Consider the following 110,717-nt stretch of genomic DNA (forward strand, 5'->3'; position numbering starts at 1 on the left):
GCCACGTGCACGACGCGCCCGCCGCCGTCGACAGTCATCTGGTCCGTCGTGCTCACGACAGCGGCCTGATCACCATCGGCAAAGCCAACCTCAGCGAATTCGCCTTCTCCGGACTGGGATTGAACCGGTACTTCGGCTCGCCCATCAATCCTGTTGACCCGGAACGGGTTCCGGGCGGATCGTCGTCCGGATCGGCGGTTGCGGTGGCGCGCGGCATCGTCCCGCTCGCCGTCGGCACCGACACCTCCGGATCGGTCCGTGTCCCCGCCGCCTACTGCGGAATCATCGGCTACCGCGCGACTCCGGGGCGATACGGCGTCAACGACTTCGCGCCGCTATCGACAACACTCGACAGTGTCGGCCTGTTCGCCACCAGCGTCGGCGACATCATCGCCCTGGATCGTGTTTTCGCCCCCGCCGAACAATACGACCCTCCGCGAACCCGCCGATTCGTGATCCCCGCCGGGGAATGGACCGAGGACCTCGCACCCGAGATCGCCGCCGATTTCCAGTCCGCGATCGCCGAAATACGCGGTGCCGCAACCGATGTCCGAGTCCGTACCATCCCATCGCTGGACACGGCCCAGAAGCTGATGGACAGCCACGGCACCATCGTCGGCGCGGAAGCGCACCGCCTGCATCGCCACCGTCTCGATTCCACGCTCCCGATCGAGCCCGCCACCCGCCGTCGCCTCGAAAGCAATGCGCACACAGCCGATTTCCTCGGTCCGGTCTACGCCGCCATGTGCGCATTACGTGCCGACTTCGCCGCCGAACTCGACGGTGCGACCCTGCTGTGCCCGACCGTGCGCCACGCGCCCCCGCTTCTGTCCGCGCTGACCGATCCGATCCACTACGACAGCGTGAACGCCTCCACCCTGCGCACCACGATGGCCCTGAGTTACCTGGGCGCGTGCGGCATCACCCTCCCGATCCGAACGTCCGCTGTCGGTCCGGCTTCAGGTCTGCTGCTCTCGCGCCCCTCCGGTCACGACACCGAACTTCTCGCGCATGCCGCCTACCTCGCGTGAAGTTGGGAGCTGTCCCGGAGGGCAGCGGAGTCGACTGCGGCTGGGGTAGCTGATCGGTGTCCAGATGTGCATCGGGAGATCGTGTTCTGTTCACCGGAATGCCTTAGCGTCCCGGGCTCGTGAGGTTTGGCGCGGAGATCGAGCCGCGGAGAGATGTCCGGATGTGGGGAGTCGTCACCATGCTGGGCGTGGTGGCGGGATACGTGGCGGTACTGCTGGCGGACGCACGGCACTACTACACCGATGACACCGAGGCGCAGTACGCGCCGATGTGGGTGCTGCTTGGAAATGAGTTGCGCGCGGGGCGGTTTCCGGGGCTGGTGCCCTGGGAGTGGATGGCGGGGAACTATTCGCTCGAAGAGGCGGCGCTGTTCAATCCGCCGCAATTGCTGGTGTACCTGATCGCGCCGTCGGTGGACAACCTCGCGGTGTACGCCACCGTGGTCAAACTGGGGTTCTCGATGATCGCCGGGCTCGGGGTGTACCGGGTCTGCCTCGCATACGGGGCCGCACCGCGGTGGGCTGCCGTCGCGGGCGTCGCGTTTCCATTGAGCGGGTGGTTTCTGTTCTTCGATCAGGCCAGCTGGTTCACCTCGCAGACGGGCACGACCTGGTTGCTGCACGCCTGGGCATCGGCGGTGCTGTACGCGCGCGGTAAGAGCGGGCCGATTCCGGTATTTGTCTTTTTGTGGCTGACCTTGACGATTCAGTACGTGTTCCCCGGAGTCGAAGCGGCACTGATGATTCTGGCGGTGGTGGCGGGTGAGCTGATCCACCAACGTGATTGGGCGGGGCCGGGACGGCTCGCGTTGGCGGCGGGGTGCGCGGGACTGGCCGGACTGATCGCGAACCTGCCATTGCTGCTGTCCTCGCAGGTGACCTGGCGCGGTGATGCGCGGATTCGCAACGAATCACTGCTGACGGTGCCGTGGTCGGAGTCGCTGAACGCCAGTTTGCCGAGCACCACACCGGCTTTCGAGGGGTGGTGGGGATTCGTACAGCCGCTACCCATGGTGTACATCGCGTGGTTCCTGATTCCCGCGCTCGCCTTCATCGATTGGCGGCAGGTGTGGCCGAACGCGCGCGCGTACAGCGGGATAGCGGTGTTCGCGGGCGGGATGCTGATGTGGACGGCCGGTCCCGGCGCGATCGGGCCGCTGCGCTGGCCCGCCCGGGTATTGCCGCTGGTGGCGGCCGGACTGCTGGTGCTGGTGTGCGTATTGCTCAGTCGCCATGGCACTTTCGCGTCCGTGCGCCGCCGGGGGATCGCGGCGTCCGTGCTGATCGGCCTGCTGTTCGTCCGATCCCTTTCCGCCGCACCGGATCTGTGGCACCGGCATCTGCTCGCGGTGGTGACGCTCGCCGTGCTCGGCGCGATGGTGGTGTGGGCGGCCCGCACCCGGGGGACCGCGCTGGTCTGCGTGCTGACCATGCTCGCCATGTTCCCCATCGCCTTCACGCAGGTAGAAGCCGCGCCGAGCACGCCGATGTCATACAACTTCCCGGCGAAGCGCTCCGATATGGCTGCGGCCTTCCCTGAATTCCCCGGGCTCACACTGCAACTCGCGGACCGCGCGCTCATCGCGCCCGCGGATCGCAGCCTGGATCGCGCCTATGGGTCGCTGTCGATCGGCAGCTATGCCAAGGCGGTAGGCCCGCGCTATGTGAACGCCTACACCCCGGTCGGGCACGCGGCCTTCAGTGCGCTGCTGTGCATGGCATGGGATGGGAGTACCTGCCCCGACGCGGCCCGCCGCGCCTTCGATATCGAATCATCCACGGGTGCACGCATTGTCGATCTGATGAAGGTCGATCGTGTTGTCCTGCATCGCGCCCAGTATCCGAACGCGGGTCATGATGACCCGGTACCGGGCTGGAAATGGGTGGCTTACCCCGGCCACGAGCAGTTCATCGCGGTCCTGGAGCGCGAGAACGGCCCGATCTCCGCGACCGGTGGCGATATCGCACATGCCGAGAACGTCACTATCGGGGCGACTTCCATCGATGGTGCCACCTCGCACACCCGGGTTACCTCACCCTCCGGCGGCCGCGTCGTCTTCTCTCGCCTGGCCTGGCCCGGACATCGAATCACCTTGAACGGCACAGAGATCGCCTACACCACTCTTGCGGGGACCTTCCTGGCGGTCGACATCCCAGCCGGCGCGGATCAAGCCGACCTGACGCTCACCTGGATGCCGCCGGGCTGGCAGATCGGCCTGTCCACCGCGACGGCCGGCGTCGCCGGGGTGGGCCTGCTGCACTGGGCGCATCTGCGCCCGAGACGCCGTTCACCGAATCTCCCGTCCACCGAACCGGCCGTCCATGACATCGCTCGACCCAGTTTGGAGTTCCCTTAGGGAACTCTGAGTGCTACGCTCTGGGATATCGCCTCGAGAAACGCAGGAGACTTCTGATGAGCTTCATTCAGCGCTTCGACCACATCGGTATCACCGTCGCCGATATCGACGCCGTGACGGCGTTCTTCGTCGGTCTCGGCCTCGAAGCGGACGGCAAGATGGCCGTCGAAGGTGAGTTCCTGGATACGGTGATCGGCACCACCGGCGCCGCCACCGAGATCGTCATGCTGCGAGCACCCGGCGGTGGAACAACCCTCGAACTGTCGAGCTTCGTACGCCCGCAACACCTTCCGGGCTCCCCGGCGGCACCTGCCAACGAGCTGGGCCTGCGCAACATCGCCTTCCAGGTCGAGGATCTGCACGCCGCGGTGGAGCACGTCACCGCGGACGGCTACTCCCTGGTCGGTGGCATCGGCGAGTACGAGGGCAGCTGGCGCATGGCCTACGTGCGTGGCCCCGAAGGCATTATCGTCTCGCTGGCGCAGCGCCTCGGGAACTGACGGCAATCGGTTCCGATATCGTCCAGGGATCACCCGTCACACGGAAATGGTTTGGGCACAGTGGGTTTCTACGACTGCAATTGCATGGTCACCGGCGTCAGCTTGAAGCCGGTCGATGCCACGGCGGTGGTGTTGCACCGCCGTGGCGCGGAGTATCGGCCGATTGCGCTGGGTATTACGGGAACCTACGACCGCCTCGGCGGTATCGACGGTGTGGAAGAGGACCTCAACACCGACCTGATCGTGCGATATTTCGTGGAGCAGCATCGGGTCGGCAGGTTCTTCGCCGAGAATCAGGTCAACGACGCCGAGGAGTTCGGCGCGGACGTCGATATCGAGGGCTTGCTCCAGCTCATCGAACGCACCCACCTGAGCTTTGTCGACGACTTCTATCCCGCGTCAACGGTTTTGGATGGTGACGCCATCGCCTTCGCCCTGATAGCCCAGCCCGTGTGGGATACCATCGCCAACAGCGCCTCGGCATCGAATCAGTCACCGCAGCAACAGTTTCAAGGAGTATTCGGCCAAAGTTCAACGGCCGCTGAAATCTACGCCGACCAACTGCCAGAACTGACTCTACCCCTGCACCAACTCACCGCAATCAATGACTTCATCACCGCGCACGGCCTGCGCTGGGCTCCCCCGTCCGAACCCGACCAACGTTACCCCGGCGACTACGGCAGCCAGCATTTCGAAGAAGTCAAGCAATTCCTGAACCAAGCCAAACACGACTACCGCGAAGATCCAGTCGCTCTGACCGGCCTGGCCGCATACGAACAGCTGATCGACTGGGATGACCACGAATAGGCCACGATCCCCAAAGTCGCGGTACACCATTACGATTCGCGTATGGCTCGACGACGGTACGTCACACGCGGCGTGCCAGGCGGCTATCGCGTGTGGGACAACAAGGCCTCCCGATGGTGGGGCGACCTATACGAATTGTGCCCGGATGAACTGGTGGCCGAACTCAACAATTCGCACCGCCCTGCCCAGATAACCGAACTCACCAAACAGGCCCGTGCCCGCAAACGCTGAATGCTCGTCCCCGGAGTTCCCGGGCCCTGTGGTCAGGATCGATCGAAGATGGCGTGAGCGTCGGCGATCGCCATGTGGCCGAAGGCGAGTGTGTCACGCCTGCGGGCGAGTGGGGTTCGGTAGAGGGGTGTTCGGGAGTCGTTGCGGCGCAAGCGGAGTGCTTCGTTGATGATGCGGTGCCAGCGGATGGGGAAGGTGTCGAGGGCGTGGCGGGCAGCGCCGTCTTTCGACGTGATTTTGCCGGTCGCGAGGGTGTAGTGGAGGCGGGAGATGCCGGTGACCGTCCAGACGGTACCGAAATCGCTGAGTAGGCCGAGTCCGGGTTTGCTGATGAGCCGCGCTGCACGAGATAGACCGGTCGCCCAGTAGGCGTCGAGGTTGCGGTTCTGCCAGGCTGCGAGAGCGGCAGGGTCGGTCCATATGCCGAGGTCGTCGATTGCCGGTCCGCGCAGTGCGACCCCGTGCTCGGCGAGCGTATGCCAGGTGACCGGGGACTGTTGGCTTGCAGGGGATTTCGATTGCATTTGCCCTTCGAGGACGGTAGGTCGGCCGATAGCCGAAGTCGGGCCTGCGGTGAGGTCATGCCAGGTGAGATAGGTCCCATCGAAGAACGGTCGACGACTCTGCTGACGGAGTTTGGCGTGGATTCGTTCCAGTGCGGCCGTATCCACGGCATTCGGTGGTGCCGCGGTCACCGCGACGAAGTCGATATCGCTCGCCCCGGGGCGGAAATCCCCCAGCGCCAGGGACCCTTCGAGGTAGAGACCTTCGATCAAACCGGGGGCTTCAGCATCGGCCAGTGCGAGGTAGGACTCGACGATATCTGTGGCGATCGAGGGTATCGACATGGGTTCGAGTCTGCCTGAATCGTTGTGTTGAATGCTTCCCGTAGGATCAGCCTCCGCACCTGACTGTTCGACGCTCGCGCGTGCGCTTTGTCCTGTTTTGTCGAGCCTGGCTGCGCCACACTGTGAACCGTAGAAGGAGACTGCCGTGCTGCGACGCACGTTGCTGACCGCCGGTTGTGTGGGCGCTCTGATGGCGATGGTGTGCCCCGGGTATGTGAGTGCTCGAGAGCTTCCGAGTGGTGCGCAGTATGTCGCGCTTGGTAGTTCCTATGCCTCGGGGCCGGGGCTGCCCGACATGGTGGATGGCGGGTGTGCGCGGTCGGCGCATAACTACCCGCACCAGGTTGCGGCGTCAGCGGGGCTGGAATTGGTTGATGTCACCTGTGCGGGTGCGACCACGGCGAATATTTTGCGGACGCCGCAGTCGCTGGCTGGTGGCAGGACCGTACCCGTGCAGTTGGACGCCGTCACCGAGCGCACGCGGCTGGTGACCGTCACCATTGGCGGGAACGATCTTGGGCTGGCCGGTTCGATGATCAAGGCGAGTGCGTGTGGGCGGTTGCTCGCGAGTGTTCCGGCGTTCTGCGAATCGGTGGCCGGTGCGAAGGCGCGCACGCGTGATGACTTCGACGCTGTCGAGAGTTCGATCATCGCGGTGGTGAGCGCGATCGAGGAGCGTGCGCCGCAGGCAACCGTGCTGCTGGTGCAGTACCTGCCCGCGCTAGATTCAAGTGGCACAACATGTTCGGCGCTGACGATGACCGCCGCGCAGGCTGCGGACATCCGCCGAACCTATGACGGGCTCGTGGACGCGACCGCGCGTGCGGCGAACGAGACCGGCGCGAAAGCGATCGCTGCGCCCAATGCCGACGCGCATTCCGCGTGCGCGGTCGCTCCGTGGGTCAATGGCCTGCTCGATCCGTTGACCGCCCCGGGAGGTTTGGCCAGTGCCGTGGGGAGCGTGCACCCGAACTTGGCCGGCACCACGGCTGTCGCACACGAGATCATCGCCCGGCTGTGATTCTTGGGCTTTTCGGCCCGAACTTTCGACCACGACGCGACAATTCGTGCCGGTAACCGATCAATCGCTGCCGAGCGCCTGCGCCACCGTCTCGTAGACATCGAGAACAGTGTCGAGGCCGATTACTTCCATGGGGCGCCGAACCTGCCTGGAGGCGACCACCTTCATTCTCGGGTTCATTCCCGACTCCCATGCCGCGACCAGCACACTCAACCCCGCCGAGCCGATGAATCCCACCCCGGTGAGATCGATTACGAGCACCGCCGGATTCGTGGCCACCGCCTCGGCTATGGCAGCCGACAATTTCGGCGCGGTGATGACATCGACTTCGCCGCACGCGGATAAAACCACCGTCGACCCGAGGGTGCGAGCATCAACGACCAGCTCACCCTTTTGATTGCTCACAGTAGAACTATGTCATCCTCGGCCGGGATCAGCCCCTGCGCTCGGCTCCGTGCGTCGAACCCGATCACCGTTTCGGCAGGCTTTCCGGGCGCACTACTACCAATTCCTTTGCCCGATGTTTGCGATGGCGCCAATGGTGGAATGCCGCGCTTGCCTGGGTTCGCTCGGCAGGACCAAGCGCGTGCTCTGACCACAGCGGTGATCTCGAGGAGACGATCGAATGGAACCGGTTCTCGAAGCGAGTGTGCGAAATCTGGTTGGTGAGATTCTGTTCCGCTACGGCTCGATCGATGTGTTCTGTCTCTACCTGCGCGGTCTGCTCGACGCACCCACATGTGAACTCCCGCTGGTGGGTGCGGTCGCTACCGGACGCCACCGGTGGCGCGGGGCCGAGCCGGTCGACCAGTAGCCCCCGTTCGTGCGGGATCCTGCACCGGCGAGCGCTTGTTTCATGTCCGGTGTTGAGGGAAAGGCCTGGAGAGTCGAGCTGAACGGGGTAACTCAGGTGATGGTTGACAAGATCGCAGGACCGCGGCGTGTGGTGATCGTGGGCAGCGGATTCGCTGGATTCACCTGTGCCAGAAGGCTTTGCCGAATACTGGGCCGAGCGAATGAAGACACCGAGGTCGTACTCGTCACGCCCACCGACTATCACCTGTACACGCCATTGCTGCCCGATGTGGCGGGCGGACTGATCGATCCGCGGTTCGTCGCCATCTCGTTGACGGATACGTTGCCTAGGGTCAAGTTGGTGATCGGGAAGGTCGAAGCGGTCGATCTGCCGGGCAAGACCCTCACGGTGGTCGGTGATGGCCAACCCACCGAATTGTCTTGGGACCGACTAGTTCTCACCCCCGGCTCGGTCACCAGGCTGTTCGACGTACCCGGCTTGACCGAGCACGCACGCGGCCTCAAGACCATCGCCGAGGCGGTGTATCTGCGCGAGCATTTCCTGCGCCAACTCGAATTGGCCGACTACGAAACCGATCCCGCGATACGCCAGGCGCGGCGCACGGCGGTGGTGGTCGGCGCCTCTTACGCCGGAACAGAACTCATCGCCCAGCTGCGAGCGCTGGGTGATGCGTACGCGGAGCGTCGCGGCTACGACCCATCGGAAATTCGTTTTCTGCTGCTGGATACCGCCGACCGTGTGATGCCCGAGGTGGGTGATCGGTTGGGGGACAAGGCTTTGAGCGTCTTGCGTGATCGTGGCATCGATATCCGCTTGCAGACCTCGCTGAAAGAGCTGAACGATCACGAGGTCGTACTCACCGATGGCACGGTCGTTCCCGCGCACACCGTCGCCTGGGTCACCGGGGTGACCGGAGCCCCGCTGCTCGCGGGCCTGGATCTTCCGATGGAACGCGGACGGCTGGTCGTGGATACTTCGCTGCGAGTCCCCGCTCATCCCGATGTCTTCGCCGGTGGCGACGCGGCGGCGGTTCCCGATATCACCAACCCGGGCAAAATCACCCCGCCGACCGCGCAGCACGCGATCCGACAAGGCAAGGCGTTGGCCCGAAATGTCGCCGCCAGTCTGGGCGTGGGTGTGGCGAAACCGTACCGGCACCGCGATATGGGTCTGGTCGTCGACCTCGGACCGCGCTTCGCGGTCGCGAACCCGCTGGGCCTTCATCTATCGGGATTCCCCGCGAAGGCGATCACCCGGGCCTATCACACCTTCGCAGTATCTCGCGGCGTCAATCGGTGGGCCATCACGCTCTCCTATCTCACCAATGTGGTTACCCCGCGCCCACTTTCGACCCTCGGCCTCGTCGACTCGGGTGAAGCGAGTTTCAGTGGGAGCGAGGGCATACCGGAACACCACTGACGGAACCCGTCCGTGCGCGTCGTTTCGCATCGACTTCGCCGGGTAACGCCACCGAACGTACAAACCATCAAGGAACAGGGGCGTCGATGAATGACCCGGTGGAATCGCACGGTTCGGACGAACTCGACCGTGTACGACGGGATCGCGATCGAGCCAGAGCGGTCTCGGAACTGAGCGATAAGGCCGATGTGCGGGCACGCGCGGAGGACAAGGTGCACGAGGCCGCGCAGACCGCCCGGGAGCGCGCCGCCGACGTAGGAGAGCAAGCGCGTGCTGTCGCCGGGCAGGTACGGGCACAGGCCGTCCAGGCCGCGGACACGGCGGTGGCCAAAACGCCCGACCCGGTGCTCACGCGGGGCCTACAGGCGGCCGCGATCGTGCGCCGCAACCCGATTCCCGTTGCGGCCGCGGCGATTTCCGGTGTCGTAGTGTTCTGGTTAGTCTCGAAGCGGAGGCGCGCGTGAATACGTTGTACAGACCCATCGGCATGCTGATCGGGGTGCTCGGCGGGATCGCGGCGAACGCTGCGTTCACTCAGATCTGGCGACGGGTCAGCGGTGAGGACCAGGCCCCGCGCGCCACGGCGCGGAATTACAGCTGGCAAGAGGTGCTGGTGGCGGCGGCGTTGCAGGGTGCGATCTTCGGCTTGGTGAAAGCCTCCATCGACCGCGCCGGCGCATCGGGCTATCAGCGACTGACGGGAACCTGGCCTGACAAATAGCGCTTCCGTGCTGGAAAGTGTTGAAGAACAGGACATTTCGAGACGCGATCACTCTGCAGCTCGTGAACGACGTTCCCTGATTCGATCAGTCGATCGGTGTGGCGAGGTATTCCAGTGCGTAGCCTTCGCCGGAGGGGGAAACACGGGCGATGCCGGGGGAGTCGAGGTGGGCTCCGGCGACGAAATAGTTTGGGCGGGTTAGCTGCTCGAGCAGAATTGCTCGAGCGGCTCGCGCCTGGGATTGGTCGCCGTCGAACTCCCAGGACACCTTCGGCTGATCGAATTGCAGCGTCGGGACATGCACGGTGTCACCCCAGATGAGGAGATGGCCTGCGCTGCTGGTGATTTCGTAGACGGTGTGGCCGGGGGTGTGGCCCGGGGTCGGGATCGCGGTGGTCCAGTCGTTGAGCGCCACCTGCTCCGATACGGGTATAACGCGGTCGCGGATCGGCTCGAGGCGTCCGGTGAACACTGCGGCGTCGCCCGCGCCGATCCATACCCGCTCGAGCTTGGTGAAAGCCTCCGAACCGTCCGGCGCGATCAGGCCGCTCACGTGGTCTTCATGGTTATGGGTGATTGCCACATCGGTGATCTCGGCGCGGTCGACGCCTGCTTCGTCGAGCGCCTTGTAGATCAATCCCATGGTCGGGTCGTGCCAGTTGTCGGACGCGCCGGTGTCGACGAGAACTGACCGCGTGCCATCGGTGACATAGAAGGCGTTGACCGATAGTCGCAGGTTGTCGCCGATGAGTGGCACGGCGACCGGCACCTGGGGGAGTGGGCGTCCTTCCCCGTCGCGCAGGCGCGTCGGCGGCATGTCGATGTATCCGTCTCGCAGCGAGATCACTTGCAGCTCACCGAATTCGAAGCGGGCATGATGCTGGCCGGCCGAGATCAAACGCATGGAAACTCCATCAGGTGGATGCGAATCGTGTGTCTTCAATAGAAGACTGTATCTTCTTTAGAAGAACCATACACTGTGAACGGTGCCCACATCCATCGATCTAGGAGTCCGGTGACCGAGCAAGACGACAACGCGCTCGACCCGCAGCACGATGACGACCTCGCCGGTGCGTTCGGCATCAACCTGCGCCGCCGCCGCGAGGACGCGGGCCTGACACTCGAGCAGCTGTCCACCCGCTCCTCGGTCAGCCGTGCGATGCTCTCCAAAGTCGAACGCGGAGAAAAGAGTCCGACGATCGGCGTCGCCTCCAAGATCGCCCACGCGCTCGACGCGTCACTCTCTGATCTGATCGGTGGATCGACTGCCGCATCCGGCGTGGCCGTTGTCATGCGCAGGAACGAACGCGCCGTATTCCGCGACCCGGAAACAGGTTTCGAGCGCCATATGGCCTCACCTGTCCCGGGCGCGGGCGCCGCCGAGATGATCGTCCACTATCTCCCGGCCCAGATCTCCACCGGTCTGCTGCCCGCGAATCCGCCGGGTACTGAGAAACAACTCATGGTGCTCGCGGGCACCCTCACCGTCTTGATCGGCGGACTCACCGAAACCCTGAACGCGGGCGATTCCCTGTTCATGCGGGCCGACGCCGACCACGGCTTCGCCAACCGAACCGGCGACCCCTGCGAATACATCATGTTCATCTCCCGCAGAACCTGATTGTCTGCGGGAGACCGTCGAATGCGTTCCGGCGGAGCCGCTTTCGGCTATGCCTTCATCTGCGCTCCGGAGCGGGCGGGATTCGCCTGCTGCTCGGCTTTGGGATCGAGCTCATCCTGCTTGGCCTGCACACCGGCCTCGATCCGGTCGCCGAGACTCTTGTCGACATTGCGCCAGTATTCGAACGCCCGGGTCAGCACATCGGCACCGACCCCGTTGAGCAGGTGTCCGACGATATTGTCGACCAGCCGCTCCCGCGCGGCGTCGTCGAGGACGGTGCGAACCATGGTGCCCGCCTGGCCCCAATCGTCATCGGCAGACCGCAAAGTGTATGCGGTGCGCACCATTTCACCGTCGGTGTGCCAGCCTGCCACCGGTCCGGACGCTTCGGGATCCGCGTGCGGGCCGCCCTTCGAGTTCGGTACGTACACCGGATCGGAGACATTGGTGTAGCGCATCTGCCCGTCCTTGGAGTACGAGCGGGCGGGCGCGGCGTGCGGCGAATTCACGGGCAGCAGTTTGTAATTCGCGCCGATGCGATGGCGATGAGCGTCCGGGTAGGAGAACCAGCGGCCGAGCAGCATCTTGTCGGGGCTGGGCCCGGTGCCGGGGACGGCGTTGCTTGGCTCGAAGGCCGCCTGCTCGATTTCGGTGTGATAGTCGGAGGGGTTGCGGTTCAAGGTCATACGCCCGACCTCGATGAGGGGATAGTCGTCGTGCGGCCAGACCTTGGTCAGGTCGAAGGGGTTGAACCGATACGTTTTCGCGTCCTCGAACGGCATGATCTGCATGTGCAGCGTCCAGCTCGGGTATTCGCCGGAAGCGATGTGCTCGAACAGATCTCGCGTGTGATAGTCGGTGTCCATGGCGGCCATTTGGTCGCCCTCGTCCTGGGTGAAGAACTCGATGCCCTGATCGGTCTTGAAGTGGTATTTCACCCAGAATCGTTCGCCTGCCGCGTTGTACCAGAGATAGGTATGGCTGGAGTAACCGTTCATATGACGCCAGGTGCGGGGGATGCCGCGGTCTCCCATCAGCCAGGTCACCTGATGCGCGGATTCCGGTGACAGCGTCCAGAAATCCCACTGCATATCGTGATCGCGGAGATTGTTGTCGGCCCGCCGCTTCTGTGAGCGGATGAAGTCCTGGAATTTCATCGGGTCACGCACGAAGAACACCGGGGTGTTGTTGCCGACCATATCGAAATTGCCGTCTTCGGTATAGAACTTGAGCGCGAATCCGCGTGGATCACGCCAGGTATCCGGGCTGCCGCGCTCGCCCGCCACCGTGGAGAATCGGGCCAGCACCTCGGTCTTCTTACCCGGTTGCAGGAAATCGGCGCGCGTGAAGGCGCTGACGTCGTGGGTCACCTCGAAGACACCGAACGCTCCACCGCCTTTGGCATGCGGTTGCCGCTCGGGTACGCGCTCACGATTGAACTGCGCCATCTTCTCGATCAGATAGGCATCGTGCAGCAGAATCGGTCCGTCGGGTCCGACGGTCAGCGAATGCTCGTCACTGGGAACCGGAATTCCGGCATCGTCGGTCGTGTTGTTGCGCTCGATGGACATGTCCCTCCTCGCAGGGGCTGCTTTTCGGGATTTCCAGTGGATCGGTATTGCGGAGCCGCGTGCACCCACCGGGGTCGTCATAGCGCACATGCCCACTGGAATCGATTTCAAACATTCACACCGTCTGCGGCGCGGAGTTTCGCCAGCAACGGACCGACGGCCTCGGCGAGGAATCGATCCTGCTGTTCGTCACCGATCTGGACCAGGGCGAGGTCGGTGAATCCGGCGTCCTGATACGGACGTACCGCGGCGACAATCGCATCGAGATCAGGACCGCAGGCGAGCGAGTCCGCCACATCCTGCGGACGGACGAACTGCGTCGCGGCGGCGAAAGCGGCCGGCGTGGGCAGATTCGAGTTGACGTCCCAGCCGCCCGAGAACCATCGAAACTGTTCGTGTGCGCGCGCAATCGCCTTGTCGCGGTCGGTATCCCAGCTGATCGGCAACTGACCCGTCACCCGGGTCGTCGGCGCGCCGGATCGCGCGCTATGCCACGCCCGGACCAGTTCCGCATCGGGATCGGTGGTGATCATCTCATCGGCCAGCTCGGCGAAGCGCCGCACCGACCGCGCCCCGGACACCGCGACCGCGAGTGGCACCGGCTCACGGGGCAGGTCCCAGAGTTTGGCGGCATCGACCCGATACCAGTGTCCGTGCCGACTCACGGTCTTCCCGGAGAACAGCTCGCGAATGAGGCCGATCGCCTCCTCGAGCCGATCCTGACGTTCGTCGAGACCCGGCCATCCCGCCCCGACGACATGCTCGTTGAGGCTCTCACCGCTGCCCAACCCGAGGGTGAATCGGCCTTCGGCGAGAATCTGCAGGGTCGCGGCCTGCTGCGCGACGACCGCGGGGTGATAGCGCATGGTCGGGCAGGTCACGTAGGTCATGAACGGGATGCGCTCGGTCGCCTGCGCGACGGCTCCGAGCATCGTCCACGCGTGCGGCGCATGACCCTGCTCCTCGAGCCACGGCGAATAGTGATCGCTGCTGACCAGAAAATCGAACCCCGCCCGCTCGGCGGCGACGGCATAGCGCACCAGTTCGCGCGGCCCACTCTGCTCGGTCATCAGGGTGTATCCGAATCGGGTCATACCCCGGCCCCTCCACTCGATTGATGGACATCGAGGGGCTACCCGCTCGCGAACGAACATATCGATGATCGGACCGAGCCGGTGCGATTGAAAGCGATGCTGGCGGGTACTGGCTGAGCAATCACCCGGGTCATGACTGAGTTCAGCGAGCATCGCCCCCAACGCTCGATGACGGTCAGGAGCCGGACATGGCACAGCCCACGAACGGGGATTTCACCGTGACCCTGACCTTGACGGAGTGACTGCGGTGCCATGAGCTGCTCAAAAGGCGCAGCGCGATGCCGCCAAGAAGGAGGCCGAGGCTGAGAAGGAGCGTTCGGCGGCCGAGTTGGAGGAACAGCGCCAGCGCGCCCATCAGAATCGGTAGGGCGTGAGGAAGACCCTCGGGTTGATGAGGCGGTGTCAATGGCGACACCGTTCCCGGCCGCACACCGGGTGCGACCGTTCGAACGGCTGGAAGGGATCGGTGACCTGCAATGCCTGGTTCAGCGGAAGCAGTGAACGCGGACTTCGATGCTGTTGTGGCACAGTCCGATTACCCGATGTGGGTGGTCACCACCGTGGCTGACGGGCAACGCTCGGGTTGTCTGGTCGGGTTTGCTTCTCAGGCCAGCATCGAACCCCGGCGGTTTCTGGTCTGTCTCTCCAAAGCCAATGACACGTATCGCGTCGCGGGAGGCGCGACGCATGTGGCGGTCCACCTGCTCACCGCTGATGCTCTCGCCATCGCTGAGCTATTCGGTACCGAAACAGGTCCGGAGATAGACAAATTCGAGCATTGTGAATGGTACGAGGGACCTCACCGGCTGCCGATCCTGGCGGCGGCCTCGGCTTGGTTCGCTGGAAAGATAATGCACCGCAGCGATTTCGGTGACCATGAAGGCCTGCTGGTCAGTCCGGACGCGGCCGGTGCATCACGTCATGGCGCAGCGGTCCTTCGTTATGGTGACGTGGCGAACCTGAAGCCGGGGCATCCGGTCAGTAAGCGATGAACAGGATTTCGTCGCGGGTGTAGTTGTGGTCCGGGTGCTTCTCGGCCAGGTGTGCCTGGGTTTTCGTCACCAGGTCCTCTTCGTCGGTGCCGCGGATGTATTCGCCGCAGGGGCAGGCGAGGCGGGTTTTCATCGGGTGGTCTCCTTCAATGTCGTCAATTCTGCTGTGCCTCAGTCATACCGGACTTGCCAGTGTTTGATGCCGTTGATCCAACCAGAGCGCAGTCGCTGCGGCTCGGCGAGCTGGGACAGGTTGGGCATGGCATCGGCGATGGCATTGAACATCAGGTCGATCTCGAGGCGCGCCAGGTTCGCCCCGACGCAGTAGTGCGCTCCGGTGCCGCCGAAGGCCAGGTGCGGGTTCGGGTCGCGCAGGATATCGAAGTCGAAGGGGTTCCCGAACGCCTCTTCGTCGAAATTGGCTGAGCCGTAGAACAATCCGAGTCGCTCTCCCGCGCGGATCCGTTGTCCGCTGAGCTCGGTATCGGCGGTCGCGGTGCGCTGGAACACCGTCACCGGGGTCGCCCAGCGCACGATCTCATCGGGTGCGGTGCGCGGGCGCTGCCGCCGATAGAGCTCCCACTGGTCCGGATTGTCGATGAATGCCTTCATGCCGTGCGTGATGGCATTGCGGGTGGTCTCGTTCCCCGCGACCGCGAGCAGGATCACGAAGAACCCGAACTCGTCCGATCCCAGCGCTTCTCCGTCGAGGTCGGCATGCACGAGCTGACTGACGATATCGTCGACCGGATCGGCGCGGCGCTGCTCGGCCAGATTCCAGGAGTAGCCGAGCAATTCCACCGACGCGGTGGTCGAGGCGTCGGTGGTGGTGGCGTCGCCGTATTCGGGATCGTCGTAGTTGAGCATCATGTTGGACCACTCGAACAGCTTGCGGCGGTCGGCCTGTGGGACGCCGATGAGTTCGGCGATGGCCTGCAACGGCAACTCGCATGCCACCTGCTCGACGAAATCGCCACTGCCATCGCGCTTGGCCGCGTGCACGATGGCCGCCGCCCGTTCGGTCAGGGCGGCGCGCAGCCCTTCGACCGCGCGCGGGGTGAACCCTTTGGAGATGATGCGCCGAATCTTGGTGTGCTTGGGCGGATCCATATTCAACAGCAGTGCGCCGGTGAGCTCGATCTGATCCACGGTCACCGCACCGGGCAATCGAATGACAGATCCCTTGCGCTGCGCCGAGAAGAGCTCGGCATTGCGCGAAATCGCCTTGATGTCCTCATGTTTGGTGACGACCCAGTACCCGCCGTCGCGGAATCCGCCGGAGTTCTCATCGGTCTGGGCGTTCCACCACACCGGTGCGGTGCGGCGCAGTTCGGCGAACTCGCGCACGGGTTTTCGAGATTCCCAGAGCGCCGGATCGGTGAAATCGAATCCGGTGGGGATGGACGGCGCGGGCACAGCTTCCTCCTGAAAGGCCGACGTCATTGTGGACCGGGGGACTAGCGCTGTCGACGGCGATAGCGGACGCGACACGGCTGTTGCAGCTGCACCACCATCTTGGAGTGGTCGTTGCGGTAGCTGTCCGACGGCTGGGCGAGCTCGAATTCCCAGTCCCGCAACAGAATCGAGAAGATCGCCTTGAGCTGCATGAGCGCGAACGGCGCGCCGACGCAGCGATGCCGACCGGCGCCGAAGGGAATCCAGGTCCAGCGGTTGACGATGTCATCCTGACGCGGATCGAGGTAGCGGGCGGGATCGAAGGCGTCCGGCTCCGGGAAATCCTCGGCGATCCGATTGGAGATCGCGGGCGTCGCGGCGACCATATCGCCTGGCGCGATACGGTTTCCGCACACCTCGAACTCGCCGCGCGCGATGCGCATGAGGATGATCAGCGGCGGATGCAGCCGCAATGCCTCCTTCAGCGAGGCCTCCAACTGCGGAATCTGGCGCAGCGCATGATGACTGACCTCCGAGCCGTCGGCGTACAGCTCGTCGAGTTCGGCCACGACCCCCGCCAGCGTCTCGGGGTGGCGCAGCAATTCGATGATCGTCCAGGCCGCGGTCCCCGACGTGGTGTGGTGCCCGGCGAACATCATCGAGATGAAGATGCCGGTGATCTCACTGGCCGAAAACCGCGGCGTGCCATCCTCATTCGGCACCGAGATCAGGATGTCGAGCATATCGCGCTCGTCCTTGCCGGTCGGCGGGTTCGCCGTGCGCTCATCCATGATCGCCTGCACCAACTCCACCAGTTTGACGCGAGCCTCGTCGCGCCGACGGAAACTGTCGATCGGAGCGTAGGGATCCACATACGCGAGTGCGTCGGTGCCCTGTTCCAGCTCGTGATACAGATGCGCGAACCGGGAGTCGAGTTGATTGCGGAACTTGACCCCGATCAAACAGGCAGACGAGGTGTAAATGGTCAGCTCGGCAAAGAATTCGAGCAGATCGATCTCACCCTCGTCGTCCCAGCGGGAGAGCATCTGGTCGACCTCGCGGGCAATGGTGACCGCGTGCCCACGCATGTGATCCCCGCGCAGCGCCTGATTGTGCAGCATCTCCTTGCGGCGCTCGGGCGGCGCGTCGAACACCACCCCCTCCCCGAAGATCGGCTTCATGAACGGGTACGCCGCGCCCTGATCGAGATCCTCATCGCTTGCGCGGAAGAAGAATTCGTTCGCCTCGGCCCCCGACAGCAGAATCACATCGCGACCGGCGAGTTCGAAGGATCCGACATCGCCGCACTCCTGCCGCACGCGCCGCATGAGCTCGATCGGATCGGTCCGGAACTCCTCCAGGTGCCCGTGTTCGCCCGCGCCCCCGGAGACCCGCCGCGGCTTGACCTGTGTCATTGGAAATCCTTCCCGGAATACCTGCCCAGACCTGCTTTGGACATGTGTCCGGACAGTACTATGGTTCGAGACGTGCGACAAGATGTGGCAGCCGGAACGAGTTCTATTTCGTGGTAGCGTCACCGCACCTTCGGGAGGTTCGGAATGAAGATCAGCGACGCGATGATCGACCGGCAGTTGCGACGCACCGGGATGTTGATCCGCCGGTTCTCAGCGCCGCCCACCGAGCGGCGATTGCGCAGGCTGACAAGACTTGTCGATACCGTGGTGCCGCTGGCGCGCATCGGGGTCTCCAGGACGATGCGGGTGCGCGAGGTCGGTATCGACCGCGCCGACGGCACTCGTTTGCGGGTGCTGATCTACTCGCCGCGCACTCTCGCCGCCAATGCAACGGGCGTGCTCTGGCTGCACGGTGGCGGCTACTTCCTCGGGCGGCCCGAACAGGATGTGGCGGTGTACCGCCAGATGGTTCGTAACACCGGGTGCGTCATCATCGCCCCGGACTATCGGCGCAGCGTCGAAGAGCCGTATCCGGCAGCCCTCGATGATGGATACACCGCGCTGATCTGGCTGCGCGACAACGCGATTCGACTCGGCATCAACCCCGACCAGCTGGCCATCGCGGGGGAGAGCGCGGGCGGCGGACTGACCGCCGCGCTGACCCTGCTCGCCCGCGACCGCGCGGAGGTGAATATCGCCTTCCAGATGCCGATCTATCCGATGATCGACGATCGGGTGTGCACCGAGTCCGCCCGCGACAGCGACGCCCCGCTGCTCGATACCGCCACCCTGATCGGCGCATGGCAGCTGTATCTACGCGATCTGCATGGCACACAAGGGGTTCCGATCTACGCCGCGCCGGCCCGCGCGACAGATCTGCGGGGGCTCCCGCCGACCTTCACCTATGTCGGCGACCTCGAGCCGTTCCGCGACGAGACGATCGCCTACGTGGACGGACTGCGCGCGTGCGGCGTGCCGGTCGATTTCGAGATCTATCCCGGCTGCTGGCACGGTTTCGATCGTCTGGTCCCGCGCGCCCGGGTGAGCCGACAGGCGATGAGTTCACGCGAACGCTGGCTCAGGCACGCGATCGCCACCTATTTCGCCGCACAGCCGGGCGAGCGCCAAGAGCTGGCGTGAGCCGGAGTGATTGCCCGGACGCCCGATGGCGGGGCGAGGTCCTGCTGCGCCCGGGTGTGCTCGCCTTCGGTGGATCGATCGGGCCGACCGGCGTGCATGCCCACCACGCCGTTCAGGTGATGATCAGTGCCGGTCAGGTCACCGTGGCCGGTGCCGACGCCGAGTACACCGGTACCCGGACGATCATCCCCGCTGATGCGCCGCACCGGATTCTGCACGGTGCGGCGTCCGGGGTCGTGGTATTCCTCGATCCCGACAGCGTCGCCGGACGTGCGGCGACGGAGAGAGCCCGAACCGCCGGATGGTCCGATGGGTCAGCGTGGCCGTTCGATCCGGATGCGTCGGTAGCCGCGACCACCGCCGATGTATTGCGGAATCTGGCACCGTCTGGAGACGCAGCGCCCCGGGCGGAGCGTCATCCGGCGGTGGCCGCCGCACTGGACCTACTGCCGGGTGCTGTCGCGTCCGGGACCGTTCATACCGCCGATCTCGCTGCCCGCGTTGGTATTTCGGCAAGCAGGCTCACCCACCTGTTCACCGGCGAAGTGGGTTTGCCGTTGCGCCGCTATGTGCTCTGGCTGCGATTGATGATCGCGAGGAACGCGGTGGCCGACGGCGCGGACCTGACCACCGCCGCGCATGCGGCCGGGTTCGCCGACAGCGCCCACCTGACCCGCACATGCCGTGAGACTTTCGGTTTACCGCCTTCGGCCCTCAGCCGGAATCTCGCCTGGCATCACGACGAGCCATAGCCGAATCGTTCAAGCGGTTCAGGTGACGAGCCAGCACGCTCAATCCATGGACACCACGACAACGACCCTGGTACAACGGATTACCCGATACGCCTATGTGCCGTTCATGCTGCTCGGACTCAACGGGCTCGGAATCCTCCTCGCGGGCTCGGGGGCTCCGAAGTACTGGCTGCTCGCCATTCTCGCCGTCGCGATCGGGGCGTCATTTCTGGCCGAGCGAATCATCCCGTATGAGGGGGAGTGGAACCACGACCTCGGTGACAGTCGCCGAGACCGTATCCATGCGGTGGTCAATGAATCCCTGATCCTGGTCAGCGTCGCCGCCATTCCCGTACTCGCCGCGATCGTTCCGGCGCCGGAGCTCTGGCCGGACGGTCTGCCCTTCGCCGTCCAGGTCGTAATCGCCATCCTGATCGCGGATTTCGGCATCACCACCGTGCACCTGGCCAGCCACAAGATCGGGCTGCTGTGGCGATTCCACGCGGTGCATCACAGCGTGACCCGCTTCTATGGGCTCAACGGGTTGATGAAGCATCCCCTGCATCAGACCATCGAGATGGTCGCGGGTGTTGCGCCGCTGATTCTGATCGGCCTGCCGCTCGGGGTCGCCTCCGCACTCTCGCTCGCCGTCGCGATCCAGTTGCTACTCCAGCACTCCAATGCCGACTATCGCGTGGGCCCCGCCAAATATCTGCTGGCCCTGAACGAAGGACACCGATTCCACCATCTCAAATGGGCGGGCATCGGAGACGTCAACTTCGGTCTGTTCACCCTGCTCTGGGATCACCTCTACCGCACCTACTCCTACGATCCCGAGCGCCGCTTCACCACCGAGCAACTGGGCATGGCGGCCAAGCCCGATTATCCGGTCGATTACACCCGCCAACTGATCTATCCGTTCAAACCCACCGGACGCTTCACACCCTAGAGCTGTCGAGGTCGCGCCCCGGAGCAACTGCCCGGCCGGGGACGCGGCAGACTGGGCGGATGGGTTCAGGTTCGTCAGCTCGGCCGTCGCCCGCGGATCTGGCCGCGGCACAGGACAAGACGCTGCCCGATGTGATCGGTCCCGGCCTGCGCGTGCTGTTCTGCGGAATCAATCCGGGTCTGTGGTCGGCGGCCACCGGACATCACTTCGCTCGTCCGGGAAATCGGTTCTGGCCGGCACTGCACCGCTCCGGCTTCACACCGCGCCAATTGCGGCCCGACGAACAATGCGAACTGCTCGAGCTCGGCTTGGGGGTCACCAATGTGGTCGCGCGCACGACCGCCAAAGCCGATGAACTGACCGCCGACGAGCTGCGCACCGGCGGTCGTGCCCTGGTCGATCGTGTCGAGCGGCATCAGCCCCTGGTGCTGGCCGTACTCGGGATTGGTGCCTACCGCACGGCTTTCGGTCATCCGCGCACCACGATCGGCCCCCAAGCCGAGAGAATCGGTGACACCGCGGTGTGGGTACTACCCAACCCGAGTGGACTCAACGCCCACTACACGCTCGACGCTCTCGCATCGGAATTCCGCACACTGCGTGAGACGGTCGAAAGTGACTTCAGTGCAACGTAGTTGGTGATTCGACTATTCGATCGTGTACAGGCTTCGCGGATCGGGTGAACGTCATGGCAAGTAGTGCCAGGACCGTCAGGATCAGGACATGTGCGGTGAGCATGACCAGCATGGGAAGCACGAACCCCTCGTTGGTGAGGGTGCCGTGGTCGCCGACGCAGTAGAGGGTGTAGTTCGTCGAGGTGCCTTCGGAATCATGGAAAGTGTCCGACACGACCATGGGCTCGGTGCCGGAGGAACAGAACAGCGGTGCCGTGAGCTCGGCCTCGCCGGGCCAGATCGCTACGGGCACAACGATACTCAGGGTGCCGGCGAATATGCCGGTCGCAAGGGCTGCGGCTAGGCGTGGCATCGGCTATACCTGCTGGACTCGGAGGAAAGCCCCGGTGTGGTCGAATTCGGCGACCGCTTCCGAACGGGCGGAGACGATGTTGGCCACGATGCGGATGTCGCGGCCGAAGCGGCTCACCACCAGCGCGGTGACCTGGCCGTCGGGGATACCGCTGCGGGTACGCGCGGTGTCGACGATGTCTTCGATTCGGGACAGTCCGGGAACCTCGCCGATGGTGAAATTCTCGGCGTCGAGGTCATCGAAAGCAGATACTCGCGCCGGGGTCGGGGCACTGAGATCGCCGAGCGTAAACGAGTAGTCGTCCATCGTGCGCGATGGCCCGGGCGGGCGGACACGCATGCGAACGGTGGGCTCGCGGGCGGTGAAGTCGCCTCCGGACAGGAACCTGGTCACCTGGGTCGGCTGATTGTTCAGAACGAGACGGAACCCGCTGGAGTTCGGCGCGGTGAGCAGCACGACGTTCACGGTGGGGTCGGCCACCCCGATCGCCCGGCCCAATGCGGCAACGGCAGCCGCGGGCAGCGCGCTGACCAATCCACCACCGCGCGTTCGAATCCGGTCCTCGAAGTCCGCGCGGTCCACCGCGCCGATGCACGCGCTGGTACCGCAGACCACGGCCGCGCAGAGCATGATGCGGAACCAGTTGCCACGGTGCATGTCCCGAATGCTAGGCGCTGCGAGCCGATCGCGCCGGGGAGGCGACCGCCAACGGGCGTACTTCTCGACCAGCCCGAACGAATATCTCTTGAAACAGATACCACGATTTCGTATAGTACGAAATCGTGGTATCTGAGTTGAACTCGGTCGAGTGGTCGGCAGTTCTGGCGGTGCAACGGGCGACCCATGCCACCCTGCGCGAGCTCGACGCGCGATTGGTCGACCTGGACTTGACCGCGTCCGAGATCAACGCGTTGGCGAACCTCGCCGACGGCCGTGGGCGCACCGTGTCCGAACTGGGCGCGGCCGTGGGATCGCGACCCACCACGCTCACCAGCGTGCTGGATCGTCTCGAGCGGCGAGGCCATCTCACTCGGGGGAACTGCCCGGGAGACCGCCGGGCGGTTCTGATCGAACTCACCCCGTCCGGACGGGAAACCGCCGCCATCATCCGAAAAGCCATCGCCGATCTGGAGCGCCGTGCGTTCACGGATCTGTCCGCGGAAGCGGTCGCGGGACTGCGCGCCGCACTGCAAGCCCTGACCGAGGTGTCCTCATGAGATCGTCTCCGTCCGAAACACCCACCGACTTCGATGAATTGATGGCCGAGGTGATGGCCGACGCCGAGCGTTTCGGCCACCGTGAACACGTGCACCTGACTTGGCTCGCTGTCCGCCGCCGCGGCGTGCCCGCGGCAATCGACTTGATCAGCAACGGTATTCAGCGAACCGCACGCTATGCGGGCGCGCCGCAGAAGTACAACGTGACGGTCAGCCGCGCCTGGGTGGAACTGGTCGGGCACCACGCGATCGATTCCGGTGAAGCCGATTTCACCGCGTTCGCCGATCACCATCGCGTCCTGCTCGACAAACGCCTGCTGACCCGCTTCTACCGACCGGGAACCCTGGCTTTGCCTCGGGCAAAGCGCGATTGGGTCGAGCCGGACCTGCGGCCCTTCCCCTGGCGCGAATGACAGTCTGCGCCAGGGATGTTCACCTTCGCGGAGGGAATCGATGTCAACCGATAACGCGGGCACCCTGAGCCCTTCCCAAGAAGCGCGACTGCGCGAAAGCATCGGTCGCCAAACCCTGCTCGGCACACTGGGAATCGGCATCACGAGCCTGGCCCCCGGTCGCGTCGTCCTCGAACTACCGTTTCGCGAGGACCTGTGCCAGCAGAACGGTTTCGTCCACGCCGGAGCCATCACCACCCTGGCCGACTCGGCATGCGGTTACGCCGCCATGTCACTGCAACCGCCCGACCGTGACATCCTCACCGTGGAATTCAAGATCAACCTCATGAGTCCCGCTGTGGGACAACGGTTTCTGGCGACCGCGACGGTGGTGAAGTCCGGCCGCACCCTCACCGTCTGCACGGCCGAGGTCGTGTCCGACACCAACGGTGCAGGCCCGGTCGCTCTCATGCAAGCCACTCTCATGGCGTTGCCGACCTACTAATGGATTCCCGTACTGGTCTTCTGTGGGGCTGTTGAAACGGCGCGGATGGAGCTGTGGTGGAGTCTGACCCCCACCACGAGCACAAGGAGCAGCACCGCACTCGTGCCCCAGGTGCCGAAGGCCAGTCCGCCCTTGTCGTGCGGTTTGGACAGCAGATCGCCGACGGTCGCACCGAGGGGTCGAGTGAGGATGAATGCTGTCCAGAACAGCAGCACGCCGGAGATCGGCGTGAGGTAGTGCGCCGCGAGAATGACAGCCATGATCAGGGCGATGAGTGCGGCGCTGCCCCAGTAACCGAGGCCGGAGCTGTCGGACAGATAGTCACCGACCGACGTGCCGAGCGTGTTGGACAGCAGAATCGCTGACCAGTAGAGGATTTCGCCGCGCCGGGTGGTGATCGCGGAGACGTCGTAGGTTTGCCCGCTCAGCTTCCAGATGGTGAAAACGATTGTGAGACCGGTGATCAGAACGACCGCGCCGCCGCCGTAGCCGAGACCGCCGTCGGTGGAGGTGTCCGAGCCGGGACCGCGATTGAGCAGATCGGAGATCGTCGTGCCCGCCGTGCTGGTGGCGGCGATGACCGTCCAATACAGGGCGGAGTGAAAGCGGTTCGCGCGCAATTGGATCAGCAGACTGATCGCGAAGATCGCCAGGAACAGCACCGAGGCGGCGGCGTAGCCGAGGTTCAGGGTCTGCGCGAGCAGATCGCCGCCGGTCTCACCGAGGGTGGTGGCGGCGATCTTCAGAATCCAGAAACCGGCGGTGACCTGTGGGAGCTTGTAATCACCCCGGATTGCGGTGGCCATCATCCGTGCAGTCCGAAGTACGCCAGGCTGCCCACGCCCGCGATGAGGCTGTAGATCGCGAACGGGGTGAGGGTTTTGGTTTCGAAGTACGCGGTCAGGAATTTCACCGAAATATAGGACAGCACACCGGCTACCACCGAGCCCGCCAGTGCGGGGCCGAGGATGTCGTGGTTCTCGGGCTTGAACAGCTCCGGTGTCTTGAGGACACCGGCGGCCAGGATCACCGGGGTCGCGAGGAGGAAGGCGAAGCGGGCGGCATCTTCGTGGCGCAGGCCCTTGAACAGTCCGGCGGCGATGGTTGCGCCGGAGCGGCTGATGCCCGGGCACAGTGCCGCGATTTGCGCGGAACCGATGAGCACGGCGTCTCGCATCCCGAGTCCGGACAGGGTCAGATCCGACGGCTGACGTTTGCGCAACCTCTCGGCCGACAGCAGCACGATTCCATTGAGCGCCAAGAAGATCGATGTCGGGATGGGGGTGCCGAGATGATTGCGAACGGTCTTCTCCAACGCCAATCCGGCCAGCCCCACCGGGATGGTGGCTACGATGAGCAGCACACCCAGCCGTGCTTCGGATGTGCGAATCTCGCGCGTTCGCACGGCATCCCACAGTCCGGCCAGGACGCGCACCCAGTCGCGCCAGAAGAAGATCACCAAAGCCAGCGCGGTTGCCACATGCATGGCCACCAGCAATGCCAGGTATGGAGAGTCCTTGGCGGACATATCCAAATCCCGCGCCCATTGCCCGCCGATCCAGGCGGGCAGCAGAATGCTGTGCCCGAGACTGGAAATGGGGAACAGTTCGCTCACCCCCTGGAGCGCGCCGACGACGATGGATTCCAGATAGCTGATGGCCATGCACAGTCCTATTCGGTGAGTATGAGCGTGCTCGATGACCCGACGAGGTGAAACCTTCTGCGGGTCAGCGTGATCAGTTGATGTGTAGGGCCGCTATCCCAAGGTGGTGAGCAGCGTGGTCAAAGCCTGGGATTCGGTGATCGGGTCCGGCTTGCTCGCCCGCACAGCCTTCAATGCCGCATCGATCTGGCCATCGATCACAGTCCAGGATTTGCTGTCGATGGCCTGCAACGTGTCCTGGTCACGATCCCAGGCGGTTTCGAGATCCTTGATTCGAGACTTGGCGTCATTCTGTTGTCCCGCTTGCACTTTGGTGAGGGTGTCCTGGGTGATGGCGCGAAAGTTCGCGATATCGCTCGATGGGAAGTGCGCCCCCGCCTGCCCCGGCGCGAGATCGGACGTGGATGCCGTGGCACCGGGTTCGTCGTCTCCGCCGACCGAGGCGTGCGGTTGCGCTGCGGCCCAGGCCACCAGTGCACCGGCCAGAACTGCGACCACGGCGTAGTACCCGAGCATGAGCCGCTCTCGGGCCGGTGTGAAATCACGTGCGGCAGAAGTGTTTTGAGCGGAGATGACGTCGGCCCTAGTGCGGGTGAGGTACACGACGGTGGCCAAGATCGCCGCCAGGAACAGCACACTGGTGAGCGCGGTCCCCAGCCCGAGACCGTGGTCCGCGGTGGGTGAGGCGAGCCAGTCACCGAGATTGGCCCCGAGTGGCCGGGTGAGGATGTAGGCGAGCCAGAAGGCCAGGACGGCATTGGCCCCCAGTCGCCAGCCGAGGACAACCGCGGCGATGAGTCCGGCGGGCAGCAGCACCGAAACACCGGGTCCCCATCCGGTCACCGACAGCGTCCAGTCGCCCGCGGCGGTCCCGAGGGCGAAGGTGACCAGCACCGCCAGCCAGTAGAACACCTCGCGCGGTGTGGTGATGATCGAGTGGATCGACAGCGTGCGTTCCCGCATGAACCACACGGCGAACACCACGGCCAGCACCGCGGCGAACACGCTGGTGCTCACTACAAGTGGGACCGAGAGGTTGTCGGTGAGGATATCGGTGTAGAGGGTTCCGGTGACGCTCAGCACGACCACGGTCAGCCAGTACACGAACGGCACATACCGGCTCAGCCTGAGCTGCCAGCCCAGCACCGCCGCCAGGATCACCGTGAACAACGCCGCGGTCAGCCCGAGCCCGACCCCGAGGGTCATATTGATCCAGTCGGCGAAACTCTCCCCGACCGTGGTGCACAGGATCTTGATGACCCAGAACCACACGGTCACTTCCGGCACCTTGCTCAGCATCCGGCGACCGGTGCCGACCTGCGAATTCGTCATCTCCGTCACGGCACGAGACCGTACGCATCGGCCGCTGTGACGACGCTGAGAAGAGCTCGGCGCGGTGTCGGTCAGCTATCCGGTGAGCCGATCGGCGCGGCCGGGAGCTCGATCACCAGCCGGGCGCCGCCCTGCGGCGAGTCCTCGATCGTGATCGAACCCTGATGTGCGCGAACGATTTCCGCGACGATGGCCAGGCCGAGACCGGTGCCGCCGGACGTGCGGGCGCGATCGTCCTCGAGCCGCACGAAGCGCTCGAAAACTCGTTCGCGCTCGGGGGCCGGAATACCGGGTCCGTCATCGTCGACGATCACTCGCGCTGTGCCGGAACCGGATTCGACCGTGACGGCGATTCCGGTGCGAGCGTGGGCGGCGGCATTGTCGGTGAGATTCCGGATCACCCGTTGTAATGCGCTCGGATCACCGACGACTCGGGCGGGTTCCAAGCGCGCCTGCACGCCCAACCCCGGACGGTCGTGCCGCAGCGTCGCGACGGTGTTCGCTGCCAGATCATCGAGATCGACATCGACCGTGGCCAGCCGCAGTCCATTCTCATCGGCCGCGGCCAGGGTGAGCATGTCCTCGATGAGCTGTTTGATCCGTTCGGCCTCGGGCAGCGCGGTCGCGTTGATCATCTCCGCGTCGAGCATGCCGGGATGGTCGCGGCCGAGTTCGAGCGCGGCGATCACCGTTGCCAGCGGACTGCGCAGCTCATGCGAGGCATCGGCAATGAACCGGCGCTGGGTGGCATCCGATGCCTGGATGCGGTCGAGCATCGCGTTCATCGTCACCGCAAGCTGAGCGATCTCATCGGTGGTCTGCGGCACCGGGACTCGATCCCCGAGCCGCCCGGCATCGATCGCGGCGACCTGACGGCGGATCGCCTCCACCGAGGTCAGCGACCGGCCGACCAGGGCGTATGTCGCTGTGGCGGAGGCCAATAGGACCAGTGGGGCCAGCACCGCCACCACCAGTCCGACATTGCGGACGGTCTCCTCGGCCTCTTCGTTGCTGACCGCGACCAGCACCGTGAAGGTGCCGTCCGGCCCCGCGACGGTGCGCGTGGCCGCTCGCACATCATCCAATCCGGCCACCTCGAAACCGGACGACGATCCCGGAACCGGGGTCACCAGCGGCTTCGAGGGCGAAACCTCCGGCGAGGCCCGAACCACAGCGCCCTCGGAGTCGATCACCTGCACCGCGACGATGGTCCGATCGCGCGCGAACAGTCCGTCGTCGGCCTGCCCGGGCGCGCGATGTGCGAGTTGCCCCGCGAGTTCACTGGCCCGCCCCGACGCGGTGGAATCCACCGATTCGAGCAATGACTGGTACATCAGCCACAAACCCGCGAGCGCGCCCAGCGCGAACACGACCGCGAGGACCGCGGTGCTCAGCACCGCCGACCGGACACGCAATCCCCACCGAGCGGGCCGCAGCAGCACCGACAGATCAACCATGTCCGCCATCATGCAGGCCGCACGACCGCGAACCCCGATCGCTCTCAGCGTGTTCACAGTGCGGGCATCGAGCCGCCGCTGCGGCGGTGGGTGGTCCCGCTGCGGTGGGTGACTGGAAGCTACGGTCGCCACGCGGTGAATCCGCTGAGCAGTAGACCTGGGATTCGCGCGGTGCTGTGCGATCGCATCCGGTGCGTCGATGGCACGCTCGCGGTCGGTTCGAGGTTGACTGGTGAGGGAATTCGGCCGAATCGCGCTAGGAGGCACGGGATCAGCACGGTAGCGACTCCGGGAGTCGGGCTTGCGATCGTTTGCGTCGTGCTGGTCGCCGGCGCGGCGGTGGTCTATCGGGTGGCGCGGCTGGGTCCGGTGCGCACCGCACCCGCTGCGGCCGCGCGGGCGATAGTTCAACTGGCCGCTGTCGCATCGGTATTGGCGGTTGCGCTCGCACACCTGTGGTCCGCGCTGCTGGTGCTGCTGGTGATGTTCGTGGCGGCGGTGGTGACCGCCGCGCGCCGCAGCGCCGCCGGATGGTCGGGGGCGTGGCTGGTGCTGTCATTGAGTGCGGGAGCCATTGCCGCCCTGCTGCCGATGCTTGTCAGCGGGGTGGTTCCGATGACAGGCGTGGCGGTGGTGCCGGTCGGCGGAATCATCCTGGGCGGCAGCATGACCGCGACATCACTGGCGGCGCGTCGCGCCCTCGATGCGCTGCGCATCGGGCACGGGGAATTCGAAGCCGCCCTGAGTTTGGGGTTCACCGACCGGGATGCTCGCTGGGAGGTCGTCATCCGCACCGCGGGTGATGCGCTCCTGCCCGGTGTCGACCAGACTCGTACCGTCGGATTGGTCACGCTGCCAGGGGCTTTCGTGGGTGTGCTGCTGGCGAGCGGTTCCGCCGTGCAGGCGGCGGCAGTGCAGGTTCTGGTGCTGTTGGGGCTATTGCTCGCGCAATCCGTTGCGGTCGCGGTTACCGTCGAGTTGATCTCACGCGGCTGGATTCAGCGGATCACAGTCCTATCCACCGATCGGAAGGCGATAGTGTAATGACCACCGCAACAAAGGATCTCGCCGAATTCCTGCGAGGTCTGCCGAAAGCCGAACTGCACCTGCACTTGGAGGGGACGCTCGAACCGGCGTTGAAGTTCGCGCTGGCCGGCCGCAATGGCATCGAGTTGGCCGAATCGACTGTCGCAGAAGTGGAAGCGACGTATCAATTCCATGATCTGACTTCGTTTTTGCAGGTCTACTACCCCGCGATGCGGGTGCTACAGCAGGCGCAGGACTTCCACGACCTGGCGTTCGCCTACCTGACCAGGGCGCACGGGGACGGGGTGCGGCATGTCGAGATGTTCTTCGACCCGCAGGCGCACACCAGTCGCGGGGTGCGATTCGATACGGTGATCTCCGGCTATCGGTCCGCGATTGTGCAGGCGCGCAGGGAGTTCGGCATCTCAGCCGAGCTGATCATGTGTTTCCTGCGCGATCAGTCGCCGGAATACGCGATGGCGACGCTGATGGAAGCGCTGCCGTACAAGGATTGGATCATCGGGGTCGGCCTCGACTCCGATGAGCGGGGCAACCCGCCGAGCAAGTTCGCGGCGGTATTCGAGCGCGCTCGCCGCGAGGGTTTCCTGCTCACGATGCACTGCGATATCGACCAGGACAACTCGCTCGAGCATATCCGCCAGGCCCTGGAGGATATCGGTGTGGACCGAATCGACCACGGCACCAACATTATCGAGAACGATGCGCTGGTCGAGCTCGCTCGATCGCGGGGGATCGCGCTGACCTGCTGCCCGGTATCGAACTCTTTTGTCACCAAGAGCGGCAAGTCCGATGAGATCGTCGCACTGCTGAACCGGGGAATCCTCGTGACGGTCAACAGCGATGACCCGTCCTACTTCGGTGCCTACGCCGCGGCCAACTATCTGGCGCTCGCTCAGGCGGCAGACCTGACGATCGATCAGCTCGTAGCGCTGGTCAAGAATTCATTCCGCGCCTCATGGATCTCGACCGCTCAACAGGAGCGCTACCTGCTCGAAGTCGACCGCTACGTCAGCGAGAACACCTGATCGCTCAGGCGACAGCGGCTGCCAGGGTATCCAGCGAGACCTGCCACAGGCGCGCGGAGTCGACGGGGTCGAGTGCGTAGGCGGCGACGCCACGACGGACGCCCGGCCGGTGCGGCTCCGCCTCGCGGCAGTCCTCGAAGTAGCGGCCGGTGACACCCTCGAGCAGGGGAGAAGCGGCGAGCAATACCGAGGTGGCCGCGCCCTGGGCCGGGGTTTTCCACGACACCGCGGTGCTGCCGGGTTCGAACGATGCGGGCGCGTTCCCCGCGTCGCCGATATGCCTGCTGAGGTTGGTGCCTGGGATGCGTCCCGGGTTCAGGGCGTTGGCGGTGATCCCGTCGCCTGCCCAGCGCTTGCTCGCCTCGACCGCGAACAGGATATTGGCGGTTTTGGACTGCCCGTACGCTTCCCACGCGTCATAGGGGCGGCGCTGGAAGTGGATGTCGTCGAACACCACCGCGCCATTCACGTGACCCACCGAACTCACCACGACCACGCGCGCGTTGCCCGCCGCCGCGAGCGAGCCGTGCAGGCCGGTCGCCAGTGCGAAATGACCGAGATGATTTGTCGCGAACTGCATTTCCCAGCCCTGCGGGGTCCGCGATTCCGGCGTGGCCATGATTCCCGCGTTGTTGACCAGGATATGCAGCGGCCCTTGCCAATTGGTGACGAACTCCGCGATCGAGGTGCGGTCGGCGAGGTCGAGCGGAGCGACGAACACCTGTGCGTTGCCCGTATCGCGGATGATGTCGCGGGCCACCAGCTCACCCGCGGCGATATTGCGCACGGCAAGTGTCACTTCGGCATTCGCGCTCGCGAGGGCGCGGGCGGTTTCGGTGCCGATCCCGGACGCGCCACCGGTGACGATCGCGCGCCGCCCGGTGCAGTCGACTCCGGCGACGACTTCGGCGGCCGTCGACTGCGCGCCGAACGGTGTGATGATGCGATTGCTGCTCATGTCCACGCTGCTTTCTGATTTCCAGGGATCGAGCGGACAGTCCCCTACACTGATAAACGGAGCCGCGTCCGCTTATCGAGCATAAGCGGAGCCGACTCCGCTTGACAAGGCCCGCCGATCCGATGAGAGACCATGCCACCCGAAAACGCCCGCCCCCTACGCGCCGACGCCCAGGTCAACCACGACCGCCTGCTCGAGGCCGCCGCCCGAGCGTTCGCCGCGGACGGCACCGACGCATCACTCAAAGCGATCGCGAAGGACGCCGGCGTCGGAATCGGCACCCTCTACCGCCGCTTCCCCACCCGCGAAACCTTGGTCGAGGCCACCTACCGCAACGAGGTAACCCGCCTCTGCGCCGCCGCCCCCGACCTCCTCACCACCCTCCCCCCAACCCGGGCCCTGCGCACCTGGATGGACCACTTCGTCGACTTCATGGCCACCAAAAACGCAATGCTCGACGCCCTACGAACAGTCCTCATGTCCGAAGCCGACATCATGAACACCCGTGCCCTACTGGCCAATTCACTATCCACACTCATGACAGCGGGCGCCACAAACCACACGATCCGCACCGACATCAACCCAACCGACGTCCTGATGGCCTTGGGCGGCATAACCCTGATAGCCGGCGAACCCGAACAACGAGACCTCGCCCACCGCCTACTGAACCTGCTCGTAGACGGCTTACGCGACCACACCTAGTCCGCAGCGTACGACGATCTACATACCAGCAGACGCCGGTCCGAATACGGAAAGAAAAGCCGCACAGGTGATCTCGGGTCACACTGGAGCGATGCGGGTACAGCGAGCGGAGTCGGTCGTGGATCTGCTGATGATGATGAGCGCTGAGATTGCATGATGGCTTCCCGCGATGACCTCGAGGTGTCATGGCACGCGTGGCTGGCGGCGGCTGAATCGGCTACTGTCTGAGACGGAGCTTCACGCCTGCTTAGCCATTGAGGAGAACTCGACGTGCGCAACGTCTTTCGCGATCCGAAGATCGACAACGGGGAGAGGTCGGAGTATGTCGTGACGGTTGGGAATGATCCGACCGAGTTTCATGCGGTATCGGTGGTTGAACATGATGGGGACACCGGGTATCGGACCACCTTGACGGTGAAACTGCCGGATGAGTTCGGGATGGTGGTCAACGAGAGGTTCGATCGCAGCGGTGGGGCGTTGAAGGCGATTTCGTATGTGGCCGAGAGTCGTCATCGGGAGGCGCTGGTCAGTCGTGAGGAAGGAAACTTCGACGGCACCTCGCATCTGCAATTCGGCGGTAAGGTGGAACCCTTTCCCGCGCAGATGACTTCGCTGCTGGGCGGTGGGACCACCTTCCGTGGTCTGGACTTCACCAAGGGCGCCAAGATGGTCGTCAACCTGTGGCTGGCGTACTCCATTCACTGGCCCGTGGAGGTCAAGGTGGAGAAGCGCACCGCCATTGACATTCCGGCGGGGCGCTTCGATGCCTGGCAGGTCAAGGCCAAGCCGAGCTTCGCCCATATCAACGGCTTGCTCGACAAGGTCATCCACGGCTTCCTTCCCGCCTTCACCCTCCATTTCGATGCGGCGGAACCGCACCGACTTCTACGGTTCAGCTTTCCGACCGGACCGCTGCCGTGGGATCCGAAAGGGCTTGTGCAACTGTCCCGTTGATCGAATGCGGTCCGCGCTGGGCGCGGACCGCTCGATACAGTCGGTGTCCGACCTGCTCAGGATTGGATGAAGGCGAGCAGGTCGGCGTTGATGGTGGCGGCCTCGGTGGTGGGCATGCCGTGTGGGAAGCCGGGGTAGGTCTTCAACGTGCTGTTGGGGAGTAGTTCGGCGGAGCGGATGCCGGCGTCCTGGATCGGGACGACCTGGTCGTCTTCGCCGTGCAGGACGAGGGTGGGGATGGTGATTTTGGTGAGTTCTTCGGTGAAGTCGGTCTGGGAGAACGCGACGACACCGTCGTAGTGGGCTTTCGCGCCGCCTGCCATGCCCTGACGCCACCAGTTGGCGATTATGCCTTCGGAGGGTTGCGCGCCTGGGCGGTTGTAGCCGTAGAACGGGCCTTCGGCGAATGTGCGGAAGAAGTCCGCGCGGTTGGTCGCGACCTGTTCCTGAATGCCGTCGAACACCGATTTATCCAGTCCGCCCGGATTGTCGGGGGTCTTGACCATGATCGGCGGGACCGCGCTGATCAACACGGCCTTGGCCGCGCGGTCCTGTCCGTGCCGGGAGAGATAGCGAACCACTTCGCCACCGCCGGTGGAATGACCGATGTGCACCGCGTTCGACAGGTCGAGGTGGTTCACCACCGTGGCGAGGTCGTCCGCGTAATGATCCATATCGTGACCGTCCGCGACCTGCGCGGAGCGCCCGTGCCCGCGCCGGTCGTGCGCGATCACCCGGAAGCCGTGGGACAGGAAGAACATCATCTGGGTGTCCCAGTCATCGGCGGACAGCGGCCAGCCGTGACTGAAGACGATGGGCTGCCCGCTGCCCCAGTCCTTGTAGTAGATGTCGACGCCGTCGGATGTGGTGATGACAGGCATGTGGGATTCCTTCCAATCGAATACGGGTACGCATCGTCGGTGGCTTCAGACCACGGTTCGAGGTTAGCCGTGATCTGGAACGGTGGTGCTCACCGAGTTCGCTGCCTCGATGATCAAGCCCGCCACCGCGTCGGGCTGGCTGACCGCGATGGAGTGCGAACCGTTGACTTCGATCGTCTTCGCGCCCATACGCTCGGCGAACATGCGTTGCGCGTCGGGATGTATCGCGTGATCTTCGGTGGCGACGGCGAACCAGCTGGGCAGTGCCTTCCACGCCGGGCGCACGCTCAGCGGTTCGCCCAGCGCGGTTGCCGATACCGGGCGCTGGCTGACCGCGCCGATGGCTGTGACGCTCTCGGGGAGATCCGCGGCGAAGGCCGAATGGAACAGGTCCTGCTTGATGTAGAACTCCGGTTCTTCGCTGCCCGGATAGGTCTTCGGCTCGATGGAGACGCCCAGGCCGGGATCGGGGTAGTTCGACACCGCGCCCAGCGCACTCTCGCCGGTGTCGATGCCGAACGCCGCCACGTAGACGAGTCCGACGGCATTGGCGGATTTGCTTGCCGCGTAGGTGATTACGGCACCGCCGTAGGAATGGCCGACCAACAGGACCGGACCTGCGGTCTGAGTGGCGGCGCTCGCGACGTAGTCACCGTCGAAGGTGAGTCCGCGCAGCGGATTGGCCAGTGCTTGCGCGCTGATTCCCGCCGCGTGCAGGCGCTCGATCACGGGCGCCCAGCTGGATCCATCGGCAAATGCGCCGTGCACCAGCAGAACTGTCGGTGTAGTCATGGGTACTCCTCTGCTTCAAATGGTGGTGCACCGCAGTGATCCACTGCGGTGCAACGGGTTCAGAGTGTTTCGATGAGTCCGCCGTCGATCCTGAAATCGGCGCCGGTGACATTGGCGGTTCGGTCGCTCGCCAGCAGCAGCACCAGATCGGCGACCTCCTGCGGATGGGTGAACCGCCCCGTGACGCTCTTGGACGCGGCCTGCCGGACCACCTCGTCGGGGTCGGCGGATGCCGCCGCGCTGACCACGGCGGCGACGCCCTGATCGCCCAGCCATAGCGCGGTGGTGACCGGCCCGGGTGAGATCGTGTTCGCCCGAACACCTTGCGGACCAAACTCTTTCGACAACGACTTGCTGAAGTTCGACAGTGCGGCTTTCGCCGCGGAGTAGTCGATTACGCCGGGATCGGGTAGGTACGCGTTGACCGAGCTGATGGTCACGATGGCGCTGCTGTCGCGCTGAATCAGATGCGGCAGTGCGGCGCGGGCCGTGCGGACCGCGACGAGCAGGTTGGTCGTCAATGACCACAGCCAGTCCTCGTCGGTCACGGCGAGGAAGCCCTGCACGCGGGGAATCACGGCCCCGACATTGTTGACCACGATGTCGATCCCGCCGAACGCGGTCACGGCCTCATCGATCAACTGCCGGGGGCCGTCGGGGGTGGTGAGATCGATCAACGGCGTTCGCACGCCCTGGCGCGCGGCAAGCTCCGTCAGGTCCTGGCTCCCGGTACGGGATCCGGCAACAACAGAAACCCCTTCGGCGGCAAGCGCTTTGGCCACACTCAGTCCGATGCCCCGGCCCGCTCCGGTCACCACTGCCACCTTGCCCGCGAGGTTCAGATCGAACATCGCGGTGCTCAGAGCTCCTGGCTCTTCAACCAGGACAGGCAGGCGTCGGCGATTTCGCGCCAGCCGTGATCGACAACCAGCGAATGCCCGCGGTCCGGGAATTCGAGGAAGTCGGTGACCGCCTCGGAGTGCCGGTACTGCTTCAGGGTCGCCCTGGTGACGGCCTCGGGAACGGTGTGGTCCTTGCCACCGGTGATCAGCAGCAGCGGGCCGCGCGCCGCGTTGGCGGTGTCGACCTTCGCCGCGGAATGCGGATTGAAATTCGCCGCTGCCGCTTCGAACAGCGGTTTGCCCGGGGCCGGAACGGTCCAGCGCGCGAACAGCTCATCGGATTCCTCGCCCGGGATGGCGTTTCCGAACGCATAGCGGAACTCTTCTGAGGTGAGCGATACCGCCCGGTTCCGGTTGGCGGGGTTCTTGAACACCGGCGTGGTCGAGCGCAGCGCCGAAAGAGGCAGCGGCAGCACACCTTTGATCTGAGCGGCGTCGATGGCGATCGCGGCGCGGGCGCGGTCCTGCCCGAGCAGCTTCTGCGCGATCATGCCGCCGAAGGAATGCCCGATCAGGATCGGCGGCTCGCTGAGCTCGGCGATTATCGCGGCGTAGTGGTCGACCACGTCGTCGATGCCGTGACCCGCGACGCCCTCGGGGGTGGCCCGCGCGGTCTCGACGGTGTCGAGTTCACCGGGCCAGCCGGGCGCGGTGACCTGGTAGCCGTGTTCGCCGAACAGCCCGAGCCAGGGCTGCCAGGATGTCGAGTGCAGCCAGAGTCCGTGGATGAAAAGCACCGGAGTCATGATGTGTCCCTACGATTTCGGTGGAATTGACCCGTTCATGAGACCTCGCACGCACCACCCGGCGAATCGGAGAAACCCCCCAGTGCTTTTCTAGTCCCCCGAGCCGAGGGGCGAGCGAAGCTGCCTGCGGGAGGTCACCGACAGCTTCCGGAAGACCTTCGTGAGGTGGTATTCGACGGTGGACGCGCTGATGTAGAGGCGCGCCGCGATCTCGGTATTGGTAGCCCCTTCCGCGGCCAATGCGGCGATCTGGGATTCCTGCGGTGTGAGCTGCGGGTCTGGCGTCAGCGTTCTGCGGCGCACACGTTCACCGGTGGCGGCAAGTTCGGCGCGGGCACGCTCGGCGAAGAGCGGCGCGCGTGCGGTGGAGAACATGTCATAGGCGAGGCGCAGCTGGACGCGGGCCTCCAGTCGCTGTTTGCGTCTGCGCAGCCATTCGCCGTACAGCAGATGGGTGCGGGCGAGATCGACGGCGATCGTGGTCTGCCCGAGGAGATCGATCGCTTCCTGATACAGCTCCGCCGCGATGTCATCGTCCGCGAGCAATGCCCGAGCCCGAGCCAAAGACCCTAGCGCCCAAGGGGTTCCGCTCGCGTGCGCCTGTGTGTCGAGTCTGTCCAGGGCCAGCGTCGCGAGCGCGGTCTCCTGGGTGCGGACTCCCGCTTCGACCATATCCGCGAGCACCAGATTGCTGTGTCCGGGTACATCGTCGTCGTAGAGAACCCGCGCCCGCTCCAGCGCCGCGTGATAGTTCCCCAGACTCAACTCGAGCACGATCATGCCGCGCGCGGCGACCGCCGCTTGCATTGCTCGCGAAGGGAAGTCGGCTCCCTCCACACTCGACGCCAGTGTGCGTGCCTCGACTTCCGCACCGCTCCACACCAGCAGTTCGAGCCGCTGCATGTAGTTCTCCTCCGGCAGTCCGATCACCGTGAGCAGCTCTTGGGATTCGGTGAGATAGCTCGCTGCCTCGTCACGCCGACCCGCTCGCAGCGCGTCGGTTGCCTGGCATTCCAGCACAACTCGCAGTCCGACGAGAGCGCCGTTGTCCCGGTCGAAGTTCCGCAGCCGGGCGAACAGGGTCTGTCTGGCGGCGTCGTCCCATAGCTCGTCGCTCGCGAAATGGGCGAATACCGCCGAAGGCATGCCCTGTTCGCCGAGTTCGCCATCGCGCAATGCCGCCAGTGCGGCGCGCCAGCGGGGGACCGCGGCGGAATATCCCGCGCTGATTCGGATGGCCAGGGCCACGATGCACAGGTCGTGCGCCGACGCCGCGGCTCGCCCTTCGAACGCATCAAGAGTCGCGCGGGCGACGTCGGCCAGCGTGGTGCCCACGGTGTCTTCCCTGGACAACATTGCCGCGCTCAACGCCTGGGAGAGCATGAGCCAGGCCAGATCACCGTCCCCGGGATCCAATTCCGCTGCGGCCGACAGCAGTAGCGCGGGCTGGTCTTCGAATCGGCAGAAGTAGGTCTCGATGGCCGCTTCGAGCCAGCGTGCCCGGCCGCGCATCGCGGGCACGCGGCTGGCCGGGTGTGACTCGCGCAGCAGGCGCTGAGCCGATTGCGGATCACCGCACATCAGATAAACCTGGGCCGCGGCCAATCTGCGCTCATCGCGCCGCGCGACGGTGGGGGTCAACTCGGCCGCGCGCGCCAGCAACACCGCCTCGGCCGCATAGCCGCCACGGGTTCGGGCGCGCTGCGCAGAATTCTCGAGATCACGGGCGACCGCCTCGTCGGCCCCCGCCGTGGCCGCGGCCAGATGCCAGGCCCGCAGGTCGGGGTCATGGTCCGGATCGCAGGCCGCGGAGATCGCCTGATGCGCGCGCCGCAAACCACCCGGATGCGCCGCTCCATGCACGGCCGTTCGGATCAGCGGGTGGGAGAACGCGAAACCGTTGCCGCGCAACAGCACTCCGGCCTCGACCGCGGGGTCGGCGTCGTCCTCGGACAATCCGAGCAGCGCCGCCGCCCGCCACAGCAGTGCCTCGTCCCGAATCGGGCTGATCGAGGCGAGCAGCAGCAGATCCCGGGTGCGTTTGGGGAGGGTCTGAATACGCTCGAGGAAACAGGTCGCCAGGCGCGAACCGATGGGTAGCGGTTCGGGCAATGCCGCTGTGCCGCTCAACTGTTCGGTGGTAAGCGAGGACACCAGGGTCATCAACGCGAGCGGGTTGCCATCGGTTTGTTCGGTCAGCCTCCGGGCGACATCCTCGTTGAGGGAGCGGGTCGCGGTGCGGCTCAGCAGTTCTCGTGCGTGCGAGTCGGAGAGCCCGGCCACCGCGTGCATCGGGAGCCCTTCGAAAAGCGCACTGTCCGAAGCTAGTTCGCGCACCGCGAACAGCATTCCGACGCCTTCGGCGTGCAGGCGGCGTGCCACGAACGTCAAAGCCTCACGTGACTCGCGATCAAGCCACTGCGCATCGTCGATCAGGCAGATCAGCGGACCGTCGCCCGCCAGCTCCGCGAACAGACTCAGCGTCGCCAGACCCACCAGAAAACGATCCGGCGCGGGTCCGGCGACGAGTCCGAAAGCCGCACCCAGAGCGGCTTTCTGCGGCTCCGGCAGGCGTTCGCGACGGTCGAGGAACGGCCGCACCAGGCGGTGCAGCGCTCCGAAACCCAGGGGTGATTCGGACTCAACGCCGGAGGTCCGCAGCACCAGCAGGTCCCGTGCGGTATCGGCGATATGGTCGAGCAGCCGGGTCTTGCCGATTCCGGGCGATCCCGCCAGCACCAGCGTTTCGCTCAGTCCTGCCCGGATCTTGTCCGTGAAGCCTTCCAGTACAAGGCATTCCGCTGCTCGTCCGACCAGCGGCGCGCGGGTCGGTGTGGGCGCGTGGTCCACGATGTCGGTCATCAGCGCTGCCTCAGCTCGAGAGTCGATCTATCCGAGTCCGGTTCGGCGGTGGTTCCGCGTCCGAATGTCACGCTAAGGCGACACTGTGCCGAGGTGAATCATCGACACGCGAAATGTGCACGTACAGAACAGTGCTGTGCCGAATCAGGCAAGTCCGTCAAGGGCCCTGCCGGTCAGTGGCTCTGTTGCCAGTCCCGGGGAGATATGCCATAGGCGTCCCGGAAGCGCCGGGAGAAATGCGCCGGGTTGGTGAAGCCCCATCGGCGCGCGACCACCGCGATCGGTACGGTACGACCCTGACGAGCGAGATCGGCCCGCGCACCCTCGAGGCGAGCGCCGATGATCCACTGGCTCAAGGGGATTCCCCGCGCGGACCAGACATTGTACAAGTGCCGGACCGAGATATTGTGCGCCCGCGCGATCTGCTCCGGGTTCAGCCCCGGGTCTCCGAGGTGCTGTTCCACATAGGCCGCAATCCGCGGATAGAGCGTGTCGTGCAGGTCCCCGCGCTGTCGCGGGTCGGCCGCGGCGGTGGTGATCAATGCGCGAACCAATTGAGTGGTCGCCGACTTCACCATGATTCGGGCCGGACCGGGCTCGATATCGCCCTCCTCGCCGAGCGCGGCGATATGCGCGGACACCAACCCGTACAGCGGACTCGACTTGAGTCTGGTGGCCGCACTGCGCACGGTCTCGATGGGCAGTGCGAGCTGGTCGTAGTCGAAGATCAGCACCTTGGACCCGCCGATACCGCTGGAGGAGTAGTCCGACACGCTGGTGCCGTCGGTGAGCGACAACTCGCCGACCTCGATGACCTGATCCGCGCCGCAGTGCGAGAAGGTCCCGGATCCGGTCAATTGCACCCCGAGCCCGACGCGTTCGGGCGCAGCCACGCGCAATTGCTTATCGCCGCGCAGCACGCTCAGTCCGGTGCCGACCACCTGTGTGGCGTGCACGCCCTCGCCCAGATCCCACACGGTGAACCGGTGCCACAGTTGACCGGCTACCGAACCGAGCCGATTGATCGACGGAATCTCGTTGTCGGCCAACAGATCCTGGGCGGCTTCGATCCGCTCACCAACCGGTAGTAGGCCGGTATCCAACACCACAACCACGCCACGCCTCCCACTGCCCTATCCAAGTGGAACGGCTCACGAGCAGTTTACCGAGTTGCCGCCGGTTCACGCTCAGTCATCGCGCGCGGGGGAGTGATGAATCGGGTCCACCCAATGCACCGTGCTCGGCCGCTCGACCGGTTCGATATCGAGATTGACCACGACCGCCTCGCTATCGCTGCGCACCAGCACGCATTCCAGCGGTTCATCGGAGCTGGCGTTGATCTCCTGGTGCGGGACATACGGCGGAACGAAAATGAAATCGCCGGGCCCGGCTTCGGCGACGAATTCGAGCTGCTCGCCCCAGCGCATCCGGGCCCGCCCGCGCACGATATAGATGACACTTTCCAGCTCACCGTGGTGATGCGCCCCGGTCTTGGCATCCGGGTGAATCGTGACCGTGCCCGCCCAGAGTTTCTGCGCCCCGACACGCGCGGCATCGATCGCCGCCGCCCGATTCATCCCCGGAGTCTGAGGCGTATTCGTATCAAGCTGATCCGATGTCACGACCCGCACCCCATTATCCCGCCAGCGCCCCTCATCGGACGAATTCGGCTGCGGTGCATCCACTGTCACGTCTATGCCTCCCTGATCGACCGGTATCGAAGCCTATTCGGCGGTGCGTTGTACCCGAGCCTGTCAGAACGTCTGACCGGGCAGTGGCAGGATGCCGAGATTGGCGTCGAGCCCGCCATCGACCACCAGGGTGGTGCCGGTGATGTAGGAGGCGGCGGGGGAGGACAGGAACCAGATCGCCTCGGCCTGCTCGCGTGGTTCGGCGAAGCGCCCGAGCGGGATGCGGCGTTCGATCGCGGGCAACAGGTCCGGATTCTCATGTACATTCGCGGTGATGCCGGTGCGGGTGAGTCCGGGTGCGAGGGCATTGACCCGAATCCCCTGTGCCGCATAGTCGATCGCGAAGGCGCGGACCAGATTGATCAGCGCCCCCGTGGAGGCGTTGTAGGCCCAGTTCCCCGGATCGCCGCGCAGCCCGGCAACCGATGCGGTGAAGACCGCAGATCCCCGCGTCTGGCGCAGAGCAGGAATCGCCGCCCGCAGACCGAGTATCGGCCCGCGCAGGTTGACTCCGAAGATGTAGTCGGCTCGATCGATGGCTCCGGGTGACTCCAGTGGCGGGGTGCCGCCGGTTCCGGCATTGAGCACGACGGTATCGATACGGCCGAACCGTTCGAGCGCTGTCGCGACGGCCGCGTAGTTCACCTCTTCGCCCGAGACGTCGCCGGACAGGGTCACGATGTGGTCGCCCAAATCCTTCAGACCGTGTGACGAAATATCCACGGCAACAACATGTTCCCCGCGCTCGGCGAACAATTGGGCGGTGGCGCGGCCGATGCCGGACGCGGCTCCGGTGATGATCGCGACGCGGCGGTCAGCGGTGGGGGACGGCTCGGTCATGAGAGCCTTTCGGAAGTGCGGAATCGGCGCGGGAGGTGACGACTTCAGCACGCACTCTTTGCCGCCGTCAATGATTTCGATGCGGGCGATTTCGAATCGCCTCCTGCGCCGGGAATTCCGGGACAATGCCGGTCACGACTCTTTGGGAGACCCTCCGGTCGGCGGTGCGTCAGCTTGGGAATGATCACAGACTTTCGTCGCCGTGCTGGTCAGGGGGTCGTCGCGTGACGTTCACTCGAAATCCTGGTACCGCTCGGCGTCTTGGTGCGGCGTGGGCGCAGGGTTCTCAGCGGTAGGAATCGAGGGTCAGTCATGGTCGCGTCCGGCATTCTCATCGATACGCGGTATGCCATCGAATCACGCTGGCGCACAATCGGATACCGCACGGCGGCGGCCTGCTTGGCATTGCTGCTGTGTGCGCTGACCGCGGCGATCGGCCGTGCCGAGCCCGCAAGTGCGCCCGATGGATCTCGGCTCGATCGCATCGAACCTGTGCGTGAGCGTGTCACGGACATGTTCGTGTACTCGGCCGCCATGAACACCGTCATTCGCAGCCGTGTGCTGCGGGCAGCGGACCCGAATGCTCCGGCACCCACCCTGTACCTGCTCAATGGCGCGAACGGCGGTACCGAAGGCAGTTGGTACGACGAGACCGATGTGGCGGAGTTCTTCCGCGACAAACAGGTCAACGTGGTGATCCCCATCGGCGGCGGCGGAAGTTACTTCACCGATTGGGCTTTCGACGATCCGATGCTCGGCCGCCCCCGCTGGACGACCTTCCTCACCGCGGAGCTACCCCCGATCATGGACCTGGCGCTGCACGGCAGCGGCGCCAACGCCATCGCGGGCATCTCGATGGCCGGAACCTCGGTCTTCCAACTCGCCCTGGCCGCACCCGGCCGCTTCCGAGCCATCGGCTCATACAGCGGATGCGTCCGCACCAGCGACCCGATGGGCCAGGCCTTCGTCACCGCGGTGGTCGCCCGCCAACGCGGCAACGCCCTCAACATGTGGGGTCCCCCCGACGACACCAGATGGGCCGCCAACGACGCCTACCTGCACGCGGATCGGTTGCGCGGCACCGCGATCTACGTCTCCAGCGGCAGCGGCATCCCCGGCCAACTCGACACCCCCGAAGGCACCCACGGCGACGTCCTCCACCTCACCTGGCAACTACTGTTCGGCGCACCCCTCGAGGCGATCATGAACATGTGCACCCGAGAACTACGAGACCGATTCTCCCAACTCGGAATTCCCGCCACCTTCGACATGCGCACCACCGGCACACACTCCTGGGGCTACTGGCAGGAAGACGTACACCGCTCCTGGCCGGTCTTCGAAAAGGCGCTCACCGCTTGATATTTCGAGGGAGGCAAAGACCGGCACCTTGGTGCCCGTTGCGCAGGCCGCCAGGTCGAGCCGTCAACTGAGGCTTGGTAACGAGTGATTCCGCGCCGAACAGGATTGCGCCACTCGGCACCGTGGACCGGATGGGGCATCAGGCCGGAGCGCCCGGCCGTTCACTGATATGAGACCCGTTGCGCGGTAAGCAGTCCGACGAGCATGGTGACGATGTCCTCAGTGGTGCCCGGATTGCCGCTGTGCTGTTCGATGCGCCGCTCCTGATCCGCGAGCAGCGCGAACATCGCGCTGCGCATCCATTCGATGCGGCGGACGGCGTCGGGGCCGTCCAGGCGGGTGGCGAGCCGGGTGCTGATGATGCGGACCGCGGTGCGGTCGGGGGCGTCTAGCCGGGCGGCGTCGGTGATGGCCGGGTGGGTCCGCACGATTTCCAGAAAGCGGGCGTAGTGGGTGCTGCGGCCGGTGCGCGCGAGGTCGGCGATGGGGCGTACCAGCATGTCCACCAGCGCGTACACGTCGTGGCCGGTGCCGTCCGCTTCGTGTTGGGCGAGTCGTTCGAAGCGTTCGGTTTCCATTTCGGCGATCCGGCGTTCGACCGCGGCGTCGATCAGGTTCGCGCGGGATCCGAAGTAGTAGTTCACGGCGGAGTTGTTGCGCTGGCCCGCCTCGGCGGCGATATCGCGCAGCGGTACCTCGATTCCACGCAGTGCGATCAGGAGTTCCGTTGCGTCCAGGAGCGCGTTGCGGGGGTCGATGCCGGTCATGCTCGGATCATACCCGAATTAAACACAACTCTTTAAATTGCTAAGCGAATGTGCTTAAACTCGAGGTGAGGCGCGGTCACCGCGTCCTCGAACCAGTTCACCAAGATGATGGGAGCCCGACGATGGGCCGATTCGCTCGCGCGGAAGTGCAACAGGCGCTGGACAACTACAACGCCGTGGTCGACAAATGTTCCGATACCGGCGATTGGAGCCCGTTCGCGGATCTGTTCACCGAGGACGTGCACTATGTCGAACACGCTTACGGAGTCTTCGACAACCGTGAAGACGTGCGCAAATGGATCGTCGACGTCATGGCGCCCTTCCCGCAGATGCGTTTCGAGTACGACTGGGTGGCCTTCGATGACGACAACGACGCCGTCGTCATCGGCATCCAGAATGTGCTGTACCACCCGACCGAGCCGGGCGTGAAGTTCGGATTCCCCAACGTGACCCGGCTCGTCTACGCCGGCAACGGCCTGTTCTCCTCCGAAGAGGACACCTACAACCCGGCCCGTGACGCCCCGAGCGTCGTCGGCGCTTGGGTCCAGGCGGGCGGAACCATGCTGTGCGCGCCGAAGGTCGCGATGAAACACGTTGTCATGAACGGCAATTGAGCGGGGGTCCCCGCCGCGTCGTCAACGCGGCGGGGAGGCACGCCGCAAGGTCTCGGCGGCTTCAGCGGTGACAGGCGTCCGCGATAATTCGATTGTCGGCGCGGACCGGGGTAAACGGGACTGCTGCTGACGCTTGATAGATTCGATGATGTGACGTCGTCGACCACTCAGCCGTACCACCACGGCGATCTACCCTCGGCGTTGCTGCGTGCCGCGATCGAGTTGCTCGAGGAGAACGGCGCGGCCGAGCTGTCTTTGCGTGCCGTCGCGCGACGTGCCGGTGTGTCGACCGCCGCGCCCTATCGCCATTTCGCGGACCGGGATGCGCTGCTGTCGGCTGTTGCCGCCGTCGGATATCGCGATTTGGCAGCCCGGTTGGCCGCAGCGCATCCCGCCCCGGTCACGCCGGAGGATCTGGCCACCATCGCCATCGCGTACGTGCGGTTCGCCTTGGATCGTCCCGGGTTGTTCCGGGTGATGTTCGCCGATCCGTGCGATCCGACCAGCCCGGAACGGGTGGCGGCCACCGAGGCGATCCACGAGTACGTCAAAAATGTTGTGCGACAAGCGTTTCCGGCAGCCGAACCGGAGTCGATGGCCGTCGCGGTCTGGGCGCTGGTGCATGGGCTGGCTTTCCTGCATCTGGATGGCAAGCTCGGGTCCGCCTCGGCTACCGAGGTCGCCGACCGCGTTCGCGCTGCGGTCTATTCGGTGCTTGGCGCATCCAGTCCGCTCACGAATTCTGCTCAGCCGCAATGACATACGTTCGACTGGGCCTGTGCTGATACCAATCAGGTGATTCAGGGGGAGCGACGATGGCAGCAGTTGCCAGCAGTTCGAGCGGCGGTCTGTTCGCCGACGCGGCGTGGCATTACGCACGCTATCGGCCGGGGTATCCGCAGGTGTTCCTCGACGAGGTGATCAGGCGCGCGGGTTTGGACGGCACCGGCCGTCTGCTCGACTTGGGCTGTGGCACAGGTCAATTGACTCTCGCGATCGCCGCACATGTCGCCACGGCCGTCGGTCTGGACCCAGAGCCCGAGATGCTTGCCGAAGCCGCATCGCAGGCACAAGCGCAAAAGACCTCGAATGTGATTTGGGAACAAGGTGATTCAGCCGACCTACCCGGGCAGTTCGGTCGCTTCAGGCTGGTCACCATGGGCCGCTCGTTCCATTGGATGGATCGCGCCCAGGTCCTGACCACCCTCGATGACATGGTCGAGGACAGTGGCGTCGTGGTTATCGCCAACGACAACTGCCTGGTCCGGCCGAGTACCACCTGGCAGCGCACCATCGAGGATGTGCAACGCAGCTTCCTGCCCCCGGGCCGAGACCAACGCCCCATTCCGGTCGACGTTCTGCATGTTCGCCATGAACAGATTCTGGCCAATTCGCCATTCTCGCAGGTGCATCGGCAGGTCTTCGAATTCGCGCGACCCTGGACCATCGAACAGGCCATCGGCTACCTGTATTCGACATCGCTGCCATTGCGCCGACTACTCGGCGACAAGCGGACCGCGTTCGAGGACGCGGTCACCGCTGCCTTGCGCGATCTGGACCCCACCGGACACTTCATCGAACCCGTCAGTTTGGAAGTCCTATTCGCCACGCGCGCAGATGGTAAGCGGCACCGACCAGCGGGCTAGAGCCTAAACCGTGACTCGTCGCACATCGCCGGTTGCGTGGTGTGCCCGATTGCGGATCCGCCCGCACCAGCCACCGATGCGCTTGCTCTAGGATTTCCTTCTATTGCATCGGGTTCGACACGAAGGGCTGGTTCTTCATGGCACGCAAGGTGATCGTCGAAATGGTGGACGATTTCGACGGCGACTCCATAGCGGAGGAGACGGTGTTGTTCGCCGTCGACGGCGTGGGGTTCGAGATCGACCTGTCGACGGCCAACGCGGCCAAGTTGCGCGAGGTCTTCGATCAGTGGGCTCCCTACGCGCGCAAGGTCGGTCGCAGCCGCAGCACGAAGGGAACCACCTCGGCTGCCCCGAAGGCCCGTCCGGCCATCGATCGTGAGCAGACCCGGGCGATCCGAGAGTGGGCTCGCCAGAACGGTTTCGAGGTTTCCACGCGTGGCCGGGTCTCGGCTGAGATCCTCGACGCGTACAACAAGGTCGACAAGTAATCACACGACGCCCGCTTCCCGTCCACAATGTGATCCTGCGAGGAGAATAATGCGGTTCAGGAGTGCGGTGATGGCGATTTTCTTTCTCGGGATCCCGGCGGTGTTCGCTCCGATCGGTGCCGCCGCACCCCCCGAATCCGGTTCGCTGGACGCCCTCGTGACGGCCATCGCCGATCGCATCGATCTGGCCGATACCGTCGCGGCGGCGAAATGGGAGACCGCGCAGCGCACGCATCAGGATCCGGTTATCGATGACCCGGATCGGGAAGCGGTGGTGTACAGCGGAATGGCCGCGCTCGGTGCGAAGTCCGGATTGTCCGAGCGCTGGGTCGATCAGGTGTTCGCCGGGCAGATCGATGCCAGCAAGATCGTGCAGCGCGGGCTCATTCTGCGATGGAATCTCGATCGGGCTTCCGCCCCAACGGCTGTGGTGGATTTGACCACGGTTCGCCCCGAGATCGACAAGACCAACGTGGTGATCATCGATCAGATGGCCGATAGCCGGTCCGCGTTGATCGGATCGGGGTGCGGGGCGCTGGTAACCCGCAGTGTCATGGCGATGCTGGCTGCTCGACCAATGGATCCACTGCATCAGGCGGCTCTTTTGCGCGCCACGGTGCCGCTGTGCTCGGTTGGCTGAATCCCCGCTGTCCCGCAAGAGGTTTCGATCGTCGAGCCTGACCGCGAGTGCCACGCGCGGTGGGTGCCGCCGATCGAGGGGTGGTGGCGGTCATGGTCGTGAGGCGTCCGGCGACCATGACCAGAATGCCGGGGATCTGCGCGGTGGTGGTGTGGCCGCGGAACCCGGCGATGGTCGCTCCGTCGGCGCGGGTCACCAGGCAACGGCACCAGCGATATTCGGAATCGTCGCTGGGGCCGAGGTCGCGGGTCACGCGGGTGGCGAGTTCGTTCAGTGCCGCGGCGATCTGTGCGGGGCTGCCGGTATTGCTCACCTGCCACCACGCCGTCCCGGTTGATCCCGCGCGTGGGATCTCGACGTCGCACCTCAGTTCTGCGCCCACTGCCACGGAATCGGCCATAGTGGCACAGAATGTCAGAGGTCGAATCCGGGATTCGGACGAAACGCCAGCAACCTCGCAATTCGGAATCCTGCTGTGGCTGGCACGTGTTCAACACGTGATCCCTCGCCATCCCAATCTGAATCACGATCATTTCGGAATCGCCTTCGGAGTGCCTCCGACCATGATCTAATCTCGCCAACTCGGGTGCATCGATGCGCCCGGCGTGCGTGGGAGTACATGATGGTGGATAAGAGAATGAAGCAGGTGGGCGGGTCGCTGGCGGCCTTCGCGGTGGCAGCCGGATTCGCGGTCGCACTGATGCCCGGTACGGCCTCGGCCGCGCCCGGAACGATCACCTGGAGTGACGGGAACAGCAAGTTCACCCGCACGGTGTCCAATACCAACCCGGTTCCGGGCGACATCGTGACCGTCACAACCAAATTCGAACGCACCGGGATTCCGGTGGAGTACATCTACAACATCAAGGACCTGCACCCCGCCTGCCTGACCCCCGTCGCGGGCTCGGCCAAGATGGGCGGCGATCAGGTCTCCCTGGACACCTCGTCCTCGGACTGGGTGAAGGCCGAATTCGGGATCACCAAGTACCCGGTGTACCCGAACATCAACCCCAAGTCGCAGACCTTCGAGGTGCAGTACACCGTCGGAGCCAACTGCGCGCGTGCCACTCCGCTGTCGACGTCGATGAACTACGGCGGGTCGCTGGGCAGTGGCACCTACGCCGATAAGGGACCGAGCATCACCGTCGCCGCCGACGCGGTGTCGACCACCTCGATCACCGATGTCAGTGGCGCGAAGACCGGCAAGCCGGTGACGCTGGAGGCGAGCGTGTCCCCGGCCGCGGCGGGCGGCACCATCCAGTTCAAGGTCAACGACACCGTCGTCGCCGATGCCCCCGTCGGCGCGGACGGCAAGGCCGCAACCGTGTGGACCCCGAATGCGGCGGGCTCGTACACCATTGGCGCGACCTTCTCCGGCCGCACCAATGTCGCGGGTTCGACCACCACCAAGGTGATCACCGTCATCGATGAGCCGACCATCCCGACCACGACACCGGCTCCGACGACGACACCCCCGACCACGACCACGGTCCCCCCGACCACGACCACGGTCCCGCCGACCACCCCCAAGCCGAGCACCGGCTCGTTCTGATTCGGTTCTCCCCCTGCGGAATCGGCTCGCTCGTCTCGGCGATCACCGACAGAGTGGTCGCCGAGAGGTGAGCCGATCGGCATCGCGGCCGAGCGCCGTCACACCGTCAACTTGCTCAGCTCTTGCGACAGCGCGGCGGTGACGGTGATCAGCGCTTGCGCCGCGATCGCACTGTCCTTCAGCGACACCTGGCCGTAGGCACGATCGAGTGCGGGAGCGATGCCCGCCCGCACATCAGCCACGAGAGTGCGGCCCGCCGCGGTCGGCTTGGCTCCGTCCAGCAGGTCGCGCTCGTTCAAACGTGTTATGGCCGTGTCGATTTCAGTGTGGGTGCGCTTGGTGGCGGTGACGACATGGGTGCGCAGTGTGGCCGTGTCGCCGGGGTCGATGGCAATGGACTGGTTGAGGGTGATCCACTGGCTCTCATCGAGACCGGTGTTCGCCAGCGCGACAGCGAGGATCGCGGTATGCACCTTCTCGGCTTGACCGATGATCGAGGGGTTCAACGTAACTGTCATGCGATCGACGCTAGAGAACGCGATCAAGATCGACATCGGGCAAATGCCCTAGAGGGCGCCCCAATTCGAGAAAATGGTTTCGAGGCGATCGTGTGGGGCAAATCTCATATGTACCCCTCCCTCGAGTGGTTCACCGAAAGAGACGCTATGCCAGCCTATTCCGCGGCGCGCCGCGAGCAACATCCCCGCAGGGAGCCGGACCTGTCCCGCGCCCGGCTCGCCGAATTCGTCGATGAGCTGGCCCATGCCGGAATCCGTCCCGCGGAGCATTCACTACCCAGGACCTCCGAACAAGCCCAATCGGTCACCTTGATCGGCTGGAGCCTCGAGGGCTGCCGGGGGCGTGCGCGCGGTTGCGGACCCGACTGCGTGACGGTGGTAACCACCAACGGACATCTCGCCCTCGTGGCCGAGCAGCCCGCGCGCTCGCACTGGCGGCATCCCCGCCCCCGCTACCTCGTATTGCCGGAATATCCGATCCTGCAAACAATGCTGGCGCGAGCCCGTGCCATCCTGCTTCCGCGCCCGATGACGGCCTGACTCTCAGCCGATCTACTCGCCTGCGGGGCGAGGTTCGGCGCGAGTCGGCTCAGATCGAATCGTTCGGCAGCGCCATCATTTTCACCGCGAGCACAACCGCGCCGCACAGTCCGAGAGCGCCGGTCGCGGCGGTGGAGATCGACCCGGTGAGGGCGGTCAAACCGAGGAAGAAGATCGCGCAGGTAAGCATGGTGAGGGTGACCGAGGTCAGATCTGTCCTCGTAGTCGCTGGTCGATTACGCGGGGTGATGATCATGTCTACGGAGTAGCCCACCGCGCCGGATACCAAACCGTGATCTTGGAATCGAGTGAGTTTCGACGACTTTTATCGGCGCGTCGGAACCGCGTGTCGAGAGCCTGCATGACGCGCGAGAGCGACGACCATGCCTATATGACCGACTCCGACTTATCGAAGAGGTCCGCAGTCCCCAGGGCCGATGGCCCCCAACACAAAGCGCCCACCCCATCACAGGTATGTCAGGCCGCGGCCTGGGGCGTGATCGGCAGAGAAGTCGACCTGTATTCCGAACGCGACCTACAACAGGTGCTGTTCGACGAGCTAGGCCTCCCGCCCACCCCAGACCAGGCCACCGACACCCCGTCGCTGCGAGCGCTGGGCCGAACCCGCCCGCACCCTTTCCTGACCCATCTGCTCGCCTACCGCGAAGCCTGCGGTGCGGCCGGAGACCTCGGCTAGCTGTGGCGATCGGCCTAGCCGATGTTTGTCACGGATCTGGCCCTGAGACATCGGGGTCGACCATCGTTGGCCCGAATCGGCTATCGGACTGTCTGATTCGTGGCTCACAACGCGATGATTGAGCTGCCGTTCGGTCTCTGCTTCCCCGCGGTGAGGCGAGCACGTCGCTGCTGCTCGTGCTCGAGTGGCTCCAACTCGTCACTGAGCCAGTCGGTGACGAGGGCCGATGAGGGGTTCGGCTGGGAGTGAGTAGGGCCGAACAACAGTATTTCGTTGTCAGCGAGTGCGTGTCGTCGGGCAATGTCTCCGACGCGGCGAACTAACTTGTAGTCGGTCAGCGAATGAAGGGGGTTCGTGGAGCCAAGACCTACGATATCGCTGATGCGAAGGCGCTGGTCGGGTTCGGGGATCGCAGTGACGCCGCTTTCGCGACATATACCGCACAATCCATCATCGGCGTGGCGACCGGGGCGCCGAGCTGGTCGAGGACGGCGCGTTCGATACCGCAGTTCACGCAGCCGAATCCGCGAGTGTTGTCGAACCTCGGTGTGTGGTCGTGCGCCGGGTAGCGGCCATCAGTGACCGTAATCGATTGGTGGACATCGGGATCGAGCCCATAGGTGTGTGGGTCGTAGGCGCGGCGGCCTCGATGAGTGCGCGGTGTTGGGGAAACTGCTGGGCAGCCCCACCCGCCGCGCTCGGCGACCGGGCAGCTGTACGGTAGAGCGTGGTCGCGACGCGATGGCGTACGTCGAGGTTCTTCCTCGGTTGCCAAGCGCCCGGACCAGTGCTTCCTTGGCTTGCGCGAGGAGTGCGGTGTGGACCAGCTCGGGCGATACAACAGATAACCCTGAGCCTGCTGCGTCACCCTGGAGCGACACGCTTGCCGGGCTTCACGCGTTCGCTCACCGCACCGGAGTTCATCAGAACAGCTTGTAGTCGGGAGCACCGTTAGAGGTGGACCGTAGCTCGTCAATCCTGTACTCGGAGCAGGCTATTTGCATAGGCGTACCGGTAAGGAGTCACCGAGTAGCTGTGGTGAGCCGAGGAACTTGAGTTGCGCGCTAATCACCAACGCCTGCGTTGCGCAAACCACGGAGCATCCGACCAGGATGAGTGCGCGCAGGCAGGTATGAATACCCAAATGCGTACCGGTCGTGTGCTTTTCAACGAGAAGGCCAGTGTCGCCCCGGCTATGACTAACGTGTTCGCGCTGAGAACCGCTCCGGCGCGGGTGGACACCGCCGCTCGTTGCGTGTCCCCTTGCACGAGGTGCCAGTGGACGGTTTCGAGGCTCGAGCCATGGTGATTTCCGTTGTGGCTCAGTGCGTTGAGTCGTGCCCACTCAGGACTGACTTGCTCGCCCTAGTCCGACATACGTGTAGGCGAGGAAGGCGAGCGGCAAGGCGCCTCCTACATGGCGCCATCGATCGAGTTCGTCCAGCTGAACCGCGCGAAGAATGGTTGCAGGGTCGCCTCCTTTGCGTAGCGCGGCGATGAGCGCGAGATCGATGCGGCGAGTGGTTTCGGAATCAGGCAGTTTGTAGAGGGTGCAGATCACGTGTTCGGCACCTGAATGCACTACTGCCGCACCGATTCCCAGCCACTCGGGCGCATGTATGGTGTCTGTGCGGTGCAGATCGGCTGGTATGTCAGGGTTCGTGCCGAGGCTGCCGCACGCGGCGAGGACGACGCGCGGTGGCATCCGATATTGCGGATTTCCCTGGGGTGTGACGGCGTAGAAGTCCCGGAGGGTGAGTCGGCCGTCGCTGAAGTTGTACCCCGTGGTTGCCGGCTCCGCGCTATGACCGCCACTGACGTGTCCGGTCAGCAGCAGTGTTCCGAAGCGGGCTGCGGTGCGGTTCAATTCGTTCGAGAACGCACCCTTGGTGACGGGTCCGCGAATTATGGTGCTGTGGGCTGGGATGGTGCTCTCCGCGTAGGGGAGGTTCTCGCCGCCGGGGTCTTGTCCCGGTGGACAGTGTGGAACCAGAACACCGAGTACGTTGTCCAGGACGACTGAGTCGGTGTTCTGGTTGGCGACGCGGCGGTGGGCCAGCAGTGCGACCGATGGGAGGTGCACAACCACGCTGGTCTCGATGAGCGGGCGCTCGAGGCCGATATGCAACGCGGTGACCGGAATGGCACTCAGGGCGCCGGTTGGCGCAACAACAAGTGTGTGGGGGCCTTGGCCGGTGGTGAGATGGTCGCTCAGGATGCTGGGTATCAGTTCGTCCCCGAGTGCAGCGAATAGTCTCGAGAACACCTTGCCGGCAACGGAGCCTTCGGCCTGTGCGTGTGCGAATTCCGTTGTCAGAGCGGTGTTCTTGAGCCGGTGCTCGGGATACCGTTGGCCTGGAAAGTGGACTGGAAGGTGCCAGAACACATCCTGCAGCGGTTGTATAAGTGCCTGGTAGGGGCTGCTGGTGGTATGCCAGTGCCCGTTGGGATTTCGGATTGCATGGAAGATCGTGTCACCCACGCGGCAGTAGCTCCAATACCAGGCGCTGGGATACATGGCAGTGAGTTCTGCGTCGAGGTCGATTGCGGTTTCACGGTCCCCACCCACCCAAGACGCGTCCTGGACGAGGATCGTGCGGTCAGTCAGTACCGGGTCGGTGACCGAACCGGCCGACGCATGAGCGAGTCCGAACGATTCGGGTAAACCAGTGGCCGAAACCAACGCGTCGAAGATCGCGCGGACGAGAGCTCCCTCCTGATTGGTTTCGAGTGGGACCGCTTGTGCACGTACCACTTCCAGCAATTCGGCGACCAATGTCGGATCGTGCTCAGCGGCCAGAGTGACTGCTAGGGCGTAGGTTTCGGCATGGGTGGCCGTCCACTGATTGCGCCAGTGCGTCGCAGGCAGTTCGTATCGCACCTGCTGCACGGCATTGAGACAGGCGAGGGCGTCAGCGAGAGCTTGAGAGTTGAGCTGCTGGGCTACATGGATACGAGCTAGGATCGCGAATGACTGCGCTTGGGTCAGTGGGTCGTACGTGCGGTTGAGGTAGCCGAGCACGGTGTCGCACAGTGAGGCGGCGTATTCGTAAATATCACCCTTATGGGTGATTTCAGCTTCGTCGTAGTGTTCAGGACGTTCGGCCAAATCTACAAGCAGCGCTGCCAGCAGCAAGTTCTGGTGTGCATACTCGCTGACCGAGGCCGCAGCGTCGACTTTGGCGCCTGTGTCCTCATGCCACTGGTCCAAGTAGGCCAAAACCGCACTCCTGTTTCCCGCGGCGTGCATCATGCGCAGGATCAGGAACTCGGTGTGGTCCAGAAGCGGGATGTTCGCGAGAGTGATGGCAGCGGCTCGAAGTTCGGTGATGAGCCGCAGACCCAGCTCGCAATTGGGCAATTGCTCGAGGTCGGCGGTCAGCGCCTCGGCGCGGCGCAGATCGGCTTCGATTCGCCAGTAACGGGTACTGCGGCGCCGACCCAGCAACTCGGCTGCAAGGTCCCAGCGTTGCAGGGCCAGATCGGATCTGCCCGAAGCCAGCAAGAGATCTCCGAACTGCAGCGCACACCACCCGCGGATCGATGTGCTACTGGCTTCAGCCAGAACGCTTGCCTGTTGCGCTAATTGCAGGGCCTGTTGATATTGCAGGTTGGCTGCGGCGGCATTGGCTCGGCACTGCAGCAGCACGGGGGTCAGGTGTGGGGGAGCAGAGAGCAAGGCCGCGTCGACGAAGAAGGTAGTGCGGGCGCGATCGTCGTGAGTTGCTTTGTCGACCGCGAGCAGGACACTCGACAGTGTCGGGTTCCACATCGCCCGAACGATCGCGGCCGTGCCGAGAAACGCCGCGGGACTGTTGAACACCATGGGGGACATCAGGCTCCGCATCCACGAAGCGAACATCAAGCGGCAAGCCCGGTAGATCATGAATGCGGGAACCTGCACCCATAGCAGCACCGGGTGAGTAAGGGCGGCCCACACCAGCGCGGCGAGATAGATGGGAAATGCTGTGCGCCCGCGCCATCCTTGCAGCACCCACGCGGCGAAGCCGAAGACTATCGAGGCTGTGATCGAGCCTCCCATCAGAAGAGTTGATGCCGCCGCCAGTGCGGAGACAAGCACTCGCACACTCCAAAGCGGAACCATGATCCTGTAGGTGATGTGGGCGTAGTCGCAGTGGAACAATCCGATCCGGTTACGGGTGGAACCATGGGCGCGCACCATCCGAACCGATGCGGGCAGCAGGAACATCCCTCCCAGCAACGTTCCTGCGTCGAGCTGCTCGGACCCGATATCGCCCGCCAAAAAGACCGGTGCGGGCAATACATGAGTGTTGACATATTTGTCGTCGCTGTGTCGGTAACGTCGGGAAAGCCACTCCGGTATCTGGTCGCTGGAGCGATGTCGTGAATCCCATTGCGAGGTATCGAGCGTCGGTGTCATCCCAGCTTCAGTTTCCGCTGCAGCTGTTCGGCTGCGGCTTTGTTGGCGGCTCTTTGATTGACTCGCCGATCCGCACGCAGGCTGCGCGCCGACAAGTCCGGATCGGCGACCGCACTACGTGCCTGTAGCACCCCAATACGTTCTTCGGCGATGTCGAGGACCCGATAGCTGAGCACCACCCCGATCGGCCAGAACGCAAATCCGAGCATGATCGCGCAAACGAGCACACCAAGATCGATCGACATCCGTGTCTTCACGCCGAGTCGGTCCCGGCGAAGTATGCACACCAGCCACAGCAGGGCCCACCACCTGTCGGTGACCGCAACGTAGATCGCGGAGGTCACCAGCGCAGCAAGGGCCAGCAATTCCAGCATGGTCACCAGCAGAGACAGTCGGACCAGATGGCGCTGGATACGTGAACTCATATGCCCGCGTCCGGCTATCTGGGATCTCGATGTCATGGAGTTGTAGGTTCGAAAGTGGCTGTCCTCCTCGGGAATAGCCTCGAATGCGTGGGTTTCGGGTCGATTCGATCGGCGCGGAGACAGGATCGGTGGCCGGTGTCCGACATGGCGATCACGACTGCTGATCGAGCTCCGAACTGTCAGCGCGGTGCGTACGAGGTCGTTGGTGGTGGCACCGGTGAGAACATGGCCAACGGTGTTGTCGAACTCCAACGCCGCCAGCAGCAGGTGTGCGGTATCAGCGCTGTGGTCTCCGGTTCGTGCGCTCCAATATTTCATTCGCTCGAGCACCGCCGCCGCGTCTGCGGAAAACTCCACAGCCCTTGAGGCGGAGTCGATTTCGCGCTGAACCGCCGAGGCCCAGATGTACGTTTGCTGCTCGAGGTTGCGGTCTGCTCCCAGCCAGTGCAGGACCAACCTGCATCGGCAGGAAGGGTCGTTGCCGAATATGGCCGCTGCCAGCAAGTCATCGACTCCGACACATCGATGGGAGTCGGCGGCGAACTGCTGCGCGAGCAGGATCACCTCGCCCAAATAGGGCGTGTACAGGAGTATTTCGGGGGTGCTCACGAGGTGGCCATGGGCCGGTGAGGTTCGATGTCCTCCCATTCCACGGGTACCAGCCCTATTTCGTCATCACCGCGGAACTGTATGGACACATCACGGCCCAGCCGCTTCTTCATCTGTACTGCGCGGAACAGCGGCGTAAGTCCGTCCGGAGCCACGACATTCGCGGCAAGGCCGGATCGGCGAGTGATGCTCAGCTGTCCTGATGCCTGGGCGATCGGAATGGGGGATCCGAGCAAGTCCGCCCGCACATCGAGAGCGACCTGCGCATCCCGTTCGTTGGACACGAAGATCACTGTCGGTCCCGTGTGCAGAACGGTATTTACCACGAGGTGATCCAACGACCACCGCTTGAGCTGATGAAGCCGCCGCAACTCTGCTTCGAGGAGATGGAGATTCGCGAGTTTCTCCTCGCGAGATTGTGCGGCTTGGAAGAATGTCGCACCTTTTCGGCCGAAAGAGATCGTCAGCGCAGCCGTCGAAGTATCTCCCAGCGCCGCAGAGCCTTCGGTGGAAACCTGGACGGCTTTCGCCGAGGAATAGTCCAGATGTGTCACATGGCCCGCCGGCTCGGTGAAGAACGGGATCCCCAGGGCGGCAAGCGTGGTGATCTTCTCGAAGCGATCATCGACGAAGACTCCCACGTCGCCGAGAGCCACCCGTGACGATGGTAGCCAAATCGCGAAATATCCATACCTGTCATGCATTTCGCGGGCGTATTGCTCGTAGACGGCGTCCATCAGACGGTCTCCTAGATGGATCAAGAATCGGCGGTACATGTCGGTGCGCAATCGCCAGAAGCCATGGTCGCCCTCTGTGGAGCCTGGTGTGCGGACGCGGATTTCAATGTTCGCGGGTCGGGGCGTTCCTCAAACCGACTTTCAGTGCCAACCGACAGACTCGGAGTGCCACTCGCGCTGCGAGCCGTGCAGGTGCGTGTCCAGCAGAACAGTGGGCTCTGAGGTACTAGTGGGTACGCGCGCTAGGCCATGCCTCCGAAGGACGGAGCTGTTCGGGACAGTGATATGGATCCGTTTGCGGCGCAATACGGCCGGTTCGAGGCTGCCCGTGGTGGCCAGCGGGACCGATCGGCCATGGGGTGCCTGGCTGTGGAGTCGAAAAGCTCCAGTTGTCATAGGGATTGAAAGTCTGTTTCTGCTGACTATGCTCTTACGGCGACGGGCTGTTGGGGGAACGTGGTCTGGCAGATGGGGGTCTGTGATGCGAATGAATGCCTCGCGCGATGCGGTAGCTTCCACAGCGGAAGCTGATCACTGGATGAGCTACGCCCGTGGAGCGGCGCTGGCGTATCTGGCGGGGCGGGTGCCACCACCGTTGACCGTCCAAGGCCTGGTGCTGGACTCCGATGAGGTTGCCCTCGTATCGGCAAGCGCGTTCTACGCTCGCTGGCTCGCAGGTGACGGCCGCTATATTCAACGTTCAACGTTCGCGTTCGGCGGTCCGCTGTTCGTGGCGAGTTCACTGGCTGCTACGGCAATCGGGAACAGTCGGCGAGCGCGCGCGGCGCAGAATGCCGCCGCACCACGTTGGCGCCAGTTTCAAGGATGCCCAATTCTTTTGACCAACAAAAGAATTCGTTGCTGTACCACCCATGCGGGATGGATGTCCTTTGACTACGGCGCGGTGGCAGAAATTCTATCCCGACCTCGATCGATGGGCTGTGGTATTCGGTTTCGGCGACCGCTGCGCGCCGATGTTGCTGGAAGGCCCTGCAGCGCCGGCGATCATACTTTGGAGCGCCATCGGAATCCTGGGCTCGCGCTGGAGCAACGACAGCCGCCTGGCAGCGATTCTGCCGACGCCAGGGCCACTCCAAAGGTAAGCGTCACTATGACCAATTGTTGGCGATGAGCGCGAGCCCTGCCACGGTGCTCGACATGGTGCCCATGGGTGGGCCTCGATTGGGAACCACGCAATCGCCGAACACAATTCGGGTTCCTTGATCGCGGGGTCTCCGGTCCATGTTGTTGCCACGTAGGTGTAGACAGCGCGAGCGCCGCCGTCGTGCGTTGAATCAAGCTGCACGACGACGGCGAGATCCGCATCGGTCAGTTGGGGGTCGACTCCGACCTCCTCGCGGGTCTCGCGGTTTGCCGCGGTGATGAAATCTTCGCCCGCCTCGATGCATCCGCCATTGGCGGCGGGCTTGGACTTGCATCCGCCTGATCTCGGCCCAATCCTCGATAGCAATCACCCCGCAAGCGTCAACCCCGCCATGGGGGTTAAGGTTCGGAATTCGCCAGGGGGTCGGTCTTCAGGGGTTGCCGACAACACTTCTCGGCAGAGGTAGCTCGTAGACGGCTCGGCTTTTCCCCGGCCCTTTGTAATCGGTGATGACGGAGACGCCCTCGACGGTGTGATCGCCAGCAATGTTGAGGAAACCCAGCGAGGTCCACGCGGTGTGCGCGGCGTGATTCGCCGGTTCGGATGTGAGGTAGATGCGCTGGCAAGACCACTTTTCGGCCTGGGCCTGCACGCTTTTGAGCAAAGCGCCTGCGATCCCTTGCCGCCGGTACCCGGGATGGATCATGACGTCCTGCACGTAGACGTCCGCGGGGCTGTCTTGGCTTCGAAAAGCGATCACTGCACCAGCGATAGTGCCGTCCCCGTCGATCGCTACCGGGCACGTGGTCGAAAACAGCGTGGCGTACAGCCAGTAGTCGGATCGGGTGCGTGCACTGATGTATGGCCGTCCGAGTTCCATGAGCTGGATAACCTCGTCGATATGGTCCGGCCGAAGTCTGGTAACGATCATGTGCGCTCCTGGTCGTATGTGTGCGCCTGACGGTGAGTTAAGCGTTGAGTGGAGGATCAGGTTCTCGACTGCCGCCGATTGCTCAATTGCACGGGTTCCGGCGTCCTCGCAGGTGAAATCCCCCCGAGTGCGGTTGACTCGCTGATCTGTGAGGACTTGGTCCTCGCTGGAAGGATGTCCACCCCGCCGAAGCTGTATCCGGAGGAGTTTGCCGCGATGTCGTCGAGGTCGGCTGGGCACGACCAGCCAATACCTGCGTTCTGCTGACCGCGTCCACACGCCCGTTGAGTCGTCAGCGTAGGCGGTCCATCCACGAGTCACCGAGGTGGATACCGATGAGATCGCCGCCGTGGTACTCAGTCGAGCTTCCGACCTGCTCAGCGAAATTCGGCTGCAACGATATCTCGGAAGCTGCAGTATTTTGACGGATGAGATCGGCGATGGTGTGTCCGGCGTCGCTGAGAGCCCGCTCGGACCAGGGCTCTCGTTCGTCACGGTCCTCGTTTCTGACAGCATGAAAGATCGGAGAGGGGAGACTGACTGTGAGATCTACCGCCCTGACCTCGAACCAGACACGTTCGCCGTCGTCTTCCACGGATCGGGTGGCGATTGCGGCACGCACGACTGGCACGTAGTGGGCCGCGAGGACGGCGAAGGCGGGGTGCATGGTCACCTGCCTCCTGCGAGGAGGGTCGACGAGGAGTGCATGCCACACCCGATCGGCGTCGAACCATGCCACCGATGCGATCTCGGCTGTCGTGGCGGCGCCATTAAGCGACGGCAGCTTGCTTGCTTGATTCTTCGCGTAAGCGACTAGCGCGTCAGTGTAGCCATGGGTACGTCCCTTCGCCTCCAACACAATCGCATGTCGCAACCGCGGGTCGTACCCGAGGAAGTCTGGACGGCTCTTGCGCACGCTCTGGCCGATGGTGCGCAAGTATGTGTCGATGTGAACAAGGGATGGCACACCCAGGAGTAGGTCGCTGCTCAGTTGCGCTTGGGCCATACCGAGGAAGTAGCTGACGGCGGACTTCTCGCTTGCGTCCAATCTTACGTAGGCATCGGTCTTCAACCAGCGATTTCCACTCTGCTCCAGGCTGGCGTCCATGAGCGCTGAGCGCCAGGAGAGTTCAGCCAGTGGGCGGCTGCCGGTCGATGCAGAGATCGCGGACACGCCAACGGTGACCGCCGCCCATTGCAGCATCGGCATCGAGGCATACATGCGGCCATAATGTGGGAGTTGTGAGAAGCCTTGCGCTTCAAAGGGAATGAGGGGCACCCCAGAGAGTCTGGCGTAGTGGGCGCTGCTACGACTGCCCATGGTTCGACGTGCTCGTTGCCCAATTTCGCCACTTATCTCCCGGGTCCCGCGCGGTTCGGGACAGCCGAACGCATCGAACTGCCGAATATCGTGCACCTGAAACGTGCGCGGCATGTGAACCGTAGACAAGGTCGAGCTATACCGCCTGGGCGGGGAGTTGCCCACTCACCGTTACGTGGCCAGCTTCCGCTGGAGCGTTCTGATATACGGGCGACAGGACGACTCATCGGATCGCCGCGAGCACCGTGTCTACGTTGCTGGCCCGCACGAAGGCCTCCATCCGTGTCGCGGAAGCAGGCAGGTACGGGCGGTATTCCAGTATCGAAAGCATAAATGTCCAGGCGTGCAGGCGAATTGGATCGAGTAGCGGGTGTTCATACAATTGGTGCAACCGGTCAAGGGTCGTGCCCGGAGAGTCCTGTACCGCTATCCACAGACCGGCTTCGGCATTGATGTCGCCGAAGGCCCCCAACGGATCGATGGTGTACCAGCGGTCGGGGCCGTGCAGGATGTTCTTCGCTTGCAGATCGGCGTGTAGGACATGTTGTGTGGCAGTGGTTTCAAGTAGGCGGTCGAGCACACGTTGCGCGTGTTCGAGTCGTTCAGAGGCGCGGAAGTGATCCATGGCGTCGCTGTATTGCGGATCGGCGAAGCGTTCTCGTGCCCAGTCCATTCGCATGGTCATGATGTCGGCCACGTCCTTGAGCGCCGGAGGCTGCGTCAGGCCGGGCTGGTTCAGTCGAGTGAGTAACCGACCGAATCGGTGGGCGTCGTCGGTGCCGTCGATCGGCCAGGCGATGGTGCCTGGGATGATTCGGGTCATCAGGAAGACCCCGGAATCGTTGGCGCACTGCAAGATCTCGGGTGCCGCGTGTGCGGCGGCCCACCGTTGAAGTAGTTGTACCTCGACGTGACCCGAATCTGTGTCGACCGGGATCTTCAAGACCGCTGGTACACCGTCAAGGGTGGTGCTGTAGACGCAGCAGGACATGGCGCCGCTGTCGGCGATGCTCTCGAGGGTCAGATTCCAGAGTTGGGCGTAGTGGGTGATGCGCTCGGGTAGTGCGTCGAGCCAGGCTCGGCCGTCGTGCTCGCCGCGGAGGAAGATGATGGCCTTTTCGAGCCGTTCGGGTATCGGCGGCACCATCATCGAGCGAGTACCTCCTGCAGTCGGCTGGTGAGGGAGTTGATGTCGTCGTCGTCGTTGTAGATGTGGGTGGAAACTCGAAGGAGGGTTTCGCCTTGGGGGCTTGGGCCAACCCATGCGCGAATGCCGGCTGCGCTCAAGGCGGCTTTGACCTCGGATACCGTCACATCGTCCAGAATGAAAGCCCGCATCCGTGGGGGGAGGTACAGGGGGTTCGTGCTGGTGGGTCGTGCCCCGATGTGCTCGAGCGCTTGCGATGCGGTGTGAGCCAACCTGTCGCAATCGGTGAGCAGACCGCCCTCGTTCCAGCTAAGCCATTGCATTGCAGCAGTGCTTAGGCACAGGCGGGGCACTGGGTCGTACGTTCCTGGCCAGGAGAACCGCTCGACCAGGTCGGGGGAGTCCCAGGTGAGAGAGACCTCGGCGGGGTGGACACGGTCGACGAGTTCGGGTGCAAGCCAGAGGAATCCGACCGGGCGCAGGCTGGGCAGCCATTTGTGCATGGTGCCGAACATCGCTGTCACACCCCACTCGGTAGGGGAGAGCCGTATATGGCCGGGGGCGTGTGCGGCGTCGAGAATCAGCTCACCGCCGCGACTTCGGACCCATTTCGACAGCCGGTGAACCGGAAGCCGAATGGCTGCCGAGGAGGAGATCGCACTGGCCTGCAAATAGGTCACGCGATCCGGAACGCGGGCATCGAGGGCGGCCAGCAATTGCTCGGGTTCGTGGAACGGCAGCGAGACGGGGCAGACGATCAGCTGAGCTCCCGCTTTCGCGCAGGCGATTTCCCATCCACGGCGTATCGAGGAGTACTCGGTATCGAGCACGACAACGGTGTCCACTGCGGTGAGTGGAAGCGACTGCATCAGCGCCGCCGCGCCCGCGGTGGCATTGCTGCACAGGGTCATCAGATGCGGTTCCAACCCGAAACCGTGTGCCGTCAGGGTTGTCTCGGTGCGCAGTTGCTCGGTGAGTTCACCACCGAGGTAGCGATTGGGATCGGATTCGATCTGTGCGCGGACACTTTCGGCCTTAGCCAGGATCGAGCGAGTGGGGAGACCGTAGGACGCGTGGTTGAGTTGGATCAGGCCAGGTTCGAGGGCGAACGTCTGCTGCGCAAGCGACTTCACGCGCCCACCCCGGTACCGGGCAGCGAACGCAACCAGGTGAGGCTGGGCACGTCGAATCGGAAGATCGCGTCCGCGGCTTGTGTATCCGCCTGTGAGACACCCAATTCCGCGACTGTGAACAGCACCGGGTCCCAGCCCGGGGAGCGGCGCCCGAGGATAATGAGGTGGTCGGCGAGTAGCGCGCAGCGATCGGGAGCGAGGATCTCTTCGCGGCACACGCCGCGGAGCTCGGCGACCAGACGATTACTGGCCGCAGGACCGTACAGTTCGTCCAACTCCCAGAGCTGGAAGGCGAGGGTGGCTGTCACCCGGCCGAGCGCTGCGGGCAAGCTGACATCGAGATATCGGGCGAACCCTTCGGCGGCTTCGGGGTATCGGTGCTGTAGGCCCAGCACACGACTCGAGTCCCGCAGGTGCGGCGGATTTTCGCTCGCAACTCCCGAGGTTTGAGACATGCGGGCCAACTGTTCGAGCAGGCCCCAAGAGCGACCCAGCTCCAGACATGCCATTGTCTTCTTGCTCAACCAGTGCAGCGCTTCGTATTCGACGTACGGGTGACCAGCTGTGCGCGCGGCGTCGATCGCGCGCGTCAGCCAATGCTCAGCCTCAGCGATCTCATAGGCGGCAAGATGGGCCAGCCCTCGGTGCCCGAACGCGCGGGACTGCACCTCCGAGTTGGTACTCATTGCGGCCACCGCATCACACAGCTGGATGCATCGAGTGGTGTCCTGAGCCGGACCACACAGCGCGACTTCGGCTTTCAGCATCAACGCTTCTGCTCGGATCTCACCTGGATCAGGGTATGCGGTGGTCAACTCATCCAGGACACGGCTGGTCTCGACCCACCGGCATGTCATGCGCAGGTTGCGCGCCGACAACATCTGTACATGGGCTTCAACATCGGGGCAATGGTTTCCGCACCCACCCTCGCGAGAGCTGCGGCACAGGCGTGGGTGCCGCCTGCATGATCACCTTCAGCGGTTAGACATTCCGCCAGAAGCTTGTACGCGGCGAAGGAGGGCGTTTGCTCGACCGCGATCCGAACCAGATCACGAGCCTTGGACACTGCCCCTAACCCGAACTGGCGTCGGGCCGCCTCGAGCGCTAGTCGCCCCGCCTTGGTCCGGTTACGCGCGGCCATCGCGACCGCAGCTGCTCGCACATAGGTTTCGTCGTCCCACTCGGGCTCGGCCTCGAGGATGTCGAGCAGTTTGGCGTGCTGACGCCGCCAGTGCGGCGGGTTCGCGGCCCCGCGGTCGCGCAGAATCTGAGCGAACAGGGGGTGATGAATCATGTATCTGTCGTACTCGCCCCTAGATTCGGCAGGACGGACGAGTCCATGCTCGTCGTAGAGCACGTCCAAACGCTCATACACATCGTCGATATCGATACGGAGCAAGCGTGCGAGATAGTCGACCTCGAAGCTGTACCCGACCAGTGCCGCGGTCTCCATCAGTCGCTGATCAGTACCGCTCAGATACGACAACCGCTCCTCGAGCACAGCTGTGATCTGTTGCGGTGCAGGACCACTCGCGTGACTGCCCAGCCGTGCCAACGATTCGGCGAACAATGGGTTGCCCGCACTCAGCGCGACAATGCGCGAAATCACTTGTGGCGCAAGATTGGACCCGCCCGTCGAGCGCCGTACCAACTGCTCGGTGTCATCCCCCGACAACCTCTCGAGTTCGATGACCTCGGTCTCCGGCCGGTAGCGGCACAGCCGAAACACAGCCCGCTGCAGCGGATGCGTCTGCTCGGACGAGCGCAGCTGATCTGGGCGGTACGCCAGTACGAGGATCAACGGACCGCGAATCCGTAACGCGACCGTGGTCAGCAAGTCGATCGTGGCGGTATCGGCCCAGTGCAAATCATCGAGAATCAGCAGGAGTGGATGATCGGTGACCAGGTCCGCGATCAACCGCAACAACTGATCGAGCCGACTGTCGATCTCGGACTGCCGGTTGCCAGATGCGAAGAACGTCTGCCCGGTTCGCATCCCAGCTGCCAACAACTGCCCGACCACCGGTACGGATTCGATCCAATCCGGTGCATGCTCGCGAAACGACGACGCAACCCGATTCAGCAGAGTTCGAGATCCCGAACGCTCCGCCGACGCGGTCAACGACCTCAGGCATTCACGTACCGCCTGGAATGAGTCCGAGGCAAGAGAATTCAACATCGCCTGCCCATACCCGGACAGCAAGCCGACATCCGCATGCTGCTGCACCGCGACATGGGCGAAGGTCGCGAGAAGGCTGGACTTGCCGACACCCGCCTCCCCGCGCATCACCACGACGGCACCCTCGCCGCGGTGGATCGAGCGGTCCACGCACGTCAGTAGTTGCGAGAGCTCATCGGTTCGGTCTACCAGCGGTGGGGGCGCATGACGCGACAAGTTATCCCCGCCCCCTCCCATGAATAGGTCTGGCGACGAATTCTAGTCGAGCACAGCGGGATTGGCCGCTGATCGTGAACGCCCATGTTGATTGAGCGACGCGCTCGCATGGTCTCCGAGACTGTGGGCGACGCCGCACGGTGGAGTAGGCGACCGACGATGGTGGACCCATTAGTCTACCCAATCACACACCGGGCTCGTTCCGGAAATGGGCAGATCGCTACCCGGCCGCCGGTGCGGTGGTGTCGGTGGCCGGAACTGCGTCGGAAGCCAGTCCGGCGTGAATCTGTTGTGGGGCAAGGCCTTTGAAGTGGGTCGGCTCGCCAGAGATCTGAGCAGGTGCTCCCTCGCGGGCCCCTGCTGTTGTGCTGCTGGGTGGGCAGTCCCGCGCGGTGGATCCAGGTCGTCAATCTCGGGCGCTGGTTCGGTGTTGTATCTCTTTGCGCCGCAAGCCATCGCGAATTCGCAATCGGCCTAAACACCGCAAAGTGTTGATGGCGTGTAAGATTCGCCGCGCGGCGGCCTTGCCCCAGCGTGCTGCTGGCGAGTTGAGGGATAGGCGTTGGGGCGGAATGAGCGTTAATTGGCAAGTCCCAATCACGTGTGCCTAATGGTCTCTTTCAGCCTCGGTGGTTTCGCAAAGCTGCGGAGAACGGCAACACAGGCACGATGTACCGCCTCGGGTTCATGCTTCAGATGCGAGGCGTACTTGGTGACGCCGAGGCCTGGTAACGCAAAGCCGCCGACAGCGGTCACGCGCACGCGATGAGCAGCTTGGGAGCCTTCCTCAAGAAGCGAGGCACCCCCGCTGGCGAAGGTTGATTAACTCGGTATACCTCGTCGGTCGATGCTGCTGAGACCCTGCACTGTCGACCGCGGGCTATCGGTCCGGTTCTGGCTCGGAGAAACAGCGAAATCGGATGTGGCAAACGCAGTTTCGATGAAAATAGCATCGATACTGACCCGACCTGTGTCTGGGTCAGGCCAACGCGCTCGCGCGCTTAACCGACGGTGAACGGCGGCTTCGGGAAGCTCGTATTGAGCTATTTCGACTTTCCGTCGGACAGTCGTCGGATCCAGGGGACGTTCCTGGTCAGTATCGTCCATCGTTGTTCCACCTTGCGTGCGGACGGCTCGCCGTAGAACTCGGCGATCTGTCGGTACGAATAGCCGCAGGCTTTGCCCCACACGATGTTTCGATCCCGCATGGTCAGCTGGGCCAGGTGCTCGTGCAGGATCAGGTGATCGCTGACCGCGTCGCTGGGGTCGGAGGCCACACGCCGGTCGTAGCGAGACTCGGTGATCTCATGGTGTAGCGCAGCTTCGAAGCTCTTGCGTTCGCGCTCGTCGGCACGACGCTGCTTGTGTAGCTCGTTCGCCGTCGCGTGCAAGCAGCCGGTTAGAAAGTAGGTTGCCAACGAGGCACCACGCTCCGGGCGCCACCCTGTCCCTCGAAGACAGCGCTCGCGGAACGTTTGCAGCCCGATCGCCACGACGATGTTGATCAGTGACTGGCGGTAGTGGCCGTCGCGGAGCATCCTCTCGGCTTCACGGGACGAAGGCCTGTAGATGATCCGCTTGGACTTGAATTCCTTGAGCAGGTGCCCGGATCTCATCCACGCCTCGAGTACGCCTGTCGCATTCTTGATGAGGGCGCGCGCACATTTCTCCCACTCCGGGCCCTCGAACCCAGCTAGTCGCAATGCCGCGAAAGACCTGATATCCCTGGTCACTTGCCCTGCAGTTGGTTCCGATGTTTGGACGGCACGGTCGCGCTCGATCATCGACGCCAAGATTTCGGCGCGAACTTCCAGGGGAACAAGAACCCACAAGGAGCCGACTTCGACAAGGACGTCGCCCAGGTCGTGACGAGCCGGTCGACCCTTGATCTGTTGTAGCGGGTGGCAAGTCTCGTCGGCGACCATCTTCTTCGTTATCGGCACGCTGTCGGCTTCTACTGCCTCTGCTGGCACCATAAGCTCCTCCATGATTTCCCGGACTACCCGGACCGGCTGTTTCACCTGGCCCCGGCGGCGACCGGCTACCCGTTTATATGCGGCCTCAACGTGAGCACACATGGCTCGGATCCGATGCCGCTCAAGCGTGTCGCCAACTGCGGCGATCGGTGAATCACGCCGCATACAACCTAGGCATGATCAACCACATTCTCACTTGCTTCGGTGTGGTGAGCGCGGTCGGCAGCCTGATCTGGTGGCTACGGAACGATGGCCCTGTCCGCCTCTACGCCGGCATCACCGCTGTGGGCCACCCCGACCCTGCTCGCCGTCGCGATGCTCGCGCGGTCCTCGACGCGACCTCAGCGCATACCCGGAATGGACTACAAGCACGGCGTCGCTCTTAGCTTGAGATTAGCCTCAGCTGATGTGCAGGGCGGTCGGTCTCACGGTTGGCGAAGTCCTTGGCAGATGATTTTTCCTGCGACAGAACGAATCTCAGACCCTCCCGACCCGGACCCGGACGCCCACCGGGGCCGAAGAACACCACCCCGTCGCCCGCCAGGACGTGGGATTGATCCTGGTCACCGGCCACGCCTACACCGGCCCGCCCATCACAAGCAGACGTCAAACCCCGCCGACCAGCGCAAACGTCCAACAGAGGTTAAATCTCAAGCTTAGTGCTTGTGAACAAACTGATCGGGTAGACGGGTTGGCGGACCGAGGTCGCCCTCGCGGTCCGGTTCGCGAACGTAGTCTTCGCGTATGCGTGCTGATATTGGCGGGGCTTTCGAGGTCGCGCGGGTGGGTGTTGGGTTCGGCTGGACATGGGTCGATGCTGACTTGGGTCCGTTGACTGAAGCCCTGGGCTGGCAGATCACCGAGTCGAGGCCGCTCAGCGCAACGTTGGCGACGACCTTGCAGATCGACAATCAGGCAGCCCTCGTCACCGGTGGTGGAGACGAGATCAAGTGGATTACGGTCTGCGTCACCGACGCTGGCGAAGAGGACGATCCCGAAACGGTGGAGTTCGTCGCCGACGCGTTCACCGAACTCTCGAACCGACTCATTGACCAGTTCGGCGCCCCGACCACCAGTCGTCGGGGTTCGGAACCGGAAATGTGCTGGGAGCGTCCAGGAGTGAGTCTTGAACTGTCGAATGCCACTGACATCCTGTTTCTCCGGTTTGTTAATCCGCAGTACCAGGCGCGGATGAATGCGATCCCTGCGATGCGGGACGAATACCTCTGCGGGGTCTGCCGGTTGTCGTGGTGATGGTCGGCCTATCGTCGGAACGGGGTGAACTCCGAGGGAGGCGGCGATGGTGTCGTGGCGTGATGAGCTTGCCCGGCGTGAGACGGCGGCTGCCGAGCAGGTCGAGCACCTGCGGCGGCAGATCGCAGAGCTGACCGAGCAATTGGTGGTGGCCGAGCAGATGCTGTCGAAGCTGGTGATCACTCGGGAGACGATGACCGAAATCCTCACCGAGACCGATATCGCCGGACCTGAGTTTCCCGAGCGGGTGATCGAGTACCGGTGTGCCTCATATGCGCGGCCGCCAACTCCGTATCGACAGAACTATTCAGGTCCGCCGAGCGCAATTGGCTGATAGGCCAGCGCCTTGTCGACGATCTGCTCTGGTGTCAGGGGCGGAGTCGAGAAGTCGTGATAGATATATTCAACAATATTCGGATCGGACACCGAAGATTCTATCTGGTCCATCCATCGATCCTGTGTCTCCTCGTCGCCACCCTCGCGACTGATCAATCGGCCGACGAGATCGATCAGTTGTTCTCGATTGAGTTTCTCCACAATTCACCTTTTCGCTCGATGATCTTTTGGGCCACCTTGTAGCCGATTCTGCTTGTCTTCGCCGAAACTAACAATACCCCAAGGTAATTCGGGCTTCGGGAGGGTTCTTTTCAAGGCGAGAACGAGGTTCCGCAACCGCCTTGTGGGCGGCAGGGGAGTGTTACTAGTCGGCACCTCGGAATTGGTGGGCGTGTGGTCAGGATCGTTGCCGGTGCAGTGCCCAGAGTGTTTGTCTGGATAGCGGGTGCGGCCGGGCCATCTGATACGCACCGGTCCGCCGGTGGATGTATAGGTAGGCCGGGTAGGTGCCGGATTCGGCGCACTGCCAGTACATTTCACCGGGAGCGATCTGTATCGCCAGATTTTCGGCAGGGCCGGTCGGCAGGCAACCGCGACCCCGCCGACGGTCCATAATTTGTATCTCGAAGTCCAGAATGGGTAGAGTGCTCGTCATGGGTGCTGGCAGGCCACGGGAGTTCGATGAAGCGGCGGTTCTCGATGCGGTCGCGGGGCGATTCCGAGTCCGCGGGTTCGCCGACACATCGACCGAGCAGCTGTGCGAGGCGGCCGGTGTGCGGCGGAGCAGCTTGTACAACACGTTCATCTCGAAGAACGAGCTGTTCGTTCGCGCGCTGGAGCGACATACCACCCTCGCCCTCCAACAGCAGGAGGCGATCCTGACCGATCAGCGCCTGTCCGGAATCGAGCGCCTCGCAACGCTTTTCGATGTTGTCCTCGCCGAGGAACGTGCCGCCGAGGGGAACGGCCACGCCGCGGGCTGCATGATCGTGGCGTCGCGGATGGCACCCGATCTCGGTGCCAGGGAGTCGCGCGTACAGGGTCTCCTCGATCGCTACGCGGACGTTCAACTCGCACTGCTGGCCGACGCCGTGCGAGCCGGTCAGCTGGACGGCACCCTACGCAAGGACGTCGCGGCGCGCGACGCGGCACTGATGGTTTCCTCGGCCATCTCGGGGTTGCGTGTCCTCGCGCAGTCCGGCTCCGGTGTTGCCGAGCTCGCGCGGGTGGCCGATCTGCACCTGCGTTCTTTGCGCACAGTCACCTGACCGGGGCTTTTGCGTGACTCATTTTTGAACTTTCGAATACAGATTTCGTCCGACGATAGAGATAGAGCGCCGATGACAAGACACCTGTACCTGCTGATGCTGACCATGCTCATCGTGGTGTCGAGCGAGCTGCAGATCCCGGCGATGATGCCGGTGATGGCCCATGATCTGGGAGTCGACACGGGCATGATCGGGATGCTGGTCTCGATCTTCGCGCTGGGCATGGCGATTGGCGGCCCGGCCATCGCCTTCGTCCTGCGGCACCGGCCGCCGAAGCCGGCACTGCTCACCGTGGTCGCGGCGTACGCGATCCCCGAACTGCTCGTCCCCCTCGTGCACGAGTACTGGTGGGTGGCGCTGATGCGCCTGTTGACCGGATGCCTCGCCGGGGCGGCCGTCGGTCTGTCGATCGCCTACGCCACCAGGCTCGCTCGGAGCCCGGACACGATCGGCGAGGCCGTCTCGATCGTGCTCAGCGGAATCATGGTCGGCACCGTCGTCGGGCTCCCGGTATCGCACTTCATCGCCGAAAGATGGAGCTGGCAGGCCACATTCCACGTCCTCGGCGCCGCCGCTGTCGTCGTCTTCGTCGTGAGCCTGCTCGCGCTGCCATCGCGAGAGGCGGCAACAGCCGACGACGCCGCCCAGGACCTGCGCAACCTCCGCCTGCCCCGCCTGTGGTCGCGCTACCTGGTCAGTTTTCTGACGATCGGTGCCGCGTACGCGACCTTCTCCTACTTCACCCCGCTGCTGGAGCAGAGCGCCGGATTCAGCTCATCGGCGACGACGCTGATTCTGCTCGCCTACGGCATGTGCGCACTGGTGGGGAACCTGGCCGTCGGGAAGCTGGCCGACCGCCACGCCGTCGGTGTCCTGCGGGCGGGCCACGCCGTGCTCGCCGTCTCGCTGGCCGTGATCGCGGTCGCCAGTGATGCGCGGCCGGTGGTCCTGGTCATGGTTCTGGCGGTCGGATTCGCCGGTGTCACAATGAATCCGCCGCTGGTCACGCGGGTTGTCGAGGTGGGCGGCAGCGGTGCCCTCGTCAGTACCGTCCACACCTCGATCATCACGCTGGGCATCACCGTCGGCACGGCCGTCAGCGCGGCCACGATCGGCGCGTTCGGCGATGACCCAGCGGTGGCGATGTGGACGGGCACCGGGTTCGCCGTGCTCGCCGCGGTCGTGCTGGCGCTACAACGCCCGAAACGCGACGCGCTCCGCGCACCGGGGTCGGCCCAGCCGACACTCCAGCAGACGGCGCGGTAGGAGGCGATGATGGCTACGGATCCGGCAACCGCGACATGGCATCCCGGCGAGCAGGCGATGCACCGCCTCCTGCGGGTGGTGCACGGCGACAACCCCACCATGGCTGGTCTGCCGATTTCATACGGGCGCTGGATGGCCGAGAGCCCACTTCTCATGCTGGGCACGGTCGATGAGCACGACCGCGTGTGGACCACCGTGCTCGGTGGCAACGCCGGAGTGGTCCGGCCCGTGGCGGCCGGTGTCCTGGGCGTGCACGCCCGCTCGCGCGGGCCACTGCTCGGCTTGGACCCTGTGCTGGAAGCGTTGTTCGCCGGGCACGATCTGCGCGACGGCGCGATCGCCAGGCACGAAGGCGGCGGGAAGCTGGTCGGCGGGCTGGCAATCGATCTGGAGACCCGGTCACGGGTCAAGCTCTCGGGCAGGGTGTTGGGCGGTGCCGTCGTGGCGACCGATCCGCAGACCGGGACATCGGCCGATGTGCAACTGGCAGTCGCCGTCGAGGAGACACTGGGCAACTGCCCGAAGTACTTGAACCGCAAGGCGGTTCGGCCCTACGACGCGTCGCCGACGCTGGTCAGCGAGCGACTCCCGCTCGTTCCCGAGGCGGTCGACCTCATCGGCAGATCCGACCTGTTCGCCATCTCCAGCCGCCATGGCACGGCGAGCATGGACACCAACGTCCGGGGCGGGGCGCCCGGGTTCGTGCGGGTCCTGGCCAACTCGGCCGCGGCGGGCGTCACGCTGGTCTATCCGGAATACTCCGGGAACCGCCTCTTCCAGACCCTAGGCAACCTGCGGGCCGACCCCGCGGTCGGCGTGACCTTCCCCGATGTCGAAACCGGTGCCGTGCTGTACCTCAGCGGACGCGCGGACATCCTCGTCGGCGCGGATGCCGCGAACCTGTTGCCGCACAGCAGACTTGCCGTCCGCGTGCATGTCGACGCGGCCCGTCTCGTACGGGACGGGTTGCCGTTCCGCGGCACTCTGCTGGATCCGTCACCCTACAACCCGCCAGTCCACCGGTTGGCTCAGGAAATCGGCGGTTCTCCCGCCATCGGAACGACCGCTTCCGACGGGAAGCCGGTGGCCGTCGCCACGGCGACGCTGCTGCGCCGATCGACCGTCACGCCGACCATCTCGCGGTATACTTTCCGGCTCGGCCCCGATCCGTCGACCGCGTCCTCGCGAGCCGCGTTCGCACAGCTGACACCGTGGCGTGCGGGGCAGCATGTCACGCTGGATTTCTCCGCCCACCTCGATCGCGGCTGGTCGCACATGCGCGACCATGATCCGCGATCGCTCAACGACGACCACATCAGGTCGTTCACAATCTCGAGCCGGCCCGTCGCACAGCCCGAGGACCGCTCGGCGGTGCTGGACGGTACCGAGTTCGACATCACCGTCCGCGCACAGGGGCCGGTGACGGACTTCCTCCGACGGTGGCGTCCGGGCCGGTCGGTCGACGTCGCCGTGCTGGGCTTCGGAAGCGGCGACGAGATCGAGTTCGGTTCTGCCCCTGACGATGACACCGTCGTCGTCGCTGCCGGGGTCGGGATCACACCGTTCATGGCCCAGGCGCAAGCGGCATCCACGGCAGCAGCGGACCGGCGACTGAAGCTCCTATGGAGCGTGCGGGCCGACGACCTGCCGCTGGCGGTCGAGGTCTTGGGAGCGCTCGACGAAGTGGCAGCGGTAACCGACCTCTTTGTCACCCGCGGCACCGGATCGGAGCTGGGAATCGCGGAACTGCGCGAGCTCGGCGCGCGCGTCCACACCCGACGGATCGAGCCGACCGACGTCCGATCCGCAGGCACCGCTGGGCGGCGGCGCTTCCACCTGTGCGCGCCGCCAGGTCTGACTCGGTCGGTACTGGAATGGGTCGGAGACGAGCACGTGCGATGCGCGACCTTCACGTACTGAACGGCTCCGACCGCGGGACCGTAGTCTGCTCATGCTTCCGCAGGCCGGTATTCGAGATCCATTGTCGCGCTACATCTTACGTTCCGCCTCTGCGGCAATCGTCCGGAGTTTCCTGGGGCAGATTGGGCCAGGCACATTTCGTCGGCGGTGTTCAGCGTTGTCATGACCTGCCATCGAGGAGTGGGCTCGTTCGGGAAAACCATTGGCGCAGTACGGAATCGGGAAGGCCAGCAACCCCATCGCCAAGCAGATGCGGATATCAGCCGTTGTAGACCTCATCGATCTGGACGATGTGGTCGGCATCGATGAGGATTTGGGCGATGGGCGTGACCTGTCCCCATTGGGCGGCAGTGGCTTTCATCAAATCGAGAGTGCACGAGGTCCTACCGCTGGACTCACTGCGGCAAATTGTGCCGTGCTCGGCAGTGATGGCGACGCGTTCGGACACTCGTACGGTCATCCGGTCGCCGCATGGCTCCAATGCACCCTGCGTTCCGGGCAGCCTCACGTGCTGGATCATGCTGTAGGTGAGCGTGTTGTCCACTGACAGGTCGAGCAACGCGACGAGGTGGGTGCCGGGAGCGGTAGCTCCATCGGAATTCGAACACGGGCCAACGAGTTCGACCGCGGCATCGCTGCTCGCGATGGCCAATCGGCCGTTTGCCGTAGTCCCTGCCGGCGATCCCGGCGACGGGGTTCCGCATCCGCCCAACACAGTGGCCGTCGCAACCGTGATAAGCGAGATCGATATGGGCCCAACAAGTTTCACCGCATGCTCCTGTGCTCGATCGACGAGGGGCCGACGCCCCCGGTCAGGATGGAGAACTCGTAAGCCGGAAGCCAACTCCGCCCGCTCGGCACGATAGTCGGTTGCCTCGAAGCCGGTGCGTTGGGAAGCTGCTGTCGGCCAACCGGTTTGGACAGCCGACAGATGCGCAGGTCGCGGCAATTGAGTATGTTCCCTGATCACCGCCTCCCCACCTGCGGGATCGACCCGCTTCGATCTCGATTTACTGCCGGTCGAGGTCTACAGGTCGTTGGTGGCCGCAGTCGAGTTCGACACCGCTCCGATCACGCACAGTGCTCTCAACCAACACTGCAACTGTGATGCCGTTGTCGAGCCATGAGATCTCGAACGGCGGGGCACCGTTGTCCTGTTCGGAATCCCCGCCTTCCTCGAATTCGACGATGAAGACATCCCCTGGGCGCATCCAGTAGTCCCGTCCCCACGGTTCCAGCCAGACCGTAATTGTCTTCTCGGCGAAGGGGTTGGACAGCATGAGCTTGGGCATTGCCGCAGACTATGCCACCCACACGAAAACAGGATGAGTACGCACGGCTGGCAGCCGTGAAACGCACTGCCCGTTGATCTTCCGACGCACCACGCTGGCCGGTTAGGTTAGCGCGCCATGCGGAAGTAGCGCGCACTCAAGTCACCTGAAGCCAGCGCATTTGTCGATTCACGTGCCACCTTGATGACGGTGATGGTCGATGCATCTCATCGCGATCGACGACATTCTGTCGTGTCCGATGTCGGTGTCCCACACTAGATTCCTGGCCGTGGTGGATTCTGTTGCATTTCCTGTCTTGCCCGTGGGTTTGCCGTCTGGACGGTTCATCGATGCTGAACGCTCGGATGGCCGCGCGGTGATGTGGGTGACCGACGTGCGGTTGCCGCGAGCAGGCGCGCTATGGGCGTCTCTGTATGAACAGCGCCTCGAAACCGGTCTGTACCCGCTATTGCTTGACGCTCTGGACTCTTCACCACGTGCTGTGTTGCAGCGCGACTACCGCCCATGGTGCAACGAGAATCTGCGCTTCGTGCCCATCGAGAAGATCAATGCACTCGATGCTGACACCGTATTGCGGGGTCTATGGCCAGAAATCGATGACGATGATCCGAGGCCTATACCGCAGCAGTGGCCCGGTCTGGCGGTACCGAGTCGCGGTGGCGCAGATCCCGACCGGACAGCGTGGGAGTTGGCGCGCCGTTTTGCTGACGAGAGTGATCGCCTCGTCGGACTTGTTCCGACCCCGCGCGGTGCGGACGCATTGAGTCTGTGCGGTTGGTGGGGACAGCTCAACCATACGAATTTCACCGAAGAGGTCTCTGCGGTCCTGCGATCGTGGGAGCTGCGTTTCGGCGTACGGGTGATCAAAGTTGGGTGGGACACTTTGGATCTGTCTGTGGGCGCACCGCCGACCAGCCGTGAGCATGCCCTGCAAGTGGCCGCCGAACATCTGGCGTTCTGCCCCGACAACCTCGCCTGCGACCCAATCGAGTCGTATGCCGCAGACTTGATCGGCCGCACTCACTGGACGTTCTGGTGGGACTAGATCCTCTGCCGCAGAACGCGAAAGCACGCAACTCGGCAGTTCATTGCGTTCGGCCCGGCCGAAAACGCCTCGGCGCGTTGATCTTCGGCGGTATCGGATGTGACACGGACCGAGGGTCTTCGAATTCCGCGCGCGGCGTGTGAGCGATCTGCAGGCGAGCCGCTCATAGGCCTTCGGGTCAGCGCGCGAGTGGAACAGCGATCCGGCCGGGGAACCGCGGGTTCTCCGCTTCGTCGAGCATCGCGGCGGCAACGGTGTCCCGGCTCACCATGATTCGGAAGATGCTCTTGGGGGAGGCGTCGAGCCCGACGGTGCGCCGGTTCGGGCTGATCGGTTTGTTCGACAGGGGTCCGGCGTGGAAAACCGTCCCGCCGGCTTCGGTGACCACTGCGTCGGACTCGACCTTGTCGGCGACCTCCGCACCGAGTCCCTTGAGGACCAGCCGGTTGAGCGTGCTTGCCACCGCGGCCGAGGGGCCGGTGCCGTAGGCGCCGAGCCAAATGACGCGGGCCCCCGACGCCACCGCCGACCGGGCGCCTGCGGTCAGCACGCCCGGCTTCGTCCCCTTGGGCACACCCAGTCCGGACAGCACCAGTTCACTGCCTTCGAGCGCCGAGTCGATCTCGTCAGTGTGGAACACGTCCGCGGCGATCTTGGTCAGCCCCGGGACGTCCAGAACGGTGATCCGGTCCGGATTGCGGGCGATGGCCCTCACGATGTGGCCACGCGCGAGTGCCTGCCGGGTGAGGGAGAGTCCGGTGGGGCCGGACGCGGCAAGAACGGTGAGCTGCATGAAGATTCGACTCCTTGAGGGTCAATGCGCAGGATGTTTTCAGTTCGCGCGGCGGGCTCGTCACACCGCCGAATTCCGCACCGAGCCGTGACGACGCTCAGCGGGCGTTCTACCGAGCCGCATTTCAGTCGAGGATGTTCAGCTGTGTCGATGTATCCGCGGCATCGACCGGATCGAGGTAGAAGCGGACCGCTGCGGCGCGACCGCTCTCGACCCGGATGATGACCGTGCCGCGAATGGTCTCGACCACCCCGTCGGCCCGCGTTCCGATCATCTCCCACTCCGTCCACACCCGGTCACCGTCCACCACACAGTCGATGACCCGCGCGTCCAGGCCGTTCGAATACCGGGCGAAGATCATCGTGTAGTTCGCGCGAACCTGGCCGGCGCCGCGGAAGGAGCGATCGGGGTGTACCGGCACCACGCAGTCGAAGTCATCGGTGTAATTGACCACCAGCTTCTCGACGTCACGATCGGACATCGCGGCGGCCATGCGAAACGGAACGGCGCGCACTTCTTCGGTCGATGCGCTCATTTCACGCCCGCCTTGTCCGCGATCGTGTAGAGGTCGGGATTGCCCGCGAACGGGGCTTTCCGCACGACGCGGATGCGCCTGATTCGCCATTCATTGTCGACCCGCTGCAGGTCGACGTGCCAGAAAGCACGCATCACGAGCCAGTCGACCTCGTCGGCGGGAACATGGTGGTAGGCCACCACGAAACTCCGGTAGATAGCGTGGTCGTCTTCGAGTTCGACAATGACGTTGGAGGTCGAATGGTGAGTACTCTGAAACCCTTCCCGCACCGCCCGGCATGCGGCCACGAATTCATCGGCATTCAATTCTTGCGACGGCGCGCCCAGATGCTCGGAAACGTCCATCGTCACGGTGTCGGCCACGATCGCACGCAGACCGTCCCAATCTTCGAGATCCTGTGACCAAGCGAAGCGAGCCACGGTCTCGGTGACAGCGACCCGGTCGGCGAATTGGTTGACATCAATCATGGTGGTTACTCTTCCGGGTTTCGGCCGCCGTAGCGGGGGCCAAGATGTCCCCCTCCCGGGCCGATGCCGCTGATACCCTTCGGCCATGTCGGACGCGAACACTTTGGGAACGGTGTTGCGGGAGCGACGTGAACGCACCCGACCCGAACACGTGGGCGTCGCCAGTCATGGCCGCCGACGCACGGGCGGCCTGCGCCGTGAAGAGCTCGCCGAATTGGCCGGCGTGTCAACGGATTACCTCAAGCGGATGGAACAGGGTCGCCGACATCCTTCGCCTGGCGTGTTGAATGCCTTGGCCCGGGCACTCCGGCTGAGCAGGGCGGAGTACGAGCACCTGTGCGCACTGGCCGGTTACGCACCGGTCGACGGGCGGGTACCACGGCGGCTCAGTGATGGCGCACGCCGACTCGTGGACCGGATAGAGAGCACACCGGTGTGCGTACTCGACGCCACGTGGACGGTCGTCGGCTGGAACCGGGCGTGGGAAACGCTGGCTTGCGGCGTGCCCTCACTTCACCCGCGCGAGGGCAACATCGCCTGGCGAGTGTTCGTTGGCCAGGGCGGCCGGGTGGCGCGGTCGCCGCGTGACGACGCGCGCTTCCAGCGCCTGCTGGTCGCCGAGCTGCGTACGGCCTCGACCCGCTATCCCGCGGACGAAGACCTGGCGTCTTTGACCGCCGACCTCCAGCGCGCCAGCGCCGTGTTCGCCGAGCTCTGGGCCGGCACACCCACCACCGGGCAGCACGACAGCCGGATGCTGCTGCAGCATGAGAATCTGGGGCAGATCGCACTGGACTGCGACACCGTCCACATTCCCGACGGCGACCTGAGGGCGGTGGTGTTCACGGCAGACCCGGGCTCGGCCGACGCCGCGCCACTGACCGAATCCGTGCTGGACGTCCGCAGTGCGCACTCCGGCCGACAGCAATCCGATGACCATCAGCTCGGCACGTGAGGTTCTGGCCGAATACATGTGGTGCGGCAGCTGTATTTCGTTGTGCTGGAGTAGGTTTCGCTGGGAGTCGATTCGGCGGGCGTAGGTTTGTGTCGTCGGAGCCAGCAACAGGCGGCGCGGACCCGGCTGAGGGCGCGGGCTTGGATTGCACAGATCACTGGTCGATGATCCGAGTCCGCAACGGTTGCAGACGCCGCTGACCGCATCCCGCGGTGTTCCGCATCGAGGAAGGAATCGCTTCGGGCTTCCCGTAATGGAGCCATTTGCGGACGCCAGAACGGCCCGATTTGCCTCGGGCCGTTGATCTTCCGTAGCTGGTCGGCCCGGACAGTGCTCCACGCGCGTGGTCGGGCGTTCGGGAGATGCTGTGCCGCAATGTCGAACGGGGGAGCGCAACCCGCTGGCGGCTTGGGCTCGAACCTGGATGTGGGCGGTGCCGTACCGACGTCGGTGAGCTGTGTCGAAAACGGTTAAGACCTCCAGCCCGCCGCCCCGTTCACCAAGCCGATGAATCTACTCCCGAGATTGTTCGACTTCCCGCAGAACCACGCGACGCGTGACGGCCAGGGTCGCACCCGCCCACACCACGCACAGAACGACCACACCACCGGGGATGATCATCCGCCAAGGGTTGTTCTTCCACGCCAATTCCTCATCGTAGGAGTTGCTTTGGCTGGTGCTCTTGTAGCCGCCGCACCGGTCGCCGGACTTCATCGTCTGCCCACCGCAGGACACGGTGTCCCCGCGCGAGCAGGCGCCGATCAGGAAGAACACCACCGCCACCACCGCGATGACGCCCGCCAGCCCCAGGTGTGTTACCGCCCGATCGAGTGCGCGATCTTCGCTCTCCGCCGACATCGATTCAATTCCTTTCCGGGACAGGCAGTAACGGGCTGTGGTCTAGCCGGTGCATTTGGTGACGATGACGTGGGGTGTCATTCCGGGCGTGCCCGCAACACTTCCCGTCGCCGGTTGCGGCGTGAAAAGGATGGGATCCTTGACCTTGATGTTGGCGATCGCGTTCTGCTCGGCTTCGGCGGGCGTTGCGCCGACACCGCCCGCGACGGTCGTTTCACCGTCACTCCCGACGACGGAGGCACATCCGTCGGACCAGCTGATGATCACCCGACACGAGCCCCCGCCGCATTCACGAAGTGCGGCATTCTCGGCCGCCGATTGATTCGGATAGTTCCAGGTCGCACCCCACGAGGCGCGCGGGTTTCCATTGATCTTGGTGTCGACGGCGATTGAGCCGTGCAACGACCCGGACGCACCGGCAACGGGCGCACCCGCCGATAGGAACGCCACCCCCGCCGCTGCGTACGCAGCGGCCTTCCATGAAATAGACACTGTGAATTCTCCCCTTGGCCAATAGCTTCAGAAACAAAGCCGTGCCGATCCTGGACGAAGGTGCATCGCTTTGTCCAATCGGGGCGCGAATCTTGTTGCCTTTGCCGGACTGGGAGTGGGCGTAGCGTAACGCGCCTTCAGAGTGAGCGATCAACTCTGTTGCGCAGCAACACAATTGATGCGGCTGCGGTCGGTCCGAACCGCTTGTAAGCGGTATGAGAGTGCCTTCGCAGCGGCTGATTTGGTCGTTTGTGCCATGAGCTGTTGGCAGCGGCGCAGGTGGGAGGCCGGGCGGGACGACCGCCAGCCCGGCGCCGAACCGGATGAGCCGGGCAGTCGGCCATCGACGATCGCGATCCCGAGGGCATGCCGATCTGCCTCAATCCCACTGTCCCGCAACACTGAACAGCCTTTCGCCTGCGGCCGGCACCATCTCGGGTGGTGATGGCTCTGCGCTTCAGGATGCGGGCATGATTCATCGCCAGCAGCACCATCATTCACGCTGCGGCTCTGTCAACACCGCCGTACGATCCTGTGCTGGACGCAGTGATGTGGCGGGAGGGTTTGATGGCAGGCCACGATGAAATCGAGCAGGCGTTGGCACGCCATCCAGAGATTCGCGCGAGTGCGGTGCTGAGTGTCCCCACCGGTCGAGGCGAAAAAAACGTGATCGCCTACGTCGAGACCGATAGCCTCAGCAGCGAGCAGATCCAGGGGTTCCTGAGCGACTCGGGACTTTCGCAGAGGGTTTTGCCTCAGGTCGTGGTCATGATGACCGCGCTGCCGCGCACCTTTCGCGGAAAAGTAGACCGTGAGGCACTTCCGCTACCGCCGATCCATTGCGCCGTACCCGCCGGCAAGGCAGGGCTTTCTCCCACGGATGGGCGCGTGGTCGGTGGCGTCATCTGCACTGCGATCTTCGCCGTGTTCGCGCTTGCGTTCACCGGAACTCTGTGGCCCGGTTCGACGGACCTGGCCTTGGTGCCCACGCCGTGGTCGTGGTGGTTCCGGGGACTCTATGCCGCCGAGGTGATCTCATTCGGGGCCGGCGTCGCATTCGTGCTCTTGGCCTGGCCTGCGATGGCCAGGCTCGGACGCCCACTCGGCCGGACCCTGCTCGCCTTCGTGGCGATCGCCTGGCTCCTGCTGGCCTGGTGGCCGCAGGATAATTTCTACCGGCTGACCGCCAAGAACGATTGGCCGCGGCAGGCAGCGCTGGTGTACGGCTTCAACGTAACCTTGATGCTCGCAGCGCTGGCGGTCGTCGCCTTCGTCGTCAGTGCACCACGCCGTCACTGAACCCGTTCGGATTCTGGGGAATTCGGGCGGATACGACCCGCCAAAGGTCGCCGTTACGTCGAATAACCTCGGCCTCGGCGGCACCGATCGCCTCCAGGGAACGGCCGGCGAGCGCGATCCCGAGATAGGGCGCGGGATCGAAGGCGGCCGTCGGAATCGTGACCAGCAAGGTGACGCCCAGAGCCCGGCACGATTCGACGAGTCCGCCGACATGCGCGCGCAGCGCCGGGTCCGGCAGTCGGGCACCGATCCGAAGGCAGTCCAACGTCCGGACGAAGTGCCGTCCACCGTGCAGCCTGTCCAAGGTGTTTCGTATGTGGAACGTCACGGCCGGTCCGGTCAACCGCAGATTGATTTCCATCGGTGCCAGCGCACCTGCTGCCGTGACGACGAAGTCGACGTCGAACCACCCCCTGTACCCCCACCTTGACAGCACTCGGCCCACCATCATCGCAAACCGCGAAGCCGTCCGGTCGAGATCCCTGGGCACGACGCCAGGACCGACAGTGGCTCCCATGTAAGCCGTCCCGGCCACATCCATTTCCGCCACGCCGACCGGATACACCCACCCCTGCGCGTCGATGACCGCGTCGAAAGTGACGTCACGGCCAGTCGAAACCCCGTCGATGTACTCCTCGACCAAAACCCCTGTCCTGGACCACTCCCGGAGCAGCCGGTACAACCCGGGCGTCTCGCGTGAGACGATCATCGTGCCGGATCCACCGGCTCCGTACTCGCGTTTGAGGACCACCCGTCCGCCCTCGGCCAATTCCTTGTGCAGTGCCCGCGCCGAGCGAAGCGATCGCTGTGCGGGCACGACGATCCCGCGACATTGTCCGGCCAGCTCATGAAAGAGGGCGTTCGCATGCCGCTTCGACTCGAAATGGCGCACCGCCCTGAGTAACTCGCAGTGCTGCGGCGCCCAGGACGAGGTCCACCCCCATGGCCGCACGCCCGGTCCGATACTGCGCTCAGTGAGTGCGCCCACCGCCAGCTCGTCCCAACCGAGCGTCTCGGCGACGTGTTCTCTCCACCAATCGGCGACCGGCAATGGCAGTAGCACCTTGGCCGGTTCCGGTCCGCAAAACGCGGCCAGGCACGAGTAGTGGTCGGGCTCGGCCCGGACACCGGTGAACTGCCCATGGAACTCCGCCACATTGCCCACCATCACCGGGCGTGTCCCGCCGTTCCATGCTCTGACCCAGGATGGTTCCGGAGAGATCGGGTAGGCATGGAAGCCAACAAGATCAGCCGCATCGGCGACCTGGGACCGCTCGGCGCCCATTGCCCGATAGAACGGCACAGCGTGCCGATCCGCGGCGACATTCACAACGGTGAACCCGAGTATTCCGGCTCGGGTGAGCACGTGTTCGTAAAGCACCCGCCCAACACCACAGCGCAGCAGTTCGGGCTCGACGAAAAGCAGGCCGAACGCGCCCTCGGGAGGCTCGCCCTCCAGCGTGGCCACACCTACCGCGCGACCTTCGTACTCGGCGACCGCTACACGCCGGACCAAGACCTCCTCGGGTCGAATACGCAATTGCTCACGCACTTGTGCGAGGAAGTCGTCACCGTAGCCCCACACCGCCTTGGACCGCACCGCCAATTCACTGAGCAGCCCGGCCTCGTTCGGGCGCGCCGCCCGCACTACGAGCCCATTGATCACCTCATCCATGCCGTGTCGACCATAGCTCTGTGGCGGGGCTGGTATCGCACCTTCTGGACCCTTCACCATGATTCAACAAGCAAGAGACCCCCTTGCGAACGGCGGCGTCTTGCTCTGTGCCCCAGCTTGTTTCGACGGAGGCGCAGATCAGTCGCGCAGCTCGTCTCCCGGTAACGGATGCAATCCCTGGTACGCCACGCTGACCTGAACCGCGTCCTCCGCATCGCCGATCGATCAGGAACGCACAACATCATCGACACCCTCTCGACCCAGAAGAACACTGAAATCGCAGCCACTAGAACGGACTCCGCATCCTCATTCGGCTTGTGCCTGCTCCGGACAACACCGTGCAATCGACATCAAAGTGCGCCGCTGGGATTGAATTGCTCTGTGCCCGTTGATCTTCCGGCACGCCGCGTGGCCACTTCGAACACTGCGCTACACGACATATGCGGATATCAGCGGACCATACGACCGTCGGAGCGTTCTATAGGTCACCAATCGACCAGCATGATTCGCAACCGACATTCTTACGTCAGGCAAGGCGAAATCGCTGCGGCGAGAACAGCTCCCGCTCATCGGCTCGTAGGCCGACTCGATTAGCTTTCTCTCGAATCGAAGTTCGCGATGGTCCCTCAGACCCGACCGCGGACGAGATCGATCAACCGCCCGAGCACGTGATCCCCGGACGCGCGTAAACCGTTGTGCTCGTATTCATTGGTGATCCACGGCCGTAGTGTCGGGATCAACCGGGCGGTTTCCTCGGAAAACGTGCGCTCGACGTACATGTCGCCGGCGTAGATCGCGGCCGCGGCGGGGACCGTGCACTCGCGCAGCACGTCGGCGTCATACAGCTGCGACCACTCGTGTGCCGCGAGGAGTTCGGCGGTCTGCTTCATCGGCCGGAGACCGTGGAAGTCGTCGAAGAGCCAGGGGAATACGTGTTCTCCGGTGAACAGCGTCCGGTCGGTGCGGAACTCGTCCGGCAGCACGCGCTCGGCAGACCAGCGGGTCGCGAATCCGTCGGAGTAGGAGGACTCATGGATCACCGAATACAGCGGATTGCGTGCGGTGAACGGCAGCGAATTGGCGACGTCGTGCGCGAAGGCGGGTGACTTCGGGTCACGTTCGAGTAGGTAGTGCAGCGCTTCCTCGCCGCCGCTGGCACCGAGGAGATATCCGAGCTGCTGGAACAGCCGCGCGGTGAGCGGACTGCCGTCGGGCAGCACGACGACCCCGGCGTCGAGCATCGGCAGCAGCGCCTCCACCCGGCCGCGATCACCCGGATAGCGCCGGTAGTAGCGGCGATTGCGCTCGATCAGGTTGGCGAACGTCGCGGTGTAGACCTCGTCGGGATGTCGCGCGATCGGCGGTAGCCCGCCGGTGAAGAAGGCCTCGGCCAGGCCTTCGGGAGCGTGGGAAAGGTATGCGAGCGTGCAGAACCCGCCGAACGACTGCCCCAGCACGCTCCACTTCTCGACGCCCAGCTGCCGCCGCACGAACTCCGCGTCCCGGACGATCGCATCAGCGCGGAAGTGGGTGAGGTATTCGGCCTGCTCGGCCGGAGTACCGGACAACATGCCGACCGGCGTGGACCGTCCGGTACCGCGCTGATCGAGCATCAGCACCCGGTACTCCCGCAATGCCCGCGGCAGCCAACTCGGAGCCCCGAGCGACGGCCTTGGCGCCTCGTGCCCCGGCCCACCTTGAAGATAGAGGAGAAACGGCCGGTCGAGCCCATCCGGATCGGCGACCTCCCGAGCGAAGACGGTGATCTTCGGTCCGTCAGCGCGGGAATGGTCTAGGGGGACGGCGAACTCGTGCTCGGTGAGCGCCAGGCCGGGGATGCACACACTGGTTGCCATACGCGCGATCCAACCAGAACGGATACCTCGAGGTCCGCTGGTCCGCAGGTTCGTCACGACATGGTTGTCGTTCCTAAGAGTGCCGACAGTGGTCCACTGACCAGACACGTGCGGCCCCTATTCCCCATCCGGACTCATGAACATGGAGCACGCAGATCACTCGATCCCCAACTCGCAAGCCAGGTAGCTCACTGGACTCCAACCACGCCTCGATAGAACTACCCGCCGTTCCCTGTGAAGCCAGACTCGGAGTCTCCTCAGGTACGCTCTGGAGCCCGTACTCGGTGTACGCGTGCCCATCATTCGCATGATCGGGTGTGAAATTCACGATGAAATGCACATCTCCGTCCCAAGTGGGCGAGAGCTCCACACCCAGGCCGTACAACAGCGCCCAGCATGCCCCCACGACGATCAGGCAGCCAATCACCAAGCCCGCCAATAGCGCCGTGGCGTCGCCGATCAACTTTCTCATCCGCCCCCGAGCCTCGTTCCGGTCAACGCGTCCCGGCGCCCTGACGCTATCAGCTCTCCCACATAGAAATGCCGGTGAGCATGTGGAGAAGTTGTGTTGAACCCTCGCGGATTCGGTTACGAGCCAAAGCATTTCAACTGCGATCTTAGAATTTCGCCGTACTTCGGTTGATTTCCTCGTCCCACCGGCGTGCTGGTTACTGGCGGCGATCATCGTGGTCGAACTCGTGGTTTCGTTCGAAGCGGGTGGCTCGATGTGGAGAACGAAGTCGTCAGCGTGAACACCAGATCCGTTGGACACGGCGGCGGACACGCGGTCCCGTACTGGCCGGAGAACTCCCCGGACGGCGCCACATCGTTCCGAACGACATCGCGCGCGATCGACATGCACTGAATTTGGCAGTTCAGTGCGTTCGACCCGGCCGAGATCGCCTCGGCGCGTTGATCTTCGGCCCTGCCGCGTGGCCGTTTCGAACCGCGCGGGATGCGGCAAGTAAGAAACGGGTATCAGGATCGGATCCAACGACCGCGGCCATACGTGACCTCTGGCCGCTGATCTTTCGGTTGCGCGAGACCTATTCGTGCCAGCTCAGTACGCCGCGAAGTCGTCCGGGGTGTCGAGCCATTGCTGGTAGGCGGGGTTGACCAGGTAGAGGTTGATGTATCCGCGCAGCACATAGAGCCGGACAACCAGATTGTTGTGGTCCCACCGCGCCTTTGGTTCCGGTCCTCGTTGAACATCGTGGGGCGGGCCCAACCCAGTTGCCAAGCGCGCCACCAGAGTGTCGTATTCGCCTTGCAGCCGCTGCATTGCCGCGCCGTCGTTCGCATTGACCTGGTCAGTGACGACTATGATCAGCTCACGGATGCCGCCCTGGTCCCACTCGCGCCAATATGCCTGGGACTGCGCCGCTGAGAGATCGGTGCGGAGAGTCGTTGTTCGCCCGGTTCGGCTGACAACCGCCCACCCGAGCGCGTCGCATACAGGGGTGAGGTCATCCTCGGTCCAGCTCCAGTCGAACGATGCCGCGACAGTGGCGATGTGCTCGACTTTCTCAGTTTCGACCAACATGAGCGCTTTCGGTTGTGCGATAGGTCAACTACCTGGCCCTGAACGGACCGGTTTCACTGATCATGCCCGGCCATGACTGCCGAGATGCTTTCTTAGCCTTCGATCTTCGGCAACGACTCGCTTTCGTGAGGCGAAGGCGGGTTAGTGATCTGCTTGCGGGGCACGGAGTTTCGCGGTGGCACGTCGGCGTAGCGGCCCGGACTTACTCTCGCCGGCGATTATGCGCAACTGGTCCAGGGCCACATCGCTGCCGATCATTGCGAGAACCGCAAGTCCGTCTGCGGCGCGTGTACTGGCACCCGCGGTCGGCCATGCCTGGATCATCGGCCGCAGCTGCTCGGCTACGGTGTCATCACCGAGTAGACCCAGCGCATGGAATATCCATGCGTGTTTCGCCGGGTGGCCTGCGCTCTCCCAGAGTTCGAACAGCGCCCAGCCGAATTGGGCCCCGGAGGTCCGGTCAATGGCCTCGGTCACGACCCTCACGTCGGGATAGACATTGCCCGGGCTGCTCATTGCCAACATCGTGACAAAGTCCGCGACCGCCGCCAGCGGCAGTGCCCGGTCAATGTGCCGCAGTCGAATCTGCGGCAGCACAGCAAGATTCAGCCACTTCGGCAACGCGGGAATCCTTGCAGGAAGGCGCAGCAATGGGTCATCGGACAGCGCCGCCGAGATCGCCGCCGCTGCAACCTCACCGAAAGTCGCTGCGGCCGTGTCGATCTCCTTGCCGTATCCGTCCTCCGAAAGCAGCCGTAACAGCGTCTCGGCCCGGCGGCGTTGCTTCCCCGGTGCCGATAGCGCCAGGGGAACCAAATCCAGGGCTGCCGCACCCGGATGACGGCGGAACCATGCCAGGGCAGACTCGCGGCTGCGTTTGTAGTTGACCCAGTCCAGCATCAGGGCGGTGATGGAGGTCCCCTCCAGCGGTGCCAGCACATAGGCGAAGAATCCTGGATTCTGAGCGGCTACCGCGATTACGAAATCCGTTGCTGCCAGACCGTATAACCCCAGGATTCGCCGGGCAGGCTCAGCGCTCGACATATAGCCGGGACGAGCGGTCGAAAGATGTGGTCGGACAAGTTCTTCGGGAGCGACCGCCAGCACGTTTCCCAGCCCCGGGGACCTCTGAGCGACCATCTGGGCAATGCGAGCGGGCCACGTGGGGTCATCGATGGTCGTTCCCTCCCACTTGGTGAACGTGTACCAGGCGTCAGCGTCGCCGCCCCAAGTCCACAGCACCACCTGGGCCCACGCCTCCTGTTCGCCAGGTGCCCAATGGATTTCGATCGGCCGCTCGACTGCCATATCAGCGATGACCACCGGCCGTGGTCGTCGTCGTGGTTGCGTCCACAACGGCTCGATCAAAACCGAAGGTAGGTCGGTCGAGTCGGCGTCGGGGATACGGGTCGCCAACGAATTCTGCTGCTCCAACATCTCTTCCAGTCTCATCTCGAGTGTTGAGGCAAAGATAGCGATCGCCACCGACAGCCGGCGATACCGCATTGCACCTCGACGGGGCGTTCCGTAATCTCGGCTGCGAGGTTCAAGGGGAGGGAAACAAGAAGCGACACAGTATTTTTGGTTTCGGCATCTCGATTGCCGCCGCAGGCGCACTGCTCAATCCGATGCATGCGGCCGCGCAGGAGTTCGCGCCAGGCGTTACCTGCGAAGGGCGCATCTGCACCAACGACACCGACGACCAGTATGTCGTGCTCTGGGAGGTGACCTGCATGAATGTCGTGCTCCCGCCCGGCGAAACCGTCAGCACCGTCACCACGACCACCGGTCATTTCAGCCAGACGGTCGCACCACGCTCGACTCTGTCGGTCGACACCGACTGCCCGCAAGGCACGACGCTGTCGTACTGGATCACCGGGGTCCAACCGGGATAGCTCACCGCAGCACCGACACGAACAGTGCCTTCCCGCCCGAGTGCACCGGCTCGTTCCCACACACTGACATTCGGCATGGTGAGGGGAAAGTCGGTCGATGCTTCGTACGGAGGCTGGCAGGATGCCCTAGGGAAGGGGTGGGCAGATCATCGACAACACGAAACCGATGCAGCCGTATCGTAGCCGCGCCCATCCGGCCCCGTCGTCACGGTCGGTTGCGCGGCAGTCGACTGGTATATCTCCGGCGGACAGTATGCTCCCGAACAGTCCGAGAAGTCGAACAAGGCGGGATTCTCCACCCACTTACCGAACACCCACAACCCGCAGGACAGCACCAACAGCACCCCGAACACGATCACGTACTTCTTGAACCACACGCGCGCCATGCTAGCGCGATGCCGCCCCCGTATATTCATGCACTGATTTCGGCAGTTCAGTGCGATCGGACAGCACCGGATCACCCTGGCCGGTTGGAACTTTCACTGCATCACGCTGGCCGGATCGATCGGCATGGCACACGCCACCCTTGAGGTTCGGGTGTTTGCTGATCGAGTTACCTATCGGAATCAGCAGAGCTCTCGCGCGCACGCTTCAGAGCTAAAACTACGGCTACAATCGCTCGTATATCACCCAGGTGCCCGAAAGTCACCAGATCGGCGGGGTTAAAAGCCGCCGAAGGTATGCCTCCGCGGATATCGATATTGCACACGACCTCTAATTCGGCCCAACACGAATCCACGGCAGCACGAGCGGATTCGGCGCCAAGGTGCAGGAAACCGGCACGCCGACCCCGCGCACGACGCGCTACGACCGTGGCTGAGCTCGGGCTCGACCGGCATCCGAACTGCGTCCTGGCCGCTTACATGGCTTCTGCCACATGACTTCTCAACCGTCCGCGTATGCCGATTCTCGGTTAGACGGAGGCGAGTCGATCCAACTCTTCGCCGATCGCCTGCCGGAGGCCCCCGTGCTGGGAGGTGAGCGCGTGGCGCGGATCGCTCCAGTGTTCGCTGGGGTACAACCACACGGGGTTGTGCACCAAATGCTTTGGTTCCCAATCGAATCGTGGCCATACGTGAGCATGCAGAAAGCTGTCGGTGTTTCCCAGAATCTCCAGGTTCACGCGCCGGAAGGCCGGATCGAGCCGGGTGCAGACGCGTTCGACGGCCTCGCCCAATCGATCCATGTCCGCCAGGTAGGCGAGCCGCCTGCCTCGGGGAAGGTCCGAGAGTCGTTGCGCCAGTGGGTCGTCGGTGAGTAGGACCGAGTACCCCGGCAGGAACTGCACGTCCCCGATCACGGCGAACCCGGCATCCAGTCGCCGCATTACGGTGGGGTTTTCGCCACGAAGAGCACTACCGATCCGGTCCGCTCGAAAGTCAACGCTCATCACACGCGACGCTACCGAATGTCGGCCGACGCCGCCTACGGTGTGGATGTACGCCCGTCGTTCGGCGACGAACTGAGAAGGGAGGAACGAAATACGGTCCAGGCGACGAAGCCCTCATTGTGACTACGCCAAGATCTCTGCTTTCAGATCTGGTTTGCCGCGCTCCTGCGCGAACTCCAGCCCACGCTCGCACAGTAGATCCACGAAGTACGCATACGAGCTGTCGTCGCTGTTCACGGCCATCATGAAGAGCGGCGCCAGCAGGTCGTTCGTCGACTCCTGCGACCATCGATAGCCAACCGCCGGACCGTACCGGTCGAAGATCGGTGCACCATTTCCAGGGGAGTTGAACCAGACACCCTCGACGCGTTGCACCATCCACTCGCCGATATAGGTGATGAATTGGTCTGCGAGAGCAGCGTTTTCGGGATCGTACCGCCCATCCTCACCGCGCACCGCGATATCGATCAGCGATGTGATCCAGTCGAACGCGGCGACGCTGAATCGGCCGTCGAGCGATGGGCGGCCGTCGGTGCCCCGTACCGCTTCGAGTCGGGGCAGCGTTTCGGTGAACAACCGATCGATGCGGGCATCGATCGCTTCCGGGGTGCTCCACGCGCGCCAGGCGGCGGACTGCTGGGCATCGGCATCGAAGAATCCTGGATCCAGCTCGCTGTCTTCCGGAGCGGCCCGTCTCGCGTCGGTTCTCACGTTCCCTCATATGCGTGTAAGTCGTTGGTAGTCAAGAATATTAGATGATCTCGTACTGCCACAACGAGCGGTCATCGCCACACCTGTGACTCGGCAGGTGTCGTCGAGGCGGGATGAACGGTTGGGCCGGGAGCGGTTCGAACACCCATATTCGGGAAACGCTTGCTCATGCGTCGAGCGTCATCGCGGGCTCGGCATTGAGCCCAACCCGGTGCGCCCGGGTCGTGAAATGCCCGGTGAGTTCGAGCAGGTTTCGCTGGCGACCGCGGTGGGTCAGTGCACGAGCGGCAGGAAGATCGTGTCGACGATCTCCTCGAGGACGTGTTCGGGTACCGAGGCGAACGCCGAGAGGATCTCGTGGCGGAGTAGGACGAAGGGCAAGGTCTTGATGCGTTCGGTGGGTAGGTCGGCTGGGATCTCGCCGCGGGCGACGGCGCGGTCGAAGAGGGTGTTCAGGGACGCGTCGCGGCCGGGTGCACTGGGGTCGAACAGTTCGGCGGGACTGCGGCCGGTTTCCCGGTAGTAGCTGGCCAGGTGTGAGTACATGACGGTGATCAATTCCACGTGGGCGGTGTTGATTTGGCGCATGAGGGTGAGGATGTCTTCGCGCAGGCTGCCGGTGTCGGGTAGCGCGGGGCGCGACTCATGCAGGACGTGGACGATGGTCGCCCGGACGAGTTCGTCCCGGTCGGACCAGCGCCGATACAGCACCGGCGGGCTGGTGCCCGCTCGCTTGACGACACCGTCCATGGTGAAGCGCGCGTAGCCGTTGTCGGCCAGTTCCTCCCAAGCCGCGTCGAGGAGCGCCTTCTCCAATTCGGCTCCTCTGCGGCGCTGAACCATCACCCAACCTCCATTTAGATACACTTGCCTTTCTTATTCTATCGGTTTATCGTCGGCACAGTAAGAAAGACGCGTCTATCTAATGCGGTGAATCCCGGCCCCGACCGGTGGAACTGATGACGAAAACCCTTGGCAGGGAAGCATTCCTGTAACGCGACCCGCCATACGATCGAATCGCGAGGTACCCCGATGGACAGCGACATCACCCTTGCCAAGCCCTACCTGACCGGCCACTACCAACCCGTGCCGGACGAGGTGACCGCACACCACCTGCCCGTGCGCGGGACAATTCCCGCCGAACTGAACGGCCGCTACTTCCGCAACGGCCACAACCCGAAACCCGGTGACACACCGACACATTGGTTCAAAGGTGCGGGCATGCTCCACGGCCTGCGACTGCGTGACGGACAGGCCGAGTGGTATCGCAACCGGTGGGTGAAGACGCCCGCGCTCGACGGCGCACCCTACGTCCGTGAGGACGGCAGCATCGATTTGACCGCGAGTGTGGCGGGCACCAACATCATCGAGCACGCCGGGCGCATCCTGGCGTTGCAGGAGGCGAACCTGCCGTTCGAGGTGACTCCGGAGCTGGATACGTTGGGCGCCTACGACTTCGGTGGCAAGCTGAAAACCGCGATGACCGCGCACCCGAAGGTGGACCCGGTCACCGGCGACCTGCATTTCTTCGCCTACTCGCCGGTCGCGCCACATCTGATCTACTACATCGCCTCCGCCGACGGCGACCTTCGTCATCAGCAGGTTGTCGAGGGGGCCGGGCCGTCGATGATGCACGACTTCGCGATCACCGAGCACTACGCGGTGTGGCTGGATCTGTCGGTGACCTTCAACCCCGCCGAAACCTCCGGCATCCCCTACCGGTGGGACGACGCCTACCAGGCGCGCATGGGCATTCTGCCCCGCACCGCCACCGGCCCGGTGCAGTGGTTCGACGTGGAACCCGCTGCGATGCTGCATGTTTCGAATGCCTACGAGGACGCGGCCGGTCGGGTCGTCGTGGAAGGTCCGCGGCTGGACCGCTCGGCCTGGGAGATGTCGTGGAAGTGGTGGATCGGCGCACCCGGTTACCCGGCCGATCCGGTCGCCGGGGCTCTGCAGTACCGCTGGGTCCTCGAACCCGGTCAGCGCACCGCACGCGAGGAAATGCTGGATTCGCTGGTCACCGAGTTCCCGACGATCAACGACGACTATGCCGGGCGCCGCAACCGCTACAGCTACGCGGTCGCCTACCCTGGCTCCGGATTCGACGGCGTCGGAATCGTCAAGTACGACAACGACACCGGCGCACGTCTGCTGGCCCCGACCGGTGCGGGCCGCATCCCCGGTGAAGCTGTTTTCGTTCCCGCCGCCAACGCCACGAGCGAAGACGACGGCTATCTGCTCACCCTCGTCGGCGATCGCGCCGGCACAGCGTCGGAACTGCTCGTCCTCGACGCCCGCGACTTCACCGCGCCGCCGGTCGCGGCCGTCGAATTGCCCCGGCACGTGCCCGGCGGCATCCACGGGTCCTGGATCGCGGACTGATCGTCACTTCTGTTTGCGGTACAACCGAATTCGTAGCGTGGTCGTCCGATGGCCGGTGAGCCGTCGGATGACCGCCTGCGCACTGGAGACAGCTCATGAACCCCCAACCACGGCTCACTCCCGAAACCCGCGCCGATATGCCGACTGCCCGGGAATGGATCGGGCTCACCGTCCTGGCCACCGCGCAGTTCCTGGTCGTGCTGACCACCTCGATCGTCAATGTCGCCCTGCCCGATATCGGGCGTGGGCTCGACCTCTCGCCCGTAGGTCTGTCCTGGGTCGTGAACGGGTACGTACTCGCGTTCGGTGCCCTGTTGCTCCTCGGCGGTCGGCTCGGCGACGTATTCGGGCGTCGGCGCGTATTTCTCATCGGCACAACGATTTTCACGGCCGGTTCGATCGTGGCCGGACTCGCCCCGACCGCCGTGGTGCTGCTCGCTGCCAGAGTCGGACAGGGGGTGGGCGCGGCGCTGCTCGCCCCGACCGCACTCGCCTTGGTGCTGACACTGTTTCCCGCGGGTGCGGGCCGCGCACGGGCCATCGGCGTATGGGGCGCGGTATCTGGAATCGGCGGCGTTGCCGGTGTGGTGTCGGGTGGTCTCTTGACCGGCGTATTCGGTTGGCGCGCAGTGTTTCTCATCGGCGCGCCGGTGGCGATCGCGGTGCTCGCCGCCGCGATGTCGTTGGTGCCCGCGGATTCTCCCGCGGGCGGGCGGATCGATCTGTGGGGCGCGACCACCGTGACCGGTGGACTCGCCGCACTCACCTACGCACTATCGGTGGGAGGACAATACGGCTGGACCACACCGCGCGTCATCGCCCCGCTGATCGTGGCGGTACTGCTACTCGTACTCTTCGCCGTATCCCAGCGGCGCCTCTCGCACCCGCTCGTCGCCCCCGCGCTTCTGCGCACCGGCGAGGTACTGACCGCGAACATCGTCATGACACTGCTCGGCGCGGTGTGGCTGGGACTGTTCTTCTTCCTGCCGCTTTACCAGCAGAAGGTGCTCGGCTACACACCGATCCGAGCGGGTCTCACCCAGCTGCCACTGGCGATTATGATCACCACCGCTTCCACAATCACGCCGAAACTGGCTCGGCACCTGAACATCCGCGCTCTGCTGGCCACCGCACTGGCGCTGCTCGCGGCCGGGCTGGCCTGGCTCGCACGCACCCCCGTCGACGGTCGATTCCTCACCGACATCGCCGCTCCCTCACTACTGATCGGCACCGGGCTGGGCATCGCATTCGTCCTTCTCACCGCACGAGCCACTACCGGCGTACCCGCTGAACACACCGGACTCGCGGGCGGTCTGATCAACACCACCCGTCAAATCGGCGGTGCACTGGGGCTGGCTGGACTACTCGCCGTCACCACCGCGGCCGGTGACTCCGGCAACCACCCGACCCCGGCACACCTCGCCCACGCCTACGGCACCGCCTTCACCGTCACCGCGGCCATCGCGGCATTGGCGGCCCTGCTGACCGCCATCCTCCGCGACAGACCCGCACGCTGAGCGTTGTGTTCTCAAGCGTTCCGCACGGAATGGACCTCGACGATGACGCTCTCGAACTCCCACTGGAGCGGGCCCGCGCTGCGGGCCGGTTTTCCACGGCGCACACTCGGCTGATGGACTGGACCATCGACGTCCCGAAGTAGCGTGCGGCATCTACCGAAGGCCGAGCACGGAGTTGACCGCGGTGACGAACAGTGAGTCCGGAACAGCCGCCGGATCGGCGAGGCGTTGCAGGGCGAACCCGTCCGCGAGTGCGGTGATGATCGATCCGTACTCCTCGTCGGAGAGCGCGAGTTCTACGCCGGTCACCGCTCGCACCGTACGCACCAGCGCGGTGATCGTGGCCCGAATCGTCTCGTGTCGCTGGACGAATTCGGCCCGCAGCTCGGGTTCGCGGACGGCCGCCGACCAGAATTCGATGAACAGCAGCGTGCGTTCGGGCGTTTCGTCCTGCAGCTTCCCCCAGCGAGCGCCTACCGCGGTCACAACCGAGTCGACGGACTGGACGTTGGTGACGGCAGAGAGGTAGCCGTCGGCCCAGTCGGTGAGCGCGGCGTCGAAGAGTGCGAGAAACAGCTCGCGCTTACCCGCGAAGTGGACGTAGAGCGCTCCGGTCGAACAGCCTGCCTCCTTGGCGATCTCCGACACCGATGCCGCGAGATAGCCGCGGCGTGCGATCACCGTCGCGGCGGCGGCCAGCAGTTGCCCACGGGTTTCGCTGCGCCGTTCGGCCTGCGTTCGTCGTTGCTGCACGGTTCGAACAATATCGGCCGAATTCGCAAACATAATGAATATTCATTATGTAGCGTGCCGACCATGACCGAGCCTGCGGTGAGTCATCACGATGTCGTCGTCGCCCAGCACAGAATCTCCTACGCCGAAACCGGAGCGGGACAGGCGGTTCGGATTCTGGTGCACGGCCTGGGCGGATGCTGGCGACATTGGGCTCCGACCCTGACGGCCTTGGCGCCGCATGGCCGGACGATAGCGCTGGATCTGCCCGGATTCGGCAGATCGGAGCACTCCGGCGACATGACGGTTGGCGCGATCGTAGAGGTGATCGACGCTGTGCGAACCAGCGTGGGCGCCGATCGCGTGGACCTGGTGGGTCATTCGATGGGCACCCTGCTCACCTGCGAGTACGCGGCTCGCCGCCCGGAGATGGTGCGACGCATGGTGCTGGTCGGCGGACCGATCCTGTCGGTCATCGAGCTGTTTCGGTCGCCGGCGGTCACGCTGTTCCGTAACCCTCAACTGGCGAACTTCTTGATCGAGGCCGCAACGGTGGGCATTCCACTGCCGAACTGGGCAGTCGATCTGGTGGTGTCGAACCGGTGGGCGCGTCGGCTCGCACTGTCGCCGTACACGCCGGATCCCGGCTCGCTCTCTCCCGCCGCGGTGCGCGACATCCTCGCCGGCTCAGGGGGTTCGGGCACGCTCGCCACCCTGCGCCAAGGGTTCGGTTACGACTTCCGTCCCGCCCTGGCCGCCCTGTCGTGCCCGACGATGGTCATCGGCGGTCGCGAGGACCGGATCGCTCCAGAAGGCGATCTGCGCCGATTCGCCCGGCTCGCTCGCTGTGTCGAGAGTGTCGAAATCCTGCCCGGCACAGGGCATCTGGCCATGATCGAACGTCCTGAATCGGTGAACCCACTCATCGAGAGCTTTCTGAACGCACAATCCCCAACATCTGAGGACTCGGTGAAACCGTGAGCAATTCAGTGATAGATCCCATCGTCCGCGCCGATCTCCGACGCCTCGTCGAATCCGAGGAACTCGGCGCTTCCATGTTCGGAACAGCCGAGCGACTGGCCACGGACGACATTCAACGCCGAGCATGGAATGCCTTGCACGAGTTGGAGATCAGAACCAACGCGGGCGTCGGCGCCTTCCTCGAACGCGCCGGTCTCGAGATCGCGCACGCCAATTCACTGGCGAGCGCGGTCGGCACAGCGGGTGCCGTGGGGTTGCGCGTGCTGCCCTACGGGTTCCAGTTGAGAGCCGTGCGAGAGGGCACCGCGCGATACCTGCCGGCGTTTCATCGGCTGGCAGCCCATTACGCCGACACCCCGGAATCGGCATTCTTCGACTATGTCCTGCGCCACGAGTTGTCGATCATCGAATTCAGTAGCAACGCTTTGGCCCAAGCCCCGGGGGCGCTCGATCCTGTTCTACGACTGTTGGATTCGAAGGTCCCCGGGGTCATGGGCTGATACCCCGGCCCAATGGGTCAGGCGTGCGCACCGTTGATGATCAACACGTCTGCGGTAGAGCGACGGGCCACTTCCGCGGGGAAAGATCCGAAGAAGCGGCCCCAGGGCGTGTCGAACATGCGCTCGCCGACGACGATCAGATCGGCGCCCGCGTTCGCCGCCGCCGCCAGTAGCACGTCGACCGGAGTCCCGGACACGCTGCGCCGATGCACGAGTGGTGCGCCGGCCGATCGGGCCTTGGCCATGGCGTCACCGAGGACATCGTCCATGCCCGAGGCTGGGCTGGCGCTGTAGGCGTCCCCGCGCAGCAGATCGGCGGCCAGTGCACTGGGCGCCGATCCATTGCGCGCGTATGCGCCCACGATGGTCAGTGCGGCGCAGGCGTCCTTGGCCAGCCGCGCGGCCGCGGTCACCACCTGCCATGACCGCGGCGTGCCGTCGACCGCGACAACGATCGACCGGTAGCTGGTTCGAAGTTTCAGGACAGCGCGTTCATCCACGATCGACATGACCACTCCCTCGACTGAACGTGACTTTTGGAAAGAAAGTCACTTTCTTATTAGCCAAGCCTAACGCAAGTGACTCTGAAGCTGCAAGTGACTGTCAGGGATTCGGTTATCCGCGTACTATTTGTCCCGTGAGCCAGACCAAGCGCGCCGAAACGAGCATGATGGAGCGTCGCCGCACCCAGGCCATGCGCGAGATCCAAGAGGTGGCGTTGGGACTATTCGAGGAGGGCGAGTACCGCAGCGTCTCCGTGGAACAGGTCGCGGCGGCCGCGGGCGTGTCACCGAGTACGGTCTACCGCTACTTCGGGACCAAGGAGCGCCTGGTCATCTGGGACGACATCGACCCGCAGATCCTCACGCTGTTGGCCGCCGACGCGCAGGTGATCACACCGGCCGAACTGCTCGAGCAGGCCACCGCGGGAGCCCGGCTGCTGGTCATGGCGATCATGGGCACCGGCGATGAGAAACGAATCCAATTGCGGACCCGGCTCATGGCCACCGAAGCGGATGTCCGGCTGGGCCAACTACGCCAGGTCCGCGAAGTCGAGGAGCAGGTGCGCGCGGTGTTCGCTGCCCGCCTCGGCCTCGCACCGGAAGACCTGATTCCACGGGTGATCGCCGCGCAGGGCGTCTGGAGTTTCGTCGCCGCCATCGATCACTGGGTCGAGAATGGGTACACCGAACCACTCGGTGAGGTTCTCGATCGTGCCATCGACCTGGTGCATCGCTCGCTGGCCGCGATACTGGGTGTGCCCGCCTGAATCCCACTCGGCGACAGGACAACTCGGGGCCCGGAACCGTCATGACGGTTCCGGGCCCCGAGGGTTTGATCGGCTGGAGGAAATCGGCCGTGCGGGTCTAGCGGGTCGAGCTGAGGGTGGCCCGCACTCGTTCGCGATCGACAGCATCGACCGCGTCGAGGACCGCGGGCGCGTCGGATCCCATCGCCCGCAACAGGTTTGCCGCGGAGTCGGTGCCGAGCCAGCTCACGATTGCGCCCAGCGTCAGCCAGTCCTGCGTGGCGGTCAGCTGCTTGCGCACGGCGTCGAGCACCTTATCCGGCAGTTGCGCGATGACCTGCTGGGCCTGCGGGCCGTCCAAATGCGTTGCCACCTGGGCCAAATAACGATCCGAGAGCCGTCGAGCGATGTCCGCGGCGCGGCCGCTGTCCATCATCGCCGCGAGCCGCGCGGTCAGTAGCGCATGTCCGTTGCGCTCGGTGACCTTGGCGACCACGGCGGTAGGCAGCACTTTGGCGGTACCCGCGATGCGAGTCAGACCCTCGGCATTGCGGGCCAGGAGCTCCTGTCCCATGGCGATTCGAATCGCGGCGAGGCGCTGGGGCGGGACACTCGCGAGGTAGTCGATCCGTTCGGGGGTCACCCCGAGCAGCCGAGCCAGCTTGCGCAATTCGGCGCCGAACTCGGACGCGCTCACAGTCCCGCCACCTTCAGTACCGCACGCCGCAGCGGACCGGGCACCAGGTCGAGCGAGGCATAGGCCGCCTTGGTCAATTCCTTCGTCTCCTTCGCACAGGCCTGCTCGAACAGTGCGGACAGATCGGCGCGGGCCTCCGGCTCGAGCGCACCCAATTCCGCCGTCAGATTCGATGATCGGAGTTCGCTCATGCGGGTTGTCCTTCCAAGACATGCTCGTGCTCCACGGCTGCCGCGGGTGCGACGACCTGCGGCCGGGGCGCGGGCCACCAGGCTCGCTTGCCGAGCAGTTTCAGCACGCCGGGCAGCAGTAGCAGTCGCACCAGCGTGGCGTCGACCGCCACCGCGACCACGAGCCCGACGCCGAGTTGGCGGTTGACCGGGAAGTCGGTGACTGCGAAACCGACGAACACCGCCATCATCACCAGTGCCGCGCCGGTGATCACCCGCGCCGTGCCGACAATGCCGTCGTTGATCGCGACGTCGGGGTCGCCCGACTGTTGCCAGGCCTCACGAATGCGCGAGAGCATGAAGACCTGGTAGTCGATCGAGAGGCCGAACATGATGCCCATGATTCCCAGGACCGCCGTGCCGGCGATGTAGCTCGGCACGCCGTCGGCACCGACATCGCCGTTATAGAGCAGGGCCAGCACACCGAACGCCGCGCCGACGGTCAGCACGTTGAGGATCACCGCCACCAGCGGAACGAGCAGCGAGCGCAGCAGGACCACCAGCACGATCAGACTCGCGAGTGAGAGCGCCAGCAGTAGCAGCGGCACCAGGCGGGTGATCTCGCCACTGAAGTCGACGATCAGCTGTCCGGGCCCGCCGACACTGACGCGCAGCCCCGAGGACGCTTCGAAAGCATCCGCGCGTGAGCGCAGTTCCGTGGCGAGCTGGTTCACCGAGTCCTGTCCCGCGGCGCCGGTCGGCACAATCAGCAGCCGAACCGCCGAACCGCCGTGATCGATGTTGACCACGGAGGAGATCATCTGGCGCAATTCCGGTCGGGCACCGTCGAGTGCGGCGAGCCGCAGGTAGCCGGACTTGTTGAACTGCGGGGTATCGGTAATCATCGCGCCGACATCGATTCCGGCTGCGGTAGCCGCCGAGGCGAACTGTGGTCCACCGAGTTTGCCGAATGCGTCGAGTCGCTTTTCGAGCTCACCGGGTCCTAGAACCGCGGCGGCGCCCGGCAGCCCGCGAAGCTCGTTCTCGAAGGCCGACAGTTGTTGCAAGCCCTTCTCGGTGGTCACCGGACCGTTCGGGTTCTCGGCCAGGACCACGAAGGGCGCGGCCCAGCCGGGGCCCATCTTGTCGTTGATCTTGCGGTAGTCGCTGAGTGCCTTGTCGCCGCCCGTCAGCAATTCGACCCCGGGTGTTCCGGCCCGCATGGACAACGCCGGAAGCGAGATCGCGAGCAGCGCGAGGGCCACGACCAGGCCGATGGGCAGCGGACGCCGCAGCGCCATGCGGCAGCTGCGCACGACGAGGCCGTCGCCACCGCGTGGGGCGGGCAGCACCTTACTGTTGATGCGTTCGCCGACCAGGCCGAGGATGACCGGAACGAGAGCCACCGAACAGATCACACCGCATATGGCCGACAACCCGACCGCGACCGTGGCCGACACCAGGAACGGCCCGGGTGCGACCAGCAGCGCCGCACCGACTGCCGAGAGCAACACGCCACCGGCGACGATTACGGTGGTGCCCGCTGTGCGGCGGGCCGTGGCCGCGGCACTCCAGCGGTCGGCTCCCTTGGCCAGCTCCTCCCGGAAGCGGGACACGATCAGCAGCGAATAGTCCACGCCCAACGCCAGCGCCATCATCGAGGCGATACTGACAGCGAGGGTATCGATGGCGACCACCTCGGCGACCAGGCTGAGCACCCCGGTGGTCGTGACGAGCACGGTGCCGCCGATGGCGATCGGGATGGCCGCGGCCAGCACCGAGCGAAACACCAGCAGCAGGATCACCAGCAGCAGCGGCAGGGCCAGTAGCTCGCCACGGCGCAGTTCGCGAACTCCGGCCTGCTGCAACGCATCACCGACTACGCCCTGTCCGGTGAGCGCGACGCTGACGGGGTCGTGCACGGTCTGCTCGACGACCTCGCGCACCAGCTGCGATTCCTTCATCGGCCCACCGGCCGCCCGCGGCATCACCAGAATCAGCGCCGATTCGGGATCGGGGCGCAGCTCCTTGCCCGGTCCACCGTCGCTCCACGGCGTGATGACACTGCCGATCTCGCGTTCGGCCAGCGCGTTCGCCAGCGCGCGGCCCTGGGTGGTGATGTCCCGCTCCGGACCGCTGAGCAGCACGGCCACCGAGGAGTCGGTGCCGAACTGGGCGGCGGTCCGCTCGGCCGCGGCCGCCGAGGCGCTGCCGTCGACACGCAGGTTGGGTTCCCCGGCTTTGCCGGTCATCTGCGCGGCCGGTATGGCCAGCAGCGCTAGGACCACCGGCCACAGGACCAGCGTTAGATATCGAATCCGCTTGTCACTCATTGCATTCCAATCCGGAACCGCCCGAAGGGCGTCGTCGCCAATGGCTGAAAGTCAGGTTCTTTTTAGTAGTGACTTTCAGCCAGGTTAGCCTAACCAGATAATCGCCGTCACGGCAAGGGGAGGTGATCAGGCGCCGACCGCGGCGACTACCTCGAGCCGCGCCGCCAGCTCACGTGCCGCGTCCGCGCCCAGGTCTCCGACCGCCTCCGGATCCCAGACGATGCCGATGTGAACGTCCTTGCCGAGCACCAGGCAGGTGAACGACACCGCATTGCCCAGCAACGGCGACAATGGCTGCACCGCAGCGATATTCGTACCGAAGACCGTCTTCAGGTTCAGGTATCCCGGATTGACCCCGATGTGCACGTCGGGCCGGAGCATCGCGAGGGTGGTACGGGCCGCCGCTCGGCGCAGCGCCCACGGCAGCACGCTCGCGGCGCGGGAGATGACCGGAAGAGCCAGCGGTGCACCCGAATCGGAGATTCGATTGAGCTGTTCCCGGGTAGCGGTCAGTCGATCGCCGAGTTCCTGCGCCTCCCCGTCCACGTTGACCAGAACGATCGACACCGCGTTACCCGAGTGCCGGAGCGACCGGTCGAGGGTGGCCGGGGCGAAAGCGCGCAGCACACGGTGCCCGTTCGTCCGAGTCGCCAACGATTCGCCGATGGCCGTGATCAGGTACTCCGCGGTGCCCGCGCCGTTTCGGGCCGCGATCGCCCGCACCTGCCCGGTGGACACGTGCACGGCGGCAACCGCGCGTCGACCCGCGCCGGTGAGCTGCGGCATGCGCCGCGATCTGGTCCCGCCCGCCCATCCACCGGCGAATCCCTTGAGCGCGGACAAGAACTCGCGCGGTGACACCGCGGGCGCCGCGTAGCGATCGCTGAGGAGATAGCGATCGAGTTGCGCGAGCTGGCCGGACTCACCGTCGATGAACAGTCCGGCGTAACCGGCGCCGGCGATGCCGTCCGCCAGGCTGTGATGCACCATCAGCACCAAACGGACCACGCCGGTGTCCCGCTGCCATGCCCGCACCAGCCGCCAGGACGGCCGATCACGTGGAAGTGGTTGTGCCAGTAGAGATCCCAGCAGGTCGTGCCAGTCGGCATCATCGGCGACGGTAGCCGCATCGACATTGTCGACGGCGTCCTGGACATCGAACTCGCGCAGCATCGGCCCCGAGCCGCTCGAGTCGGTGGCGCCCAGCAGCAGGGAGGGATACTCGCGGACTCGCTCGCGGACTCGCTCGCGCAGAGCGGTGACCGATGCCGCAGCCCCATCTTCGAGTTCGAACACCAGCGCCCAGTGGGTTGGCCGCTGTGGGGTCTCGATCTGCAGGAAGAACTCGTCCAGAACGCTGAAACGCCGCTCATTCATGCCCGTACCCACCGATCGTGTCCGGCGAAGTCAGGCCGCAGGCCCGCCGCGACCAGCTCCCACAGCACCTCGTCGGCGCCACCGCCGACGCGTGCCAATTTCATATCCCGCCACCACCTTTCGACCGGCGCGGGTCCGACGAGGTAGCCGGTGCCACCGAAGACGTGCAGGCATTCGGACAGCACCTCTTCCCCCAGTCGGGCCGCGGTGACCTTCATCGCCGAGGCCGTTCGGATGTCGGGCGTCGACCCCGACGCCGCGATCCCGCGCAGGGCGTATCGCAGCTGATCCACGCGGGCCTGGAGATCTGCGAACCGCAGCCGCAGCGCCTGATGTTCGAACAGGGTCTTGCCGAACTGGGTGCGGCGCATCATTTCCGCGATGCTCACCCCGAGCGCGAGGTCGCAGGCACCGACCACCTGACCGGCGACCGAGAGTCGTTCGTTCGCCAAACCCCAGCTCAACACGGCCAAACCGGTGCCAGGACGGGCGATCATGGCATCGGCGGATACCTCGACATCGAATTCGATCGGTGCGGTATCGAGAAAGCCCGCGCCCAGTTTCTGGTACGGCTCGCCGATCGAGATCCGGTCGGCTTCGACGGCGAACAAGGCGACGTCACCGGAGTCGCGATCCTCCGAAGCCAACCGCACCACCAGCAGGATTACATCGGCGATGGTGCTGAGCGAGACGAACTTCTTGGCACCGCGCAGCCGATAGCCGTCGGCGGTGGGTTCGGCGATGGAGGAGACCACCTGTAGATCGGACCCGCCGCCGGCCTCGGAAGCGCCGAGGCACACGATCGCCTCGCCCGAGATCGCGCGCTCGGCGATATCCCGGAGATACTCCGATCGCCCGAACCGGCGTAGCACCGCGATCGCCGAATCGTGCAGGCTCACACCGACTCCCGCACTGGCCGAGCCGAGACCGCCCAGCCGCTCGGACAGCAGCACCAGTTTCCCGATATCCGGGCGATGCCCCCGGCTCCACTTGTCGCGGAAAATCCCTGCGCGGCCGATTCTTTCGATCAGCTCACGGGGAAATCTGCCCTTCTGCTCCGCCTCCTCGGTGAGGACCCGGAATTCGGTGTCGAAAACCTGATCCAGTAGCTTTTCGAACTCCATGGTGTCGGTCATCGCCGAATACCTCTCCGCTCCGGGTTGATTCATCGATATCCGGCCGCGATCTCAACGCGCCGCAGCTTGCCCGATGTGGTCTTGGGCAGTGTGCCCGCGGCAACCAGGTCGACGAGTCCGGGCGTGACGCCGCATTCGGCAGCGACTCGCTCGGAGATCAACCGCCGCGCGGCGGGCTCGTCATCACCGAGATACTCGGCCACGACCACGAGCTGATCGCGTCGGGTGGCGGTGCCGCCGCCACTGACGGCAGCGATTCCGCCGGGGCGCACCCCTGCCACGCCCGCGACCGCGCGCTCGATCTCCTGCGGGAAGATGTTCCGTCCCGCGATGGTGATCAGTTCCTTGCTTCGCCCGCACACAATCAGCTGGTCGTCGACTAGGTAGCCCAGGTCACCGGTGCCTATCCACTGCCCGGGAGCGATAGCGGTATCGCCGAAGTAGCCGATCATCTGTGCGGTGGAACGGAATTGGACCTCACCCACCGGGCGTTCGGCGTCGAAGTCCGTGCGGTGGGTGGTGGGGACGACCCGCAGTTCGACGCCGTCGAGCGCGGCACCGAGCAGTGCGGCACGATGTGGGGCTCCGTTCGGTCCGGCCACCTCGTCGAAGCTCAGGCCGGCTGCGGCCGCGGGCATGGTGAGTCCGCAGGTCGCCTCGGCGAGGCCGTAGGACGCGCACACCGCGCGGGCGTCGAACCCGGCAGGCGCGAGTTGCTCGCTGAATCGCTGCGTCGCTGAAACATCAATGGGCTCACCGCCATTGATGGCCACGCGCAACGCACTCAGGTCGGCGCCGCCGGCGAGTCGCGCGTACCGACCCAGCAGCGCGTACGCGAAATTCGGTGCGGCGGTGATCGTCGCGCCGCTGGCGGTGAGCCATTCCAGCCAGTCGAAGGGTGACTTGGCGAATGCGGAGGTCGGGGCCAGCCAGGTTGGCGCACCGGTGACAACACCCGCCAGTAGCATCATCAGGCCCATGTCGTGATAGAGCGGAAGCCAGCTGCACAGAACATCGTCAGCGGTTCGAAATCGCTGTCGCGACAGCACATCCCGCACATTGGCCAGCGCGGCCGGAGCCGTCAGGGCAACACTCTTGGGAATACCGGTCGATCCTGCGGTGCCCTGATAGATCGACACCGTGCCAGGGGAGATCGTCGTGGGCGTGAAACCCGCGGGCGCGGTGCGCCATCGATTGACCTCGTCCAGGTCGGCGACGCGCAGCCCAACGGAACCGGGCGCGACCGAGGTCAGTGCCCGCAGCGCGGCGCCCTGACAGAACACCTCGTCGACCCCCAGCGTGGTCAACTGTGTCGTGGTCCGCGCCGCCCACGACTCGAGACTCGCGAAGCGGTTCGGCCCCGGCAAGATCGTCGATGCGCGCCCGGCCAGCCAGGCCGCGAGTACGGTCGCGACGGTTTCGTAGCTCGGTTCGCCGATCACCGCCACCGGTGTGGGCGCGGAGTTCACCTGCAGGCTCTGCAGATGTGCCGCAATACCTTCGGCGTGTTCGAGGACCTCGCCCCAGGGCTTGATGTCCCAGCGATTCTCATCCTTGTTCAGAATGCGCAGATCCGCGCCCTGACTCAGCGCTTCGCGGACCGCGGTCGCGAGCGCGTTCTCCTGCAGCAGTGCCATGGCTGGGCTCCTCACGCCTGTTCGGCGGACGCGGCAGTGCGGCGGCCGGCCACCGCGGACGCGACATCGGACAGGGTCGCGCAGTTCACGAGCTCCTGTTCGGTGAGTCGAACACCGAGCCGTTCCTCGATGGCGACGATCGCAACGGCGAAGGCGACCGAATCCAGTCCCAGGTCGTCGATCAGGCGCGATGCACCGTCGATGTCGGGCAGCGATACCGCCAGATCGTCACGAACGATCTCGACGAGCTCTTTCTCGATGACAGTGTTCACAGATGTTCCTCACTTGAGATCGAACAAAAAAGAAATGGGAAAAATGACCGATAACCATCCACTCGACCGTTGCCTGCGAGCGAATTGAGTAATCATCGGTTTATGCGCAGCAACTCTGACTAGAGCGGCAATAGTTCCAATGCGCAAGCGAGAATAAACCCGGCGGATTCAGATGCAAATTTCCTTGATTCGCCGAAGAATCACGAACCGTTCACGATCCGAATCGATAGAAAAATTCGCCTGGAATTCAAATTCATAAGCCCCGCCCACAGCGGGACCGATCGCTATTCTACCCACGGACCCCCCTCGGGTCTCTCGGAAAATATGCCATTAAGCTGCACTTATGTCGCATTCGGTGCCGAACGCCCCTGTACGGACACCCTGCGTGAACAATCCCCACCAAGCTCGAGAGGCGCAATCAATTCGCCGATCGACAAGGCAACGCTAAGTCATCCGATCTGCGATTTCCAGCCATGTGATCTGCATCATCCGGCAAGCAGGAACGGTCGTGGATTGCCTGATGTTAACTGGTCTACTCTTCGGTAACATACCTCTTCGCAATTGTGAGTTATCGCAGCTGGTGCCGACCGATTTACGATGTACAGTTGCCAGCTCCGGGTTATCGCCGTCGCGTCGACGGGACCAAGCAAATGCTCACCTAACTTGTGACCGCGCTCACGGTTGACCGACTCGGCGGCGCTCCGGTTAAGCTCCACATCGCAGTCGGCCGAGGACGCTCGACGCATTTTCCAGGGGGCGGATCGCCCGCCGCACAACGGATCTCGGGTTCGCGTGTGGTCGGTTGTGGTCCCAATTCACGTGCACTTCGCACACGCTCGAGCCCGGCACCGCCCGGCTCGAGCCCGGCTCTGCTCGGTTGGGATTGTCATGAAAATCTTGGAGCGCGAACGCGCCGTACTGGAGCGATATCTCCCCGGACTCGACACGCAGTTGGCCCAGGTGCCGCTGCGAGAGCTGGAATCTCCGGAAACGCCGGGGATCAAGCTGTTCCGCGAGGCCGGCGGTGCCGGTCTGGTGATTCCGTCGGACTACAAGGGCAGTGGCGCAACACCTTTGGAAGCGGTCCGGATCCAGCGGGCGATCGGTTCCCGGTCACCGTCGCTGGCCGTCGCCACCACCATGCACCACTTCTCGATCTCGAGTCTGATTCTGGTCGCCGATCGGGGCGGACAGGAGTGGCTTTTGCTGGAAGCCATTGCGGGACAACGGATGCTGGTCGCATCCGGATTCGCGGAGGGACGCCCGGACGGACGAATCCTGGCGCCGACGATGACTGCCACCGCCAGTGCCGACGGTATCCGGGTCTCTGGCGTGAAGCGTCCGTGCAGCCTGGCCCGCTCGATGGATCTGCTGACGGCCAGCGTGCTGGTCCCCGACACCGACGGTGGTCAGCAACTGGGTGTCGCGCTCATCCCTTCGACCGATCCCGGGGTCACCGTGACGCCGTTCTGGTCCAGCTTCGCGCTGGCCGGCGCGGAGAGCGAGCAGGTCACGGTCGACGACGTGCTGGTGCCGCCGAATCTCGTCGTGCTGACCGGCGCCGTGGACTCCGGCCGCCTCGACGAGGTGCAGACGGCCGGGTTCGTCTGGTTCGAACTACTGATGACCGGCTCCTATCTCGGCGCCGCGTCCGCCCTGGTGGAACGCGCGCTCACGCTCGACAAGGTCGGCGTGGACGAACGTCTGCGCCTGGTGACCGGCATCGAGGGCGCCATGGCCGCGGTTGAGAACATCGCTCGGCAGGTTCCCGAACGACAGCAGAACGAGCACCTACTCGCCGATGCTCTTCTGGTGCGGTATGCGGTTCAGGACGCCATCGCCGCGGTGGTTCCTCGGGCGATCGAGCTGCTCGGTGGCCTGAACTTCATGACCGGTGACGATATCGGCTACCTCGCCGCGGCTGTGAACGGCCTCGGCTTCCACCCGCCCGCGCGCTCGCGTATGGCCGGCTCGCTCATCGACTACCTGACCGGTTCCACGCTCCGCATCGTGTAAAGGACGAATCGACATGACCTGGCGTAAACGCACCATCCTGCTCACCGGCGGCTCCGGCGTTCTGGGCCGGGCGCTGATCGACGAGCTCGCCCACGACTTCGACATCGTGTGCATGCGGCACCGCACACCGGTGGCCGATCCGCGCATCAGCGAGTTCTCCGGCGATTTCGCCCATCCCACACTCGGACTCGACACCGCCGACTATCGCCGACTCACTCAGCGAGTGGACGCGGTGGTGCATTCAGCGGCCGTGACCAGCTGGAAAGAAGATCCCGAGACCATTCTCCGAACCAATCTGGCGGGGCCGCGCGCATTGCTGCGGCTGGCAGGAGACGCGGAGGTCCCGCTCTACTTCTTCAGCACCGCGTTCGTGGCCAACCCGCCCGGTGACGGCTCGAGCTTCCCGGGGGCCGCGACGTACGTGCAGTCCAAGATCGATGCCGAGCAGCTGGTGCGCGACGATCCCGCGCAGACCGTCATCGTGCGTCCTTCGGTCGTGTCCGGCAGTACCGTCGACGGCAGGATGTCGGCGTTCCAAGGGCTGCATCGAGTGCTCGGGGGAGTGGTGCGTGGACGAGTGCCGCTCATCCCGTGTGACTCGGACTCCCTGATCGACACCATTCCCCAGGACCTGGTGGCCGCGGTGCTCGGAAAGCTGCTGCGCGAGAATATCGTCGAGGGCGAGTTTTGGCTGTCCGCCGGCCCGGAGGCGCTGCACGCCGGCGATATCCTGACGCTGTGCCGCGAGATCGGCGAGGAACTCGGGATCACCAGCGCACCACCGCGTTTCGTTCCGAGCGAAGCGGTGGACCGGCTGTTGCTGCCACTGCTGGAGGACGCGCTGCCGCCCGACGCGCAGGCCATGTTCCGTGACTTCCTGGAGTTCACCTGGCTGTTCCAGACTCCGGAGCCGCTGCCGACGTCCATGTCCGAACTCGGTTTCGGCCCGCAGGTTACCCGGGGAGCGCTGCTCGAGGCCACCGCGAAGTCGCTGCGTTATTGGGCTCGTACCAAGGGCCTCGGCCGCACCGACCAGGCGAGGGTCGCATGACGACCACCTATGCGGACTTCGACCCGGCCGCTCTCGACTCGGAGACACAGCTGTTGTGCCGCAAGCACTTCGGCTCAACACGAGCCTCGCTGGGCGCGATGCTCGGCGGCATGGTCGAGATCTCCAGCGCCGGCCCGTGGGTGCAGGCCAGCGATGGCCGCCGATACCTCGACTTCGGCGGGTACGGGGTGTATCTGCTCGGTCACCGGCATCCGGTGGTGACCGCCGCGGTGCACCGCCAGCTGGACCTGCATCCGATGGCCACGCGGGTCTTTCTCGAACCGGTTGCCGCTCGGACGGCGGCGGCCTTGGCGGCGATCACGCCCGGCCCGCTGGAGATGGTGCACTTCGTCAATTCCGGCGCCGAAGCCACCGAAGCCGCGCTCAAGCTCGCCCGCGCCAACGGCAAGAACGCAATCGTGACCACTGCCAACGGCTTTCACGGCAAGACACTCGGGGCGCTGAGCGTCACCGCGAAGCCGATATTCCAGGACCCCTTCCGGCCGCTGCTACCCGAGGTCACCACAGTTCCTTTCGGTGATATCGACGCGCTGACCGCGGCACTGGCCGTCGTCCCGGGGCGGGGCTGTGTGATCGTGGAGCCGGTGCAGGGTGAAGGCGGAGTACGCATTCCGCCACCGGGCTATCTGCGCGCGGTATCGGACGCATGCCGCGCGCACGACGCCCTGCTGATCGTCGATGAGATCCAAACCGGACTCGGCCGGCTCGGAACCTGGTGGGGCATCGATGTCGAAGACGTGGTCCCGGATATTCTGCTGGTAGGCAAGGGGCTCTCCGGCGGTGTCGTCCCGATCGCCGCCATGGTCGCGACCGCCGCTGTCTACCAGCCGTTCTCCAGCGACCCGTATCTGCACACCTCAACCTTCGCGGCCTCACCGCTTGCCTGCGCCGCGGCCGAGGCAGCGATCTCGGTCATTCGCGAGGAAAATCTGACCGCCCGAGCAGCAGACCTCGGTGCACAGCTACTGCGGGAGATCACCGCCATCATCGCCCGCCACCCCGCGGGCGATGGGGTCGAGATCCGAGGCCGCGGATTGCTGATCGGACTGGAGTTCCGCGAGCCCGCCGCTGTCGGCGAGCTGTTCCTCGGTTTGATCGAGCAGGGCGTGCTGGCCAATCACTCCCTCAATTCCTCAACGGTGCTGCGGTTCAGCCCACCGGCCGTTCTCGAGGATTCCGAAATCGGGCACTTCCTGACCGCCTTCGAGACCGCGCTCGCTGCGGCGCTCTGATCGCTACTTGCCCCCCTCCCGACGAAGGAGCCAATTCCTATGCGCACCATCGATCTTCATCTCGTGGCCCCGGCTATCGACTCCGTACTCGCGTACTCGCGCATCAGCGACTTCGCTCGCTACCCCGAGTTCACCGACACCGTCGTCTCTGTCGAGGTCGGATCCGTCGATGTCGAACGGGTCGAATCGACTTGGACCGTCAAGTTCCGCCGCGGCCTGCTGCGGTGGACCGAGGTCGACACGTTCGACCCCGAGCAGGGCGTCATCGACTTCGAACAGACTTCCGGCGATTTCGCCGAGTTCAACGGTTCGTGGCGCGTGCGCGCCCACGGATCCGGTACCGCGGTGAACTTCACGGCACGCTTCGATCTCGGCATGCCCTCATTGTCGGAAATCCTCGATCCGGTCGCGGAATCCGCACTGCGCGAGAACATCACCGTGATCTTGACCGGCTTGCTCGGCGAGGTCACGATCGTGACGCCGGACCATGTCTGACCGGGCTGCCCTCGACCCGTTCGCGGTCACGGAATTCACGGAGTTCGCAGACGTCCCCGGTCCCGAAGCCGAGCGCTGCCGACGGCTTTTCCGCATGCTCGCCGCCGGCGTGAGCATCGTGTCGGCGCAAGGCCCGGCAGGGCCCGTGGGTATGACTGCCTCATCGGTCACCTCGGTGTCGATGCATCCGCCGCTGCTGTCGGCGTTTCTGGCCACAGGTTCCGGAACACTGGCGGCGCTGCGGCGGAGCCGGGCATTCGGCGTGCAATTCCTTGCGGCCGAGCAACAGTCGCTGGCCGAGGACTTCGCAGGTCGGGGCGGCGATCGATTCGGCAGCGCCGAATACACCACGGTGCTGGGCGTTCCAATTCTGCGGGGAACCCTCGCCTGGTCGGTGTGCCTGGTCGATGACGTCAGGCGCTATGGTGACCACGCGCTGGTGGTCGGTCGCATCGTCGCGACGCATACCGGTGAAGGAACGCCGCTCCTATGGCACGATCGGCGCTTCAGCCGCCTGCAGCACCAGGTCTGTGCGGTGCAAGCGGCACAGTGACCTGCCATTACCGCGGTGGTCGGTGGCCGAACACGCCCATTTACATAATGACTGTTCATTATGTATGCTACTCATGGGTCTCCACCGACCACCGAATTCACCGACGGACAACGACAGTCCGACACTCCTGACCCTCGTTCTATTACGTCACGTGACAGACATCTTTGAGTGTGAGATCGGTCGACCCCACCCGACTGCTCTCGCGCCGACACTTTCGAGATTTCAAGCGGACGAAGTCGAAACACGCTGTTGCACAACACAATCAGATACCTAACCACTGGAGAACCCATGGCGGCGCTTGAAGACACCGTTCCCTTCCTGGGTTCACTCCGCGACGTGATAATGCTGTCCGCGACCGTCAGCGAGTTCGAGCAACTCACGCCCCGCCTACAGCGCATCCGGTTCAGTGGCCCCCGGCTACGAGGCCTGAAATGGTCAGCGGGACAACATATCCGTGTGCAGGTCGACGGATTTGCCGAGACACTACTGCGGCTGGCTCCCCACGACTCGCTACGGGCCTACTCCATCTACGACGCCGATCCAGTTCGGGGCACCCTCGACATCGTGCGATTCGAACACGCCGCCGAACCAGCGAATATCACTCCGTCTCGTCGCTGGATTCGTGATCTCCAGATTGGTTCCACGGTCAGGTTCACCCGCCCGGAGGGCAAACTGACATCGCCGCCTCGAGCGGAGTATCACGTGTTCGCTGGTGAGGAAACAGCCTCGGTCGCATTCGCGGCGATGTTGCGGTCGCTACCGATGTCCGCTGAAGTGCACGGCGTGGTCGAAGCCGCCACCGAAACGGACCACCTGACGCTCCCCAGAGAGCTGACGCGAGTCGAGCGCGGCGACGCCTCGGCAGCCGATTCGCCGGTGCTCGCCGCGACCCTGCGTG

At 64.5% G+C, this 110,717-nt stretch carries 114 protein-coding genes and 1 pseudogene (2 of these 115 only partly in view); 54 read left to right on the forward strand and 61 right to left on the reverse strand.

All coding sequences use genetic code 11. The features are described 5' to 3' along the window. The 5 genes from ACFVUS_RS27520 to ACFVUS_RS27540 form a co-directional block, all read left to right on the forward strand. Positions 1–1,031, forward strand: partial view of an amidase family protein gene (locus ACFVUS_RS27520; protein WP_387772420.1) — the 3' portion only. It extends 268 nt beyond the left edge of the window; only the last 1,031 of its 1,299 coding nucleotides appear in the window; its start codon lies off the left edge, out of view; the stop codon is at positions 1,029–1,031. Between the two features lie 161 nt (positions 1,032–1,192). Beyond that, positions 1,193–3,388 carry a hypothetical protein gene (locus tag ACFVUS_RS27525; protein WP_387772423.1) on the forward strand — a complete coding sequence of 732 codons (2,196 nt, stop codon included), beginning with the start codon at positions 1,193–1,195 and terminating at the stop codon, positions 3,386–3,388. Positions 3,389–3,444: 56 nt separating this feature from the next. Continuing rightward, positions 3,445–3,888, forward strand: a complete 444-nt coding sequence (locus tag ACFVUS_RS27530) for a VOC family protein (protein ID WP_387772426.1) — start codon at positions 3,445–3,447, stop codon at positions 3,886–3,888. Between the two features lie 60 nt (positions 3,889–3,948). Continuing rightward, complete coding sequence (locus ACFVUS_RS27535; RefSeq protein WP_387772429.1) at positions 3,949–4,695, forward strand: hypothetical protein; 747 nt, start codon at positions 3,949–3,951, stop codon at positions 4,693–4,695. A gap of 42 nt (positions 4,696–4,737) precedes the next feature. After that, positions 4,738–4,926 (forward strand): hypothetical protein, encoded by a 189-nt coding sequence (locus tag ACFVUS_RS27540; RefSeq protein ID WP_387772432.1) that lies wholly within the window; start codon positions 4,738–4,740, stop codon positions 4,924–4,926. 32 nt (positions 4,927–4,958) lie between these two features. Here ACFVUS_RS27540 and ACFVUS_RS27545 read toward each other — a convergent pair whose 3' ends face one another. Further along, on the reverse strand, positions 4,959–5,933 hold the full coding sequence (locus tag ACFVUS_RS27545; protein ID WP_387772435.1) for an aminoglycoside adenylyltransferase domain-containing protein: 975 nt from the start codon (positions 5,931–5,933) through the stop codon (positions 4,959–4,961). Position 5,934: 1 nt separating this feature from the next. Here ACFVUS_RS27545 and ACFVUS_RS27550 point away from each other — a divergent pair, with 1 nt between their 5' ends. Further along, the gene (locus ACFVUS_RS27550) at positions 5,935–6,795 is read left to right on the forward strand and encodes an SGNH/GDSL hydrolase family protein (protein ID WP_387772438.1); all 861 of its coding nucleotides are present in this window, start codon (positions 5,935–5,937) and stop codon (positions 6,793–6,795) included. 60 nt (positions 6,796–6,855) lie between these two features. Here ACFVUS_RS27550 and ACFVUS_RS27555 read toward each other — a convergent pair whose 3' ends face one another. Next, entirely contained in the window at positions 6,856–7,200 is a 345-nt protein-coding gene (locus ACFVUS_RS27555) for an STAS domain-containing protein (RefSeq protein WP_387772441.1), read from the reverse strand. Positions 7,201–7,420: 220 nt separating this feature from the next. Here ACFVUS_RS27555 and ACFVUS_RS27560 point away from each other — a divergent pair, with 220 nt between their 5' ends. From ACFVUS_RS27560 to ACFVUS_RS27575, 4 genes are all read left to right on the forward strand, one after another. After that, positions 7,421–7,609 (forward strand): hypothetical protein, encoded by a 189-nt coding sequence (locus ACFVUS_RS27560; RefSeq protein ID WP_387772444.1) that lies wholly within the window; start codon positions 7,421–7,423, stop codon positions 7,607–7,609. A gap of 99 nt (positions 7,610–7,708) precedes the next feature. Beyond that, the gene (locus ACFVUS_RS27565) at positions 7,709–9,031 is read left to right on the forward strand and encodes an NAD(P)/FAD-dependent oxidoreductase (RefSeq protein ID WP_387772447.1); all 1,323 of its coding nucleotides are present in this window, start codon (positions 7,709–7,711) and stop codon (positions 9,029–9,031) included. 86 nt (positions 9,032–9,117) lie between these two features. Continuing rightward, entirely contained in the window at positions 9,118–9,495 is a 378-nt protein-coding gene (locus ACFVUS_RS27570) for a hypothetical protein (protein WP_387772450.1), read from the forward strand. After that, positions 9,492–9,752, forward strand: coding sequence for a DUF4235 domain-containing protein (locus tag ACFVUS_RS27575; RefSeq protein ID WP_387772453.1), 261 nt, complete (start codon positions 9,492–9,494; stop codon positions 9,750–9,752). Before ACFVUS_RS27570 ends, ACFVUS_RS27575 begins: the two co-directional genes overlap by 4 nt. Before the next feature lie 85 nt (positions 9,753–9,837). Here the strand turns inward: ACFVUS_RS27575 and ACFVUS_RS27580 are convergent, their stop codons facing one another. Next, complete coding sequence (locus ACFVUS_RS27580) at positions 9,838–10,656, reverse strand: MBL fold metallo-hydrolase (protein WP_387772456.1); 819 nt, start codon at positions 10,654–10,656, stop codon at positions 9,838–9,840. A 111-nt stretch (positions 10,657–10,767) separates the two neighbouring features. On the opposite strand from ACFVUS_RS27580, the gene ACFVUS_RS27585 reads away from it, so the two are divergent. Continuing rightward, positions 10,768–11,373: a helix-turn-helix domain-containing protein gene (locus tag ACFVUS_RS27585; protein WP_387772459.1), complete on the forward strand. Its 606-nt coding sequence runs from the start codon at positions 10,768–10,770 to the stop codon at positions 11,371–11,373. Between the two features lie 47 nt (positions 11,374–11,420). Here ACFVUS_RS27585 and ACFVUS_RS27590 read toward each other — a convergent pair whose 3' ends face one another. Together ACFVUS_RS27590 and ACFVUS_RS27595 are read right to left on the reverse strand one after the other, a co-directional pair. Further along, positions 11,421–12,944: a catalase gene (locus tag ACFVUS_RS27590; RefSeq protein WP_387772462.1), complete on the reverse strand. Its 1,524-nt coding sequence runs from the start codon at positions 12,942–12,944 to the stop codon at positions 11,421–11,423. A 107-nt stretch (positions 12,945–13,051) separates the two neighbouring features. Further along, positions 13,052–14,038, reverse strand: a complete 987-nt coding sequence (locus ACFVUS_RS27595; RefSeq protein WP_387772465.1) for a TIGR03557 family F420-dependent LLM class oxidoreductase — start codon at positions 14,036–14,038, stop codon at positions 13,052–13,054. A gap of 268 nt (positions 14,039–14,306) precedes the next feature. On the opposite strand from ACFVUS_RS27595, the pseudogene ACFVUS_RS27600 reads away from it, so the two are divergent. Beyond that, positions 14,307–14,405, forward strand: a pseudogene (locus tag ACFVUS_RS27600) (CsbD family protein); the annotation flags it as partial. A gap of 109 nt (positions 14,406–14,514) precedes the next feature. Next, a complete protein-coding gene (locus ACFVUS_RS27605; protein ID WP_387772468.1) occupies positions 14,515–15,030 on the forward strand; it encodes a flavin reductase family protein in 516 nt (171 codons plus the stop codon). Here ACFVUS_RS27605 and ACFVUS_RS27610 read toward each other — a convergent pair. Genes ACFVUS_RS27610 through ACFVUS_RS27620 form a run of 3 tightly spaced genes read right to left on the reverse strand, consistent with a single transcriptional unit; the run spans position 15,017 to position 17,840 of the window. Next, the gene (locus ACFVUS_RS27610) at positions 15,017–15,163 is read right to left on the reverse strand and encodes a DUF1059 domain-containing protein (RefSeq protein ID WP_387772471.1); all 147 of its coding nucleotides are present in this window, start codon (positions 15,161–15,163) and stop codon (positions 15,017–15,019) included. The two genes, ACFVUS_RS27605 and ACFVUS_RS27610, sit on opposite strands and share 14 nt — an antisense overlap. Before the next feature lie 38 nt (positions 15,164–15,201). Continuing rightward, the gene (locus tag ACFVUS_RS27615; RefSeq protein WP_387772474.1) at positions 15,202–16,446 is read right to left on the reverse strand and encodes a cytochrome P450; all 1,245 of its coding nucleotides are present in this window, start codon (positions 16,444–16,446) and stop codon (positions 15,202–15,204) included. A gap of 41 nt (positions 16,447–16,487) precedes the next feature. After that, positions 16,488–17,840, reverse strand: a complete 1,353-nt coding sequence (locus ACFVUS_RS27620; RefSeq protein WP_387772477.1) for a cytochrome P450 — start codon at positions 17,838–17,840, stop codon at positions 16,488–16,490. Positions 17,841–17,984: 144 nt separating this feature from the next. Between ACFVUS_RS27620 and ACFVUS_RS27625 the strand changes: the two genes are divergently transcribed. The 4 genes from ACFVUS_RS27625 to mug are packed head-to-tail and all read left to right on the forward strand — an operon-like array spanning position 17,985 to position 21,295. Then, positions 17,985–18,980, forward strand: a complete 996-nt coding sequence (locus ACFVUS_RS27625; protein WP_387772480.1) for an alpha/beta hydrolase — start codon at positions 17,985–17,987, stop codon at positions 18,978–18,980. Continuing rightward, on the forward strand, positions 18,977–19,732 hold the full coding sequence (locus tag ACFVUS_RS27630; protein ID WP_387772483.1) for a helix-turn-helix domain-containing protein: 756 nt from the start codon (positions 18,977–18,979) through the stop codon (positions 19,730–19,732). Before ACFVUS_RS27625 ends, ACFVUS_RS27630 begins: the two co-directional genes overlap by 4 nt. A gap of 46 nt (positions 19,733–19,778) precedes the next feature. Beyond that, positions 19,779–20,660: a sterol desaturase family protein gene (locus ACFVUS_RS27635; RefSeq protein ID WP_387772486.1), complete on the forward strand. Its 882-nt coding sequence runs from the start codon at positions 19,779–19,781 to the stop codon at positions 20,658–20,660. A gap of 59 nt (positions 20,661–20,719) precedes the next feature. Then, positions 20,720–21,295 carry a G/U mismatch-specific DNA glycosylase gene (gene mug, locus ACFVUS_RS27640; RefSeq protein ID WP_387772489.1) on the forward strand — a complete coding sequence of 192 codons (576 nt, stop codon included), beginning with the start codon at positions 20,720–20,722 and terminating at the stop codon, positions 21,293–21,295. On the opposite strand, the gene ACFVUS_RS27645 is transcribed toward mug, so the two are convergent. Continuing rightward, positions 21,282–21,647: a hypothetical protein gene (locus ACFVUS_RS27645; protein ID WP_387772492.1), complete on the reverse strand. Its 366-nt coding sequence runs from the start codon at positions 21,645–21,647 to the stop codon at positions 21,282–21,284. The genes mug and ACFVUS_RS27645 overlap by 14 nt on opposite strands. Before the next feature lie 3 nt (positions 21,648–21,650). Beyond that, positions 21,651–22,304 (reverse strand): hypothetical protein, encoded by a 654-nt coding sequence (locus tag ACFVUS_RS27650; protein WP_387772495.1) that lies wholly within the window; start codon positions 22,302–22,304, stop codon positions 21,651–21,653. Positions 22,305–22,429: 125 nt separating this feature from the next. Here ACFVUS_RS27650 and ACFVUS_RS27655 point away from each other — a divergent pair, with 125 nt between their 5' ends. The 3 genes from ACFVUS_RS27655 to ACFVUS_RS27665 are packed head-to-tail and all read left to right on the forward strand — an operon-like array spanning position 22,430 to position 23,761. Next, entirely contained in the window at positions 22,430–22,864 is a 435-nt protein-coding gene (locus tag ACFVUS_RS27655) for a MarR family winged helix-turn-helix transcriptional regulator (RefSeq protein WP_387772498.1), read from the forward strand. Between the two features lie 41 nt (positions 22,865–22,905). After that, complete coding sequence (locus ACFVUS_RS27660; RefSeq protein ID WP_387772501.1) at positions 22,906–23,277, forward strand: hypothetical protein; 372 nt, start codon at positions 22,906–22,908, stop codon at positions 23,275–23,277. Between the two features lie 40 nt (positions 23,278–23,317). Next, complete coding sequence (locus ACFVUS_RS27665) at positions 23,318–23,761, forward strand: PaaI family thioesterase (RefSeq protein ID WP_387772504.1); 444 nt, start codon at positions 23,318–23,320, stop codon at positions 23,759–23,761. Here the strand turns inward: ACFVUS_RS27665 and ACFVUS_RS27670 are convergent. From ACFVUS_RS27670 to ACFVUS_RS27685, 4 genes are all read right to left on the reverse strand, one after another. Then, a complete protein-coding gene (locus ACFVUS_RS27670; RefSeq protein ID WP_387772507.1) occupies positions 23,758–24,570 on the reverse strand; it encodes a hypothetical protein in 813 nt (270 codons plus the stop codon). The two genes, ACFVUS_RS27665 and ACFVUS_RS27670, sit on opposite strands and share 4 nt — an antisense overlap. Then, positions 24,567–25,430 (reverse strand): undecaprenyl-diphosphate phosphatase, encoded by an 864-nt coding sequence (locus tag ACFVUS_RS27675; RefSeq protein ID WP_387774720.1) that lies wholly within the window; start codon positions 25,428–25,430, stop codon positions 24,567–24,569. Before ACFVUS_RS27675 ends, ACFVUS_RS27670 begins: the two co-directional genes overlap by 4 nt. A gap of 87 nt (positions 25,431–25,517) precedes the next feature. Continuing rightward, positions 25,518–26,756 carry a hypothetical protein gene (locus tag ACFVUS_RS27680; RefSeq protein ID WP_387774723.1) on the reverse strand — a complete coding sequence of 413 codons (1,239 nt, stop codon included), beginning with the start codon at positions 26,754–26,756 and terminating at the stop codon, positions 25,518–25,520. A gap of 71 nt (positions 26,757–26,827) precedes the next feature. Next, positions 26,828–28,213 carry a sensor histidine kinase gene (locus ACFVUS_RS27685; protein ID WP_387772510.1) on the reverse strand — a complete coding sequence of 462 codons (1,386 nt, stop codon included), beginning with the start codon at positions 28,211–28,213 and terminating at the stop codon, positions 26,828–26,830. A gap of 270 nt (positions 28,214–28,483) precedes the next feature. Here ACFVUS_RS27685 and ACFVUS_RS27690 point away from each other — a divergent pair, with 270 nt between their 5' ends. Both ACFVUS_RS27690 and add read left to right on the forward strand, forming a co-directional pair. Beyond that, positions 28,484–29,257 (forward strand): ABC transporter permease, encoded by a 774-nt coding sequence (locus tag ACFVUS_RS27690; protein WP_387774726.1) that lies wholly within the window; start codon positions 28,484–28,486, stop codon positions 29,255–29,257. After that, positions 29,257–30,285 carry an adenosine deaminase gene (add, locus tag ACFVUS_RS27695; RefSeq protein WP_387772513.1) on the forward strand — a complete coding sequence of 343 codons (1,029 nt, stop codon included), beginning with the start codon at positions 29,257–29,259 and terminating at the stop codon, positions 30,283–30,285. The genes ACFVUS_RS27690 and add overlap by 1 nt, the downstream gene beginning before the upstream one ends. Positions 30,286–30,289: 4 nt before the next feature. Here the strand turns inward: add and ACFVUS_RS27700 are convergent, their stop codons facing one another. Beyond that, the gene (locus tag ACFVUS_RS27700) at positions 30,290–31,243 is read right to left on the reverse strand and encodes an SDR family NAD(P)-dependent oxidoreductase (RefSeq protein WP_387772516.1); all 954 of its coding nucleotides are present in this window, start codon (positions 31,241–31,243) and stop codon (positions 30,290–30,292) included. A gap of 132 nt (positions 31,244–31,375) precedes the next feature. On the opposite strand from ACFVUS_RS27700, the gene ACFVUS_RS27705 reads away from it, so the two are divergent. Next, positions 31,376–31,945 (forward strand): TetR/AcrR family transcriptional regulator, encoded by a 570-nt coding sequence (locus ACFVUS_RS27705; protein ID WP_387772519.1) that lies wholly within the window; start codon positions 31,376–31,378, stop codon positions 31,943–31,945. A gap of 270 nt (positions 31,946–32,215) precedes the next feature. Further along, positions 32,216–32,899, forward strand: coding sequence for a hypothetical protein (locus ACFVUS_RS27710; RefSeq protein ID WP_387772522.1), 684 nt, complete (start codon positions 32,216–32,218; stop codon positions 32,897–32,899). Between the two features lie 56 nt (positions 32,900–32,955). On the opposite strand, the gene ACFVUS_RS27715 is transcribed toward ACFVUS_RS27710, so the two are convergent. The 8 genes from ACFVUS_RS27715 to ACFVUS_RS27750 form a co-directional block, all read right to left on the reverse strand. After that, positions 32,956–33,780, reverse strand: coding sequence for an alpha/beta fold hydrolase (locus ACFVUS_RS27715; protein WP_387772525.1), 825 nt, complete (start codon positions 33,778–33,780; stop codon positions 32,956–32,958). 63 nt (positions 33,781–33,843) lie between these two features. Beyond that, the gene (locus ACFVUS_RS27720) at positions 33,844–34,572 is read right to left on the reverse strand and encodes an alpha/beta fold hydrolase (protein ID WP_387772528.1); all 729 of its coding nucleotides are present in this window, start codon (positions 34,570–34,572) and stop codon (positions 33,844–33,846) included. A gap of 59 nt (positions 34,573–34,631) precedes the next feature. Further along, positions 34,632–35,423, reverse strand: coding sequence for an SDR family NAD(P)-dependent oxidoreductase (locus ACFVUS_RS27725; protein ID WP_387772531.1), 792 nt, complete (start codon positions 35,421–35,423; stop codon positions 34,632–34,634). 8 nt (positions 35,424–35,431) lie between these two features. Then, a complete protein-coding gene (locus tag ACFVUS_RS27730) occupies positions 35,432–36,220 on the reverse strand; it encodes an alpha/beta hydrolase (RefSeq protein ID WP_387772533.1) in 789 nt (262 codons plus the stop codon). Between the two features lie 90 nt (positions 36,221–36,310). After that, positions 36,311–39,082, reverse strand: a complete 2,772-nt coding sequence (locus tag ACFVUS_RS27735) for a LuxR C-terminal-related transcriptional regulator (protein ID WP_387772536.1) — start codon at positions 39,080–39,082, stop codon at positions 36,311–36,313. A gap of 173 nt (positions 39,083–39,255) precedes the next feature. Then, positions 39,256–40,197, reverse strand: a complete 942-nt coding sequence (locus tag ACFVUS_RS27740; protein ID WP_387772539.1) for a helix-turn-helix domain-containing protein — start codon at positions 40,195–40,197, stop codon at positions 39,256–39,258. A 72-nt stretch (positions 40,198–40,269) separates the two neighbouring features. After that, entirely contained in the window at positions 40,270–40,659 is a 390-nt protein-coding gene (locus ACFVUS_RS27745) for a cupin domain-containing protein (protein ID WP_387772542.1), read from the reverse strand. A 177-nt stretch (positions 40,660–40,836) separates the two neighbouring features. Next, entirely contained in the window at positions 40,837–41,613 is a 777-nt protein-coding gene (locus ACFVUS_RS27750) for an SDR family NAD(P)-dependent oxidoreductase (protein ID WP_387772545.1), read from the reverse strand. A 312-nt stretch (positions 41,614–41,925) separates the two neighbouring features. Between ACFVUS_RS27750 and ACFVUS_RS27755 the strand changes: the two genes are divergently transcribed. After that, positions 41,926–42,972 (forward strand): alpha/beta hydrolase, encoded by a 1,047-nt coding sequence (locus ACFVUS_RS27755; protein WP_387772548.1) that lies wholly within the window; start codon positions 41,926–41,928, stop codon positions 42,970–42,972. A gap of 161 nt (positions 42,973–43,133) precedes the next feature. Here the strand turns inward: ACFVUS_RS27755 and ACFVUS_RS27760 are convergent, their stop codons facing one another. Further along, positions 43,134–43,739: a TetR family transcriptional regulator gene (locus ACFVUS_RS27760; protein ID WP_387772551.1), complete on the reverse strand. Its 606-nt coding sequence runs from the start codon at positions 43,737–43,739 to the stop codon at positions 43,134–43,136. A gap of 122 nt (positions 43,740–43,861) precedes the next feature. Here ACFVUS_RS27760 and ACFVUS_RS27765 point away from each other — a divergent pair, with 122 nt between their 5' ends. From ACFVUS_RS27765 to ACFVUS_RS27790, 6 genes are all read left to right on the forward strand, one after another. Next, a complete protein-coding gene (locus tag ACFVUS_RS27765) occupies positions 43,862–44,353 on the forward strand; it encodes a nuclear transport factor 2 family protein (RefSeq protein ID WP_387772554.1) in 492 nt (163 codons plus the stop codon). 150 nt (positions 44,354–44,503) lie between these two features. Next, a complete protein-coding gene (locus tag ACFVUS_RS27770; RefSeq protein WP_387772557.1) occupies positions 44,504–45,112 on the forward strand; it encodes a TetR/AcrR family transcriptional regulator in 609 nt (202 codons plus the stop codon). Positions 45,113–45,168: 56 nt separating this feature from the next. Next, complete coding sequence (locus ACFVUS_RS27775; RefSeq protein WP_387772560.1) at positions 45,169–45,999, forward strand: class I SAM-dependent methyltransferase; 831 nt, start codon at positions 45,169–45,171, stop codon at positions 45,997–45,999. Positions 46,000–46,136: 137 nt separating this feature from the next. Next, positions 46,137–46,487: an Lsr2 family protein gene (locus ACFVUS_RS27780; protein ID WP_387772563.1), complete on the forward strand. Its 351-nt coding sequence runs from the start codon at positions 46,137–46,139 to the stop codon at positions 46,485–46,487. A gap of 70 nt (positions 46,488–46,557) precedes the next feature. Beyond that, positions 46,558–47,127 (forward strand): gamma subclass chorismate mutase AroQ, encoded by a 570-nt coding sequence (gene aroQ / locus ACFVUS_RS27785; protein WP_387772566.1) that lies wholly within the window; start codon positions 46,558–46,560, stop codon positions 47,125–47,127. A 622-nt stretch (positions 47,128–47,749) separates the two neighbouring features. Then, the gene (locus ACFVUS_RS27790) at positions 47,750–48,679 is read left to right on the forward strand and encodes an Ig-like domain-containing protein (protein WP_387772569.1); all 930 of its coding nucleotides are present in this window, start codon (positions 47,750–47,752) and stop codon (positions 48,677–48,679) included. Positions 48,680–48,777: 98 nt separating this feature from the next. On the opposite strand, the gene ACFVUS_RS27795 is transcribed toward ACFVUS_RS27790, so the two are convergent. Next, positions 48,778–49,197 (reverse strand): hypothetical protein, encoded by a 420-nt coding sequence (locus tag ACFVUS_RS27795; RefSeq protein ID WP_387772572.1) that lies wholly within the window; start codon positions 49,195–49,197, stop codon positions 48,778–48,780. A 147-nt stretch (positions 49,198–49,344) separates the two neighbouring features. On the opposite strand from ACFVUS_RS27795, the gene ACFVUS_RS27800 reads away from it, so the two are divergent. After that, complete coding sequence (locus ACFVUS_RS27800; protein WP_387772575.1) at positions 49,345–49,737, forward strand: hypothetical protein; 393 nt, start codon at positions 49,345–49,347, stop codon at positions 49,735–49,737. 49 nt (positions 49,738–49,786) lie between these two features. On the opposite strand, the gene ACFVUS_RS27805 is transcribed toward ACFVUS_RS27800, so the two are convergent. Beyond that, positions 49,787–49,993, reverse strand: coding sequence for a hypothetical protein (locus ACFVUS_RS27805; protein WP_387772578.1), 207 nt, complete (start codon positions 49,991–49,993; stop codon positions 49,787–49,789). Between the two features lie 240 nt (positions 49,994–50,233). Between ACFVUS_RS27805 and ACFVUS_RS27810 the strand changes: the two genes are divergently transcribed. Next, entirely contained in the window at positions 50,234–50,434 is a 201-nt protein-coding gene (locus tag ACFVUS_RS27810) for a hypothetical protein (RefSeq protein ID WP_387772581.1), read from the forward strand. 1,345 nt (positions 50,435–51,779) lie between these two features. Here the strand turns inward: ACFVUS_RS27810 and ACFVUS_RS27815 are convergent. The 11 genes from ACFVUS_RS27815 to ACFVUS_RS27865 all read right to left on the reverse strand — a co-directional run bounded on the left by ACFVUS_RS27815 (position 51,780) and on the right by ACFVUS_RS27865 (position 66,612). Continuing rightward, complete coding sequence (locus ACFVUS_RS27815; RefSeq protein ID WP_387772584.1) at positions 51,780–54,836, reverse strand: CHAT domain-containing protein; 3,057 nt, start codon at positions 54,834–54,836, stop codon at positions 51,780–51,782. Continuing rightward, a complete protein-coding gene (locus ACFVUS_RS27820) occupies positions 54,833–55,870 on the reverse strand; it encodes a hypothetical protein (protein WP_387772587.1) in 1,038 nt (345 codons plus the stop codon). Before ACFVUS_RS27820 ends, ACFVUS_RS27815 begins: the two co-directional genes overlap by 4 nt. Then, complete coding sequence (locus ACFVUS_RS27825; RefSeq protein WP_387772590.1) at positions 55,867–56,607, reverse strand: hypothetical protein; 741 nt, start codon at positions 56,605–56,607, stop codon at positions 55,867–55,869. The genes ACFVUS_RS27820 and ACFVUS_RS27825 overlap by 4 nt, the downstream gene beginning before the upstream one ends. 916 nt (positions 56,608–57,523) lie before the next feature. Next, a complete protein-coding gene (locus ACFVUS_RS27830; protein ID WP_387772593.1) occupies positions 57,524–58,078 on the reverse strand; it encodes an NUDIX domain-containing protein in 555 nt (184 codons plus the stop codon). A 64-nt stretch (positions 58,079–58,142) separates the two neighbouring features. Beyond that, positions 58,143–58,643 carry a GNAT family N-acetyltransferase gene (locus tag ACFVUS_RS27835; RefSeq protein ID WP_387772596.1) on the reverse strand — a complete coding sequence of 167 codons (501 nt, stop codon included), beginning with the start codon at positions 58,641–58,643 and terminating at the stop codon, positions 58,143–58,145. Positions 58,644–58,935: 292 nt separating this feature from the next. Next, entirely contained in the window at positions 58,936–59,922 is a 987-nt protein-coding gene (locus ACFVUS_RS27840) for a hypothetical protein (RefSeq protein ID WP_387772599.1), read from the reverse strand. Between the two features lie 265 nt (positions 59,923–60,187). Continuing rightward, positions 60,188–61,114 (reverse strand): aminoglycoside phosphotransferase family protein, encoded by a 927-nt coding sequence (locus tag ACFVUS_RS27845; RefSeq protein ID WP_387772602.1) that lies wholly within the window; start codon positions 61,112–61,114, stop codon positions 60,188–60,190. Beyond that, a complete protein-coding gene (locus tag ACFVUS_RS27850; RefSeq protein ID WP_387772605.1) occupies positions 61,111–62,244 on the reverse strand; it encodes an aminotransferase class V-fold PLP-dependent enzyme in 1,134 nt (377 codons plus the stop codon). Before ACFVUS_RS27850 ends, ACFVUS_RS27845 begins: the two co-directional genes overlap by 4 nt. Next, positions 62,241–63,125 (reverse strand): hypothetical protein, encoded by an 885-nt coding sequence (locus tag ACFVUS_RS27855; protein WP_387772608.1) that lies wholly within the window; start codon positions 63,123–63,125, stop codon positions 62,241–62,243. Before ACFVUS_RS27855 ends, ACFVUS_RS27850 begins: the two co-directional genes overlap by 4 nt. Next, positions 63,098–64,660, reverse strand: coding sequence for an ATP-binding protein (locus tag ACFVUS_RS27860; RefSeq protein ID WP_387772611.1), 1,563 nt, complete (start codon positions 64,658–64,660; stop codon positions 63,098–63,100). The genes ACFVUS_RS27855 and ACFVUS_RS27860 overlap by 28 nt, the downstream gene beginning before the upstream one ends. 1,022 nt (positions 64,661–65,682) lie before the next feature. Continuing rightward, on the reverse strand, positions 65,683–66,612 hold the full coding sequence (locus ACFVUS_RS27865; RefSeq protein WP_387772614.1) for a hypothetical protein: 930 nt from the start codon (positions 66,610–66,612) through the stop codon (positions 65,683–65,685). Positions 66,613–67,359: 747 nt separating this feature from the next. Between ACFVUS_RS27865 and ACFVUS_RS27870 the strand changes: the two genes are divergently transcribed. Next, complete coding sequence (locus ACFVUS_RS27870) at positions 67,360–67,869, forward strand: DUF6301 family protein (RefSeq protein WP_387772617.1); 510 nt, start codon at positions 67,360–67,362, stop codon at positions 67,867–67,869. Between the two features lie 46 nt (positions 67,870–67,915). Next, the gene (locus tag ACFVUS_RS27875) at positions 67,916–68,203 is read left to right on the forward strand and encodes a hypothetical protein (protein WP_387772620.1); all 288 of its coding nucleotides are present in this window, start codon (positions 67,916–67,918) and stop codon (positions 68,201–68,203) included. Here ACFVUS_RS27875 and ACFVUS_RS27880 read toward each other — a convergent pair. After that, the gene (locus ACFVUS_RS27880; protein WP_387772622.1) at positions 68,173–68,406 is read right to left on the reverse strand and encodes a hypothetical protein; all 234 of its coding nucleotides are present in this window, start codon (positions 68,404–68,406) and stop codon (positions 68,173–68,175) included. The two genes, ACFVUS_RS27875 and ACFVUS_RS27880, sit on opposite strands and share 31 nt — an antisense overlap. A 452-nt stretch (positions 68,407–68,858) precedes the next feature. Between ACFVUS_RS27880 and ACFVUS_RS27885 the strand changes: the two genes are divergently transcribed. The 3 genes from ACFVUS_RS27885 (at position 68,859) to ACFVUS_RS27895 (ending at position 72,659) form a co-directional block, all read left to right on the forward strand. Beyond that, positions 68,859–69,473 carry a TetR/AcrR family transcriptional regulator gene (locus ACFVUS_RS27885; protein ID WP_387774729.1) on the forward strand — a complete coding sequence of 205 codons (615 nt, stop codon included), beginning with the start codon at positions 68,859–68,861 and terminating at the stop codon, positions 69,471–69,473. Positions 69,474–69,578: 105 nt separating this feature from the next. Continuing rightward, positions 69,579–70,739, forward strand: coding sequence for an MFS transporter (locus tag ACFVUS_RS27890; RefSeq protein ID WP_387772625.1), 1,161 nt, complete (start codon positions 69,579–69,581; stop codon positions 70,737–70,739). Positions 70,740–70,748: 9 nt separating this feature from the next. Further along, the gene (locus ACFVUS_RS27895; RefSeq protein WP_387772628.1) at positions 70,749–72,659 is read left to right on the forward strand and encodes a pyridoxamine 5'-phosphate oxidase family protein; all 1,911 of its coding nucleotides are present in this window, start codon (positions 70,749–70,751) and stop codon (positions 72,657–72,659) included. A gap of 1,010 nt (positions 72,660–73,669) precedes the next feature. Here the strand turns inward: ACFVUS_RS27895 and ACFVUS_RS27900 are convergent. After that, a complete protein-coding gene (locus ACFVUS_RS27900; protein ID WP_387772631.1) occupies positions 73,670–73,951 on the reverse strand; it encodes a hypothetical protein in 282 nt (93 codons plus the stop codon). Positions 73,952–74,150: 199 nt separating this feature from the next. Between ACFVUS_RS27900 and ACFVUS_RS27905 the strand changes: the two genes are divergently transcribed. Next, positions 74,151–74,996 carry a DUF4253 domain-containing protein gene (locus tag ACFVUS_RS27905; RefSeq protein ID WP_387772634.1) on the forward strand — a complete coding sequence of 282 codons (846 nt, stop codon included), beginning with the start codon at positions 74,151–74,153 and terminating at the stop codon, positions 74,994–74,996. 178 nt (positions 74,997–75,174) lie between these two features. Here ACFVUS_RS27905 and ACFVUS_RS27910 read toward each other — a convergent pair whose 3' ends face one another. The 3 genes from ACFVUS_RS27910 to ACFVUS_RS27920 form a co-directional block, all read right to left on the reverse strand. Continuing rightward, positions 75,175–75,789, reverse strand: coding sequence for an NAD(P)-dependent oxidoreductase (locus ACFVUS_RS27910; protein WP_387772637.1), 615 nt, complete (start codon positions 75,787–75,789; stop codon positions 75,175–75,177). A gap of 124 nt (positions 75,790–75,913) precedes the next feature. Further along, the gene (locus ACFVUS_RS27915) at positions 75,914–76,324 is read right to left on the reverse strand and encodes a nuclear transport factor 2 family protein (protein ID WP_387772640.1); all 411 of its coding nucleotides are present in this window, start codon (positions 76,322–76,324) and stop codon (positions 75,914–75,916) included. After that, on the reverse strand, positions 76,321–76,791 hold the full coding sequence (locus ACFVUS_RS27920; RefSeq protein ID WP_387772643.1) for a nuclear transport factor 2 family protein: 471 nt from the start codon (positions 76,789–76,791) through the stop codon (positions 76,321–76,323). Before ACFVUS_RS27920 ends, ACFVUS_RS27915 begins: the two co-directional genes overlap by 4 nt. 85 nt (positions 76,792–76,876) lie before the next feature. On the opposite strand from ACFVUS_RS27920, the gene ACFVUS_RS27925 reads away from it, so the two are divergent. After that, positions 76,877–77,746, forward strand: a complete 870-nt coding sequence (locus ACFVUS_RS27925; RefSeq protein ID WP_387772646.1) for a helix-turn-helix domain-containing protein — start codon at positions 76,877–76,879, stop codon at positions 77,744–77,746. A gap of 513 nt (positions 77,747–78,259) precedes the next feature. On the opposite strand, the gene ACFVUS_RS27930 is transcribed toward ACFVUS_RS27925, so the two are convergent. Further along, the gene (locus ACFVUS_RS27930) at positions 78,260–78,604 is read right to left on the reverse strand and encodes a hypothetical protein (RefSeq protein WP_387772649.1); all 345 of its coding nucleotides are present in this window, start codon (positions 78,602–78,604) and stop codon (positions 78,260–78,262) included. Positions 78,605–78,646: 42 nt separating this feature from the next. Further along, positions 78,647–79,096, reverse strand: coding sequence for a DUF4189 domain-containing protein (locus ACFVUS_RS27935; RefSeq protein ID WP_387772652.1), 450 nt, complete (start codon positions 79,094–79,096; stop codon positions 78,647–78,649). A gap of 567 nt (positions 79,097–79,663) precedes the next feature. Here ACFVUS_RS27935 and ACFVUS_RS27940 point away from each other — a divergent pair. After that, complete coding sequence (locus tag ACFVUS_RS27940) at positions 79,664–80,395, forward strand: hypothetical protein (RefSeq protein WP_387772655.1); 732 nt, start codon at positions 79,664–79,666, stop codon at positions 80,393–80,395. On the opposite strand, the gene ACFVUS_RS27945 is transcribed toward ACFVUS_RS27940, so the two are convergent. The 4 genes from ACFVUS_RS27945 to ACFVUS_RS27960 form a co-directional block, all read right to left on the reverse strand. After that, positions 80,373–81,995, reverse strand: coding sequence for a GNAT family N-acetyltransferase (locus ACFVUS_RS27945; RefSeq protein ID WP_387772658.1), 1,623 nt, complete (start codon positions 81,993–81,995; stop codon positions 80,373–80,375). The two genes, ACFVUS_RS27940 and ACFVUS_RS27945, sit on opposite strands and share 23 nt — an antisense overlap. A gap of 701 nt (positions 81,996–82,696) precedes the next feature. After that, entirely contained in the window at positions 82,697–83,926 is a 1,230-nt protein-coding gene (locus ACFVUS_RS27950) for an alpha/beta fold hydrolase (protein ID WP_387772661.1), read from the reverse strand. A 1,060-nt stretch (positions 83,927–84,986) separates the two neighbouring features. Further along, positions 84,987–85,469, reverse strand: coding sequence for a DUF6301 family protein (locus ACFVUS_RS27955; protein WP_387772664.1), 483 nt, complete (start codon positions 85,467–85,469; stop codon positions 84,987–84,989). 141 nt (positions 85,470–85,610) lie between these two features. Next, on the reverse strand, positions 85,611–86,975 hold the full coding sequence (locus tag ACFVUS_RS27960) for a hypothetical protein (protein WP_387772667.1): 1,365 nt from the start codon (positions 86,973–86,975) through the stop codon (positions 85,611–85,613). On the opposite strand from ACFVUS_RS27960, the gene ACFVUS_RS27965 reads away from it, so the two are divergent. Next, positions 86,975–87,364, forward strand: coding sequence for a hypothetical protein (locus ACFVUS_RS27965; protein WP_387772670.1), 390 nt, complete (start codon positions 86,975–86,977; stop codon positions 87,362–87,364). The genes ACFVUS_RS27960 and ACFVUS_RS27965 overlap by 1 nt on opposite strands. A 146-nt stretch (positions 87,365–87,510) precedes the next feature. Here the strand turns inward: ACFVUS_RS27965 and ACFVUS_RS27970 are convergent, their stop codons facing one another. The 4 genes from ACFVUS_RS27970 to ACFVUS_RS27985 form a co-directional block, all read right to left on the reverse strand. Next, positions 87,511–87,741 carry a hypothetical protein gene (locus ACFVUS_RS27970; protein WP_387772673.1) on the reverse strand — a complete coding sequence of 77 codons (231 nt, stop codon included), beginning with the start codon at positions 87,739–87,741 and terminating at the stop codon, positions 87,511–87,513. A gap of 536 nt (positions 87,742–88,277) precedes the next feature. After that, the gene (locus ACFVUS_RS27975; RefSeq protein WP_387772676.1) at positions 88,278–88,754 is read right to left on the reverse strand and encodes a diadenosine tetraphosphate hydrolase; all 477 of its coding nucleotides are present in this window, start codon (positions 88,752–88,754) and stop codon (positions 88,278–88,280) included. Positions 88,755–88,877: 123 nt separating this feature from the next. Beyond that, positions 88,878–89,465: a hypothetical protein gene (locus ACFVUS_RS27980; RefSeq protein WP_387772679.1), complete on the reverse strand. Its 588-nt coding sequence runs from the start codon at positions 89,463–89,465 to the stop codon at positions 88,878–88,880. Between the two features lie 273 nt (positions 89,466–89,738). After that, positions 89,739–90,308, reverse strand: a complete 570-nt coding sequence (locus ACFVUS_RS27985; protein WP_387774732.1) for a TetR/AcrR family transcriptional regulator — start codon at positions 90,306–90,308, stop codon at positions 89,739–89,741. 189 nt (positions 90,309–90,497) lie between these two features. Here ACFVUS_RS27985 and ACFVUS_RS27990 point away from each other — a divergent pair, with 189 nt between their 5' ends. The 3 genes from ACFVUS_RS27990 (at position 90,498) to ACFVUS_RS28000 (ending at position 93,510) form a co-directional block, all read left to right on the forward strand. Continuing rightward, entirely contained in the window at positions 90,498–91,850 is a 1,353-nt protein-coding gene (locus ACFVUS_RS27990; protein ID WP_387772682.1) for a carotenoid oxygenase family protein, read from the forward strand. 95 nt (positions 91,851–91,945) lie between these two features. Continuing rightward, positions 91,946–93,367 (forward strand): MFS transporter, encoded by a 1,422-nt coding sequence (locus ACFVUS_RS27995; protein ID WP_387772685.1) that lies wholly within the window; start codon positions 91,946–91,948, stop codon positions 93,365–93,367. Positions 93,368–93,372: 5 nt separating this feature from the next. Next, positions 93,373–93,510, forward strand: a complete 138-nt coding sequence (locus tag ACFVUS_RS28000) for a hypothetical protein (protein WP_387772688.1) — start codon at positions 93,373–93,375, stop codon at positions 93,508–93,510. A gap of 10 nt (positions 93,511–93,520) precedes the next feature. Here ACFVUS_RS28000 and ACFVUS_RS28005 read toward each other — a convergent pair whose 3' ends face one another. Continuing rightward, on the reverse strand, positions 93,521–94,120 hold the full coding sequence (locus ACFVUS_RS28005; protein ID WP_387772691.1) for a TetR/AcrR family transcriptional regulator: 600 nt from the start codon (positions 94,118–94,120) through the stop codon (positions 93,521–93,523). On the opposite strand from ACFVUS_RS28005, the gene ACFVUS_RS28010 reads away from it, so the two are divergent. Together ACFVUS_RS28010 and ACFVUS_RS28015 are read left to right on the forward strand one after the other, a co-directional pair. Then, positions 94,112–95,080, forward strand: coding sequence for an alpha/beta fold hydrolase (locus tag ACFVUS_RS28010; protein WP_387772694.1), 969 nt, complete (start codon positions 94,112–94,114; stop codon positions 95,078–95,080). The genes ACFVUS_RS28005 and ACFVUS_RS28010 overlap by 9 nt on opposite strands. After that, positions 95,077–95,580: a hypothetical protein gene (locus ACFVUS_RS28015; RefSeq protein ID WP_387772697.1), complete on the forward strand. Its 504-nt coding sequence runs from the start codon at positions 95,077–95,079 to the stop codon at positions 95,578–95,580. The genes ACFVUS_RS28010 and ACFVUS_RS28015 overlap by 4 nt, the downstream gene beginning before the upstream one ends. A gap of 17 nt (positions 95,581–95,597) precedes the next feature. On the opposite strand, the gene ACFVUS_RS28020 is transcribed toward ACFVUS_RS28015, so the two are convergent. Beyond that, on the reverse strand, positions 95,598–96,089 hold the full coding sequence (locus ACFVUS_RS28020) for a universal stress protein (RefSeq protein WP_387772700.1): 492 nt from the start codon (positions 96,087–96,089) through the stop codon (positions 95,598–95,600). A 128-nt stretch (positions 96,090–96,217) separates the two neighbouring features. Between ACFVUS_RS28020 and ACFVUS_RS28025 the strand changes: the two genes are divergently transcribed. Next, the gene (locus ACFVUS_RS28025) at positions 96,218–96,850 is read left to right on the forward strand and encodes a TetR/AcrR family transcriptional regulator (RefSeq protein WP_387772703.1); all 633 of its coding nucleotides are present in this window, start codon (positions 96,218–96,220) and stop codon (positions 96,848–96,850) included. Between the two features lie 97 nt (positions 96,851–96,947). On the opposite strand, the gene ACFVUS_RS28030 is transcribed toward ACFVUS_RS28025, so the two are convergent. The 7 genes from ACFVUS_RS28030 to ACFVUS_RS28060 all read right to left on the reverse strand — a co-directional run bounded on the left by ACFVUS_RS28030 (position 96,948) and on the right by ACFVUS_RS28060 (position 104,451). Further along, entirely contained in the window at positions 96,948–97,526 is a 579-nt protein-coding gene (locus tag ACFVUS_RS28030) for a hypothetical protein (protein ID WP_387772706.1), read from the reverse strand. Continuing rightward, positions 97,523–97,717: a hypothetical protein gene (locus ACFVUS_RS28035; RefSeq protein ID WP_387772709.1), complete on the reverse strand. Its 195-nt coding sequence runs from the start codon at positions 97,715–97,717 to the stop codon at positions 97,523–97,525. The genes ACFVUS_RS28030 and ACFVUS_RS28035 overlap by 4 nt, the downstream gene beginning before the upstream one ends. Beyond that, entirely contained in the window at positions 97,714–100,029 is a 2,316-nt protein-coding gene (locus ACFVUS_RS28040) for an MMPL family transporter (protein WP_387772712.1), read from the reverse strand. The genes ACFVUS_RS28035 and ACFVUS_RS28040 overlap by 4 nt, the downstream gene beginning before the upstream one ends. A 126-nt stretch (positions 100,030–100,155) precedes the next feature. Continuing rightward, positions 100,156–101,406: a wax ester/triacylglycerol synthase domain-containing protein gene (locus tag ACFVUS_RS28045; RefSeq protein WP_387772715.1), complete on the reverse strand. Its 1,251-nt coding sequence runs from the start codon at positions 101,404–101,406 to the stop codon at positions 100,156–100,158. Beyond that, positions 101,403–102,542, reverse strand: a complete 1,140-nt coding sequence (locus ACFVUS_RS28050; RefSeq protein ID WP_387772718.1) for an acyl-CoA dehydrogenase family protein — start codon at positions 102,540–102,542, stop codon at positions 101,403–101,405. Before ACFVUS_RS28050 ends, ACFVUS_RS28045 begins: the two co-directional genes overlap by 4 nt. Positions 102,543–102,571: 29 nt before the next feature. After that, a complete protein-coding gene (locus ACFVUS_RS28055; RefSeq protein ID WP_387772721.1) occupies positions 102,572–104,179 on the reverse strand; it encodes an AMP-binding protein in 1,608 nt (535 codons plus the stop codon). Between the two features lie 11 nt (positions 104,180–104,190). Further along, positions 104,191–104,451 carry an acyl carrier protein gene (locus ACFVUS_RS28060; RefSeq protein ID WP_387772724.1) on the reverse strand — a complete coding sequence of 87 codons (261 nt, stop codon included), beginning with the start codon at positions 104,449–104,451 and terminating at the stop codon, positions 104,191–104,193. 888 nt (positions 104,452–105,339) lie between these two features. Between ACFVUS_RS28060 and ACFVUS_RS28065 the strand changes: the two genes are divergently transcribed. The 6 genes from ACFVUS_RS28065 to ACFVUS_RS28090 form a co-directional block, all read left to right on the forward strand. Continuing rightward, the gene (locus ACFVUS_RS28065) at positions 105,340–106,467 is read left to right on the forward strand and encodes an acyl-CoA dehydrogenase (RefSeq protein WP_387772727.1); all 1,128 of its coding nucleotides are present in this window, start codon (positions 105,340–105,342) and stop codon (positions 106,465–106,467) included. A 13-nt stretch (positions 106,468–106,480) separates the two neighbouring features. Next, complete coding sequence (locus tag ACFVUS_RS28070; RefSeq protein WP_387772730.1) at positions 106,481–107,518, forward strand: SDR family oxidoreductase; 1,038 nt, start codon at positions 106,481–106,483, stop codon at positions 107,516–107,518. Further along, on the forward strand, positions 107,515–108,771 hold the full coding sequence (locus ACFVUS_RS28075) for an aspartate aminotransferase family protein (RefSeq protein WP_387772733.1): 1,257 nt from the start codon (positions 107,515–107,517) through the stop codon (positions 108,769–108,771). Before ACFVUS_RS28070 ends, ACFVUS_RS28075 begins: the two co-directional genes overlap by 4 nt. Before the next feature lie 39 nt (positions 108,772–108,810). Next, a complete protein-coding gene (locus ACFVUS_RS28080) occupies positions 108,811–109,266 on the forward strand; it encodes a type II toxin-antitoxin system RatA family toxin (RefSeq protein ID WP_387772736.1) in 456 nt (151 codons plus the stop codon). Further along, positions 109,259–109,819 carry a flavin reductase family protein gene (locus ACFVUS_RS28085; protein ID WP_387772739.1) on the forward strand — a complete coding sequence of 187 codons (561 nt, stop codon included), beginning with the start codon at positions 109,259–109,261 and terminating at the stop codon, positions 109,817–109,819. The genes ACFVUS_RS28080 and ACFVUS_RS28085 overlap by 8 nt, the downstream gene beginning before the upstream one ends. A gap of 288 nt (positions 109,820–110,107) precedes the next feature. After that, positions 110,108–110,717: the 5' portion of a siderophore-interacting protein gene (locus tag ACFVUS_RS28090; protein WP_387772742.1), read on the forward strand. The gene runs 158 nt beyond the window's last position; 610 of the gene's 768 nt are visible here — the first part of the coding sequence; it begins with the start codon at positions 110,108–110,110; its stop codon lies beyond the right edge, outside the window.

Origin of the sequence: Nocardia sp. NPDC058058 (assembly GCF_042885355.1) — a bacterium.
Lineage (GTDB): Bacteria > Actinomycetota > Actinomycetes > Mycobacteriales > Mycobacteriaceae > Nocardia.

What these genes read in the sequence shown, in the direction of transcription:
- ACFVUS_RS27525 (WP_387772423.1), top strand. Translation starts at nt 1,193, where the DNA reads ATGTGGGGAGTCGTCACCATGCTGGGCGTGGTGGCGGGATACGTGGCG.
- ACFVUS_RS27530 (WP_387772426.1), top strand. Translation starts at nt 3,445, where the DNA reads ATGAGCTTCATTCAGCGCTTCGACCACATCGGTATCACCGTCGCCGAT.
- ACFVUS_RS27540 (WP_387772432.1), top strand. Translation starts at nt 4,738, where the DNA reads ATGGCTCGACGACGGTACGTCACACGCGGCGTGCCAGGCGGCTATCGC.
- ACFVUS_RS27560 (WP_387772444.1), top strand. Translation starts at nt 7,421, where the DNA reads ATGGAACCGGTTCTCGAAGCGAGTGTGCGAAATCTGGTTGGTGAGATT.
- ACFVUS_RS27565 (WP_387772447.1), top strand. Translation starts at nt 7,709, where the DNA reads ATGGTTGACAAGATCGCAGGACCGCGGCGTGTGGTGATCGTGGGCAGC.
- ACFVUS_RS27570 (WP_387772450.1), top strand. Translation starts at nt 9,118, where the DNA reads ATGAATGACCCGGTGGAATCGCACGGTTCGGACGAACTCGACCGTGTA.
- ACFVUS_RS27580 (WP_387772456.1), bottom strand. Translation starts at nt 10,656, where the DNA reads ATGCGTTTGATCTCGGCCGGCCAGCATCATGCCCGCTTCGAATTCGGT.
- ACFVUS_RS27590 (WP_387772462.1), bottom strand. Translation starts at nt 12,944, where the DNA reads ATGTCCATCGAGCGCAACAACACGACCGACGATGCCGGAATTCCGGTT.
- ACFVUS_RS27595 (WP_387772465.1), bottom strand. Translation starts at nt 14,038, where the DNA reads ATGACCCGATTCGGATACACCCTGATGACCGAGCAGAGTGGGCCGCGC.
- ACFVUS_RS27605 (WP_387772468.1), top strand. Translation starts at nt 14,515, where the DNA reads ATGCCTGGTTCAGCGGAAGCAGTGAACGCGGACTTCGATGCTGTTGTG.
- ACFVUS_RS27610 (WP_387772471.1), bottom strand. Translation starts at nt 15,163, where the DNA reads ATGAAAACCCGCCTCGCCTGCCCCTGCGGCGAATACATCCGCGGCACC.
- ACFVUS_RS27620 (WP_387772477.1), bottom strand. Translation starts at nt 17,840, where the DNA reads ATGACACAGGTCAAGCCGCGGCGGGTCTCCGGGGGCGCGGGCGAACAC.
- ACFVUS_RS27625 (WP_387772480.1), top strand. Translation starts at nt 17,985, where the DNA reads ATGAAGATCAGCGACGCGATGATCGACCGGCAGTTGCGACGCACCGGG.
- ACFVUS_RS27635 (WP_387772486.1), top strand. Translation starts at nt 19,779, where the DNA reads ATGGACACCACGACAACGACCCTGGTACAACGGATTACCCGATACGCC.
- mug (WP_387772489.1), top strand. Translation starts at nt 20,720, where the DNA reads ATGGGTTCAGGTTCGTCAGCTCGGCCGTCGCCCGCGGATCTGGCCGCG.
- ACFVUS_RS27645 (WP_387772492.1), bottom strand. Translation starts at nt 21,647, where the DNA reads ATGCCACGCCTAGCCGCAGCCCTTGCGACCGGCATATTCGCCGGCACC.
- ACFVUS_RS27650 (WP_387772495.1), bottom strand. Translation starts at nt 22,304, where the DNA reads ATGCACCGTGGCAACTGGTTCCGCATCATGCTCTGCGCGGCCGTGGTC.
- ACFVUS_RS27660 (WP_387772501.1), top strand. Translation starts at nt 22,906, where the DNA reads ATGGCCGAGGTGATGGCCGACGCCGAGCGTTTCGGCCACCGTGAACAC.
- ACFVUS_RS27665 (WP_387772504.1), top strand. Translation starts at nt 23,318, where the DNA reads ATGTCAACCGATAACGCGGGCACCCTGAGCCCTTCCCAAGAAGCGCGA.
- ACFVUS_RS27670 (WP_387772507.1), bottom strand. Translation starts at nt 24,570, where the DNA reads ATGATGGCCACCGCAATCCGGGGTGATTACAAGCTCCCACAGGTCACC.
- ACFVUS_RS27680 (WP_387774723.1), bottom strand. Translation starts at nt 26,756, where the DNA reads ATGACGAATTCGCAGGTCGGCACCGGTCGCCGGATGCTGAGCAAGGTG.
- ACFVUS_RS27685 (WP_387772510.1), bottom strand. Translation starts at nt 28,213, where the DNA reads ATGGTTGATCTGTCGGTGCTGCTGCGGCCCGCTCGGTGGGGATTGCGT.
- add (WP_387772513.1), top strand. Translation starts at nt 29,257, where the DNA reads ATGACCACCGCAACAAAGGATCTCGCCGAATTCCTGCGAGGTCTGCCG.
- ACFVUS_RS27700 (WP_387772516.1), bottom strand. Translation starts at nt 31,243, where the DNA reads ATGAGCAGCAATCGCATCATCACACCGTTCGGCGCGCAGTCGACGGCC.
- ACFVUS_RS27705 (WP_387772519.1), top strand. Translation starts at nt 31,376, where the DNA reads ATGCCACCCGAAAACGCCCGCCCCCTACGCGCCGACGCCCAGGTCAAC.
- ACFVUS_RS27715 (WP_387772525.1), bottom strand. Translation starts at nt 33,780, where the DNA reads ATGCCTGTCATCACCACATCCGACGGCGTCGACATCTACTACAAGGAC.
- ACFVUS_RS27720 (WP_387772528.1), bottom strand. Translation starts at nt 34,572, where the DNA reads ATGACTACACCGACAGTTCTGCTGGTGCACGGCGCATTTGCCGATGGA.
- ACFVUS_RS27725 (WP_387772531.1), bottom strand. Translation starts at nt 35,423, where the DNA reads ATGTTCGATCTGAACCTCGCGGGCAAGGTGGCAGTGGTGACCGGAGCG.
- ACFVUS_RS27730 (WP_387772533.1), bottom strand. Translation starts at nt 36,220, where the DNA reads ATGACTCCGGTGCTTTTCATCCACGGACTCTGGCTGCACTCGACATCC.
- ACFVUS_RS27735 (WP_387772536.1), bottom strand. Translation starts at nt 39,082, where the DNA reads ATGACCGACATCGTGGACCACGCGCCCACACCGACCCGCGCGCCGCTG.
- ACFVUS_RS27745 (WP_387772542.1), bottom strand. Translation starts at nt 40,659, where the DNA reads ATGAATCGGGCGGCGGCGATCGATGCCGCGCGTGTCGGGGCGCAGAAA.
- ACFVUS_RS27750 (WP_387772545.1), bottom strand. Translation starts at nt 41,613, where the DNA reads ATGACCGAGCCGTCCCCCACCGCTGACCGCCGCGTCGCGATCATCACC.
- ACFVUS_RS27755 (WP_387772548.1), top strand. Translation starts at nt 41,926, where the DNA reads ATGGTCGCGTCCGGCATTCTCATCGATACGCGGTATGCCATCGAATCA.
- ACFVUS_RS27760 (WP_387772551.1), bottom strand. Translation starts at nt 43,739, where the DNA reads ATGACCGGCATCGACCCCCGCAACGCGCTCCTGGACGCAACGGAACTC.
- ACFVUS_RS27765 (WP_387772554.1), top strand. Translation starts at nt 43,862, where the DNA reads ATGGGCCGATTCGCTCGCGCGGAAGTGCAACAGGCGCTGGACAACTAC.
- ACFVUS_RS27775 (WP_387772560.1), top strand. Translation starts at nt 45,169, where the DNA reads ATGGCAGCAGTTGCCAGCAGTTCGAGCGGCGGTCTGTTCGCCGACGCG.
- ACFVUS_RS27780 (WP_387772563.1), top strand. Translation starts at nt 46,137, where the DNA reads ATGGCACGCAAGGTGATCGTCGAAATGGTGGACGATTTCGACGGCGAC.
- aroQ (WP_387772566.1), top strand. Translation starts at nt 46,558, where the DNA reads ATGGCGATTTTCTTTCTCGGGATCCCGGCGGTGTTCGCTCCGATCGGT.
- ACFVUS_RS27790 (WP_387772569.1), top strand. Translation starts at nt 47,750, where the DNA reads ATGGTGGATAAGAGAATGAAGCAGGTGGGCGGGTCGCTGGCGGCCTTC.
- ACFVUS_RS27795 (WP_387772572.1), bottom strand. Translation starts at nt 49,197, where the DNA reads ATGACAGTTACGTTGAACCCCTCGATCATCGGTCAAGCCGAGAAGGTG.
- ACFVUS_RS27800 (WP_387772575.1), top strand. Translation starts at nt 49,345, where the DNA reads ATGCCAGCCTATTCCGCGGCGCGCCGCGAGCAACATCCCCGCAGGGAG.
- ACFVUS_RS27805 (WP_387772578.1), bottom strand. Translation starts at nt 49,993, where the DNA reads ATGATCATCACCCCGCGTAATCGACCAGCGACTACGAGGACAGATCTG.
- ACFVUS_RS27815 (WP_387772584.1), bottom strand. Translation starts at nt 54,836, where the DNA reads ATGACACCGACGCTCGATACCTCGCAATGGGATTCACGACATCGCTCC.
- ACFVUS_RS27825 (WP_387772590.1), bottom strand. Translation starts at nt 56,607, where the DNA reads ATGGACGCCGTCTACGAGCAATACGCCCGCGAAATGCATGACAGGTAT.
- ACFVUS_RS27835 (WP_387772596.1), bottom strand. Translation starts at nt 58,643, where the DNA reads ATGATCGTTACCAGACTTCGGCCGGACCATATCGACGAGGTTATCCAG.
- ACFVUS_RS27845 (WP_387772602.1), bottom strand. Translation starts at nt 61,114, where the DNA reads ATGATGGTGCCGCCGATACCCGAACGGCTCGAAAAGGCCATCATCTTC.
- ACFVUS_RS27855 (WP_387772608.1), bottom strand. Translation starts at nt 63,125, where the DNA reads ATGTTGTCGGCGCGCAACCTGCGCATGACATGCCGGTGGGTCGAGACC.
- ACFVUS_RS27860 (WP_387772611.1), bottom strand. Translation starts at nt 64,660, where the DNA reads ATGGGAGGGGGCGGGGATAACTTGTCGCGTCATGCGCCCCCACCGCTG.
- ACFVUS_RS27870 (WP_387772617.1), top strand. Translation starts at nt 67,360, where the DNA reads ATGCGTGCTGATATTGGCGGGGCTTTCGAGGTCGCGCGGGTGGGTGTT.
- ACFVUS_RS27875 (WP_387772620.1), top strand. Translation starts at nt 67,916, where the DNA reads ATGGTGTCGTGGCGTGATGAGCTTGCCCGGCGTGAGACGGCGGCTGCC.
- ACFVUS_RS27885 (WP_387774729.1), top strand. Translation starts at nt 68,859, where the DNA reads ATGGGTGCTGGCAGGCCACGGGAGTTCGATGAAGCGGCGGTTCTCGAT.
- ACFVUS_RS27890 (WP_387772625.1), top strand. Translation starts at nt 69,579, where the DNA reads ATGCTCATCGTGGTGTCGAGCGAGCTGCAGATCCCGGCGATGATGCCG.
- ACFVUS_RS27895 (WP_387772628.1), top strand. Translation starts at nt 70,749, where the DNA reads ATGGCTACGGATCCGGCAACCGCGACATGGCATCCCGGCGAGCAGGCG.
- ACFVUS_RS27900 (WP_387772631.1), bottom strand. Translation starts at nt 73,951, where the DNA reads ATGCCCAAGCTCATGCTGTCCAACCCCTTCGCCGAGAAGACAATTACG.
- ACFVUS_RS27905 (WP_387772634.1), top strand. Translation starts at nt 74,151, where the DNA reads ATGCATCTCATCGCGATCGACGACATTCTGTCGTGTCCGATGTCGGTG.
- ACFVUS_RS27910 (WP_387772637.1), bottom strand. Translation starts at nt 75,789, where the DNA reads ATGCAGCTCACCGTTCTTGCCGCGTCCGGCCCCACCGGACTCTCCCTC.
- ACFVUS_RS27915 (WP_387772640.1), bottom strand. Translation starts at nt 76,324, where the DNA reads ATGAGCGCATCGACCGAAGAAGTGCGCGCCGTTCCGTTTCGCATGGCC.
- ACFVUS_RS27920 (WP_387772643.1), bottom strand. Translation starts at nt 76,791, where the DNA reads ATGATTGATGTCAACCAATTCGCCGACCGGGTCGCTGTCACCGAGACC.
- ACFVUS_RS27925 (WP_387772646.1), top strand. Translation starts at nt 76,877, where the DNA reads ATGTCGGACGCGAACACTTTGGGAACGGTGTTGCGGGAGCGACGTGAA.
- ACFVUS_RS27930 (WP_387772649.1), bottom strand. Translation starts at nt 78,604, where the DNA reads ATGTCGGCGGAGAGCGAAGATCGCGCACTCGATCGGGCGGTAACACAC.
- ACFVUS_RS27940 (WP_387772655.1), top strand. Translation starts at nt 79,664, where the DNA reads ATGGCAGGCCACGATGAAATCGAGCAGGCGTTGGCACGCCATCCAGAG.
- ACFVUS_RS27950 (WP_387772661.1), bottom strand. Translation starts at nt 83,926, where the DNA reads ATGGCAACCAGTGTGTGCATCCCCGGCCTGGCGCTCACCGAGCACGAG.
- ACFVUS_RS27955 (WP_387772664.1), bottom strand. Translation starts at nt 85,469, where the DNA reads ATGTTGGTCGAAACTGAGAAAGTCGAGCACATCGCCACTGTCGCGGCA.
- ACFVUS_RS27960 (WP_387772667.1), bottom strand. Translation starts at nt 86,975, where the DNA reads ATGCGGTATCGCCGGCTGTCGGTGGCGATCGCTATCTTTGCCTCAACA.
- ACFVUS_RS27975 (WP_387772676.1), bottom strand. Translation starts at nt 88,754, where the DNA reads ATGAGCGTTGACTTTCGAGCGGACCGGATCGGTAGTGCTCTTCGTGGC.
- ACFVUS_RS27985 (WP_387774732.1), bottom strand. Translation starts at nt 90,308, where the DNA reads ATGGTTCAGCGCCGCAGAGGAGCCGAATTGGAGAAGGCGCTCCTCGAC.
- ACFVUS_RS27990 (WP_387772682.1), top strand. Translation starts at nt 90,498, where the DNA reads ATGGACAGCGACATCACCCTTGCCAAGCCCTACCTGACCGGCCACTAC.
- ACFVUS_RS27995 (WP_387772685.1), top strand. Translation starts at nt 91,946, where the DNA reads ATGAACCCCCAACCACGGCTCACTCCCGAAACCCGCGCCGATATGCCG.
- ACFVUS_RS28020 (WP_387772700.1), bottom strand. Translation starts at nt 96,089, where the DNA reads ATGTCGATCGTGGATGAACGCGCTGTCCTGAAACTTCGAACCAGCTAC.
- ACFVUS_RS28035 (WP_387772709.1), bottom strand. Translation starts at nt 97,717, where the DNA reads ATGAGCGAACTCCGATCATCGAATCTGACGGCGGAATTGGGTGCGCTC.
- ACFVUS_RS28040 (WP_387772712.1), bottom strand. Translation starts at nt 100,029, where the DNA reads ATGAGTGACAAGCGGATTCGATATCTAACGCTGGTCCTGTGGCCGGTG.
- ACFVUS_RS28045 (WP_387772715.1), bottom strand. Translation starts at nt 101,406, where the DNA reads ATGAATGAGCGGCGTTTCAGCGTTCTGGACGAGTTCTTCCTGCAGATC.
- ACFVUS_RS28050 (WP_387772718.1), bottom strand. Translation starts at nt 102,542, where the DNA reads ATGACCGACACCATGGAGTTCGAAAAGCTACTGGATCAGGTTTTCGAC.
- ACFVUS_RS28055 (WP_387772721.1), bottom strand. Translation starts at nt 104,179, where the DNA reads ATGGCACTGCTGCAGGAGAACGCGCTCGCGACCGCGGTCCGCGAAGCG.
- ACFVUS_RS28065 (WP_387772727.1), top strand. Translation starts at nt 105,340, where the DNA reads ATGAAAATCTTGGAGCGCGAACGCGCCGTACTGGAGCGATATCTCCCC.
- ACFVUS_RS28070 (WP_387772730.1), top strand. Translation starts at nt 106,481, where the DNA reads ATGACCTGGCGTAAACGCACCATCCTGCTCACCGGCGGCTCCGGCGTT.
- ACFVUS_RS28075 (WP_387772733.1), top strand. Translation starts at nt 107,515, where the DNA reads ATGACGACCACCTATGCGGACTTCGACCCGGCCGCTCTCGACTCGGAG.
- ACFVUS_RS28080 (WP_387772736.1), top strand. Translation starts at nt 108,811, where the DNA reads ATGCGCACCATCGATCTTCATCTCGTGGCCCCGGCTATCGACTCCGTA.
- ACFVUS_RS28085 (WP_387772739.1), top strand. Translation starts at nt 109,259, where the DNA reads ATGTCTGACCGGGCTGCCCTCGACCCGTTCGCGGTCACGGAATTCACG.